General features: G+C 62.4%; 97 protein-coding genes and 1 pseudogene (1 of these 98 running past the window's edge). 45 read left to right on the forward strand and 53 right to left on the reverse strand.

The annotated features are described in order from the left end of the window. Positions 1-291: 291 nt before the first annotated feature. The gene (locus JTF07_RS02710; RefSeq protein WP_204232780.1) at positions 292-1,074 is read right to left on the reverse strand and encodes a hypothetical protein; all 783 of its coding nucleotides are present in this window, start codon (positions 1,072-1,074) and stop codon (positions 292-294) included. A gap of 110 nt (positions 1,075-1,184) precedes the next feature. On the opposite strand from JTF07_RS02710, the gene JTF07_RS02715 reads away from it, so the two are divergent. Next, complete coding sequence (locus tag JTF07_RS02715; RefSeq protein WP_204232781.1) at positions 1,185-1,427, forward strand: helix-turn-helix domain-containing protein; 243 nt, start codon at positions 1,185-1,187, stop codon at positions 1,425-1,427. Positions 1,428-1,645: 218 nt separating this feature from the next. On the opposite strand, the gene JTF07_RS02720 is transcribed toward JTF07_RS02715, so the two are convergent. Then, positions 1,646-2,209 (reverse strand): hypothetical protein, encoded by a 564-nt coding sequence (locus JTF07_RS02720; RefSeq protein ID WP_193072397.1) that lies wholly within the window; start codon positions 2,207-2,209, stop codon positions 1,646-1,648. 137 nt (positions 2,210-2,346) lie between these two features. Here JTF07_RS02720 and JTF07_RS02725 point away from each other — a divergent pair, with 137 nt between their 5' ends. The 4 genes from JTF07_RS02725 to JTF07_RS02740 all read left to right on the forward strand — a co-directional run bounded on the left by JTF07_RS02725 (position 2,347) and on the right by JTF07_RS02740 (position 6,992). Further along, positions 2,347-2,565, forward strand: a complete 219-nt coding sequence (locus JTF07_RS02725; protein ID WP_193072396.1) for a helix-turn-helix domain-containing protein — start codon at positions 2,347-2,349, stop codon at positions 2,563-2,565. Between the two features lie 482 nt (positions 2,566-3,047). Then, the gene (locus JTF07_RS02730) at positions 3,048-4,595 is read left to right on the forward strand and encodes a PDDEXK family nuclease (RefSeq protein WP_204232782.1); all 1,548 of its coding nucleotides are present in this window, start codon (positions 3,048-3,050) and stop codon (positions 4,593-4,595) included. Positions 4,596-4,769: 174 nt separating this feature from the next. Beyond that, entirely contained in the window at positions 4,770-5,708 is a 939-nt protein-coding gene (locus tag JTF07_RS02735; RefSeq protein ID WP_204232783.1) for an alpha/beta hydrolase, read from the forward strand. A 348-nt stretch (positions 5,709-6,056) separates the two neighbouring features. Next, positions 6,057-6,992 (forward strand): DUF2971 domain-containing protein, encoded by a 936-nt coding sequence (locus JTF07_RS02740; protein ID WP_204232784.1) that lies wholly within the window; start codon positions 6,057-6,059, stop codon positions 6,990-6,992. 56 nt (positions 6,993-7,048) lie between these two features. Here JTF07_RS02740 and JTF07_RS02745 read toward each other — a convergent pair whose 3' ends face one another. From JTF07_RS02745 to JTF07_RS02760, 4 genes are all read right to left on the reverse strand, one after another. Continuing rightward, positions 7,049-7,942: a hypothetical protein gene (locus JTF07_RS02745; RefSeq protein WP_204232785.1), complete on the reverse strand. Its 894-nt coding sequence runs from the start codon at positions 7,940-7,942 to the stop codon at positions 7,049-7,051. Between the two features lie 3 nt (positions 7,943-7,945). Continuing rightward, entirely contained in the window at positions 7,946-12,751 is a 4,806-nt protein-coding gene (locus tag JTF07_RS02750) for a DEAD/DEAH box helicase (protein ID WP_204232786.1), read from the reverse strand. Positions 12,752-13,266: 515 nt separating this feature from the next. After that, the gene (nhaC, locus tag JTF07_RS02755) at positions 13,267-14,691 is read right to left on the reverse strand and encodes a Na+/H+ antiporter NhaC (protein WP_204232787.1); all 1,425 of its coding nucleotides are present in this window, start codon (positions 14,689-14,691) and stop codon (positions 13,267-13,269) included. 54 nt (positions 14,692-14,745) lie between these two features. Further along, entirely contained in the window at positions 14,746-15,768 is a 1,023-nt protein-coding gene (locus JTF07_RS02760) for an MBL fold metallo-hydrolase (RefSeq protein WP_204232788.1), read from the reverse strand. Between the two features lie 110 nt (positions 15,769-15,878). On the opposite strand from JTF07_RS02760, the gene JTF07_RS02765 reads away from it, so the two are divergent. Further along, on the forward strand, positions 15,879-16,802 hold the full coding sequence (locus tag JTF07_RS02765; protein ID WP_204232789.1) for a LysR family transcriptional regulator: 924 nt from the start codon (positions 15,879-15,881) through the stop codon (positions 16,800-16,802). Between the two features lie 390 nt (positions 16,803-17,192). Next, on the forward strand, positions 17,193-17,369 hold the full coding sequence (locus tag JTF07_RS02770) for a hypothetical protein (RefSeq protein ID WP_204232790.1): 177 nt from the start codon (positions 17,193-17,195) through the stop codon (positions 17,367-17,369). Between the two features lie 8 nt (positions 17,370-17,377). Here the strand turns inward: JTF07_RS02770 and JTF07_RS02775 are convergent, their stop codons facing one another. After that, complete coding sequence (locus JTF07_RS02775) at positions 17,378-18,916, reverse strand: recombinase family protein (RefSeq protein ID WP_204232791.1); 1,539 nt, start codon at positions 18,914-18,916, stop codon at positions 17,378-17,380. A 15-nt stretch (positions 18,917-18,931) separates the two neighbouring features. Here JTF07_RS02775 and JTF07_RS02780 point away from each other — a divergent pair, with 15 nt between their 5' ends. The 8 genes from JTF07_RS02780 to JTF07_RS02815 all read left to right on the forward strand — a co-directional run bounded on the left by JTF07_RS02780 (position 18,932) and on the right by JTF07_RS02815 (position 26,532). Next, a complete protein-coding gene (locus JTF07_RS02780; RefSeq protein WP_204232792.1) occupies positions 18,932-19,225 on the forward strand; it encodes a P-loop NTPase family protein in 294 nt (97 codons plus the stop codon). Continuing rightward, positions 19,222-20,151, forward strand: coding sequence for a type II secretion system F family protein (locus tag JTF07_RS02785; RefSeq protein WP_204232793.1), 930 nt, complete (start codon positions 19,222-19,224; stop codon positions 20,149-20,151). Before JTF07_RS02780 ends, JTF07_RS02785 begins: the two co-directional genes overlap by 4 nt. Then, the gene (locus JTF07_RS02790) at positions 20,148-21,086 is read left to right on the forward strand and encodes a type II secretion system F family protein (RefSeq protein WP_204232794.1); all 939 of its coding nucleotides are present in this window, start codon (positions 20,148-20,150) and stop codon (positions 21,084-21,086) included. The genes JTF07_RS02785 and JTF07_RS02790 overlap by 4 nt, the downstream gene beginning before the upstream one ends. 98 nt (positions 21,087-21,184) lie before the next feature. Continuing rightward, complete coding sequence (locus JTF07_RS02795; RefSeq protein WP_213018575.1) at positions 21,185-21,418, forward strand: hypothetical protein; 234 nt, start codon at positions 21,185-21,187, stop codon at positions 21,416-21,418. Further along, on the forward strand, positions 21,415-21,819 hold the full coding sequence (locus JTF07_RS02800) for a TadE/TadG family type IV pilus assembly protein (RefSeq protein WP_204232795.1): 405 nt from the start codon (positions 21,415-21,417) through the stop codon (positions 21,817-21,819). The genes JTF07_RS02795 and JTF07_RS02800 overlap by 4 nt, the downstream gene beginning before the upstream one ends. Continuing rightward, the gene (locus JTF07_RS02805; RefSeq protein WP_353843852.1) at positions 21,812-22,258 is read left to right on the forward strand and encodes a hypothetical protein; all 447 of its coding nucleotides are present in this window, start codon (positions 21,812-21,814) and stop codon (positions 22,256-22,258) included. Before JTF07_RS02800 ends, JTF07_RS02805 begins: the two co-directional genes overlap by 8 nt. A 1-nt stretch (position 22,259) precedes the next feature. Continuing rightward, complete coding sequence (locus JTF07_RS02810) at positions 22,260-22,700, forward strand: pilus assembly protein TadG-related protein (RefSeq protein ID WP_204232796.1); 441 nt, start codon at positions 22,260-22,262, stop codon at positions 22,698-22,700. A 142-nt stretch (positions 22,701-22,842) separates the two neighbouring features. Then, positions 22,843-26,532 (forward strand): FtsK/SpoIIIE domain-containing protein, encoded by a 3,690-nt coding sequence (locus tag JTF07_RS02815; protein WP_204232797.1) that lies wholly within the window; start codon positions 22,843-22,845, stop codon positions 26,530-26,532. Positions 26,533-26,615: 83 nt separating this feature from the next. Here the strand turns inward: JTF07_RS02815 and JTF07_RS02820 are convergent, their stop codons facing one another. Both JTF07_RS02820 and JTF07_RS02825 read right to left on the reverse strand, forming a co-directional pair. Further along, entirely contained in the window at positions 26,616-27,989 is a 1,374-nt protein-coding gene (locus JTF07_RS02820) for an amino acid permease (RefSeq protein ID WP_204233560.1), read from the reverse strand. Positions 27,990-28,135: 146 nt separating this feature from the next. After that, positions 28,136-29,137 carry a GNAT family N-acetyltransferase gene (locus JTF07_RS02825; protein WP_204232798.1) on the reverse strand — a complete coding sequence of 334 codons (1,002 nt, stop codon included), beginning with the start codon at positions 29,135-29,137 and terminating at the stop codon, positions 28,136-28,138. A gap of 46 nt (positions 29,138-29,183) precedes the next feature. On the opposite strand from JTF07_RS02825, the gene JTF07_RS02830 reads away from it, so the two are divergent. The 3 genes from JTF07_RS02830 (at position 29,184) to JTF07_RS02840 (ending at position 32,447) form a co-directional block, all read left to right on the forward strand. Then, positions 29,184-29,993, forward strand: coding sequence for a purine-nucleoside phosphorylase (locus JTF07_RS02830; protein WP_204232799.1), 810 nt, complete (start codon positions 29,184-29,186; stop codon positions 29,991-29,993). 105 nt (positions 29,994-30,098) lie between these two features. Next, positions 30,099-31,985: a phospho-sugar mutase gene (locus JTF07_RS02835; RefSeq protein WP_204232800.1), complete on the forward strand. Its 1,887-nt coding sequence runs from the start codon at positions 30,099-30,101 to the stop codon at positions 31,983-31,985. 3 nt (positions 31,986-31,988) lie between these two features. Beyond that, complete coding sequence (locus JTF07_RS02840; protein ID WP_204232801.1) at positions 31,989-32,447, forward strand: hypothetical protein; 459 nt, start codon at positions 31,989-31,991, stop codon at positions 32,445-32,447. Between the two features lie 18 nt (positions 32,448-32,465). On the opposite strand, the gene JTF07_RS02845 is transcribed toward JTF07_RS02840, so the two are convergent. From JTF07_RS02845 to JTF07_RS02880, 8 genes are all read right to left on the reverse strand, one after another. Next, positions 32,466-33,536, reverse strand: a complete 1,071-nt coding sequence (locus tag JTF07_RS02845) for an alpha/beta fold hydrolase (protein WP_204232802.1) — start codon at positions 33,534-33,536, stop codon at positions 32,466-32,468. A gap of 73 nt (positions 33,537-33,609) precedes the next feature. Next, a complete protein-coding gene (gene deoC, locus JTF07_RS02850) occupies positions 33,610-34,263 on the reverse strand; it encodes a deoxyribose-phosphate aldolase (protein WP_204232803.1) in 654 nt (217 codons plus the stop codon). An 84-nt stretch (positions 34,264-34,347) separates the two neighbouring features. Next, positions 34,348-35,637: a thymidine phosphorylase gene (locus JTF07_RS02855; RefSeq protein WP_204232804.1), complete on the reverse strand. Its 1,290-nt coding sequence runs from the start codon at positions 35,635-35,637 to the stop codon at positions 34,348-34,350. Positions 35,638-35,780: 143 nt separating this feature from the next. After that, on the reverse strand, positions 35,781-36,275 hold the full coding sequence (locus JTF07_RS02860; protein WP_204232805.1) for a cytidine deaminase: 495 nt from the start codon (positions 36,273-36,275) through the stop codon (positions 35,781-35,783). 28 nt (positions 36,276-36,303) lie between these two features. Further along, the gene (locus JTF07_RS02865; RefSeq protein ID WP_204232806.1) at positions 36,304-37,602 is read right to left on the reverse strand and encodes an ABC transporter permease; all 1,299 of its coding nucleotides are present in this window, start codon (positions 37,600-37,602) and stop codon (positions 36,304-36,306) included. Position 37,603: 1 nt separating this feature from the next. Next, positions 37,604-38,836 (reverse strand): ABC transporter permease, encoded by a 1,233-nt coding sequence (locus JTF07_RS02870; RefSeq protein WP_204232807.1) that lies wholly within the window; start codon positions 38,834-38,836, stop codon positions 37,604-37,606. After that, a complete protein-coding gene (locus tag JTF07_RS02875) occupies positions 38,833-40,431 on the reverse strand; it encodes an ABC transporter ATP-binding protein (RefSeq protein ID WP_204232808.1) in 1,599 nt (532 codons plus the stop codon). Before JTF07_RS02875 ends, JTF07_RS02870 begins: the two co-directional genes overlap by 4 nt. Positions 40,432-40,505: 74 nt before the next feature. Then, entirely contained in the window at positions 40,506-41,576 is a 1,071-nt protein-coding gene (locus tag JTF07_RS02880; protein WP_353843853.1) for a BMP family lipoprotein, read from the reverse strand. Between the two features lie 327 nt (positions 41,577-41,903). Between JTF07_RS02880 and JTF07_RS02885 the strand changes: the two genes are divergently transcribed. The 4 genes from JTF07_RS02885 to JTF07_RS02900 all read left to right on the forward strand — a co-directional run bounded on the left by JTF07_RS02885 (position 41,904) and on the right by JTF07_RS02900 (position 46,152). Further along, on the forward strand, positions 41,904-43,733 hold the full coding sequence (locus tag JTF07_RS02885) for an ABC-F family ATP-binding cassette domain-containing protein (protein ID WP_204232809.1): 1,830 nt from the start codon (positions 41,904-41,906) through the stop codon (positions 43,731-43,733). A 22-nt stretch (positions 43,734-43,755) separates the two neighbouring features. Continuing rightward, on the forward strand, positions 43,756-44,100 hold the full coding sequence (locus JTF07_RS02890; protein ID WP_204232810.1) for a TraR/DksA family transcriptional regulator: 345 nt from the start codon (positions 43,756-43,758) through the stop codon (positions 44,098-44,100). 120 nt (positions 44,101-44,220) lie between these two features. Continuing rightward, entirely contained in the window at positions 44,221-45,234 is a 1,014-nt protein-coding gene (locus JTF07_RS02895) for an acyltransferase family protein (RefSeq protein ID WP_204232811.1), read from the forward strand. Positions 45,235-45,285: 51 nt separating this feature from the next. After that, complete coding sequence (locus tag JTF07_RS02900; protein WP_353843854.1) at positions 45,286-46,152, forward strand: helix-turn-helix transcriptional regulator; 867 nt, start codon at positions 45,286-45,288, stop codon at positions 46,150-46,152. A 58-nt stretch (positions 46,153-46,210) separates the two neighbouring features. Here the strand turns inward: JTF07_RS02900 and JTF07_RS02905 are convergent, their stop codons facing one another. Further along, the gene (locus JTF07_RS02905; RefSeq protein WP_204232813.1) at positions 46,211-47,698 is read right to left on the reverse strand and encodes an MFS transporter; all 1,488 of its coding nucleotides are present in this window, start codon (positions 47,696-47,698) and stop codon (positions 46,211-46,213) included. 294 nt (positions 47,699-47,992) lie between these two features. Here JTF07_RS02905 and JTF07_RS02910 point away from each other — a divergent pair, with 294 nt between their 5' ends. Further along, on the forward strand, positions 47,993-49,042 hold the full coding sequence (locus JTF07_RS02910) for a homocysteine S-methyltransferase family protein (RefSeq protein WP_204232814.1): 1,050 nt from the start codon (positions 47,993-47,995) through the stop codon (positions 49,040-49,042). A 209-nt stretch (positions 49,043-49,251) separates the two neighbouring features. Here the strand turns inward: JTF07_RS02910 and JTF07_RS02915 are convergent, their stop codons facing one another. The 6 genes from JTF07_RS02915 to gnd form a co-directional block, all read right to left on the reverse strand. After that, complete coding sequence (locus tag JTF07_RS02915; protein ID WP_204232815.1) at positions 49,252-50,094, reverse strand: formate/nitrite transporter family protein; 843 nt, start codon at positions 50,092-50,094, stop codon at positions 49,252-49,254. A gap of 273 nt (positions 50,095-50,367) precedes the next feature. Next, positions 50,368-51,771, reverse strand: coding sequence for an MFS transporter (locus JTF07_RS02920; RefSeq protein ID WP_353843855.1), 1,404 nt, complete (start codon positions 51,769-51,771; stop codon positions 50,368-50,370). A 70-nt stretch (positions 51,772-51,841) separates the two neighbouring features. Beyond that, positions 51,842-53,422 (reverse strand): class I adenylate-forming enzyme family protein, encoded by a 1,581-nt coding sequence (locus JTF07_RS02925; protein WP_204232817.1) that lies wholly within the window; start codon positions 53,420-53,422, stop codon positions 51,842-51,844. Positions 53,423-53,557: 135 nt separating this feature from the next. Then, complete coding sequence (locus JTF07_RS02930; protein WP_502710953.1) at positions 53,558-54,712, reverse strand: PucR family transcriptional regulator; 1,155 nt, start codon at positions 54,710-54,712, stop codon at positions 53,558-53,560. A 49-nt stretch (positions 54,713-54,761) separates the two neighbouring features. Then, entirely contained in the window at positions 54,762-55,904 is a 1,143-nt protein-coding gene (locus tag JTF07_RS02935) for a pyridoxal-phosphate-dependent aminotransferase family protein (protein ID WP_204232819.1), read from the reverse strand. Positions 55,905-56,003: 99 nt separating this feature from the next. Next, positions 56,004-57,545, reverse strand: coding sequence for an NADP-dependent phosphogluconate dehydrogenase (gnd, locus tag JTF07_RS02940; protein ID WP_204232820.1), 1,542 nt, complete (start codon positions 57,543-57,545; stop codon positions 56,004-56,006). A gap of 194 nt (positions 57,546-57,739) precedes the next feature. Here gnd and JTF07_RS02945 point away from each other — a divergent pair, with 194 nt between their 5' ends. After that, positions 57,740-58,237, forward strand: coding sequence for a gluconokinase (locus JTF07_RS02945; RefSeq protein ID WP_204232821.1), 498 nt, complete (start codon positions 57,740-57,742; stop codon positions 58,235-58,237). Between the two features lie 51 nt (positions 58,238-58,288). After that, entirely contained in the window at positions 58,289-59,692 is a 1,404-nt protein-coding gene (locus JTF07_RS02950) for a GntP family permease (RefSeq protein WP_204232822.1), read from the forward strand. Positions 59,693-59,809: 117 nt separating this feature from the next. Here the strand turns inward: JTF07_RS02950 and JTF07_RS02955 are convergent, their stop codons facing one another. From JTF07_RS02955 to rsmA, 3 genes are read right to left on the reverse strand one after another with little or no spacing between them, the layout of a single operon-like run. Then, positions 59,810-60,586: a FadR/GntR family transcriptional regulator gene (locus tag JTF07_RS02955; protein WP_204232823.1), complete on the reverse strand. Its 777-nt coding sequence runs from the start codon at positions 60,584-60,586 to the stop codon at positions 59,810-59,812. Continuing rightward, complete coding sequence (locus JTF07_RS02960) at positions 60,586-61,533, reverse strand: 4-(cytidine 5'-diphospho)-2-C-methyl-D-erythritol kinase (protein ID WP_204232824.1); 948 nt, start codon at positions 61,531-61,533, stop codon at positions 60,586-60,588. Before JTF07_RS02960 ends, JTF07_RS02955 begins: the two co-directional genes overlap by 1 nt. Then, complete coding sequence (gene rsmA, locus JTF07_RS02965; protein WP_204232825.1) at positions 61,530-62,441, reverse strand: 16S rRNA (adenine(1518)-N(6)/adenine(1519)-N(6))-dimethyltransferase RsmA; 912 nt, start codon at positions 62,439-62,441, stop codon at positions 61,530-61,532. The genes JTF07_RS02960 and rsmA overlap by 4 nt, the downstream gene beginning before the upstream one ends. Positions 62,442-62,561: 120 nt before the next feature. Between rsmA and JTF07_RS02970 the strand changes: the two genes are divergently transcribed. From JTF07_RS02970 to JTF07_RS02980, 3 genes are all read left to right on the forward strand, one after another. Further along, positions 62,562-63,821 carry a class I SAM-dependent methyltransferase gene (locus JTF07_RS02970; protein ID WP_204232826.1) on the forward strand — a complete coding sequence of 420 codons (1,260 nt, stop codon included), beginning with the start codon at positions 62,562-62,564 and terminating at the stop codon, positions 63,819-63,821. A gap of 54 nt (positions 63,822-63,875) precedes the next feature. Further along, a complete protein-coding gene (locus JTF07_RS02975; protein WP_204232827.1) occupies positions 63,876-64,712 on the forward strand; it encodes a sulfurtransferase in 837 nt (278 codons plus the stop codon). A 547-nt stretch (positions 64,713-65,259) separates the two neighbouring features. Then, complete coding sequence (locus JTF07_RS02980) at positions 65,260-66,138, forward strand: C40 family peptidase (protein WP_204232828.1); 879 nt, start codon at positions 65,260-65,262, stop codon at positions 66,136-66,138. Between the two features lie 97 nt (positions 66,139-66,235). Here JTF07_RS02980 and JTF07_RS02985 read toward each other — a convergent pair whose 3' ends face one another. From JTF07_RS02985 to JTF07_RS03005, 5 genes are all read right to left on the reverse strand, one after another. Continuing rightward, on the reverse strand, positions 66,236-67,888 hold the full coding sequence (locus JTF07_RS02985; RefSeq protein ID WP_204232829.1) for a glycoside hydrolase family 3 N-terminal domain-containing protein: 1,653 nt from the start codon (positions 67,886-67,888) through the stop codon (positions 66,236-66,238). Positions 67,889-67,989: 101 nt separating this feature from the next. After that, positions 67,990-69,540, reverse strand: coding sequence for a mannitol dehydrogenase family protein (locus JTF07_RS02990; RefSeq protein WP_204232830.1), 1,551 nt, complete (start codon positions 69,538-69,540; stop codon positions 67,990-67,992). Then, entirely contained in the window at positions 69,540-70,442 is a 903-nt protein-coding gene (locus JTF07_RS02995) for a carbohydrate ABC transporter permease (RefSeq protein WP_213018578.1), read from the reverse strand. Before JTF07_RS02995 ends, JTF07_RS02990 begins: the two co-directional genes overlap by 1 nt. Then, positions 70,439-71,389, reverse strand: a complete 951-nt coding sequence (locus JTF07_RS03000; RefSeq protein ID WP_232488448.1) for a carbohydrate ABC transporter permease — start codon at positions 71,387-71,389, stop codon at positions 70,439-70,441. Before JTF07_RS03000 ends, JTF07_RS02995 begins: the two co-directional genes overlap by 4 nt. Positions 71,390-71,466: 77 nt before the next feature. After that, entirely contained in the window at positions 71,467-72,825 is a 1,359-nt protein-coding gene (locus JTF07_RS03005) for an ABC transporter substrate-binding protein (RefSeq protein WP_204232831.1), read from the reverse strand. Positions 72,826-73,014: 189 nt separating this feature from the next. Between JTF07_RS03005 and JTF07_RS03010 the strand changes: the two genes are divergently transcribed. From JTF07_RS03010 to JTF07_RS03025, 4 genes are all read left to right on the forward strand, one after another. Further along, entirely contained in the window at positions 73,015-74,049 is a 1,035-nt protein-coding gene (locus JTF07_RS03010; protein WP_204232832.1) for a sugar-binding transcriptional regulator, read from the forward strand. Next, positions 74,049-75,683 (forward strand): xylulokinase, encoded by a 1,635-nt coding sequence (locus JTF07_RS03015; protein WP_204232833.1) that lies wholly within the window; start codon positions 74,049-74,051, stop codon positions 75,681-75,683. Before JTF07_RS03010 ends, JTF07_RS03015 begins: the two co-directional genes overlap by 1 nt. Positions 75,684-75,691: 8 nt before the next feature. Next, positions 75,692-76,789 carry an ABC transporter ATP-binding protein gene (locus JTF07_RS03020; RefSeq protein WP_204232834.1) on the forward strand — a complete coding sequence of 366 codons (1,098 nt, stop codon included), beginning with the start codon at positions 75,692-75,694 and terminating at the stop codon, positions 76,787-76,789. Between the two features lie 62 nt (positions 76,790-76,851). After that, the gene (locus tag JTF07_RS03025; RefSeq protein WP_204232835.1) at positions 76,852-77,979 is read left to right on the forward strand and encodes a glutamate--cysteine ligase; all 1,128 of its coding nucleotides are present in this window, start codon (positions 76,852-76,854) and stop codon (positions 77,977-77,979) included. Positions 77,980-78,051: 72 nt separating this feature from the next. Here JTF07_RS03025 and JTF07_RS03030 read toward each other — a convergent pair whose 3' ends face one another. The 4 genes from JTF07_RS03030 to JTF07_RS03045 are packed head-to-tail and all read right to left on the reverse strand — an operon-like array spanning position 78,052 to position 81,239. Further along, positions 78,052-78,639: an NUDIX domain-containing protein gene (locus JTF07_RS03030; RefSeq protein ID WP_204232836.1), complete on the reverse strand. Its 588-nt coding sequence runs from the start codon at positions 78,637-78,639 to the stop codon at positions 78,052-78,054. Continuing rightward, positions 78,626-79,705, reverse strand: coding sequence for a tRNA (adenosine(37)-N6)-threonylcarbamoyltransferase complex transferase subunit TsaD (tsaD, locus tag JTF07_RS03035; RefSeq protein ID WP_204232837.1), 1,080 nt, complete (start codon positions 79,703-79,705; stop codon positions 78,626-78,628). Before tsaD ends, JTF07_RS03030 begins: the two co-directional genes overlap by 14 nt. Then, positions 79,702-80,295 (reverse strand): SRPBCC family protein, encoded by a 594-nt coding sequence (locus JTF07_RS03040; protein ID WP_204232838.1) that lies wholly within the window; start codon positions 80,293-80,295, stop codon positions 79,702-79,704. The genes tsaD and JTF07_RS03040 overlap by 4 nt, the downstream gene beginning before the upstream one ends. Further along, on the reverse strand, positions 80,292-81,239 hold the full coding sequence (locus tag JTF07_RS03045; RefSeq protein ID WP_252199233.1) for an aldo/keto reductase: 948 nt from the start codon (positions 81,237-81,239) through the stop codon (positions 80,292-80,294). The genes JTF07_RS03040 and JTF07_RS03045 overlap by 4 nt, the downstream gene beginning before the upstream one ends. Before the next feature lie 143 nt (positions 81,240-81,382). Here JTF07_RS03045 and JTF07_RS03050 point away from each other — a divergent pair, with 143 nt between their 5' ends. Together JTF07_RS03050 and JTF07_RS03055 are read left to right on the forward strand one after the other, a co-directional pair. Continuing rightward, positions 81,383-82,081 (forward strand): biliverdin-producing heme oxygenase, encoded by a 699-nt coding sequence (locus JTF07_RS03050; RefSeq protein WP_204232839.1) that lies wholly within the window; start codon positions 81,383-81,385, stop codon positions 82,079-82,081. Between the two features lie 90 nt (positions 82,082-82,171). Continuing rightward, a complete protein-coding gene (locus JTF07_RS03055) occupies positions 82,172-82,807 on the forward strand; it encodes a LysE family translocator (protein ID WP_204232840.1) in 636 nt (211 codons plus the stop codon). A gap of 67 nt (positions 82,808-82,874) precedes the next feature. Here JTF07_RS03055 and JTF07_RS03060 read toward each other — a convergent pair whose 3' ends face one another. The 8 genes from JTF07_RS03060 to glmS form a co-directional block, all read right to left on the reverse strand. Next, entirely contained in the window at positions 82,875-83,336 is a 462-nt protein-coding gene (locus JTF07_RS03060) for a GNAT family N-acetyltransferase (protein WP_204232841.1), read from the reverse strand. Between the two features lie 38 nt (positions 83,337-83,374). Further along, positions 83,375-84,058, reverse strand: a complete 684-nt coding sequence (tsaB, locus tag JTF07_RS03065; RefSeq protein WP_204232842.1) for a tRNA (adenosine(37)-N6)-threonylcarbamoyltransferase complex dimerization subunit type 1 TsaB — start codon at positions 84,056-84,058, stop codon at positions 83,375-83,377. Then, positions 84,055-84,687, reverse strand: coding sequence for a tRNA (adenosine(37)-N6)-threonylcarbamoyltransferase complex ATPase subunit type 1 TsaE (tsaE, locus tag JTF07_RS03070; protein ID WP_204232843.1), 633 nt, complete (start codon positions 84,685-84,687; stop codon positions 84,055-84,057). Before tsaE ends, tsaB begins: the two co-directional genes overlap by 4 nt. Next, complete coding sequence (alr, locus tag JTF07_RS03075) at positions 84,684-85,910, reverse strand: alanine racemase (RefSeq protein ID WP_204232844.1); 1,227 nt, start codon at positions 85,908-85,910, stop codon at positions 84,684-84,686. The genes tsaE and alr overlap by 4 nt, the downstream gene beginning before the upstream one ends. Before the next feature lie 107 nt (positions 85,911-86,017). Next, positions 86,018-87,610, reverse strand: a complete 1,593-nt coding sequence (locus JTF07_RS03080) for an NAD(P)H-hydrate dehydratase (RefSeq protein WP_204232845.1) — start codon at positions 87,608-87,610, stop codon at positions 86,018-86,020. Positions 87,611-87,620: 10 nt separating this feature from the next. Next, a complete protein-coding gene (locus tag JTF07_RS03085; RefSeq protein WP_204232846.1) occupies positions 87,621-88,895 on the reverse strand; it encodes a M20 metallopeptidase family protein in 1,275 nt (424 codons plus the stop codon). 57 nt (positions 88,896-88,952) lie between these two features. After that, positions 88,953-89,375, reverse strand: a complete 423-nt coding sequence (locus tag JTF07_RS03090) for a holo-ACP synthase (RefSeq protein ID WP_204232847.1) — start codon at positions 89,373-89,375, stop codon at positions 88,953-88,955. A 59-nt stretch (positions 89,376-89,434) separates the two neighbouring features. Continuing rightward, the gene (gene glmS, locus JTF07_RS03095) at positions 89,435-91,309 is read right to left on the reverse strand and encodes a glutamine--fructose-6-phosphate transaminase (isomerizing) (RefSeq protein WP_204232848.1); all 1,875 of its coding nucleotides are present in this window, start codon (positions 91,307-91,309) and stop codon (positions 89,435-89,437) included. Positions 91,310-91,419: 110 nt separating this feature from the next. Between glmS and coaA the strand changes: the two genes are divergently transcribed. Next, positions 91,420-92,457, forward strand: a complete 1,038-nt coding sequence (gene coaA, locus JTF07_RS03100) for a type I pantothenate kinase (RefSeq protein WP_204232849.1) — start codon at positions 91,420-91,422, stop codon at positions 92,455-92,457. Between the two features lie 126 nt (positions 92,458-92,583). Continuing rightward, positions 92,584-94,446, forward strand: a complete 1,863-nt coding sequence (locus JTF07_RS03105; protein WP_204232850.1) for an ABC transporter ATP-binding protein — start codon at positions 92,584-92,586, stop codon at positions 94,444-94,446. Between the two features lie 75 nt (positions 94,447-94,521). On the opposite strand, the gene glmM is transcribed toward JTF07_RS03105, so the two are convergent. From glmM to rplM, 3 genes are all read right to left on the reverse strand, one after another. Further along, positions 94,522-95,883 (reverse strand): phosphoglucosamine mutase, encoded by a 1,362-nt coding sequence (glmM, locus tag JTF07_RS03110; RefSeq protein ID WP_204232851.1) that lies wholly within the window; start codon positions 95,881-95,883, stop codon positions 94,522-94,524. 252 nt (positions 95,884-96,135) lie between these two features. Beyond that, positions 96,136-96,651, reverse strand: coding sequence for a 30S ribosomal protein S9 (gene rpsI, locus JTF07_RS03115; protein WP_143923515.1), 516 nt, complete (start codon positions 96,649-96,651; stop codon positions 96,136-96,138). A 34-nt stretch (positions 96,652-96,685) separates the two neighbouring features. Continuing rightward, a complete protein-coding gene (gene rplM, locus JTF07_RS03120; protein ID WP_143923516.1) occupies positions 96,686-97,129 on the reverse strand; it encodes a 50S ribosomal protein L13 in 444 nt (147 codons plus the stop codon). A gap of 265 nt (positions 97,130-97,394) precedes the next feature. Between rplM and JTF07_RS03125 the strand changes: the two genes are divergently transcribed. Together JTF07_RS03125 and JTF07_RS03130 are read left to right on the forward strand one after the other, a co-directional pair. Continuing rightward, positions 97,395-99,887 (forward strand): hypothetical protein, encoded by a 2,493-nt coding sequence (locus JTF07_RS03125; protein WP_204232852.1) that lies wholly within the window; start codon positions 97,395-97,397, stop codon positions 99,885-99,887. Beyond that, positions 99,884-102,025, forward strand: coding sequence for a hypothetical protein (locus JTF07_RS03130; RefSeq protein ID WP_204232853.1), 2,142 nt, complete (start codon positions 99,884-99,886; stop codon positions 102,023-102,025). Before JTF07_RS03125 ends, JTF07_RS03130 begins: the two co-directional genes overlap by 4 nt. A 90-nt stretch (positions 102,026-102,115) precedes the next feature. Here JTF07_RS03130 and JTF07_RS03135 read toward each other — a convergent pair whose 3' ends face one another. The 3 genes from JTF07_RS03135 to JTF07_RS03145 form a co-directional block, all read right to left on the reverse strand. Further along, entirely contained in the window at positions 102,116-104,728 is a 2,613-nt protein-coding gene (locus JTF07_RS03135) for a bifunctional metallophosphatase/5'-nucleotidase (protein WP_204232854.1), read from the reverse strand. A gap of 206 nt (positions 104,729-104,934) precedes the next feature. Then, a complete protein-coding gene (gene truA, locus JTF07_RS03140; RefSeq protein WP_204232855.1) occupies positions 104,935-105,789 on the reverse strand; it encodes a tRNA pseudouridine(38-40) synthase TruA in 855 nt (284 codons plus the stop codon). Beyond that, positions 105,786-106,451 carry a LemA family protein gene (locus tag JTF07_RS03145; RefSeq protein ID WP_204232856.1) on the reverse strand — a complete coding sequence of 222 codons (666 nt, stop codon included), beginning with the start codon at positions 106,449-106,451 and terminating at the stop codon, positions 105,786-105,788. The genes truA and JTF07_RS03145 overlap by 4 nt, the downstream gene beginning before the upstream one ends. Positions 106,452-106,720: 269 nt before the next feature. Between JTF07_RS03145 and JTF07_RS03150 the strand changes: the two genes are divergently transcribed. Beyond that, the gene (locus JTF07_RS03150; protein WP_353843856.1) at positions 106,721-107,902 is read left to right on the forward strand and encodes a glycosyltransferase family 4 protein; all 1,182 of its coding nucleotides are present in this window, start codon (positions 106,721-106,723) and stop codon (positions 107,900-107,902) included. An 87-nt stretch (positions 107,903-107,989) separates the two neighbouring features. Here the strand turns inward: JTF07_RS03150 and JTF07_RS03155 are convergent, their stop codons facing one another. The 3 genes and pseudogenes from JTF07_RS03155 to JTF07_RS20770 all read right to left on the reverse strand — a co-directional run. Beyond that, positions 107,990-108,553, reverse strand: a complete 564-nt coding sequence (locus JTF07_RS03155; RefSeq protein ID WP_204232857.1) for a cysteine hydrolase family protein — start codon at positions 108,551-108,553, stop codon at positions 107,990-107,992. A 148-nt stretch (positions 108,554-108,701) separates the two neighbouring features. Beyond that, positions 108,702-109,505 (reverse strand): Lrp/AsnC family transcriptional regulator, encoded by an 804-nt coding sequence (locus JTF07_RS03160; protein ID WP_353843897.1) that lies wholly within the window; start codon positions 109,503-109,505, stop codon positions 108,702-108,704. A 6-nt stretch (positions 109,506-109,511) separates the two neighbouring features. Further along, positions 109,512-109,649: pseudogene (locus tag JTF07_RS20770) on the reverse strand (Lrp/AsnC family transcriptional regulator); the annotation flags it as partial. A 142-nt stretch (positions 109,650-109,791) separates the two neighbouring features. Between JTF07_RS20770 and JTF07_RS03165 the strand changes: the two are divergent. The 6 genes in view from JTF07_RS03165 to JTF07_RS03190 are tightly spaced (at most 12 nt apart) and all read left to right on the forward strand, a layout consistent with a single transcriptional unit that may run on beyond the window. Beyond that, entirely contained in the window at positions 109,792-110,736 is a 945-nt protein-coding gene (locus JTF07_RS03165; RefSeq protein WP_204232859.1) for an ABC transporter permease, read from the forward strand. Positions 110,737-110,748: 12 nt separating this feature from the next. Further along, entirely contained in the window at positions 110,749-111,636 is an 888-nt protein-coding gene (locus tag JTF07_RS03170) for an ABC transporter permease (protein ID WP_204232860.1), read from the forward strand. Positions 111,637-111,644: 8 nt separating this feature from the next. Then, a complete protein-coding gene (locus JTF07_RS03175; RefSeq protein ID WP_204232861.1) occupies positions 111,645-112,652 on the forward strand; it encodes an ABC transporter ATP-binding protein in 1,008 nt (335 codons plus the stop codon). Continuing rightward, positions 112,649-113,467, forward strand: coding sequence for an ATP-binding cassette domain-containing protein (locus JTF07_RS03180; RefSeq protein ID WP_204232862.1), 819 nt, complete (start codon positions 112,649-112,651; stop codon positions 113,465-113,467). The genes JTF07_RS03175 and JTF07_RS03180 overlap by 4 nt, the downstream gene beginning before the upstream one ends. A 3-nt stretch (positions 113,468-113,470) precedes the next feature. Continuing rightward, positions 113,471-114,586 (forward strand): o-succinylbenzoate synthase, encoded by a 1,116-nt coding sequence (menC, locus tag JTF07_RS03185; RefSeq protein ID WP_204232863.1) that lies wholly within the window; start codon positions 113,471-113,473, stop codon positions 114,584-114,586. Next, positions 114,583-115,343, forward strand: partial view of an amidase gene (locus JTF07_RS03190; RefSeq protein ID WP_204232864.1) — the 5' portion only. 727 nt of this gene lie beyond the right edge of the window; 761 of the gene's 1,488 nt are visible here — the first part of the coding sequence; the start codon lies at positions 114,583-114,585; the stop codon falls past the right edge of the window. Before menC ends, JTF07_RS03190 begins: the two co-directional genes overlap by 4 nt.

The following is a 115,343-nucleotide window of genomic DNA, read 5'->3' on the forward strand; positions in this document are numbered from 1 at the left end:
CTCAGAATAGTCCAAGCACTGCGCCCCAGGCCGGTGCCACTATGGCGTTGTTGCCGGAGCCCCCTATCCCCACGCATCCTCGAGGCCAGTCAGTTCGACTGGATAGTCATCGAGCGCAGGACGGCGGTGCGAGATGCCAGCGACTGTGGCAAAATGATCCTTGAACACCCCGGATGACCCCTCGTTCCTCGGAATGATGTCGCCGGGGTTCTACTTTTCTTGCAAGTTCAATGAAGCTCCCGCGGTCATGATGACCGCGGGAGCTTCTGTTGTGTCTGGTTGGCGTGAGGTTCACTCCTCCTCGGGGTCTTCAGCCACCCAGTCTCCACTGACCGAAATGTCAACGTTTTGGGTGGAGCCGGTGATCATCGTGGTCGCACCAGCTGCGCCCGACTGACCACCCTGATACACAGATACGCCAGCCTCTGCCATGTAGTCGTCGTCGCCATCGTCTTTGAGGTAGGGGAACCGGAGGTCGACAAAAGCGGCTTGGTCCTCGGGCCCTGAGCAGTCGTTCACGATCGCGATCTTCGAGTAGTCCTCGGTGAGGAACAGACCGCCTTGCGTGCCGAGCTCGTCATCGCTGGGCACCTTGTCTACGGTTGTTCCGTAGCGGACGCCCATTAGACGTCCACTCACTAACTCGACACCGCTGCGTGAGCTCAGTCCCGGGGTGGTGATCGCCTGCTGGCCACCGGAGGCAAAGTTGACCGTGACATCGGCACGGCAGATCCCGGAGTCGAAAGCCTTGGTTGTGACGTTGTAGCTGTCGACAAGCCAGGTCTTGGCACTGCTCGGCTTGGCGGCCTTGAGCTCATCGGGGATTGTGACGGTGAAGGTGCTGGATCCTGCAGCTACTGGGTCAATATCATTATCGTCGGTAACGCGCGTGTTGCTGAAATCGTATTCCCAGGTCTTGCTGCTCCCGGGATTCGACTCGGAGTTGTCACCGACCCCCTCAGTCTGAGAGCCGTCCTTGGCGTCGTCGCTTCCCCCGCAGGCACTGAGTGCCAGCATCGCTGACAGAGCCAGAGCCGCAGCGGATGCGACCCGCGTAGCGGTCCTAGTCGTCATGGTTGTGGTCATACGCTCTGTGCCCCCTGTGGCGGTTTGCAATAGACAGTATTCAACTATGTGACTCATAGTCCGTGGATCTTTAGTCATCCTAACGTTGTGCTTAGTAGATGACCATTCCTGTTCATCGCCGTGCTTTCGGTGATCGTCTCCGCGAACTGCGGAAGGAAAGCGGGTGGGTCTCGCAGGAAGAATTCGCCCATCACGTCGAGATCGACCGCACCTACATCAGCGGCATCGAACGCGGAGTGCGCAACCCGACCCTCGACACCATCGTCAAACTCGCGCGTGGTCTGGACGTGCCGCCGACCGAGCTGCTGGTGACGATCGAACCACAGGGCACGAACAACTGAGCTTGGCGACCGCAGGACAGGCAAGCAGAGCGGTAAGAACAGGCATGGGCCAGCTCCCATCGCGCATGGTGAGGCTATGACTGATCACGGCCCAGCGGCCGGCCCGGGCAACAGTACAGCCCACCCTTCACGCGCGCAGCATAGGCCCGCGCTGCCGCCCATCAATGACCAACGCAGCCTGCGCAACGACGATGCGGATGTGCTTACTCATGTATTGGTCACCCCTTCATGGTCCAGCCCGGGGGACGCGCGATTGCGCCGACAATCCTGTCCGGACGCGAGCTTGGGTGCCGCGGGCACCTCGTCGCCGACCGCGGCGGCGTCTCAATCCTGGCCGTTCCCCCACAAACCGTGCACACCGCCATCGAGTCCGCCCTGGCCACGCCGATTCGCTCAGCAGCCCCTCCCCTGGCGATTGGGGACGTGCGAAACCGCAGACCGCCCGCGTTCTGACCAACGTACGCCACCTCGTAGTCACCGAGCAGACAACTCAAATCCGCATGCAGGCCGTTGATGATACGTACCCATCCGGCAGGCAAGTTCCACGAACGTTCGGATCTAGCCCTCTCCGAAAGACGAATCGACGGGTCGACCAGTTCCTGTGCGGCCTCTGGGTGCTCATCGGCGTACAAGTACAGCCGGCGGTGTTCGGCCAAAACGCTCTTTCGAATCCAGAAGATCAAGGCGAACCTCTGCGCAGACGCTGACATCTCCGCCCGCTCCTTGGTCGACACCGCTTCGTCGACGATCCCCTCGAACGCGTCGTCTCGGCGAATGCTCATAACGCCCCTTCCCTTCGTCCCGCTGCCTACATGCCTTCCCACTGACACGCATTTTCTACCGCACTCCCTCAAATCTACCCTCAACTAGAAGCTATAACTACCTGGTCGCGATCACTTCTACTAGAAAGTCTGGAACGATGACCGAAAGAGCATTGAAATCCATACTTGGATCGCAGTTGCGCGCACTACGCAACGCTCGAAGCCTCACCCAGGAGGCCATAGCTGAGGAACTCGGATTCACACCTCGGTACTACGCCGGCATCGAGCGCGGCGAGCGAAATCTCTCACTCGATTCGGTCGATGACCTGGCCGTCAAGCTGGCTGTGCCGGCGACTTCCCTCCTTGCTATCAACTAGCCATCCGCGGCAGGAGCCGTCTGCGAGAACTGGCACTAACACTTCTCATCGATCACGACACCACCGCCGAGCCGAGAGAACTGCACAGCAGTACCCGTAGGCAGATCCAATGTTCCATGCGATAATGGAAGCTATGACTTCCACTAACCGACACGATGTGGTTCACCACCTCTATAACAATCCAGGAAATGGATACCTGGAGTTCGGAGACCTGCTGCCGTATTGCGGCGCTCTGCCTGGAAGAGACCGAACAACAGGTGACTGGCACACCGGCCATGACATGAACCTGCTTCTGCAGTGCCTCGAGTTCGGGCTGTGCTGTTGCTCAGTCTGCCTCTCCCCCGAGGCCCTCGGCGGATGGTCACCGCTCAGCTTTTATGATGCGAGTGTCCAGGATGACTCAGACGTCCCGGAGGACGAGTGGTGGACCGACTGATCCGTGGACGCGCGAGCAGCCACTGAGAAGAACCCAAAGGAGATCGATGACAATGGAACCGCAGCCGTCGCCCATCACACTGTCGGAGGAGGGCTCCGCCGTCGATCTCGCACTGCGCGGATTCAATCGTCGAGAGATACTCGAAGCCACAGGAACCGACGTTGGGCACAAGGTCAGAAGACTCAGGTCTGAGACTGCAGGTATCGTTCGAGTCGACTACGCAGCATGCCATGTGATTCGACGCCTGGGACGGCAGGGTGTCGATCGCGCAGTGGACCGGTACATCGCCGGCGCTGCGCACCTCGATGTCTTGCAGGGCTTGGGACTTCGAAGCTCCGAACCCCACGCATCCAGCCGGCTCCGCGCGGTATTCAAAGCCATCGGCCGAAACCCGAAACGCGAGCGGTATGCACCACTGGCAGTTTTCAATGGCCTCTTCGAAGAAAACAGCGCAGCCGACCTAGCCTGCCGCGGCTTCGATCGAGCCGCGGTTGAGTCGTTAACCGGCGTCGATCTCGGAGGGAACAGGTCGCGCGCACGAGACCAAACCCGCGGCATTGATCGGGTCGAGTATTCGGCCGCACACGTCAGCGAACGCGTCTCGCCTACCGATATTGACAAGGTGCTCTCACAATTCTCCACTGGCGAACTGAAGAGGGACGGCCTGCTGGATGCCTTGGGGCTCGGACATTCGTTACCAGCCCTGCGCGCACTGTTCTCAGCTCTCGGCGAGATTGATCGCTTTCAGCGCGCTGAGAAGGGCGCAATGCGGGAGCGCGCGAGTCGTTCAGTCGAGCAAGCCCATTCCGCAGAGGCCAACGCCAAACGGGCGGCCACTGTTCGTGCGCGACACTCGGACCCTGAGCTTCGCGCCCGAGATGCCGCGACGTTCCGCGCGACGGTCCAATCGCGCTACGGCGTCGACAATCCGCTTCAGCTCAAGTCGATCCGGGCCAAGATCAGAGAGACTTCTCGAGATCGTTACGGCGTCGACCACCACAATCAGCGGCCCGAGCGCCGGGGGCCGCTACAAGCGGCCATGACTGAGGAGCGCCTGGCCCTCATGCAACAGGCCAAGGACTACTCTCCTGAGGCTAACGCCGAGTACGGCCGTAAGATGTCCCGGTGGTGGGCGGAGCCCGAAAACGTAGTTAGGGCGCTTTCTGTCAAGCGAGCGAATGGAACGTGGCGGGACTCGCAGCCAGAACGAGACCTGCACCAGCTGCTCATCGGGCACTTCGGCGCTGACGACGTTAAGGCCCAGTTTCGCGATCCTGATCGATACCCGTGGGCCTGTGACTTCTACATTCCTTCTCGCGACCTCTTCATCGAGCTCAATGGAAGTTGGACGCATGGACCGCACTGGTACGACGCCACCAACGAAGAGGATGCGCGTCGAGTATCAGAGTGGAAGAGCAAAGGTTCGCCCTACTATCTCAACGCGATCGAGAACTGGACGGTTCGAGACGTGCGCAAACGCGAGAGCGCGCGCACTCACGCATTGAACTACGTCGCATTCTGGGGAAAGAAAGGGATCGACGACGCCCGAAAATGGCTGGAAGCCGGTGCACCGGATCGGACTGACTGGAAGTAGCCAAGGTTCGGAATCGCACCGAAGTCGGAACTGGCCAGACGCGAAAGCCGGACGGTGCAATCAGAGCCTCTACACTACTTCTTGCGAAATCGGATCTAAGAATTAGAGCACCTGAAGTGTACTGTTGCTCGTAGGCAAAGAGGCTCATCGAAGACAGACATGGAGGCGTAGTTGATGCCAGTTCATCCTGACGCACAGAAGTTCCTCGATCTCACAGCCGGTGCACCACCGCTCGATACCCAATCCGCGGATCAGAACCGTGCCGATCTCACAAAAGCAGTGCCATTGACTGGCGATCGTCAAGACCTCACCAAGGTCGAGAACCGCGTCATCGCCGGAATACCAGTCAGAATCTACATCCCTTTCGATGGTCCATCTCCATCTCCAGCCTTTCTCTATTTCCATGGCGGCGGATGGACCATCGGTGACCTCGAGCTTGCGGATACCACCGTGAGAGATATCGCAGCGGCCGCTGGAGCAATCGGTATCAGCGTTGACTACCGTCTTGCACCGGAGAGCCCGTTCCCTGCCGCGCTCGACGATGTGCTGACCGTGACAAAGACCGTTCTCTCCGGCGAATCAGGACTCGACGTCGATACCGACCGCGTTGCTGTCGCCGGCGACAGCGCTGGCGGAAACCTGGCTGCAGTCGTCTCGCAGAAGTTGCGCGGGCATCAACCACGACTTATCCACCAGGTCCTCATCTACCCCGCAACGGATCTCACGACGATGGAAACAGCCAGCCATCGCGAATTCGCCGATGAACATTTCCTCACTCGTCGCGACCTTCAGTATTTCTACGCCAACTATGTCGGCGAATCTGATAGTTCAGAGCCTCGCCTGTCCCCAGCGCTCCAACCAGACCTTACTGACCTGCCCGCGGCGACCGTCATCACCGGAGAATGCGATCCGCTGCGAGATGAAGGTGAGGCATACGCACTGGCCATGTCAGAAGCAGGCAATTCAGTCACGGCGGTCCGGTTTAAGGGCCAAGTTCACCCGTTCGTCTACATCGGCGGTGTCATCGAGGACGCGAATGTGGCACGACGGCTGATCGGATCACAATTGAAACAGGCGTTCGAATCATCCATGGCTGATACCACTGCGCTATAGAGCCTCTGCGTAAGACAAAGGGGCGTCAGATTCGGAAAGCGCCGACGAATAGGCCGTGGACAATCCGGACTACGACAACCTGTCGACGAGCCCGGGGGCCAAGAGCCATGGACAGTGTAAGACGTCATCTGAACGACTTGCGGGACTGGATCATGGTTTGACGGGGCGGAGTGCGCGTGTCCCGACGCGATCAACTCGCCCAGTTACATGCAGACCCGACCTCTGCAGGCGTGCATGGGATTAGCCTTCAAAAGTAGACACGGGACGGGTGTAGAACGTCTTAGCTAGGATCATGAACACACCACCGTTACCTGGATGATCATGCTGTCGAATCAGAAGAGGCATTTTATGAGTACAACAGACGCAGACGGGCTTGTATGGCACTACACGGACGCCGGCGGCCTGTTGGGGATCATCCAGGGTAAACAATTGTGGGCCACTCATTTCCAATTCATGAACGACACGCTGGAGGGGGCTCTTATGGCCGATCCCCTCGACAAGTTCATCGCAGACGATGACGTCTTAAACTCGTACGAACGAGAAATGGTCAAGATCATGAATCAGCAGTACGAGGGGATCTCAAGACTGAAGATCACGAGAGTTCCTGACGGGAATCATTTTCTCCTATGTGGATCTGAAAAAGGGGACGAACTGACGCTGTGGCGCAACTATGCCCAAGGCTCAGTCAGCTTTGCAATTGGACTGGATCCCAAATGCCCCCTCGGTGTAATTCCGCCGAGAAATAGCCTCACATCATCCGGACGCGTACAACCGTGGAACAAAGTTGATTATCGCGAGCAGGATTCGGAGCTTCCAGACGAATACGCAGCCAGAATCCGATCCGCTGCGCAGAACACCGACAAAGGGGATCAGATTGGCGATTTGTCAGCAGCATTGCAATACATGTATTCCCAAGTGAAAAGTTCGGCCTTCAAAGATGAGCGCGAGACTCGCGTCGTCTGCCAAACCGACAACCCAGACATGTGGAGATTCCGCGCAGGACAATATGGCATTACGCCTTATGTCGCATTGGGTACCGCAAACGCATGGGGCGAGAATAGCCCTGGCGATGAGCCACTCCCAATTAGAGCAATCCGCCTCTCCGCAAACGCCACGCCTCCCGACCACCTAGCGCTGAACGCGCTACTGGAAAGCCACGGATTTGGGGGCGACGCAGAGATTGAAGAGTTCATGGACCATAGCGGTTCCATTGTCGACACTTATGCTCGTGAATACGAACCACCTGTGCAATTGATCCAGGCAACGAACTCACTTCGCAACTAGGCAATACTCGAGAGTGTCCCGTTCATCTCATGGTCAATATTGCCATAGCTCGCCAGTCAAGTTCGAACGGTTGCCCTTGTCTCCCGGGCAACTCCTTTCGCGTCAGTCCAACTCACTTCGCAGTCGACCCCCTTAGGAGAGCCCAAGGCTAAAAAGAGCGGGAATCGTGCTTCTCCGCCCGGTGGGATCGTGCCGAGTTGCGCATCCTCCCGTGCCACGTCGAAGAGCAACTCTTCCGGCAGATTTTCGAACGTGAAGTCAACTTCAGAAGCCGGTCCGCGAGATGTATTGCGCAACACCAGAGACCATTTGCGTTGAGTCTTGATGCGGCCTTTGCTATCAGTCTTCGTGGTCTCTCGCACCTCAGCCATCGGCCAGACCCCTTCAGAAGGGTCCACTTCCCGCGGGTCCTCATCTTTGGACTCTTCTACTCCCCGCTGAAATTGGGCGGTTGCTCGGCTGAGAAAGTTGTTCAGGTGACCAACGAGTTCGCCTGCGCCAACGTATTCGAAGACGAGACAGTGCTCACGTAGCTTTTCCAGGTACCCGGTCAGCGGTTGCCGCTCACCCAGCGCAGAGCCGGAAAGAGGTTTTCGCGCGCAAGTGTTCACGAGCACCCCAACGCTCTTTTCCGCCTCGACGAGGACCTTGATCTCCTCCGCTGTACCTGACGCAGCTTCACCCGTTGGTGTACCCAGCCGATCATAGAAAAGTGCGATCGCCAGGTCGGACTCCTCCACGATTTGTCCATTGAGGATCTCCTGAGGTCGATCGCCGAACTCTGTAGCTGCGTGTTCAGACCAAGACACCGGCAGCACGGTCAATCCGATCGCTCGGCCGAACGTGAGATTCCACTGGCTGATCGTTTTACGGACAACGGACAGATCTTCCTCAGGCACGTCGCTCGGTGCCGATATCAGCAGACGCAGCACGAGACTCTTGTAAGCCATCGATCAATCTTCGTCACTGTTGGTATTAATGATGTCCAGCGCCGGGAGCGCGTCTACGATCTTCATCGTCTCAACTGAGACTGTCACTACCCGGGCGAGCAGGTCCAGGATGTAGCGCGGGTCGCCCACCTCACGCGACCAGTCGTTGGGGTCGTTGACGATGCCCGAGGGTTTATCAGTCTTGATATGGTATCGGTCTATGATCCACTCGATCGCAGATCGTGAGCCAAGCTGGTATCGATATGCCTCTTCGGGGATACCCGACACAGTGATCCGGTCGTTGTAGCGGATCGTCGAGAAGTCCTTTTTCTCTCCGGAGGCCTTCTGGTCGGCAGTCGGCTTGCCGAACTTCATCCTCTTGTCGCCGACCGAGTAAAAGGCATAGGGATCAACTCCGGCCGCAGGGTGCGTGTCCAGACCCTCGAGAGGGAATGGTTCGACTGACTCGAAGTCGAGATGCAGTTCGGAAAGGGCACACCCGGCATCTGTGAAACTGCGGAAGCCTGAGACCATCGGGATACGCGGCAGGGATTTCTTCAGGTCGACAGCGTACTCCTCACGATATACGGGCGAGTGTAACAGACCGTAAACGTAGAAAAAGATGTCGTCCTTGCTGATCTGCTGCTCCGGATACTTCGCGCGAAATTTCTCCCACATGAAATCTGTGATGTTGTCGATTCGTCTATAACTACCGGGCGCAGAAATTTCGTCGTTCGAGGTGTCAAATTCGAGGGGGCGATTAGTGGCGTCAATAGGCTCGTATTGATAACGCATAAGCGCCTGCCCACTCTCTGACCCATAAAGGTTCAGGTCCGGGACGGAAGGTGTCATGAATGCACTGAACGGTTTCGAAGATGCGGCAGGTGTGATGTAGATGGAGAGATTATGGATATCCGCACGAGGAAAAAACTCCCGCACAGTACGCGGCCTGTGAATCCAAGAGAAATCCGGATAGAGTCGCTGCTTCTCGAACGGACGATACATCGCCACGTAAGGGGTGGAATCGTCAAATTTCAACGGACTGCGTCGCTTGAACGTATTCTCCAAGGACGATGACCACTTAATCTTTTTCGGATCTCTGCTGACAATACCCTCAATAGCTTCCGTATACGTACTACACGCTATTTCCATCGAACGCTTTAGAGAATCTGTTCCCGAAGAATAAACCCACGCGTCTCGACTCGTCCCCACACCGTTCACCAGAGCACCAAAAATTCCCGTGTGAGCTTCATTGTATATAGGAAGATACGTCCCAAACCTATCAGTCCTGTGGCTAATCCAATCACCGTGCTGATTCGGATGAATCGAACGCGAGTCCATCGATAAAATCGAGTTGGTCCTGATGACATGCTCTAGCTTTTGTTCTCTGGTAAGCCCATCGTCAACCTGTTCATAATAGATTCGAGCTAGACCCGGTGCGTTAGTATTCTTAACCAGCACTGTAACCGCGATACCTGACTTACTTCCTTCTCCGAATACCTTTCCACCTTCGGCTCGCCAGTTGGACACATTCTGATCACCCCGCAAGTTGAACACGTAAATAGCGCTGAACTCGTCGGCCAGGCTGAGTCGCATTCCGTCCGCAGTGTTGCCGTCAAGCCAGCCGTTGCTCGTGACAAATGCAATCATCCCTCGCTCCGCAATGCGCAAGCTCGCCCACTTGATCGCTCGAATGTAGCTATCATAGAGCGCATTTTTATTTTTCGCGGTTGAGCGTTTTCCATACGTGTTTCGAATCTCGGCTTCCAGCAGTGGATACGACTCGTTTGCGTTATCGTCGTTTCCACTGCTTTGCTTATGGGAATATGGCGGATTCCCAACTATGACGGTGATCGGCAACTCTCGCTGACGAGCAATACGCTCGTTATTCTCCGGGAATACATCGAGGTCTTGTCTGTCTCCGTCCTCATAAGACTGGAAAGTGTCCGTGAGCACGAGCCCTGGAAAAGGTCCTGGTCCCAAGCCCTGCTCGGCAGCCACATCAGCATAGGTCGTCTCGATGTTGACCGCCGCGATGTAGTAGGCCAACAGTAGGATTTCGTTGGCGTGGATCTCCTCGGCATACTTTCGTGCCAGATCGTGTGGATCAATCAAGCCCAGCTGCAGCAGCCGGACGATGAAGGTGCCGGTGCCCGTGAAGCCGTCGAGAATGTGCACACCTTCATCGGACAACGACTGATCGAACTCGGCACGTAGAACTTCGTCCGCCGACCGGAGGATAAAGTCAACGATCTCGACCGGTGTATAGACGATTCCGAGCTTGTCGACGGTCTTCTTGAAGGCTTTGGCAAAGAAATTGTTGTACAGGTCGACGAGGATCTTCTGCCGGCCCTCGGCGTTGTCCACGCCGGCCACACGACGACGGACGGAGTCATAGAAGCCCTCCAGCGTGGCGTTCTCGGACTCCAGGGCGTGCTCGTCGAGGAAAGCGAGCATGCCTTCCATAGTCTGCGCGACTGGATTGTGTGTTTCGAAGTCGTAACCGGCGAACAGCGCTTCGAAGACCGGCCTCGTAATGAGGTGCTGAGCCAGCATTTCGATCGCTTGATCCTCGCTGATCGACTCGTTGAGGTTACCTCGCAGGCCGCAGAGGAACGTCTCGAACCTCTCCCGTGCCTGCGCAGAGCTCCGGAGCAGGCCGGTGATGCGCGTGATGTGCCGTTCGGCGATCTCGGCGACGTCGGAGGCCCAGTCCTCCCAATAGGTCCTCTCCCCCACCTTCTTCACGATGCGGGCATACATGCCGTCGCGGAAGCTCTCGAATCCGAAGTCGAAAGACAGCTGCTCGTTCAACGCACCGGGAGTGTCCAGGCCGTCGCCGCTTCCATCACCATCACCGTTTCCGACAGGAGGCGGAGTACCGTCGACAATGTCGATCTTCGTGTTCTTTCTCGAATTCAGGTCTATCTGGTTGACCATGGCATGGAAGCGATCGTCATGGGACCGCAACGCCTGCAGGACCTGCCAGACGACCCTGTAGCGCTTGTTATCGCTCAGCGCCTCCGACGGCTTCATGTCCGAAGGCACGACAACTGGAAGAATGATGTACCCCTGCTGCTTCACACCTGCCGGATCCTTGCGCATTACACGACCCACCGACTGGACGACATCAACTTGAGAGCCGCGCGGGGTCAGGAACATTACCGCGTCGAGCGCTGGGACATCAACGCCCTCGGATAGGCAGCGGGCGTTCGTGAGCACCCGGCAAACGTTCTCCTCGGCGCTTTCTTTGAGCCAGTCGAGATCCTCGTTGCGCTGGCGGATGCTCATGGTGCCGTCGACGTGGCGGGACTGGACGTGTAGGTCATGAGGGATCGTGCGTGACTCGTCCGTCAGCGCGCGTTCGACGAGGGCGGGGAATGCACGGGTCGCAGTCTTCGAGGCCCTAATGTCCTTGGCGAAGGCCACTGCTCGATGCATGGGCGCTTCGACTATGTCAGCCTCACCCCGGTGATAGTTCTTCGCCAGACCCTGCCAGCAACCCAAGAGCTTCGCAGCGTCGCCCAGCTGGATCTCACCGTCCTCGGCCATGGTCGCCTGGAAGTGGCTGGCTACATACTGCTCATCGATAGTCAGCACTATAACCTTGTAATCGGTGAGCAGGTTCTGCTCGACTGCCTGACCGAACCCGAGACGATGGAGCTCGGGGCCGAATGTGGATTCGTCGTTCATGTCGGCCAGAACAGCGTCGTTCTCGATGGCCTTCTTCGTCACCGCGTCGTCGAACACCCTCGGGGTGGCGGTCATGTAGAGGCGCTTGGAACTTCGGATGAAATTGTTGTCGTGGACCTTTACAAAGTGAGACTCATCCTGACCAGCCAGGGTCACCCCTGTCGTCCGATGCGCCTCATCGCAGATCACAAGGTCGAAGTCGCCTAGGCCCAGTTGCTGTGCCTGTGAGATTACGTCGATTGACTGATAGGTGGAGAAGACCACAGTCATTCGAGGTTTCGCATGCCGACCAGATTTCATCCGTTCCACAAGCTTCTGAGGATCTGTAGTGGCAGGTTCGGTGAGGTCGATCGTCGACAAGTCACCAGAATCATCGACCTTACGGCCCACGCGGACATCTGAGCAGACTGCGAAGGGGCGAATATCAACTTCCGATTGTGCCATCCACTCCCGCAACGACTGTGACAGAAGTTGGAGCGACGGAACCATGAACAACATTGTGCCGCCCTCTCCGACTTGCTCTTCGGCGATCTTCAACGAGGTGAAAGTCTTGCCAGTGCCGCAGGCCATAATCATCTTGCCCCGGTCATGCTCGGCTAGACCCTGCCGAACATCGTCGATCGCCGCTTTCTGGTGCCGTCGGGGCTGGTGAGCCGTTGCCAATTCAACGTCGTCTGGCTTCGACCAGGAATACTTCGACCAATCGACCCGGGCATCATCAAGTATGCCGATATCGATGCGCTGCGCGACGCCTTCGAGGGTCTCCTCAGCGTTCCCAGTCCAACCAGCGGCGGTATCGAAGATGTAACGCTCTGTCCATTGATGGCCGGCTGATGACGAGATGAACTTGTCAATCTCTGACTTCGGCACCTTCTGCCCAGGAGCATAGAACTTGCACTGGATGGCAGCCAACCCTTGACCGTCGCGGCGTTCCGCAACGATGTCGATGCCGGTGTCGGTGCGTTTGCCACGGCCCGGCCATTCGGGCCATAGCCACACGTTCTCAAACCGCGCATTCCATTCTGGCTCGTTGGACAGGTATGCCTTGATCAGTCGTTCAAAACGGTCCCCTTTGTCCCGCTTGTCGAGGGAGAAAGAATTGAGATCTTCAAGGAGGTCACGAATAGACATTGCCATAGAATCAGTATCTCAGGTCGCACCCATTTAACCTCATAAGTACTTCTCGGGTGTTGACCGGCTCAGGTCAGTTCTTGAGCTAGTGCCGAGCTTCGAGTCGAGATACCCCATCTTTTAAATAGGGACCAGGCCACCTGAACAACGTTTCCGATGTTCAGATGGCGTGCCGGCTTTCCCCGAGCTCAGTCGGCCTCTCATTAGAATTTCACCTGGCTCCGGGAACATAGAAGTCTCGAGCGCGTTGGGAATCGTCTGCGGTAGACGCGTGCAATGCTTTCAGTAGTTCAGCTATCTTGCAGATAGTCGAGCAATCGAATATTCCGATGTGTGGATCAACAGCGACCGCATGCGCGTGACATCTCTCCTTCCCGTCGCAATCCGGTCTGCCACCTCCGAAGCTCGTTGTACACCTCGCCATACCGTCCGGCGACATAGGTTAACCAACACAACACCGAATTTGGTCCCCGAGACGACATCACAGCTGGAGTCGAGCGGGTTGTGGAGGTTCTGCAGCCTCATTCAGCCGACCGCGACATCTCGTTCTCCTGCGATCGCTCAGACGATGTGATCCGCTTGATACTGAACCCTGTGTAGCCATAAATGATGTTGAGCAATGGAACGATAAACGCGAACAAAACCCAGGGAATGAACTGGGTAGGTGCGATGCCGAACACACCGGCGGCAAAGACTGCTGGCACTCCCCACGGAACGAGGTTGATGCCGACAGTCCCAGCGGCTTCGACAGCTCTAGAGAGGTTCAACGGGGAGAGATTCATCTTCCTGTAAGACTCCAGGAACCCACGAGCCGGCAGAATGATTGCGAGGAACTGGGCACCGCTGGAGAACCCGACGAGGAATGTCGCGAAGATCGTTGCCGCGATGAGCGAGCCAGTCCGTTTGATCCGACGAATGAGTGGGTCCATCAAGGCAGCGAAGATACCCGTCTTCTCCAAGATCCCACCGAGAGCAGTGGCGACGATGACGAGGCCGACCGTTTCGAACATCGACGATATACCGCCGTTGCTCAACAGGCTATCGATTGCTCCCTGCCCAGAATCCGAGGTGTATCCAGCAGTCATTGCCTGGAGCGTCTCCCCCAGCGACCTGCCTTGAACCAATATTGCCGTGATCGCTCCCATGAGGGCGATGACAATGAGTGCCGGAATTGCTGGCACTCTCATAGCGATGAGGACCAACGCCAGTACGACCACAATGAGTATGAGTGGGTGAATCGTGAATTGGTCCTGCAACCCGGCAAGTATTGCATCAGGGTCTCCAGCTCCTGCTGGTGAGTTGCCGACGACTTTGAGGCCGATGATCCAATAGAGGATGGCGCTGATGGTCAGCGCCGGAATCGTGTCCCAGAGCATGTGTCGTATGTGGTCGAAGAGGTTCTCTCCGACCATCGCGGGTGCCACGTTCGTGGTATCCGACAGTGGTGAGAGCTTGTCACCAAAGAATGCTCCTGAGATCACTGCTCCGGCGACGATCGGTGCTGGCATGTCCATTCCCTCGCCGATCGCCATGAAGGCCAGGCCAATGGTGGCGATCGACGTGAATGAACTGCCCAAAACGAGCGAGACGAACGCTGTGATCAGGCACACCAGCGGTAGGAACAGACTTGGATTGATGATGCTTAACCCGTAGTAGACCAGCGTAGGAATAATGCCTCCACTGATCCATGTGCCGATAATCATGCCTATCAGGATCAGAATAAACACGGCGGGCAACGCCTTGCTCACGCCGTCTGTCAGCGACTGCTCGAGCTCGCGCCACGAGTATCCCAGTGCCTTTCCGATGAGGCCTGCAACTGCGATGCCGGTGATAATCGGTACGAGCATGCCAACGCCCCAATACACGGTCGACATAAAAGCCATCCCGATGAGAGTCAGCAGCGGCAGGGTCGCGATGATGAAGTTCGGCTTCTTGGGCGTGTACATCGTTGTCACTCCGAGAGTTGGTAGGGGCAAATTGATTGTCCTGGATACAAGGCGCTAGCGGTGCTGGCCAAATGGAATGATGTCGAGATCATCAGGCACCACAGCGTTCAGGCCGGTCTCGCCGGAGAGCTGCCGCTCGAGGGAGGGCCCCGATGTTCCCGGGACGAGGTGATGCAGCGCCAGCTGACCGACGTCGGCCGTGCGAGCTACAGCCAGCGCGTCCGAGATCGACGTATGAGACCGTTCGTGATGACTCCGAATCGCGCGCGCCTGAGCACTCGTCGGGTCGGGGAACTTCATTGTCAACCATTCCAGGTCAATGGCCTCGTGCAGCAGCAGATCAGCCCCTTCGGCAAGCGCGATCATGTTCGGAGTAAAAGCCGTATCGCCAGAGATGACCACTGAGCCATCATCTGTGTCGAATCGATAGCCGAATGCCGGTGCCATCGGAGGGTGGTCCACCAGTATCGCCGACACGCGAACATGACTGTCTTCGTACACGACGAAGGGAGCCATCTGCGGCGCAGGATTCTCGTTCGGCTCGAAACCGATCCCCTCGGGGAGGGCGATGTCGTGAGCCTGGAACAGGTCTAATGGAGATGGTCGAAGGCTGTCGAGGATTCTCTCGTTGAGGTCGGTAGCATTGGCTTCAACCAATCGGGTAAAGGTCTCAATGGTGCCTGGCGTCGGTGAGTGCTCGGACACGGGCCGAGGCGGTACCTTCGCATGTGGCGAAACCGTCGGCAATGTGCCTCGATCCCCCGGACCGATGAGAGTGATTGGGCCTCGCTCTTCGTCTGAGATCTCGAACGTACTGAACATCGCGATCGACGCGAGATCCGCGATGTGGTCCGAGTGCAGATGGGTCAAGAACATTGCTTGCACTGCGTCGAGACTGTGTCCGGCTTCGACAAGCTGGCGTCCCGCACTGTAGCCGCAATCAATCATGTAGACTGCACCGCCGACGACGACAGCAGTGGAAATACCTGCGCGAACCTTCTGCTCACGATAGCGCCACCATCGTGGTCCGCCTGCTGTCCCCAACGTGATGACGTGCGGACTGTTGTCTTCAGACATGGATTGATGCGGCCCCTCATAATCGGTGATGTAACGATCAATCCCCAGTGTGCTTCACATCACCGATTTTGTAGAATCAATAGTTATGAACAAGCACATAGGAATTATTGATGAGTGACATTACGCTGCGTCAGCTCGAATACTTCGTCGCCATCATCGATACCGGATCGGTGACGGCAGCCTCGAGGCAGGTCAATGTCACTCAGGCAACAGTGTCAATGGCTATTGGACAGCTGGAAAAACGGCTAGGTACGGATCTGCTCATTCGCAACCGGGCCAAAGGTGTCGTGCCCACCCGAGCAGGAAGGGAACTCTCGGCACGTGCGCGACAGATTCTCGCTATGACTGCCGACCTCGAACATTCGGCAACCGTTGGAGACACCGAGATGTCAGGGCCCCTCGAGATCGGCTGTGTCTCATCACTATCGCCGCACGTCGTACCGCCATTAGCTGCACACTTCGAACGAGAACACCCACAGGTGACGTTTAACTATCAGGAGGGTTCCGCTGGTGACTTGCAGGCAGCACTCATCAATGGGGTGCTGGACATTGCCGTCGTCTTCTCGCGACAGACCATCGACGCAGTCGAACCCATCGAACTCACCGAAGTTGTTCTCAAAATCATGCTCCCGTCCTCACACCCGCTCGGCGACAGACCAGAAATCTCCTTCAGCGAAGTCGCCCATGAGTCCGCAATCTTGATCGATATTCCACCCAGCCGTGACCGGTCCATCGAGTTCATGCGCGCAGCCGGCGTCGAACCGCGGATTAAGTGGACTAGCGCGAATCTCGCGACTGTCACTGCACTGGTCGCGAGCGGACTCGGTTATTCCCTACGCTATTCCCTCCCTGACGAGACCAGTACCCCGGGACCGGGGATCGTCGAAATTCCTGTCGCGGACGCCATTCCGAGGAATGCCATCAGTGCGGTCATACCCAGAGGAATCCGACCATCTCGCCGAATGGACGAAGCCGTGTGGTTTCTAAGGAAGCTCTTCACTAAAGATGGCACAGTAACCGATTGGGGGCTCTGACCCCGCTAACCTGTTGCGCAAGAACGAACGTCAACGCTTCCTGGCCAAGCCGCGAGAAGGCCAGATAGGTTCCTCTCTAAAGTGTCCGATTGGCGCATCATCCGGCAAGCGCTAGATAAGGGCCATGCCACAACGATGATTGCATGGAGAATGTAGCCCGTCCTGAACACCATGCTTTGGCCGATCGGACGGCTCCGCCGATCATCCTCAGCGATGCATTTTCTCTTGCATCGAGCCTCTCGGCTGGTAAAATTGATTACTTACAGATGAGATCCCATCGGGGCCGTGACTTTGAAGCACGGGGTGCTACTCCCGAATAGGAAGCCGGTCAAACAGCCCAACTATCGTGGCGGGGAACCGGAACCTTGTAGACTCTTGAGGTTTCTCATCATGACCGCCCCGACCACAAGCATCGAATCGATCACCGACTCAGATGACTTTCACGACTGGCTGACAACCACCCTGGATAAGTTCCCCTCGCCTGGCCCAACGATCGCCAGGCGTCTCATCGACATCCTAGAGCCGGAATCCCCGCACAGCCAAGTCAATGTTTCGGACGCAGCCTGATTCCGAGACTAGCGACCCGGTGCCTGCCCCTGTAGAACGTCGTCACGGAGGAAAGCACTTGGCTCGACGACAACCCTGTTCGGGTCGAATCGTTGCCCGGTGTTCTTCTCCGGACGATTGATGGTGACATCGAAGAGAATTCGGATGACTTCTCGACGGTCCATGAGGTCGGCAGCCTTCCAACTCTCCTCTAGAGTCGTCGCTCTCAGCATCCGTCGAAGCACAGGCGAGGTGACTGTGGCGACCTCCGAGGCGCGAAGCCTGTCGATAGCCTTCTCTATGCGCAGATCCTCCGCAGCGTAAGCACGCGTTGAAATGATCGGCGGATCCTGTGCCCGCATCGACTCGAGTTCATCTCGCTCTTCTTCCAATTCCGTAATCTGGGCACCGATGTCCGGACCATTCTTCTGCGACTCTGCGCGATCACGATAGGCGGAGGCGAGGCTGCTGCGAAAACCTGACGAGGCGAATAGAGCGAGAACGGTTGCCTCGACCATCGCGTCAACCCTCTCCCCTGTGACCGTCACCTTCATGCACCCCTCATGTCGGCACACATACGCTTTCTTCAGCCTCTTCATGTTGGTCGCTGCCTTGAGTCGGGCCCCGCACACACCGCACCGAGCGATGCCAGTCAGCAGGTGACGTGGCGATGGGCCTCTGGGTACAGGGACGGTGAGCCGAGACGGGTCGGAGAGGAGCGCCCTAAGTTTGAGCCACTGGTCATACTCAATAATCGGCTCCCACTGCGCCGGTCCGATGTCTTCACCTCTGTAGATACGCCTGCCAGCAATTGTGGGGTTGAGTAGCAGCTGACGAAGCGACGCACGTTCCCAGAGCGTCACCACATCAGCAGGACTGTCCTGCAGAGTCTTCGCTCGCGGCTTACGGGGGCTGGGAACTCCTCGTTCGTTGAGCTGTATGCATATCCGTCTGATCGGCACTCCGCTGAGAACATCGCGGGCAGCTTCAGCGAGCACCTTTGCTTCGGGGAGAAGTTGGCCGTCTTCGTCCAATGGAGTCTGCTGGAGCAAGACTCCATTGGATGAATCGTAAATGCGGCGATATCCGTATGGCAGTCGGCCGTGGGGCGTTCCGCGATGAGCATTGGTCGTCACAGAGTCGACATTGCGCTTCTTTGTTCGACGCCCTTCGCTGTCGGCCATCATGAACATGAACTGCAGCTGGATTCGATCAGTGTCATCAGCCGGGTCGTAGCGCTTTCCATCGACTGCAATGGCGACGTTGTTGTCTTCTGCCACATCTAAGAGGCCCATGGATTCTGTGGCATCGCGCGTCGATCGGGACACTTCCCAGAGAATCAAGACATCGATCGCTCGCTGTTCAATAAGGTCTCGGACCTTCTTGAAACCTGGCCGTTCTCGCGAACCTCGTGTCGCACCCATATTGTCATCTCGGATCGGTTGAAGGAGCTCAATTCCCTCTCCCCGGGCCCAATACTCTCCGCGTTCGATCTGCTTGTCCACACTCGTGCCAGTGTGTCTGGCGTCCTTCGATGCACGACCGTAAATCACTCCACGTTGCCCCATCTGACCAGTCTACCTTTGCACATTCTCTTTTATATACTGGCCGGGGCGAACATCTCCTCGTCGTTCGTCGTCCCCACCGTGGCAGTGAGCATCGACGTCGTCGTCCACCTACGCCGTGACCCGAACGGGACCCGACTCGTCGGTGAGATCTGTGCCGTCCCCGGTGGCGTCGAAGGCGACGTCGTCGAACTCGACACGATCTTCCATTCGCCGCAGGGACAACTGGTTCGCGGGCAGGGGTTCGGCCACCTCGGCGAACGATTCTCCGCCATCGGCAAGGATCTCCATTCCATCCTGGAAGCCGCATGAGCTATTCCCAATTCAGTCTTCTCATCGGCGCGTGTTTCGGCGCCGGTCTCTTCCTGCTGTGGATGTCGCTGTGGCAGAGACAGTCGAAGAGACGGGTACAGCGACGATGGGTACGCGAACTCGACGACATGCTCACCGGGGCCGGCTTCCCACGGCTGCACCCGGGCCACCTCGTTCTCATCGCCGTGTCCGTCTTCATTGTTGTTGTCGTCGTCGCCACCGTCCTCACCGGCTCGTGGGCCATCGCCTTGTGCTTCGGTCTCTTCGCCTCGTGGTTGCCGCACAGACTGCTCCAACATCGTGCTCGGAGCAAACAGGTGATGCGCCGCGAACTGTGGCCCGAGACCCTCGACCATCTCAATTCCGGTGTGCGCGCCGGCCTGTCGCTGCCCGAGGCTCTGAGTTCGCTCGCCCACCGCGGGCCCGAACCGCTGCGACCCCTGTTCGAGGTCTTCGCCGAGGAGTATCGAGCCAGCGGTTCATTCGCCATCGCACTCGAACGCTTCCGTCAGGTCAGCGCCGACCCTGTGGCCGACCGGATCGTCGTCGCGCTCAGCGTGACCAGGCAGGTCGGCGGAAGTGACCTCGGCACGATGCTGCGAGCACTCGCCCAATTCGTCCGCGACGATGCACGCACTCGCAATGAACTCTCCGCCCGTCAGCAGTGGACGATCAACGGTGCCCGTCTGGCGGTGGCCGCTCCCTGGGTGGTGCTCGCGTTCCTGTCGACCAGGCCGGAGACAGCGGCTGCCTACAACTCCCAGACCGGTCTGCTTCTCCTCGCCTCCGGATTCGTCGTCTCGCTGTTGGCATATCAGGCGATGAAGCGGATCGGCAGGCTCCCACAGGAGCCGCGTGTCATCGAAGGATCGTCCCTGTCCTCCTCGACGTTCCGCCACTCGGCCGAGGGCAGTGAGGTGCTGTGAGCGCGCTGACCGATCCGCTCACGATCCTTGCCCTCGGTGCTTTCAACGGGCTCGCACTCTGCGTCTTCATCCTCTCCCTGCCGCCTCTGCGGCGACCGCCGCTGTCATCTCGCATCGCACCGTATCTGCGTGATCAGGAATCATTGGTCGACATCTACGCTCCGCCGACTCCCCGCAGGGAGGGGCTGCTGGGACTGCTCAAGTCCGCCACGTTCGGCGCCACCATCTGGGTGACATCCCGGATCACCACCGACGCAACGTTGAACCTGCGGATCAACCGCCTCGGCGGGGGTGCGTCTCTGGAACGCTTCCGAATCAATCAGGTTCTGAGCATTCTGGCCGGAATGATCGCCGCCGGATGCGTGGCCGGACTGCTTTCGGCACAACGCGGCTTCTCCCCCGTTGTCACCCTCGTTCTCATCATCAGCGGTGGCATCGCCGGACACATCGCCAACGACTGGCGCCTGAGCCAAGCCATCGCCCGCCACGAGTCGCGTGTCCTCGCAGAGTTTCCCACCGTTGCCGAACTCCTTGCACTGTCCATCACCGCTGGTGAGGGAATCGTCGAAGCACTCGAACGGGTGTGCCGCACCTGTTCAGGAGACCTGGTCGATGAACTGCGCACCGCTCTGGCGACGACGAGAACCGGGACACCGCTCGTCGATGCGCTCGACTCGATGGCCACCAGGATCGCCATCCCCGAGATCGTGCAGTTCGTCGACGGACTGGCCGTGTCGATGACCCGCGGAACCCCACTGGCGGAGGTCCTCCGTGCCCAAGCTGCCGATGTGCGGGAGCAGTCACGCCGCCGTCTGCTCGAGCTGTCGGGGAAGAAGGAGATCGGAATGTTGGTTCCTGTGGTCGTCTTCGTGCTCCCGGTGACCGTCATCTTCGCCGTCTTTCCCTCACTCACCGTCCTCGATCTGAGTCCATGACCTGAGCCGACGCGCGCTCTCAGCCCGGTTCTGCCACCGTCTGATCGCCTCACCATCTGATCACCCCGCAACCCGATTGCACCGCAGAAGGAGACACCATGTTCCACCACCTGATGAACCGATTCGCTGTGTTCGTCATCGGCCTCTCAACTGATGACCCAGACTGCCGAGGCGAGCGCCGAGGTGATCGACCGGACCGCGGTGACGTTCCCGGCTGGGTGCTCATCACGCTGATGACAGCAGGTTTGGTCGTCGCCTTGTGGGCGTTGGCCGGCGAAGCCTTCACCTCGATGTTCCAGGACGCCATGAACAAGGTCAGGGGCGCCGGGTGAGTCACCAGGAGCGCGAAGCTCGGGCTGATTCCGGTTCCGCGATCGTTGAGTTCGCCCTCATCGGTTCGCTCCTGGCCCTTGTGCTGGCCGGAACCCTGCAGATCGGTCTGGTCATCCACGTCCGTAACACCGTCATCGATTCGGCCATCGCCGGTGCCCGCCAAGCCAGCCTCGCTGATCAGTCAATGGCAGATGGCAAACGCCTGGCTTCCGAGCTCATCACCGTGTCTGTGGGCGAGCGCTACGCTCAGTCGATCACCGTCACAACGGTGAAGCGCGCGCAGGTCGACGTCGTCGAGGTCCGAGTGCGGACGCCGTTGCCCGTCCTCGGCCTGTGGGGTCCCGCCGAGGTGTGGGATCTGAGCGGACGGTCCATCGCTGAGGACGTCGACAGTGACTGAGACTGACGCGCAGATGCCGGAGGAGCACACCGATGCGGGCACCGCCGTCATCGAATTCATCTTCGCTTCGATCGTGCTGCTCATCCCCGTCGTCTATCTCATGCTCGCGATCTCCCAGCTGCAGGCCGCCAGCTATGCCACCACGTCGACGGCGATCTCGGCCTCCCGGATCGCCGCCCGCGATGCCGACCCCTCCGAACGCAGGGCCGGCCAGGTTGCCGACATGCATTTCACCGATTTCGGACTTACCGGTGTCCCCACCACCATCGACTACTCATGCTCTGGACCCTGTGGACAGGCAGGTTCCCTCATCACCGCACGGGTCGAGACGAAGGTGTCTCTGCCCGGGCTCCCACTCCTCTTCGGCACCGAGCATTCCCCGCACATCACTCTTCGTGCCACCCACACGGATGTCGTCGCCACTGCGGGTCGGGCCTGAGATGGCGCAAAAACAGCACCGAGTCCACTCTGATGAAGGGTCGATCACTCCACTGGCGATCGGCTTCGTCGTCATCGCTCTGCTGTTGGCCTTCCTCATCGCAGCGCTGACGGATCTGCACATGACCAGACGGGAATTGCAGAGCGTGGCGGATTCCGCGGCGCTGGCCGCCTCCGACTCGTTCGAACCCGCTCCTGGCGGTGAGCCCGGCCTCGTGTTCTCACCCACTGCGGCGAAACGGGCCGCCAGTCGCTATGTCGCCGCGGTGCCGACCCCGCAGGGGCTGCACAAGGTGGAGCTCAGCGCCGATGCGGACGGTCAGCATTCGGTCGTGATCCGTCTGCGAGCCGACTACACACCCGCACTGCTGTCACCTTTCGTCCCCGACCTCATCGAGCTGCAGGCCACCGCATACGCTCGTGGTTCGCTGCGCATTTCGTGATGATCCCATCCAACGACTCCGACTTCTACTCCTGTTGATGTCTCCCCCACTTCTGCTCGTATAGCCTGTGGACGCAGACTCCTTGTCCACAGTGGCGTAGGAAACCCTTGCCAGGTGTGACACGGCTCGTGATCCTGAGAGCATGAACACGCTCGGCCTCATTCATCGCATCAACGCAAACGCCCACATTCGCACCGATGTGATCGAGGCAGATTCTGAGCTGCCCGTCCTTGAGGTATTTCGCACCGTCTTCGGTCCGATCCTGACCTCGGCCGACCTCGTCGCAGGCAACCGACTGCCGATGGACTCCGAGGCACGAGAGAACCCGGAGACCATGGTGAGATCCATGGCTTGGGGTCGGTGGCAGTCGCTGAACCCTGTCACACTTCTCGGAGTATCCGCTCTCCGTCGCGGATCCGGATCGGCAGCCGTCTCGGTGCTCGCAGGACCGGATTCGGGATTCACAATCGGCATCGACCCCCGCTCCCCTCTGCTCAGCCGCATCAGCCATCCTGACTGTCTGACCATCGCCGACCCCTGCATGTCCCGTCAGCCGACGCGACTGGAGCTCGGTCCTGCCAGAGAGCAGACGTTCTCATCGTTGGGCACCACGATCTTCTCACCGGCTTCCCCCGATAGAACCCAGCCCAGTGAAGCCTGCTCGCGCCTTCCCCGACCTCGAGCCTCCACCGACACCCGACGAGAGCCCACACACGTGGCGCCCGCGCCCATCGACGAGCCTCGCCCCGCGAAACCTCCCCAATGGTGGGCATTCCTCATCCCCATCGCCATCGGTGGAGTACTCGCGCTCGTCACCGGAATGTGGTGGTTCCTCCTTTTCAGCGTCTCCGCACCGGTCTCCGGATACGTCGCCTATGTCGTGGAGAAACGTCGGTACGTCCGCGATTGCGCCCAATGTGTCATCGACCGACGAGCAGCGGTCGAGGCAGCACGGCAGAGATTGGACACTGTGATCGCCGAACACAGACTCCGGCTGCAGACCAGTTCGGGTCTGTGTCTCGGCTTCGGATCTGCTCGCAGCCCCATCACGATTGCCGATGAACTCCGCGAGTGCACCAACCATTTCGATGGAGCGGTCATCATCGACGATGTGCCGCTGCGCATCGACCCGCACACAACCTCGGTGACTGTCACAGGCGATCACGAACAGCTGCGTCGCATGGCCCTGTCCTGGCTGGCCGACTCCACCTACGACTGGTTCCCGTCTCCAGAACTGCTCCGACTGCCGGAACTGCAGGGAAGCCGCCACGAGGACCGAAACGAGTCGGCGATCGGCGTGCACTTGGCCGATCAGAATCCGACGACGTTGCAGCTGCACGCCCCCGCACCCACCGCATCGATCTCGCTGTCATTGGGCAGTCTGGCCCAGGCACGCACCGTCGACTCATCGGCAGCACACGGCCCAGTGCCGGGCAGAACGCTCATCGCCGCACTCATGCCGCCCGGCCGATTCCTCACGCTCGATCACCGACAGGCGAACAGAACCGGGGCCGAGAGGTTGCCGAACCACGGCCTCGGCGACCTCTACGATGACGGGCCACAAGCCATTCGCCACCGCTGGGCACGAACTCCTCCCGGGCCGGTGACGATCGGACGCGGTCGAGACGGGGACGTCACCCTCGACCTCTTCAACGACGGCCCCCACGCCCTCGTCGCGGGGACGACCGGCAGCGGAAAATCCATTCTGCTCCAGACCTGGCTGCTCGCAATGGCTCTGGAACATCCACCTCGGCGGCTGACGTTCGTTCTCATCGATTACAAGGGTGGGGCGACTTTTTCCCCGTTGGAGCACCTTCCGCACACGGACAGCGTCCTCGACGATTTCGATTCGGCAGCGGCCTTCCGCGCGTTGGTCTCCGTCCGTGCCGAGATCACCCGACGCGAGCGGCTCCTGGCCGACCAGGGATGCTCCGATGTCCTCGAACTCGTCGATCCCCCACCGAGGCTGGTCGTCGTCATCGACGAATTCCACGCACTCATGGCGACCCATCCGAAGGCAGCTGACCTGCTGGAACACCTGACAGCTCTGGGCCGATCCCTGGGAGTGCATCTGATACTCGCCACGCAGCGCCCGCTCGGCGTCGTCACCGGCCAGATGAAAGCCAATATCAACATCAGGGTGTGCCTGCGCGTGCGCGAAGACGCTGATTCCTTCGACGTCATCGGAGTCAACGATGCCGCACATCTGCCGCCGGACAGACCGGGAGCGGCGTGCCTCGACTCGGGTTCGTCGGTCGTTGAGTTCCGGGTCGCGGTCCCCACCTCCACTTCTGCCTCCGCCGAGGTGCGACATCGGCCTCGTCTCCGACCATGGGAGCCTGGCCGAGGTCTTCCCACTCAACACAGCGTCAACGGGGTCCGTGTCGGCAATCTCCAACAGGCCCATCGTGCGACCGGCGACCGATCACAGCTCTCGCCGCATCCACTTCGTCCCGTGGTTCTCCCACCACTGCCCGATCCCGAGAATGTCCCAGAGCTGCTCGCAGCATGGTCTGGCGAGGGTGGTTCAGAAGAGAACATTCCGGGGGTGATGGGCACGACGGTGGCCGGGATCGTGGACATGCCCAGCCACCAGAAGCAGAGCACCTGGTCATATTCGCCTGCCGTCGATGGCTCGATCATCATCGTCGGCACCGATCCTCGTGTCATCACATCAGTCATGCGACGGATGGCTTCCAGTGCCGCTGCGACTCACCGTATCGTGGCGCTGGGACGCATCGCAGCGTCTATGGGCTGGGCCGAGGTCACCTGCGGAATGGACACCGGGTGGCGGTTCCACACGATCCTCGACCACCTGCACCGTACTCCGGCGGTACGAGACGTGCCCCCGGGCGTAGAATTGCCGGCCACGATCGTTGTGTGCAGCAACTGGAATGAGTTCATCGATTCCATGGACCACCAGATGGCCGCCGAGACGGAACGGCTGCTCAAACACGGATCTGAGTTGAGGTTGACGTTCCTGTTGGCCGGGTGCCGCACGTCTGCGAGCACAAGCGCGGCCTTCACATCACAGGTGATCTTCCCGCCCGGCGCGGGAGGTGATGGACTCAGCGTCGGACTGTCTCGGCAGCGGTTCGTCGGAACATGGCCCGAATACAGGGCAGTGCTCGTCGGCCCCAGTGCACAGGAAGCCGGCGGTGACGGCGCCGATGTGCAGTTGGTGCCGCACCATCAGAATATCGCCTGCGGGGACGACTGCGATGACAGGCGCGGAAGCTTCGGACCACGATGGCGCGGACTCACAGCGGCGCCGGGGCACGGGCCCGCGCGACAGGATCCGGCGAGTACGGGGATCCCGCTGGGAGTCGACCCGTTCGGGACGCTCGTAGTGTGGGACCCGGTCCGTGAAGGAGAGGTTCTCAGCGTCCGCGGATCACCGCAGTCCGGCAAGAGTGCGACCGCAGACCTCGTGCAGCAGACGCACTCCGCTGCAGCCACAGCCAGCAGTCGGGCGCTGACGGTCCATGACGATGCGCATCTGGAGGCGAACCCGGACGCCTTCGATCTCCTCGACGGTGGCCTGCATGTCGTGACGATGCCGGTGCGATTCACTCCCGGCTACGGTTCCCCTCTGGCCAAGGCACAAGGACTGGGGCCGATGCTGATCCTCGGGGCCCACAGTAGGCAGGACCTCAGCAATCTGGGTCTGCTCAGGCTGCCGCCACTCGACGGGGATCCGGGGACGGCATGGTTCGTCACCGAGCAGCGAACTCAGGCGGTGAGGCTCTTCTCAGCGGAGAGAACCGCTGATCGCATTCTTAGCCCGGCACACCCTCTGGACTCTCTTGCGAACTCGAATCAATCGTTCTGACCTCGAATCATTCGGCACGGTCTTCTCAACGCGAACCCGGTCACGGTGGAATTCGCCTGACCGATCGCCATTCGAGCCGACGATCAGTCAACACTCTCGTTGTGTCTGCCTGCGGTCAGCGGCTCGGTGTGGTCGATGAGCTGGTAGGGGCGGCGACCCTCGCCCCGGACGAACGCGAAGTAGCACAGCCACAGCGCCCCGACCCAGAGAAGACCTACCCACAGTGCCGGACGGGAATCGGGCACGATTCCGACCATGACGATCACGAAGAGGATGAATGCCACCGTGACCCAGGACCCCACGGGCCACAGCGGCATCGGGAACTCACTGCGCAGTCGGTTCTCCTGGACCAGCACCCGTTTCATCCGAAGATGAGCCGCGAGGATGACCAGCCACACCAATACTGTCGCAAATGTCGCCAATGCGCCGAGCAGGAACAGGGCCTGGTCGGGGTAGAGGTAGTTGAGGAGCACCCCGACGAGCAGGGCCACGATCATCGTGATCACTGTCATCACCGGCACTCCGTTGCGGGTGGTGTGGGCGAAGGAACGCGGTGCCTGCCCCTGTTGTGCCAGACCGTGGAGCATCCGACCGGCACCGAAGATATCGGCATTGATGGCCGAGAGCGCCGCCGTGATGAGCACAACCTGGAGGATGGCGGCTGCCGCGTTGAAGCCGACGGAGTCGAAGATCGCGACGAAGGGGCTGATCTCCGAGGTGATCTGGTTCCAGGGCAGGATGCACATGATCACGCCGAGGGTGAGCACGTAGAAGAGCAGGATGCGCACCGGCACCGAGTTGATGGCCGCCGGCAGCACCTTCTTCGGGTTCTGCGCCTCGCCGGCGGTGACTCCGATGATCTCGATGCCGCCGAAGGCGAACATCACGATCGTGAATGATGAGAGGAGACCCCAGAGCCCGTGCGGGAACATCCCCCCGTGGTCGAACAGTGCACGCGGACCCATCTGATTGTGGTCGGCAATGCCGAAGCCGAAGATGATGATGGCCACGCCGGCGCCGATGAGGGCGATGATCGCGACGATTTTGATGAGCGCGAACCAAAACTCCAGCTCACCGAAGACCTTGACGCCGATCATGTTGATCGCGGCGATGAAGGCCACGACGGCCAGCACCCAGGTCCAGCGCGGAACTCCAGGGAACCAGAAGCCCATGTACACGCCGATGGCGGTGGCGTCGAAGACGGCGACAAGGATCATCTCGAAGACGAAGGTCCAGCCGACGAGAAAACCGGCGAACGGGTGGAGATAGTGCGATGCGAACTGGCCGAAGGATCCCGAGACGGGGTGGCGGACCAGCATTTCGCCCAGCGCACGCATCACCATGAAGACGGCGGCACCGCCGATGATGTAGGCCACCAGCACGGACGGACCTGCCGCCTGGATCGACTCCGAGGACCCCATGAACAGCCCCGTGCCGATGGCCGAACCCAAAGCCATGAAGCGGATGTGCCGGGCGGTCAGTCCCCTGCGCAGACCCACGTTCTCTGCGTGATGGTCAGGGGTGATCGGTTCTTTGCGCCCACCGTCAGCCGAAGACACAGTTGTCCTGCTTTCTCTCAGATTCTCCAGGCTGCAAACTCGGCTCAGTGAGTATCGGCAGGAGGTCCCGTGAGTGTTTCGTAACGGTAGAGTTCGCTCGCCTGGCCGGCTTCGACGAGTCGGTCGGCCAATGCGGAGACCACCGGCATACCGCTCGTGACTTCGAGGACGACGTCGGCATCGACGGAGAGCCGGGCAAGGAGAAGTTCGGCGTCGGCGACCGCTGCTGTGAACAGGTCGCTCGTGGTGTCGGCGGCGTTTTCGCGGGCTTCGAACATCGACCCGATGATGAGTTCGGTGGGAGGCTCCTCGTCATCGCCTGGTGCTGGCAAAGCGTCCGTGATCTCGACGCCAGTCTGGTCGGCTTCGCGAGCGTAGGAGACGGCGAAGGCGCTGAGTCCGGAGTCTTCGGACGAGCCGGCTTCACCGCCCAGCAGAGCGGCACCATGGGCACCAGCGGCTTCGGAGAGGAACGCGTTGTTGACCTGACCGATCGTCAGCGGACCGACAGCGTCGTCCTTATTCACGGCGGTGTACCAAGCGAGGAAGGCCTTCGTGAGCTTGACCGATCCGGTGGCCACGATCTCGAGGTCCTCGGCACGTCCACCACCGCTGGGCGGCAGTGCACCGGCGGCGACCTTGATCACCCGTGTCGTCGTCAGCGGTGCGAAGCCGAGGGCCTGTGCGAAGCCGGCGCCTGGGCTGCCAGCCTGGACACGCGTGCGCAGGTCAAGTCCCTCCAGGGCAGTCCCGGCGGTCTCAGCACACACTGCTTCGAAGAGTTCTCGTCCCTGACCGTGGCCTTGTTCCTCGCTCGCGACCTCGACGTGGACCCACGCCCGGTAGGGGTGGAGTGGCGACTGCGCGATCGCGGCAGCACCGACGGGCACCTCGGGCACCACCTCGGCGATGACAGATCGCAGCAGGGGTGAATCCGAGGAGGGGCGGAACAGGGACCTGGCCATATGAGCGGCCGGCGTAGCGGCGTCGGCGAACACCTCGTTCAACCGCAGGTCGTCACCATCGGTCAGGTCTCTGATCGGCATTGTGTGCGCTCCTTGAACGGGTCGAGAACTTGATAATCTTGGCGTCATGACTGACTTAAGCGATCCTACCGCCGCCGCCCGCGCCGCGGCCACGACCATCAACGCCAAAGCCGGCATCGAGGCCCATGACATTGCTCTCGTTCTCGGTTCGGGATGGGGCGGCGCAGCGGAGCTCCTCGGCGAGACGATCAGCGAGATCTCGGCCGCGGACGTTCCCGGCTTCCACGCGCCCGCCGTTGAGGGCCACGGCGCCACCCTGCGCACAATCCGGATCGAAGCCAGCGGCAAGCACGCTCTCGTCCTCGGTTCCCGCACCCACTACTACGAAGGCAAGGGCGTGCGCGCCGTCGCCCACGGAGTCCGCACCGCCGCTGCCGCCGGCTGCGAAAACTTGGTGCTCACCAACGGCTGCGGAGGGCTCAACCGCAATTGGGCGCCCGGCACACCGGTCCTCATCTCCGACCACCTCAACCTCACCGGCACCTCCCCCATCGAAGGTGCGAACTTCGTCGACCTCACCGACCTGTACTCCCCACGCATGCGTGCCATCGCCAAGGAGATCGACCCCAGCCTCGACGAAGGCGTCTACGCACAGTTCCGCGGGCCCCACTACGAAACTCCCGCCGAGGTGCGCATGGCCGGAGTCCTCGGCGCGGACCTCGTTGGAATGTCCACCTCGTTGGAGGCCATCGCCGCACGTCAAGCCGGTCTTGAACTCATGGGCATCTCTCTGGTGACGAACCTGGCAGCCGGCATCCAGGAGACCCCGCTCTCCCATGCCGAGGTCATCGAGGCCGGCGTCGCCGCCGCCCCACGGATCTCGCGGCTGCTCGCCGACATCGTCTCGAAGCTCTGAGCGACGTCTGCTGCGCTGAGCGAACCGACCAGCACTCCCCCGACCTGACAGCACACCTGTCTCCACCCGCATTCCCCTCACCGACCGCACTGGACTAGGACAGACATGACTGAAGTAGCCGATCACTTCACCAACGGCTTCGACGCCGACATCGTCGAGGCGTGGATTGCTGATGACCCCGATGAGAAGACAGCGAACACGTTGAAAAGCATCCTTGGTGCGGCGAAGGCCGGTGATGCGGCGGCGATAGCCGACCTCGAGGATCGTTTCGCAGGACCCTTGGCCTTCGGTACCGCAGGCCTGCGTGGAGAGATCGCGGCCGGACCCAACCGAATGAATCGTGCTGTCGTCATCCGAGCCGCAGCAGGTCTCTCCCGTTTCCTCCTGAATACGGTGGGCGAGGGTTTCACTGTCGTCATCGGATGCGATGCCCGCTACATGTCCTCAGACTTCGCGACCGACACAGCCGCCGTCGTCACGGCCGCCGGCGGTACCGCCATCCAGCTGCCCGATCAGCTGCCGACACCGTTGCTGGCGTTCGCGCTGTCTCATCTGCAGGCCGACGCCGGAGTCATGGTCACTGCCAGTCACAACCCGCCCGCGGACAACGGCTACAAGGTCTACCTCGGTCAGCGTCCGCTGCAGGCCATCGAGTCCGACCCTTCCGCCGCTGAGGCTGGTGCCGGTGCTCAGATCGTCAGTCCCGCCGATGCTCTCATCGCCGAGCAGATCTCGGCGGTCGAATCTGTGGCCTCGGTGCCTCGTGCCGGATCCGGGTGGGAACATCTCGATGAGACGATCGTCGAGACCTACCTGGCTCGCATCGGTTCCCTGGATGTGCGCTCGAGTGCTGATCTGACCATCGTGCACACCTCACTGCACGGTGTCGGAGCAACAGTTGCCGAGGCGGCCCTGGCCCGCACCGGGTTCACGAACGTACATCCTGTTCCCTCTCAACAGGCACCCGACCCAGACTTCCCGACGGTCACGTTCCCGAACCCCGAAGAGGCTGGAGCCCTCGATGAGTCGTATGCCTTGGCCAGAGAGGTCGGCGCAGAGCTCATCATCGCCAACGACCCCGATGCCGACAGGTTCTCGGCTGCCATCCCGGATGCCTCACTGGCAGCAGGTTACCGCCAGCTCTCCGGCGACGAGGTTGGCCTCCTCCTCGGCGAGGACATCGCGACCCGCCTGACCCAGGGCACTCATCATTCGAAGCAGGCGGCGTCCTCGCACTCTGTCACGACCGAGGACGAAGAGGTCGCTGCAGACTCTGCCGGCACCGCGTCACCGGTGTTCGCCAACTCGATCGTCTCGTCTCGAGGACTCGCCGCAGCTGCCCGCAGCCACGGTTTCACCGCAACGAACACCCTCACGGGATTCAAGTGGATCTCTCGTGTCCCCGGCCTGGTCTTCGGCTATGAGGAGGCCCTGGGCTACTGCGTCGACCCAACCGCAGTCAGGGACAAGGACGGAATCTCTGCTGCCGTGACCTTTGCGGCCCTGGCCTCGCGCCTCAAAGAGGCAGGTTCGAGCATCGATGCCGAACTCGATCGGATCCGCAGCCGCGACGGATACTTCGCCACGGCTCCACTGAGCTTCCGCCTCGACGACGTCACCCTCATCGCAGGAGCCATGTCGAAGCTGCGGGATAACCCGCCGGCGACGTTGGCCGGCTCCCGCGTCACCCAGGTTCATGATCTGTCGCAGGGTGATGACGGTCTGCCTCCCACCGATGGCATTCTGCTGCTCTCCGAGGCGAACTCACGCGTCATCGTCCGTCCTTCGGGTACCGAACCGAAGCTCAAATGCTATCTCGAGGTCGTCGCCGATCCTGAAGGACTCGCAGCCGCTGCCGCCGCCGATCAGCGCGCGGTCGCTGCGGCAGGCCTGAGGGTCACAACCGCCTCGGCGAGTGCGGCACTCCAGCCAGCGCTCAAGGAGCGGCTGACAAGCATCAGCACCGAACTCAAGACCTTCTTCGGGCTCTGATCGTTGACTGGCCACGATATTCCGGCCGATCCGGAGATCGACAGTATCCTGGCAGAGCTCCTCGGCGGCCTGGGTGCGAAGTCAACGGTCTTCGGTGCGGGAGGCTACGGTGCCAAGTGGTCTGCCAAGCGGCTGAAGACGGAGACTGCCCAGGAGGTGATCGAGGTTGCGCCCGCTGAACAGCGTCGTATTCTCGCTGAATGGGCAGCTGGCACCTCCGGAGCAGCGGGGTCGTTCGACCGACTCGATTCGCGCGACGATGCGGTGGTGACGCTTCGCGGCGTCGTCGGCTCAGGAGTCGGTTCATTGAACCCGGCCTATGTGATCATCATCGTCGACGTCCTGACTTCGACGATCGGCATCGCCGCTCACGCCAAAGAAGGTCTGATCAAACAGCGAACAGCGCAGAAGGCCGTTGCCAAGGTGCGCTCGTCGCTCGAGTTGCAACGAGATCAGCGCTGATGTCGATCAGCACCGAGCTCAGGACCTTCTTCGGGCTCTGAGGATCTCGATGAACCGATCGGGTATCTCACCGTGCACATTGTGGCCCGACTCGACCCGGATCAGGTCGATGTTCTCATTCAGTGAGGTGATTCGCTGAGCGTCGGCATCGTCGATGGCACCCTGCAGAATCCCGTCCGAACCGTACTCCCAGTCCGCATGGATCAGAGTCGTTGGTGCCGTGATCCTGCGCAGCGTGTCCTCATGATCGAAGCCTTCATCCCAGCTTCCGGTGAAGAAGGCGTCACCGAAGCGCGGGTCGTATGTCAGCAGCGATCGCTGCATGTCGTTCCAGCCTGAGGGCATGAAGAACATCGTGATCGGACGGTTCGGATGCTTCGCGTGCTGCCTCAGTCCGGAGCGGATGATTCGCTTTCGGCCCTCGCCGAAGAAGGTCCAGAGCCGTTGGTGGGCAAAACTGTAGGCAGTCCAATCTGACTCTTCGGACTCAAGGAAGTCATGGCAGGTCGTCGCCAGGTCGACCCAGTTCCACGTCTGCTTCGCTCGTGGCAGCACAGTGGTGAAGAGAGGGGGATCCTCCAACACCACGGCGCTGATGAGGTCGGGGCGATGACCCGCCAGCCATGCTGCCAGCTGGCCTCCCGAGGAATGTCCCGAGACCACGACGGGTTGGCCGATCACTGACTCAATGAAGCTGGCGAGATCATGTCCGATGGCCGCTGCAGAATACTTCTCCGGGGCTCGCGCGGAATCTCCATGCCCATGGACATCAACAGCGAAGACATTGAAATCCTCAACGAGAGCAGGCAGCACGGGGGCGTAGCTGCGCCAGTCGACTCCCTGACCGTGAATCAACAGCAGCGGCGGCCTGGAGTTCTTCGGCCCCGAGGCGTAGTTCAGTCGCGTCCCGTTGACATCAACAGAGTTCTCACGGAATCCTGCTGCCCGAGTCCGCCGTTGAGCCAGGACATGAGCTTTCAGGTTTCTGATCGCCCACACGCCGACGGTGGCTCCAGCGACGGCGAACACCCCGACGACAGCAGCCGCCCCGAATCTTGTTCTGCGTCTGACGACGCTGCTTGTCTGCATCAACTCACCGCTTCGGCCTGAGGTGCTGTCGGAATCGTGGAGGCAGTGCTGGTGGGGCGTTCCCCTGCAAGTCTCAGTCGCGCAGCCCGTCGAGAATGCCCTTCGAACCCGACAGTCCGAGACGTGAGGCTCCTGCAGCGATCATCGCTTCTGCAGCGTCGACGGTGCGGATTCCGCCGGAGGCTTTGACGCCGAGGCGATCGCCCACGGTTTCGCGCATCAGTGAGACCGCGTGCGCGCTGGCTCCGCCTGCGGGGTGGAAGCCTGTGGAGGTCTTGACGAAGCCTGCCCCTGCAGCCTCGGCGCGGCGGCTGGCTTCGACGATCTGGTCGTCGCTGAGCGCTGCGGATTCGATGATGACCTTGACCAAGGCGCTGCCGCTGGCATCGACGACTCCGCGGATATCGGCCTCCAGCGCGTCGAAGTCGCCAGCAATGGCCTGACCGATGTTGATGACCATATCGACTTCGTCGGCACCATCGGAGACGGCCTGGGCAGCCTCGGCGGCCTTGATCTCAGGCTTGACCTGGCCGCTGGGGAAACCGACGACCGTGGCGACGACCAAGTCGCCGGAATCGGAAACGGGAAGCATCGACGGGGACACGCAGATCGCGAGCACACCCAGTTCCTTCGCCTCCGTCACGAGTGCCTCCACATCCGCAGGGGTGGCTTCGGGCTTGAGCAGTGTGTGGTCGATGATCGCTGCGACTTCGGCTCTGCTGGTCATGGTTGTCCTCCAAGGTCGATGGTGCTGTGTGAGTGTGGGCTGCGTGAGTTGGTGTTGCGGTGAAGCACTGAGCGTGACGGCGACTCAGGTGATCTTCTCGAGCACAATCGACTCGGAGACCGCGCTGAGGTCGTCTCCGATCTCGACAGCACCCTCGAGGGATTCGATTGCTCGGGCGAAGCGTTCAGGAGTCGCCGTGTGCAGGGTCATCAGCGGCTGGCCTTCGGCAACGGTGTCGCCGGGTTTGGCATGGAGTTCGATGCCGGCCACGTCCTGGACCGGGTCCTCCTTGCGTGCTCGTCCGGCACCGAGGCGCCAGGAGGCGACTCCCACGGACAGAGCATCGAGCCGACTGAGGACGCCGGAGGCGGGAGCAGTGATGACTTCGGTGTTCTCGGCGACGGGCAGCGCGGCTTCGGGGTCACCGTTCTGGGCACGGATCATCTTCTTCCACACGTCCATGGCCCGACCGTCACCCAAGGCCGCACGCACATCGATGTCGGTCTTGCCTGCCAGACGCAGTATCTCCTCGGCCAGCGCCACGGTCAGGTCAACGACGTCGGAGGGGCCGCCGCCGGCGAGGACTTCGACGGACTCGCGGACCTCGAGGGCGTTGCCGACCGTGAGCCCCAGCGGGGTGGACATGTCGGTCAGCAGCGCCGAAGTCCTGACCCCAGCCGAATGGCCGAGGTCGACCATGGTCCGCGCCAGCTTCTGGGCCTTGGGCAGGTCCTTCATGAAGGCCCCGGACCCCACCTTGACGTCGAGGACGAGACCTTGGGTGCCCTCCGCGATCTTCTTCGACATGATCGATGAGGCGATGAGCGGAATGCAATCGACCGTCGAGGTGGTGTCGCGCAGTGCATAGAGCTTCTTGTCCGCAGGAGCTAAGCCGGAGCCTGCGGCGCAGATGACCGCACCGAGGTCCTCGAGCTGGTCGAGGATGCCCTCATTGCTCATTCCCGCCTGCCAGCCCGGGATGGACTCGAGCTTGTCCAGTGTTCCGCCGGTATGGCCGAGGCCGCGACCCGAGAGCTGCGGGACGGCGACGTCGAAGACGGCGACGAGTGGGGCCAGAGGCAGGGTGATCTTGTCCCCGACTCCCCCTGTCGAATGCTTGTCCGAGGTCGGGCGTGACAGGGACGAGAAGTCCATCCGCTCACCCGAGGCGATCATCGCCTGCGTCCAATCCGCGATCTCGCGAGGGTCCATGTCGTTGATGAAGATCGCCATGGCCAGTGCGGCCATCTGCTCATCGGCGACGACACCGCGAGTGTAGGCATCGATCACCCATTCGATCTGTTCTCTGCTCAGGGTGCGGCCATCGCGCTTGGCGGCGATGACGTCGACGGCATCGAATGCCTCTACGCTCACAGTGTCAGTCCTTCATTCTCGGGGTGGTGCAGTTCGCAGCATGCGGTCGTGCTCGGGAGGTGACCGCTGTGGCGGTCACAGGTGGTCACCATTGATCGCCGAGGTGGCGCTGGGATCGCAGAGCCACCTCGGCGATATCGGGGTCAGTGCTTGGCGGAGCCTGCGCCCGGCGCTTCGGCACTCAGATGATCTGGTCCGAAGGCATCGGGCAGCACCACTGACATGGGAGCCCTGCCGCTGGGCATGTTGAGCATCATCTCGCTGCCGCCGTGTTCGAACAGGAGCTGCCGGCAGCGTCCACACGGGGCCAGGGTCGCTCCCGCACCATCGACGCAGTCGAATGCCACGATCCGGCCTCCGCCGGACATAAACAGATCGGAGACGAGTGAGCACTCCGCACACAGCGTCACCCCGAACGAGGCATTCTCAATATTCGCGCCGCTGACGATTCGTCCGTCATCGACGAGTGCGGCCGCGCCCACGGGATAGGACGAATACGGAACGTATGCGTAGCGCATCGCCCTCATCGCCTCATCTCGCAGCAGCGACCAGGTGTCCTCGCTCAGATCGTCGACCGAAACGGGGGTGGGTTCCACGCTCCACACGTGTTCAGAGGCTTCGACATCTGCAGAAGTCATAGGGGATACCTCTCTCTTCAGGGTTGAATTATTTCACGTACGGCACGCCTTCGGCCGCCGGTGGGCGAACCCGGCCGACGAAACCGGCGACGGCGAGGACCGTGACGATATAGGGAAGCATGAGCAGCAGCTCGTTGGCCACCGGAGTTCCGATGGACTGCAGAGTGTTGCCCAGGCTCTTGGAGAAGCCGAACAGCAGTGCAGCAAGAAGGGCACCCTTCGGGTTCCATTTGCCCAGGATCATCGCCGCTAGGGCGATGTATCCCTGTCCGGCCGACATCTCTTTGCCGAATGCCAGACCCGATCCGACGGTGAAGAAGGCACCGCCGAGGCCTGCGATGGCACCGGCCATGAGGGTGTTGCGCACGCGGGTGAAGTTGACCTTGATGCCCACGGTGTCGGCTGCCTTCGGGTGTTCGCCCACGGCCCGCATCCGCAGCCCCCACTTCGAGCGGAACACGAAGATCTGGAGGGCGATGACGACGACGTACATGATGTAGACGAGGATGTTCTGGTCGAAGAGCACCCGTCCCAGGATGGGGATGTCCGACAGCAGCGGGACCGGCAGGTTGGGCAGCTGCTGCCGGGAGTTCCATAGGCCAGGGTTCTCTGTGAGGACAGTCGAGTAGAGGAAGCTGGTGACACCGACGACGAGAACGTTGAGCACAACGCCGATGATGATCTGGTTGACCCAGTACTTCACCGCGAAGAATGTGAGGACCACAGCCACCAGCGCGCCGGCGATCGGGGCCGCCAACAGACCCGCATAGGGGTTCTTGGCCACCGAGGCGACGACTGCGGCGAGGAAGGCACCAGCCAGCAGCTGGCCTTCGATGGCGATGTTGATGATGCCGGAGCGTTCGCCGACGAGCCCGCACATCGCGCCGAAGATCAGCGGCACGGACAGTGCCAGTGCACCGGCCAGCAGCGTGGTCAGGGGGATCACGCCGCCGCTGCCGCCGCCGGCCCAGGCCAGGAACGACACGACGAAGAGGATGCCGAAGACCATCGGGAACCATCCGGCCAGGGTGATCCGCTTCAGGGCGAGGTAGATCGAGGCCGCGGCCAAGATCACGAGGATGAGCGAAAGGACCAATCCGGCCACGGTCGAAGACACGACAACATCGGGAATGGCGAAGAAGTCGCCGCCGGTCGCGATCCGGAACGTCGTCTCACCGTCACGGCCGATGAGGCCGAAGCAGATGAGCGAGACGAGAGCCAGGATCGAGTAGGTGATCGGGAACTTCCACGCGATCGGGGTCAGAGCCTTGGACTGTGCCGAGGACTTCGCTGCCGGTGTCGCAGCGGCGGTGTTCTGAGCGCTCATGTCAGGCCTCCTTCCGCTTGAGCACCGGTGTGGGCAACCGGAAGATCGACCTCACGAGTGGTGGGGCCGCAATGAGCAGGACGATGACGGACTGGACGACGAGGACGATGTCGATGGGCGTCCCGGTCTGGGACTGCATGAGGTAGCCGCCGGCCTTGAATGCGCCGAACAGGAGACCCGCGAAGAACGTCCCCAAGGGTTTGGACCGCCCCAGCAGGGCCACAGTGATGGCATCGAAGCCGATCGAACCGCTGATTCCGCCGGTGAGTTTGTACTCGGTGCCGAGCACCTGAGCTGCGCCGCCGAGTCCGGCGAGGGCACCGGCGACGATCATCACGAGGATCGTCACCTTCGACACGGAGATGCCTGCCGTGCGGGCCGCGTGCGGGTTGGCGCCGACGGCCTTGAACTCGAAGCCGATCGTGGAGCGCTCGAGCAGCCACCACACGAAGATCGTGGCCAAGATGGCGATGATGAAGCCGAAATGCAGACGGAAAGGTGAGGGCAGCAGCAGGAACATCTGCGCAGAGTCATCGAGTGACCGTGACTGCGGGTTCGCCGAGTCAGTGTGCGTGAACCAGCTCTGTTTGAGCAGATAGCCCAACAGGTAACCGGCGATGGAATTGAGCATGATCGTCACGATCACCTCGTTGGCACCGGTGCGAGCTTTGAGCACACCGGCGATGCCGGCCCAGATCGCCCCGCCGATGATGCCGCCGATGGCTGCGATGAGCATGTGCACGACGGGCGGCAGGTGGAGGGCGTACCCGAGGAAGCCTGCGATCGTGGCGCCGAGGATAACCTGGCCCTGACCGCCGATGTTGAACAGACCCGAACGGAAGGCAAGGGCGATGCCCAGGCCGGTGAGGATGAGCGGAGTTCCGCTGACCAGGGATTCGGTCAGGGGCCGGATAGCGCGCTCGGTGGTGCGGGCGTCCCAGTCGAAGATCGCACCGCGAAACAGCGCGGAGTAGGCCTCGCCGACGGTGGAGAACAGAGTCGAGAAGAACATCCCGGGGGCCGCGACGATGTTCGCGGCCGCCGCGACGACTTCGGCGTTGGATACGGCGATGAGGACACCGCCGAGCAGAAGTGCGACGACGATGGCCAGCACCGAAACCAACCAGGAGCCGGACAAGATGTCCTGCAGCAGATTCGGTTCTCTGTCAGGCTCCGCTTCGGCGCTCGGAGGCGGCGTCGCCGACGGTGCCGCCGGGGAGATATCGGTTGTCATTTCGTCTCCTCCGCCGAGGTGGTGGCGCAGTTGTCATCGGGTGCCGCGGTGGCGGCGTCGCTCTTCTCGGGCGCCGCGGTGGCGGCGAGGGCTTCATCGGCAGGGACGCCGGCCATCATCAGGCCCAGGGCTTCACGTGAGGTGTCGGCACCGACGATGCCGACGATGCGGCCCGAGTACATGACCGCGATCCGATCGGCGAGTCCGTAGACCTCGTCGAGTTCCGTCGAGACGATGAGGCATGGTGTGCCGGCATCGCGTTCGGCGATGACACGTTTGTGAACGAATTCGATCGAACCGACGTCGAGGCCGCGGGTGGGCTGGCTGGCGATGAAGAGGCGCAGGTCGCGGCCGAGCTCACGGGAGAGGACGACCTTCTGCTGATTGCCTCCGGAGAGCGTCGCGATCGGGTCGACGACGCTGCCGAGGCGGATATCGAATTCCTCGACCTTCTTCTTCGCCTCGTCGTTGATGACCGCGGACTTGAGGTTGAGGCCCTTGGCATAGGGAGGACGGTCGTAGACGTCGAGGATCATGTTCTCGCGGATCGTGAAATCGGCGATGATGCCGTCGGTGGACCGATCCTCAGGAACGAATCCGATGCCGGAACCCAGACGGTCCTTGACGGACTTGCCGACGAGGTCCTTCCCATCGAGTGTGATCGACCCCAACCTGGGGTCGGTCAACCCGATGATCGTTTCGGCCAACTCCGTCTGACCATTGCCCTGGACACCAGCGACGGCGAGGATCTCACCACGGCGGACGTCGAAGCTGACATCGTCGACGACGACGTTCTCGGCTTTGTCGACGACGGTCAGGCTCCGGACCTGGAAGGTGGCGTCACCGGGATCGGCGTCATCTTTCTCTGTCGTCAGGGATACGTGACGACCGACCATCTGGCTGGCCAGCTCCGCCTCGGTGGAATCAGGAGAGGCAACGCCTGTGATCTTGCCGCGGCGGATGACGGTGATGGAGTCCGCGATCGCCCTGACCTCACGCAGTTTGTGGGTGATGAACACGATCGAGGTGCCCTGTTCCTTGAGCTGGCGCATGATCGAGATGAGCTCGTCGGTCTCCTGCGGGGTGAGCACCGCGGTGGGCTCATCGAGGATGAGGATCTTCGCGTTGCGCGACAGGGCCTTGATGATCTCCACGCGCTGCTGGGCACCGACCGGGAGGTCCTCGATGAGGGCGTCGGGGTCGATGTTGAAGTTGAAGCGGGCAGAGATCTCCCTGACCTTCTTCCGTGCCTCGGCGAGGTCGATGAGTCCCATGGACTTCGTCGGCTCATAGCCCAACGCCACCGACTCGGCGACAGTGAACACGGGCACAAGCATGAAGTGCTGATGGACCATGCCGATCCCGGCAGCCACAGCATCACCCGGACCCGCGAAGGTCACAGGCTTGTCGTCGAGGAGGATCTCTCCACCGTCGGCGTCATAGAGTCCATAGAGGACGTTCATCATGGTGGATTTTCCGGCGCCGTTCTCACCCAACAGGGCGTGGATCTCGCCCGGTTCGATGGTGAGATCGATGTGGTCGTTGGCCACGAACGATCCGAACACCTTAGTCATCCCGCGAAGCTCGAGTTTCACTGCTTCCGGTACTCCTCACAAATTCGAAAACTGCAGGGCCGAAACCACTCGGCCCTGCAGTTTAACCTATTCGCTTATTTGGGCGTGCTCTCGGATTCCACGGTCAGCGATCCGTCGATGATCTGCTTCTTGAGCTCTTCGACCTTCTTCTTCACGTCCTCGGGAACCTTGTCGTCAAAGTCGTGGTACGGAGCAAGTCCGACGCCTTCGTTCTCCAGCGTGCCGACGTAGGGCTCGGAGCTGAAATTGTCCTTCTGGGCTTCGGCGACGGTGTCCTCGACTGCGTTGGCGATCTGCTTGACCACCGAGGTGAGGATGATGTCACCGTATTCCGTGGACTCGTATCCGTCGGAGTCGACCCAGACGAGCTTGACGTCCTTGGCTTCCTTCGCAGCCGCGGCTGCACCCAGTCCGACAGGTCCGGCGACCGGCATGACGACGTCAGCGCCCTGAGAGATGAGCTGCTTGGTCAGTGCCTGGCCCTGACCCTGGTTCTCGAAGTCACCGGAGAACGAACCGTCCTGCTTCTCCTTGTTCCAGCCGAGGAGCTTGACGTTCTTCTTGTTCTCTTCGTTGAACTTCTTCACGCCGTCAGCGAATCCGTCCATGAAGATGGTCACCGATGGGATCTGGATGCCGCCGAAGGTGCCGACCTTCCCGGACTCGGAGGTTGCCGCAGCCACATATCCGGCGAGGTAGGCGGCCTCGGCGGTGTTGAAGACGAGAGGTTTGGCGTTGTCCAGCGTCACCGGTTTGCCATCAGCATCGGAGAAGGTGGAGTCGATGAGAGCGAAGTTGAGGTCCGTGTTGGCTTCAGCAGCCTCCTGGATCGCATCCTCGAGTAGGAAGCCGACGCCGAAGGTGAGGTTGCAGCCAGCCTGGATCATGTTGTCGACGTTGGGCTTGAAGTCCGCGTCACCCTGCGACTCCGCGTCCTTCTCCTCGATACCGAGGTTCTTCACCGCGTTCTCCAGACCCTCCTTGCCGGACTGGTTGAATGACTGGTCGTCCCAGCCACCGGAGTCTGACACCATGCAGCCGAGGAAATCCTCGGCATTCGAATCCCCGCTGTCTCCGGATCCGCAGGCGGAGAGAACGAGGGCAGATGCGGCGACCATCGACACCGCAGATACGAGCTTCTTCACATTTACTCTTTTCTCAAGTTGCTCACGTCCAGCACTGGCGTCGATCGGGGCGCAGAGTCCTCCGCCGAATTTGTGAAACCACTGGATGATCACTCATATTTCAATGAATTTTCCGTCAGTCTAATTCACCTCAGACCCATATCAGGGTCCTCTAGCATCTGAATCGTCGACACCGATATGAAAACGCAACATAACTTCATCTTCGCTCCAGCCCACCCCGACACTCGACCGCCCCGGGCACCGGCTCCCGCTCCTGTCCCCTGGCTGCCTGCCAGCTACCCGCGCATGCTGGTCCCAGACCTCTTGTGCACTAAACTGGAAGGCGATATGGCACATCTTCTCGGGGCTGAAGCCCTACACCTCGAATACCCCACCCGCATCGTCTTCGACTCCGTCACGCTCGGCGTCGACGCCGGAGACATGATCGGCATCGTCGGCCGCAACGGCGACGGCAAGTCCAGCCTGCTGGGCATGCTCGCCGGCACCATCGAACCCGATTCCGGCCGCGTGACCTATCGCGGCGGAATGCGCCTGGGCATGCTCAGCCAACGCGACACCATGGACTCCGACGCGACCGTCGGCTATTCCGTCGTCGGCGACATGGATGACCACGAATGGGCCCGCGACGCCAAGGCCCGCGACATCATCGCCGGTCTCATCGCCGATTTGGACTGGAACGCCACAGTCGGCAGCCTCTCCGGAGGCCAGCGCCGACGAGTCGCTCTGGCGGCACTGCTCATCGAAGACTGGGACCTGCTCATCCTCGATGAGCCCACCAACCACCTCGATGTCGACGGTATCTCGTGGCTGGCCAGGCATATCAGGAACCGCTGGTCGAAGAACTCCGGTGCGTTGCTGCTGGTGACTCACGACCGGTGGTTCCTCGATGAGGTCTGCAACAAGACGTGGGAGGTCCACGACCAGATCGTCGAACCCTTCGAGGGCGGATACGCCGCCTATGTCCTCCAACGCGTCGAACGTGACCGGATCGCTGCCGCAACCGAGCAGAAACGCCAGAACCTCATGCGCAAGGAACTGGCATGGCTGCGCCGAGGTGCGCCCGCCCGAACGTCGAAGCCGAAGTTCCGGATCGAGGCGGCGAACCAGCTCATCGCCGATGTACCGGAGGTGCGCAATCCGATCGAACTGAAGAAGATGGCGACGGCCCGACTCGGCAAGGACGTCGTCGACCTCCTCGATGTGTCACTGAGCTTCGGTGACCAGCAGATCCTCGACAACGTCACCTGGCGCATCGGCCCCGGCGAGCGCACCGGAATCCTCGGCCCCAACGGTGCCGGCAAGTCGACCCTGCTCAGCCTCATCTCCGGTGAGCTCGAACCGGATGAAGGCAGGGTCAAGCGCGGGAAGACCGTGAAGGTCGGAGTCCTCGACCAGCAATTCAAGGAACTCGACGCCATCGCCGGACAGAAGGTCCGCGAGGTGCTGTCGGAGTCGAAGACGAGCTTCACCATCGAAGGCAAGGACTACACCCCGGCACAGCTGCTGGAGCGCCTCGGCTTTGCCAAAGAACACCTCTCGGCCAGAGTCAAGGAACTCTCCGGAGGGCAGAAGCGCCGCCTGCAGCTGTTGCTGCTGCTCATGTCCGAGCCCAATGTCATCATCCTCGATGAGCCGACCAACGACGTCGATTCCGATATGTTGGCGGCGATGGAGGACCTCCTCGACTCCTGGCCGGCTACCCTGATCGTCGTCTCCCACGATAGGTACCTGCTCGAACGCGTCACCGATCAGCAGTACGCGATCCTCGATCACGGTCTGCGGCACGTGCCCGGCGGTGTCGACGAATATCTGAAGCTGCGTGCCGAGGACGCCAAATCCGGAGGTTCGAAGGGAGCTGTCACCGGTCGAGGTGCAGGGAACTCCGGCTCGGGCAATGCGAATTCCTCTGCTGATTCGGGCGCGGACGCACTCTCCGGAGCCGAGGCCCGAGCGGCCAAGAAGGAGGTCTCCTCGATCGAGCGTCGCATGGACAAGCTGAGCAAGCGCATCGCCCGTGGCCACGATGAGATGGCCGACCACGACCAGACTGACTTCGAGGGACTCCAGAGACTCACCTCATCCCTGCAGGAGCTCAAGGACGAAATGACAGAGTTGGAGGAGCGCTGGCTCGAAGCCAATGAGGCTCTGGACGCGTGATTATGAACGGCGAGGCGGGGTGATGGCCGATTCGGATCGAGTGCGGGAGCTCCTGCAGGCAGAAGACGCCGCGACCAGGAGGCTCATCGCCACGCTGTCCTCGGACATCAAGGATCTCTCGGCCGCACGCGAGGGCGACAACAGCGACGACGAGCACGATCCCGAGGGATCGACTCTCGCCTTCGAACGATCACAGGCGGACACCTTGCTGCGCCAGTCCGAGGAGCGCCTGATCGCCATCGCCGAGGCGGAGCAGAGGCTTGAGCGCGGCACCTTCGGAATCTGCACGCACTGTGGAAACCCCATCCCCGAGGTGCGGTTGGAGATACGGCCCTACGCACCGACCTGCGTCGCCTGCGCAAGCTGAAGATGCATGTGCTTCTGAGTTGACGGGTCGAGAACTTTTCAGCTGAACACCCCCTGGATTCCGCCTGAGGGCACGATGAGTTCTTTCTGCTTCGAGGTGCTGACACGCTATCGTGGCGTGGTGCCCATACGAGATCACCGACTGGACCGTGCCAAAGGCATCCTCATCTTCACTGTCGTCCTCGGCCACCTGCTGGCCAGGACATCCCCGTGGGAAGACGATGTCCTTCGTGCGCCGATGTACCTCATCTATTCGTTCCACATGCCGGCCTTCGTCTTCCTGGCCGGCATCACGGCGAAGTCGACGAGGCTGCCCGAACGTGTCCTGACCTTCCTGGTCCTGCTGTTCACTGTGCTGCCGCTGATGTGGGGGTGGATGTGGGTCTTCGACCTCAATCCCGACTACAGTTTCCTCACCCCGTTCTGGTACACATGGTTCCTGCTGTCGATGGCGTGCTGGATCATCACCGTGCCCTTCATCGAACGATTCCCACGAACGATCCTCGTCACCTCGGTCGTGGTGGGGCTCTTCGGTGGAATTCTGCCGATCCTCGACACGGAGCTCTCAGCGTCACGGTCCATGATCTTCTGGCCCTTCTTCGTCATCGGCAAGCTCTACGGCAAGCAGATTCTCAACTGGGCCGGGAGCCTGCGCATCTGGCAGAAACTGTTCTTCACAGCGACTGCTTTGGGCGCGATCGGCTACTTCTACCTCGATGAGATCTACTACAAGTGGTTCTACGGCAGCCTCAATTTCGCCCACTTCGATGTCAGCATCCCCGAAGGCGTCGGCATCCGCCTTATCGTCGACATCGGCGCACTGCTCATGACATTGGCACTGCTCATGTGGGTCGGCGACAAAGACACCATCCTCGCGAAGATCGGCCGGAACAGCCTGGCTGTCTATGTCCTCCACGGGTTCGTCGTCCGCGGACTTCAACCTCTGCTCGACGATGTCGAGGGCGTACTCAGCTCTCCCCTGATCCTCGTCGTCTGTTTCTTCGTCGCGCTCCTCGCCACCTACGTGCTTTCGTGGGAACCATTTGAGAGAGCCCTGCGCTGGTATTCCTCCACCGTGACCGGTCTGCTGCTCAAACCGTTCTCGCCCCTACGGTCGAAACCCTCCCGCCACTAGCCGGCCCACGGCGGCTCGTGCGACACTGCAGCGACCGCTAGCATGGACCCCGTGGGTAGGAATGAGTCTGGCACCTTGAGCAGTTGGGAACTCGGCCGGTTCCTCAAAAGCCGTCGAGACCAACTGAGACCGTTGGATGTGGGTCTGCCCTCTGGAACGAGGAGACGCGTCACCGGACTGCGCAGAGAAGAGGTCACCGTCCTCGCCCATGTCGGGACTACCTGGTACACATGGTTGGAACAGGGACGAGACATCCACCCGTCCGAAGAGGTTCTCGTCTCGATCGCCGAGGCGCTGCGCCTCGCTCCTGAGGAACGAGCACATCTCTTCCGCCTCGGCGGTTATCGCGGTCGCGCCGAATCTCCCGAAACCGGAGCCATCGACGACCGCCTGCAGACGATGCTCGAGACGGTTATGCCCTTTCCCGCTATGGTCCACGATGTTGTGTATCAGTGGCAGTCCTACAACTCGACATACCGCTACCTCGTCGGGGATGCCGATGAGATCACCGATGGCAGCTGCATCGTCCAGCTTCTGGAGAATCCCGAGTGGAAGCACGCCTTCCGCGACGATCCCAACGAGCTCAGGCTCCTCACTGCGAAGCTGCGCACCTCATTCGCTGAGTTCCCAGACGATCCTCGATGGCCGAATCTGCTTGAGCGCCTGCGCCGTCATACTGACTTCAGCCGGCATTGGGATAGTGGCAATGTCGTGAGAGAGTCGTCGACGTCGAAGGTCATCGACAATCCCTGGGTCGGTCGACTCGACCTGATCTCGGTGGGATTCGTCGTTCAAGAGGACCGTAGGCTCACACTGTCGGTCCACCAGCCGACGAACCCTGCATCCAAGGATCGGCTGGAACAGCTTCAGAGGCTCATCGATTCGGACGAGGTCACCGCCGCCTCCCGGTACGCCTGACATCGGTCACCGGTTCACCTGACAAGCCCGCCCGATTCGTCTGACAATTCTGCCCGGCTCAGCGGGCTGATTCGACGCTGCCGGCCCCGGCGAGGTGAGATCCGCTGCCGCGGTTGACGCGGACCAGGACGAGAGCACAGACGGCGAACACGAAGGAGAGCCCGATCTGCGCCGATGACAGTACGCCGAACGATTCGATCGGGTCCGAGGCAGTGGCGAGCAGGGAGTAGAAAGCACCGAGTCCAGCGACTCCAGCGGCGATCCCGGCCTGCTGCATCGTCGAGATGAGCCCTCCCGTCATTCCAGCCAGCCGCCCGGGCACAGCTGCCATGACTGTGGCCACCAAGGGCGAGAACTGCAGAGCTTGGCCCACGGCAAGCGGCACCATCGGCACCTGCACCCACAGCTCCCACGCTTCGAGCGGAGCCAGAGTCACCATCGTGATTCCTGCGAGGCCAATCGCCTGTGCCCCGGCTCCGATGAGGAGCGTTGCGGGACCGCCTATGCGGGCCGTAATGCGATGGCACACCAGAGAGACCAGGAGGAAGATGAGGCAGAACGGAGCCAGAGCGACTCCAGACTCCCATGCCGGTTGGCCCAAGCGGATCTGCGTCAGCTGAGCAAAGTTGTACAGAAACGCGCCGTACCCGCCGAAATAGGCGAACGCCATGATCATCCCGACGAAGATCGCTGGATTCTTCAGCACGGTGGGCCCAAGCAGGGGCACAGGACTGTTCGGCTGGGAGACTGACATGATCTCGCGGTATCGCTGGTGAACAAGGAAACCAACTGCGAAGACCACCGCCAGCCCGAGTAGCGAGAGGCTTCGAACGCTCCACCCTTCGTAGGGCCCCAATGACAATCCGGTGACGAAGCACGCGATGGTCACTCCCAGCAGCAGCGCACCCGCTACGTCGATCCTCAGACCTGGTTCCCCAGCGTGCATGGGCAGCGATCGGCCGGCCCACGCCGCCACTGCTGCCGCCAAGGCGAAGACGATGAACGCTGAACGCCACCCGAGTTCGGTCCCTCCTAAGGAGATGATCCCACCGCCGAGGACTTGCCCGGCGACAGTGCCGACTCCGGAGAAGGCGGCGAACGTGCTGATCGCCCGTGCACGGGCCGACCCCGTAGTGTTGGACTGGATGAGGGCAAGTATCTGCGGCATCATCGCTGCCGCCGATACACCTTGCATCGTCCGAACGATGACAGCGGAGGCTCCGTTCCACGACAGGGCCACCATCACCGAGGTGATCGCGAGGGCGATCATCCCGCCGATGAACATTCGCCGCCGTCCGAATCGATCGCCGAGGCGTCCGCAGACAACGATGGCCGCAGCGAAGGAGGCCGCGAAGGCAGACACGATGAGCGAGAGCTGCACGGAGTCTGCGTCGAGGGTTGTCCGTATATCGGGGGCGGCGACATTCGCGAGCGCGAAGACGAACGTCGCCAAGAATGCGGCGAAATGCAGCGGCCACAGAGTCGGGCTGAACTGCCGACTGCCAGTGCCTGCCTTTGGCACGTGGTTCGCAGTTCTCTGGGTCATCTCCTCAGTGTTGCCCATCGGAACACGATAAGGCAGAGTCTGCTTATCCTGGCAGTCAGCGCACTAGGATAGGCCTGTTCGAGTCAAGCAGTGCACCAAGTTGGCCCTGACTAGGCGTGATCGGCGATTATGTCATTGTGACGACCGCAACTGATGCTTCTGTGGTTCTATGCTTAGGTCCAGCTTTCTGAGTCCGTCGGACTGGCCCAGCCAACGCCGAGTGACTGACAGCGACCGCCGACCAATGCAGGTCCGCCGTTCCCGGTGGCTCTGCCTTCACAGTGGAGAGACTTCATGACTACCACCAATTCGTTGACCCAACGCCTCGACGCCGGTCCTGTGATCTGTGCCGAGGGATTCCTGTTCGAACTCGAGAAGCGCGGCTACCTGTCCGCCGGAGAATTCGTGCCCGAGGTCGCGCTCGAATTCCCCGATGCCCTGCGCTCCCTGCACGTGGACTTCCAGCGTGCCGGATCGGACATCGTCGAAGCCTTCACCTACAACGGCCACCGCGAGAAGATGCGGGTCATCGGCAAAGAGGATCTGCTCGAACCTCTCAACCGCTCCGCCCTGCAGATCGCTCGCAGCGTTGCCGATGCCAAGCCCGGCAACTTCATGGCCGGCAACATCTCGAACTCCAACATCTGGGATCCCGAGAACGCCGATCGCCAAGCCGAAGTCCGCTCCATGTTCACCGAGATGGTGGGATGGGCCGTGGACGAAGGCGCCGATCTCATCATCGGTGAGACCTTCTACTTCGCCGGCGAAGCCATTGCTGCAGCCGAAATCGCCAAGGCCAGCGGGCTGCCCGTCGTCCTCACCCTCGCTCCCATGGCCTTCCAGGAGATGGCCGATGGTGTCGGCATCGTCGAGACCGCGCAGAAGCTCGAACAGCTGGGCGTCGACGTCGTCGGCCTCAACTGCTTCCGCGGACCCGCGACTATGCTGCCGTGGCTGAAGGAGATCCGTGCGGCAGTGTCCTGTCACGTCGGCGCCCTGCCCATCCCCTACCGCACGACACAGGACGAGCCCACCTTCTTCAACCTCTCCGACCCCCGCGCCGAGGTCGCTTCCCCGCACGGTCGCACCTTCCCCACGGCTCTCGATCCGCTGCAGACGAATCGCTACGAGATCGGCGCCTTCGCGAAGGAAGTCTACGAACTGGGCGTCAACTACATCGGCGTGTGCTGCGGCGCGACTCCGATGCACATCCGCGAGGTCGCCGAGGCGGTCGGACTGACCACCGATGCCAGCCGGTTCTCGGAGAATATGAAGAACCACTTCATGTACGGCGACAACGAACGCCTCGCTGAGAACGTCGTCGCGCTCGGTTCCACCGCCTGAGGCAAGCAGCAGTACCGCCTGCACGAAGGCGTCTGCATCTCAACGCACCACAAGTGCCATAACCACTCGCCGCAAAGTGCCATAACCACTCGCCGCAACGGGAGGTTATGGCACTGAGTGTATCCAGCGCAGTCACCGGTGTCTGCAACGCAGCGACCGGTGCCAGCAGCGGTCGGCGGGCGATGTCAGCAGATGCAGCCGGCCATCGCCTAGCTCGACGATGTCTCGAGATCGTCGAGGGATACCTTGCCCTTGCGCACGGCGCGAAGCACACGGTATGTCCGGACCACCCGGGGCAGGGTGATGAGCAGCAGCCCGCCGAGCATGTTGAACGGGATGACGATTCCAAACCATTTCAGCAGATCCAGCATCGAGATATCCGCCCCGGCCAACATGGCCGCGAAGATGACGATCGCGTTGAGGGCACCGTGGAGCATGCCGAGGCCGATGAGCAGCAGACCCGATGCCATGCTGACGATGGCAAGAACGACGTCGTTCGAGGTGCCCTGTGACATCCGGGTGGACAACGTGACAGTGGCACCGGCCAAGAGCGACAGCGCGATCATCACCACCAAGGATGGTTGGTCGAGGTACTTCATAGCCGTGTCGATCATCGTCGAGTGGTAGTCAGGAAGCGCCAGAACCATCAGCCCGGCAAAGGCGAGACCCCCGACGAGGTTGGTCACCAGGGTCACCGCCCACAGGCGGACGACCTGAAGAACATTGGCCTGGCCCGCGATCACGGCATTGATGGGCAGCAGAAACTCTTCGGTGAACAGCTCGGAGTGGGCAAGCTTCAGCGCCAGGAGACCAATGCCGAAGGCAAGACCGGCCAGCACGTCTGACCCCGTGGCCTGCTTGACCAGAATCATCGCCAGGATACCCAGGCCCACGTCGACACCGCCGAAGAACCCGGTGACGACAAGCTCCGGCCACTTCCGGTTCAGGCGCTTTGCCCCTGTGATCACGGTCGCTGTTGCCTCATCGACCAATTCGTCTTCGAGGTCGAAGTCATTCGTCCCTAGTCGCTGACGCTGCTCTCTCTGAGTCATTGTCACAGTGTATTTGTCAGACCTGTGCTTTCGTGGACCCGGTGCACCCTCAGGCCGCGCAGCTATGGGACTGCACCTGCCAGAGATTCCAAATTGGAGACACCGACTGATCCGCGATCGATTCAGTCCCGCTGCACAGCTGGAGCGATTCGCCCCTCACTGCACACCAGAAGCGCCAAAACACCCCGTTGCCACGAGATGTTTCAGCGCTCTTTGTGCGTGGTGCAGCCAAGTGGCCGCCTCAGAAAGACCACCAACGAGGCGAAACGCTATTTAGGTGTCTGCTTTGTGCAGCAGACTCCGCTCGTCCGCAGGGACTGTCTGAACTTGCTCAGCCTTTTTGAAGTCGTCCTGCCGCAGGACCAAAAGAGCTATCAGCGAAATTAGACCGGTCGCAACGAAGAAGTACCAAGGTGCGGTGATATCACCAGTGGTGGAGATGAACCATGCAGCAATCAGGGGAGCACTTCCGCCGAAGATGGCCACCGGCAAATTGTACGCAACAGCAATCCCTGTCGACCGGATCCTCGTTGGCAGCAACTCCGTCATTGTTGCGTAGGTGGACGACGCATAGAACCCGAATGAAAGAGCGCAGGCCATGAGCGGGAGGAAGAAGCTCACTGGCGTGGCTCCAGGAGCCGCCAAGAAGAACCACAACATCGACCCAGTAGCGGCGACTCCCGAAGTCAACAGGATCGGCTTCCGGCCCCACCGATCTGACATCATTCCGCCGATCGGCATGACGGCAGCAGACAGCAAACATGCACCGATCACGAACCAGAAGCGCACGGAATCCGAGAACTGCAGAATCTCGCTGATGAAGGTCGACGCATATGTGAGCACGAGGTAGAAGATCGACGCATGGACTGTGATGATGCAGAACACCAGCATGATTGCGCGCATCCAGGACAGCGTTTCGCGCAAAGGCGCCTTTGAGCTCTCCCCTGCGGCTACTATCGCTTGGAACTCTGGGCTATCTTCGAGTTTCAGCCGAATGTAGATCGCGACCAGTCCCAGCACACCTGCAAACAGGAACGGAAGCCTCCATCCCCACACGAGCATCGACTCCGTACCGATGATGGCTGATAGCCCATTCGCGACGAGGCTTCCCAGAAGGAGTCCCAGGACGGCTGTTGTCATGAGCCAACTTGTCGAATGCCCTCGTTTGCCCGGCCCGGCGTATTCGGCGATGAAGCTGGTCACAGTCCCGATCTCGCCTCCTGCGGAAAAACCTTGGATGCAACGGAGGAGAATCAGAAGGATCGGTGCTGCGACTCCGATAGTGCTGTAGGCCGGTAGGAGTCCGATACAACAGGTGGATCCGGCCATAAGTATCAGGACGATCAGCAGAGTCTGTTTCCGGCCAATCTTGTCCGCCATGGGCCCGAAGAATAACCCCCCAAGGGGTCGGATAAAGAAACTCAGTGCAAACACGGCAAAGCTGCTCAGCAGGGACACCGTCGGGTTCTCGGAGGCAAAGAATAACTGCCCCATGTACACGGCCAAGAACCCGTATATTCCGTAGTCGTACCACTCGATGACGTGCCCGGTCACGGCGCCTGCGAACGCTCTCTTTCGGCGTTGGCCGCTGACTTCCTGTATCTCGATTTCGCGCATAGTTCTACCTTTCTCAGACGCGTCGCTGCGTCGACGAGGTACGTCATGACATTGGGCCATAACGCGGAATTGCTGCAATCATCCGCTGGGGCGAGTCGAAGCCGAGTTCGGCTCGACAAACCAGTGAACCTCAGGACTCGGAGACGCCGATCTTGAACCGGCGGATCTTCCCCACGCTTGTGCGCGGGAGTTCATCAATAATGTGCCATTTCCGAGGACGAGCCGAAGGCGCTAGATTCTTCTCAGCCCAGGACGACAAGCTGTCGATGTCGAGTTCGTTCGCACCACTCCGCGCGACAACGTAAGCGTGCGGAACGATATCTCGTATGGGATCCGGAGCGGCGATGACAGCGGCCTCCAAGACCCCTGGCGCCTGAGCAATCACAGCTTCCACTTCGGTCAGGCTCACGTTCTCCCCCGAAACTTTGACGACGTCGTCGACCCTGCCGACGAATGACAGATCCCCGATCTCGTCCGATTTCGCCAGATCACCCGTCAACAGCCATTCGACGCCTGAGTCGTCAGTCAGAAAGCTCCGAGAGGTCGTGACCGTATCGTCAAGGTATTCGAGAAACAGGTCCTTGCCGCGGGTACCTGCCACAGCAATCATCCCGGGCACGTCCCCTGTGACCTCGTCTCGAGTTACAGGGTCGAGCAACTTCACAGCTCGACCTGGCAGAGGACGACCGATCCGGTCTGGCCGGGGAGGCTGCGAACGATCGTATGAGACTATCGCGATCGTCTCTGTCATGCCATATAGCTGTCTGGGCAGCACCCCCGCCAGCTGACTGAATTCCTGATGATGAGCAGGCGCAAGATTCTGCGCGTACCAGACGTGTTCGAGCTTGAGAGGCTCTGTGGCGCCTGGCGTGCGTGCCAGAATCATCCGAATCGGAGCAGCAAACAGACTGGCATGAGTGACACCAAGCTCTCTGGCCTGCTCAACCCAACGACTTGCCGAAAAGCTCGCCGTCATGGCGACCGATGCCCCCACTCTGATCGCCGAGGCGAAACAGTAGTACTGCGCATTCGCATGGAAGAGCGGCAGGGTCACGAACCACCGGTGATACGGGTCCAGCGCAGCAGCCTCGGCCATTTCCGTCGCGACCTTGAGATAGTTTCCTTGGGTCAGCACCACACCTTTGGGCTGTGAAGTCGTGCCTGAGGTGAACATGACTGCCAAGCGGTCTGTGGGATCGTGTGTCAGTTCTAGCGCCGAGGTCGAGGTGTTGCCCATCAGTGCTCCACCTGCGGAAACATCTGCCGAGGACTCTCCAAGTTCGACGATTGGCATCGTAATAACCTGCGATTGCGCGCCGGCTCGATAGTCTGCGCCTCTTTCACTGCCGCAAATGCCAAGGGCTGGCGTGACGCGACCGATCTGCGATGCGATGTCTCGAGACGATGCAGCTGGGTCGGACGGAACCATCCACGCACCGATCTTTGCGATAGCCAACCAGAGTGCGACGAACGCTGGACAGTTCTTCAGACACAGATGCACCGAATCTCCAGCATGAACGCCGTGTTCATCGAGTCTGCCTGCGACCTTGTCGACGATGCTGGAGAATTCGCCATAAGTCCATTCGGAAATAGCTCCGTCGTCGTCACGGAACCTGAGGAACAGCCGTGCACTGTGCTGCGCCACGGTGTTGTCCCAGAGCAGTGAGAAGGTATCTGCGGAAAGGGACGGGCGCTTCGAAATCACGGTCATGCTGTGGCTCCACTGTCATCGTTGACGTCTTGCGAACTTGTTGATCGTCACAATCATTGCAGGTTCGCAATTGAGCTGATAGGTCGAAGTCTCCGAATTTTCACGGTCACAGTTAGAGAAATCTCTATAAATCATTCATTTGGAGTCCGGGTTCGTAGCGAATCCACTGTCGTATGCCTCCAACGCCCACCGCAATCCGAAGAGCTCATCGATTCCGTGCTCGAAGCCTCCAGTCAGATCGCTGAACTTCTGCAGACGGTATCGGACAGTGTTCTCATGCACGTTCAGTTCTTTCGAAGTCTGCCTCACAGAGAACGATGCTCTCAGCCATGTACGAAGTGTTTCCAGAATGTCGCGGCCAGCGGCAGTGGCCGGACTGAGAGGACTTATGTACCGGTGGATCAGATACTCATTGATGTCCGTGGAATCCGGCACAGCCAGCTTCCAGGCATACGATTCCATACTGTGAACCCCTGACTGTTCTTTGCGTGCCAGCTTCCAGACCTGCTCACAGACTCGCGCCGACCTGACAAGGTGCATCAGTGGTGCGAATGGGCCGATCGCTAAGGGCACTTCCGATACTGTGACGGTCGGGGTTCGAGCAACGATGGCGACAACTCGAAGGTCGATCTGCGCAACCAGAGCCTGCGCTCGAGCTGTCGAGCCCGACGACTTCACATCACGGATGATCTTCTCGACGTCATTGCCAGAGGCCGGGATGGCCGCAACAGCATAGACTCCATCAATGTCCATACCGTGCTTCTTCGCCCGCTGCCTAGTGTCCTCGTCAATGACGGAATCTGTCGTCAACTTGCGCACCAATGAACCGATTTCGAATGACTGCTTCATCGCTTCAGTGCCCGCTCGGTAGCGGTACTCTGCCGCAGCTCCAGCGGTGAACCAATCACCAAGACGCCACAGCAGTGTGGCCCCGTCCAGCGTGTTCTGGGGATCAAGACCGGCAACTGTAGCCTTTGAGATAAACGACTCGTGCGTGGCGCTCAAGCTGATTCGGTAGGCCCGTATTATGTCCTCAATGGGCACGTTCTCGTCAATCCGAGCACGGGTAGTCGCCCTGTGCTCGGCGTTCTCTGAAACCGCGGGAATCTGCCGAGAGATCAAGACGTCCACAGCGCGCCGGGCATTTGTCCTCACTGAAGCAAGCAGTTCATCTCGGGGTACCCCCACGTAGGTTGCCAGCTCCCCATAAATCCGAGAGGCTGCAAGTTCAGCAATGCTGTCTTCATCCTCTCGGATCCTGAGGGCGACTTCCGGCAGCGCCGAGCTCACGTCAGCTCTTTAGATTTCACCACGACAGTCCTGCGCGGTCGGTGTTCCATCACGACTGCGACGTCACGCCGATCGAGTCGAGTGCGGTTTCAAGGCGGGAGATCGAGCCGTCGATGTCGCCGAGCTTGTCGAGGCCGAACAGGCCGATTCGGAAGGTGGAGAAGTCTTCGGGCTCGTCGCAATGCAGGGGCACGCCGGCAGCGATCTGAACGCCGGCTTCCTTGAACTGAGCACCGGTGGCCAGCTGCGGGTTGTCCGTGTGGACGACGACCACGCTGGGCGAAGCGAATTCCGGTGCCGCAACCGAAGGCAGTCCGCGATCGGCGAAGACCTTGCGGACCCGGTCGCCGAGTTCGAACTGTGCGGCGGCGAGCTTGTCGAAGCCGCGTTCCTTCGTCTCGAGCATGATGGCGGCATTGTGCGCGAGCGAGTCGGTGGGCATGGTCGCGTGGTACGGCGCCCGGCCTGCTTCGTATTCGTCGGCGATGAACAGCCACTTCTTCAGGTCCATGGCGAAGCTCGTCGAGGTGGACTCATCGACGGCGGCGCGGCCGGCTTCGCTGAGCATGACGTAGCCGGCGCAGGGCGAACCGCTCCAGCCTTTCTGCGGCGCGCTGATGAGGACGTCGACGCCCAGCTTCTCCTGTGAGGCCCAGACTGCACCCGAGGCGATGCAGTCGAGGACGAAGACACCACCCACGCTGTGGACCGCGTCGCTGACCTGGCGCACGTAGTCGTCCGGCAGAAGCATGCCTGAGGCGGTTTCGATGTGAGGAGCGAACACGACGGCCGGGCGCTCGCGCTCGATGGCGGCGACCACCTTGGCGATGGGGGCAGGAGCCCAGGCCGACTGGTGCTCGTCACTGAGAGGCGACGCCTTGAGCACGGTTGTCTCGCTGGCGATGGATCCTGCGTCGAGGATCTGTGACCAGCGGAAGGAGAACAGGCCGTTGCGGACCACAAGGCACTTCTTGCCCGTCGCGATCTGCCTGGCCACTGACTCCATGGCATAGCTGCCACCACCGGGGACGATGGCGACGCTGTGCGCGTCGTAGGCCTCGCGCAGGATGCGGTTGATGTCCTGCATGACGGACACGAACCGACCCGACATGTGGTTGAGTGATCGGTCGGTGAAGACCACCGAGTATTCGAGCAGGCCGTCTGGATCGATATCTTCATGTGGCAGAGTCATGTCACCAACATTGCCACGTTCGGCGATTTTGGGCCACTGCCGCTCAGCTGCAGAGACGTCGCCGCGGACGAGACGTTCCAGCGGCGGCGACCTCGGTGATCACAGCTGCACCTCGCTGCGATCACCCGACCACAGCGTATGGAAGGTTCCGGGGCGATCAGTGCGCCCGTAGGTGTGGGACCCGAAGAAGTCCCGCTGGCCCTGCACCAGCGCCGCCGAGGCTCTGGAGGTGCGGATGCCGTCGAAATACGACAGCGCCGAGGCCAGGGCTGGAATCGGCACGCCAGAGGAGGCGGCATCGGCGACCGTATCCCGCAGAGCCTGTTGTCCGGAGTTGAGCGAATCCCGGAAATACGCAGCGCCCAGCAGTGAGCTCAGATTCGGTTCGACGTCGAAGGCTTCCGTGATCCGGTCGAGGAATCTGGCCCGGATGATGCAACCCGCCCTCCAGATCCTGGCAACCTCACCGAGTTGCGTGTTCCAGCCGTGCTCCTGCGCTCCCGCGGCGATCTCGTGGAAGCCCTGCACGTAGGCGAGGATCTTTCCCGTGAACAGCGCTTGCCGCACGGTCTCAATGACCGTGTCATGGTCGACCACCGCCGAGGTGGGGGCATCGTCGTGCGCCGAATCGCGGGCTTCCTCGAACGCCGAGGTGACCGTCGAAGGACCGTCCAACGCCGTCCCGGAGGAACGCAGCACGGAGGCCGCGGATAGGGACCTGGCCGAGACCGCCTCGGCGATGGTGGCGACAGGTACGCCGAGGTCAAGGCCCGTCTTCACCGTCCAGCCGCCTGTCCCCTTGGCTCCGGCAGAATCGGCGATGATGTCGACGAACGGCTCGCCTGTGGCTGCATCGGTGTGGTCGAGGACCTCGGCGGTGATTTCGATGAGATAGGACTCGAGATCTCCTCGGTTCCATTCTCTGAAGACCTCTGCGATCTCAGGAGGGGTGAGGCCGAGCCTGCTCCTCAGAAGTGCGAAGGCCTCGGCGATGAGCTGCATATCTGCGTACTCGATCCCATTGTGGATCATCTTGACGAAGTGGCCGGCACCATCGGTGCCCACGTGCGCGATGCACGATTCCGGGTCCGCCTGGGCGCTTCGCCCGTCGCCGGGTTCGGCACGAGCCACGGTGGATTCGGCACGCGCGGCGATGGGTTCGAGAATGGGCTGCAGTCGTGACCACGCGGATTCGGTGCCGCCGACCATCATCGATGGCCCCTCAAGCGCACCGACCTCTCCCCCGGAGATGCCGACCCCGACGAATTCGATGCCGGCTTTGCCCGCGGTCTCACCGCGGGCGATCGTGTCCGTAAACAGCGAGTTTCCGCCGTCGACGATGATGTCTCCGGGTTCGAACACCTGCAGCAGGTCGCTGATCGCCGAGTCCGTGGCCGGGCCGGCGTTGACCATGAGGATCGCCACGCGAGGACCCGACAGTTTGCTGGCCAGGTCCGCCGGCGATGAGGCGACGAGGAAATCCGCTCCGTGATGCTCGGCCGCCAGTGCTCGAGCTCGGTCGACGTCGCGGTCGTAGATGGCGACTCGCGCTCCGGTCCGGCCGGTCAGATTCCGTGCGAGGTTTCGTGCGAGGTTCGAGCCCATCACTCCGGTGCCGATCACGCCCACTTCCGCGGTCATACCCAATCCTCTTCCTCGTGGCTGATAGTCATGGCTGCCAGTTACGGCGAAATGTCCAGTCACGGCGAATTGTCGCAGCTGACAGGCTCTCGCAGCGGTTGACAGTTTCACCCGTCTCATTTAGATTTCTATAAATCTGATTTAATGAGTGCAGTTTAGCAATGTCATCATATTTTTACGAGAGGCCAACTGAGATGGATCTTCCCCCGCTTGTCATCATGGGGGTGTCCGGCACGGGGAAGACACTGATCGGTCGCCGCTTGGCTGCAGAGCTCGGAGCCGCATTCGTCGACGCCGACGATCTCCACAGCCAGGACAACAAGTCCAAGATGCGCGCCGGAGTCCCTCTCGACGATGAGGACCGGTGGCCGTGGCTGAAGTCCGTGGCCAGTGAGCTGACTGAGACTCCACCTCCCATCGTCGCCTGTTCCGCTCTGCGACGCAGCTATCGTGACTACCTGAGGGCACAAGCGCCAACAACCTTCTTCGTCCATCTCACCGGGAACCGCGAGATCATCGTCGAGCATCTCGCGCGGCGTTCACACGAATTCATGTCACCGACCCTTGTCGACTCCCAACTGGACACGCTGGAACCGCTCACCGTCGAGGAAGCACATTTCCTTGCGCCCATCGATCTGTCTCCCGCCGAGGTGAGTCGATACATCATCGAGCGTCTCCCCCACACCACCTGAGCACTGTCCACCACCACCTGACCACTGACGAACCTCAAGGAAGAGGAAATTGTGACCGAGATCGAACTCAACTGGACGCTGTCGGCCCCGGCCCTGCTCGGTATCGCCGCAGCAGCCATCGTGGTGCTGCTCATCCTCATCATCCGCTTCAGGCTTCATGCCTTCATCGCGCTCGTCGTAGTCAGTGTGGTCACTGCTCTGGCCGCGGGAATCGCCCCCGGGGATCTGGTCCCCGTCATGTACGACGGCTTCGGGTCCACCCTTGCCAGCGTCGCACTCCTCGTGGGGCTCGGGGCCATGCTCGGGAGGATGCTTGAACTCTCGGGTGGGGCACAGGTGCTCACGGATGCGCTCATCAAGGCTTTCGGAGAGAAGCGTGCGCCGTTGGCCTTGGGACTGACCTCGCTGCTGTTCGGCTTCCCGATCTTCTTTGATGCCGGCCTGGTCGTCATGCTGCCGATCATCTTCACGGTGGCCAACCGCCTCGGCGGATCCCTGCTTCTCTACGCCATGCCATCGGCGATCGCGTTCTCGGCCATGCACATCTTCGTCCCTCCGCATCCCGGGCCCGTGGCCGCATCCGGACTTCTGGGCGCAAACGTCGGACTCGTCCTCATCTGCGGTCTGATCATCGCTATGCCGGCCTGGTACCTGTGCGGGTATCTGTTCGGGCTCTTCATCGGGAAGCGAATCGAGGTCTCGGTTCCCTCGCTCCTGGCCCACGATCCAGCCGAGGAGTTCGCCGACTTCAGGTCCTCACCCACACTCTCAACGGTTCTCGTCCTGCTTGCCCTTCCGCTAGTGCTCATCTTCCTCAACACCGGCCTCAACTTCGCTGGTGAGGCCGGCTGGGTCGATGCCGAGTCCACTCTGATCACTTCGCTGCGCATGCTCGGTGAGACTCCGATCGCTCTGCTCATCACGGTAGTGGCGGCCATGTGGCTGCTGGGGTGGCGGAAGAAGAAGGGCAGAGGCATGGTCGAGAACATCGTCGACTCGGCTCTGGGACCAGTCTGCTCGATCATCCTCATCACCGGAGCCGGTGGCATGTTCGGCGGTGTGCTGCGAACCAGCGGGATCGGTGATTCCATCGCCGATTCTCTGGCGGCCCTGGGGCTGCCGGTCATCGTGGCCGGATTCGTCATCGCCGCGATCGTGCGCATCGCCCAAGGTTCAGCCACGGTCGCGCTCACAACTGCGGCGGCACTCATGCAGCCGGTCGTCGTCGGCAATCCGGACTTCTCGAGCCTGCAGGTCGTGGCCATCGTGCTGTCCCTGGCCGCAGGCTCCGTGGTCGCCAGCCACGTCAACGATTCGGGCTTCTGGCTGGTCTCCCGGTTCTTCGGCATGGACACGAAGACCACTCTGAAGACCTGGACCGTGGCTCAGACCATCCTCGGGCTGGTCGGCTTCGCCCTCAGCCTCGCCCTCTACGGTGTCGTCAGCGCATTCTGACCAGCCGGTCTGAGGGGCGGTCAGCCTGTCCGTAGAGTCGAGACAGCCTGGTCTGCCTGGAGGATCGCCAGCCTAGCCTGCCTGGAGGATCGTCAGCCTGGTCTGGCCCAAGGGTCGTCAGTCCGTCTTGAGGCGCGGCTGGCCCGCCCAGGCATCTTCCATCTCGGCGAAGGCTCGATCCATCATCTTCGTCATCGCAGCGTGAGCACGATCGGGGTCCCCGTTGCCGATGGCATCGGCAACGTCGAAGTGCCATTGCAGCGCCTCTGGATGGGGGAACTTCGGCATCAGCCCGGCGTGCGTTCGACCGCGCAGGATTTCGGCGACGACCGAGTCGAAGGAAGCGAAGAGTTCGTTGCCGCCGGCTCTCAGGACTGCCCGATGATAGGCGATATCGACCTCCAGCACAGCCTCAACATCGCCTTTGCGTCCGCTGGTGCGCATTCTGGCGGCCAATCCCATGATCTCCTCGGCCGCTTCGCCTGAGGCATGGATGGCGGCCAAGTGTGCAGCCTGAGGTTCGATGGCGACTCTCAGCTCGGTCAGGGAACGCAGTTGGAGCGCCGGGGTGGCGGCCATTCGCCACCGCACCACCAGAGGGTCGAGTATGGTCCATTCCCGCATGGACAGAATCACCAGCCCCAAGCGGCGGATCGGCTTGACCATCCCCAGGGACTCCAGAACACGCACCACTTCGCGCACCACCGAGAGCGAGACTTCGTATCTCACACGCAGCTCCTCGGCCCGGACGACCGTTCCCGCTTCCAGGTCACCGGTGACGATGTCAGTGCCGATCGAATTGAGAAGACTTTCGTGGAGGTTGCCGCCAGACATCCGACTGCTCGTCCGATCGTCAGCCGCAGAGCCCGGACCAGGATCCTTCGCTTCGGCCATCAGTGCTCGATGATGTGGGCGCCGGGGGCAGGTCCCGTGGTCCGCAGCGCTTCCTTGACTCCGCGGGTGGCCTGGAGCAGGACCGCGAGGTCAAGGGCGTGATGGGCGTCGCGGGCGAGGAAGCCGATCGTCGGGCCTGAGCCGCTGAGCAGGGGCAGGAGAGCACCGGCTGCACGCCCGGCCTCCATCACCTCGGCGAGTTCGGGCATGGCCGATATCGCGGCATCGGTGAGGTCGTTGGCGGCCGCGGTGGCCAGGGTGTCCGGGTCGCCGGCGGCGAGTGCCGTGAGCACCTCGGCGGGCACGACCGCCGGTTCGGGGTTCGGGGTGAGTTCGTCGAATCGTGAGTACATCGCCGGCGTCGACAGCTGCCTCGCCGAGGTGGCCATGACCCAGTGGAATGATCCGCGGGTGAGGACGGGGCTGAGTTTCTCCCCGCGTCCGTGGCCGATGGCCGTTCCTCCGTGGAGGAGGAAGGCGACGTCGGCCCCGACTCCGACCGCGCAGTCGTGGAGGATCGACTCCTCGACTCCCCCGACAAGGTGGGCGGCACCGCACAGTGCTGCGGCCGCGTCGGCCGATCCCCCGCCCATACCGCCGGCGACGGGGACCTGTTTGTCGATGACGATGTCGAGCTCGCGCAGGACGTCGACGTCGCGTTCGTCTTCGAGGGCTGCGATGAGGAGGTTGATGGCCTTGCGGGCGAAGTTCGACTCGTCCTGGGGCACCTCGGCGTCTCCGTAGCGACCGCCGACGACGATCGAGGAGCTCCCGCCAGGGACCAGGGTCACGGTCTCATTGAGGTTGAGTGCCTGGAACACCGTCGCGAGTTCGTGGTATCCGTCATCGCCGGCCCCACCGACGCCGAGGTGGACGTTGATCTTGCCCGGCGCCTGCACCTTCACCGGCGTCAGGGTCTTCGGGCACGAGTGCAGCTGTGCGCTCATGATCGTGCGCTTCCCGTTGCGGAAGTGTCACCCTGTGCGGCGCCGGCTGCGGCGAGTCGTTCGAAGTCTGCGACGCCGAGGGCTTCGCCGCGCGTCTTGGGGTCGATGTCTGCAGCACGCAGCAGCTCTTCTGCTCGCTGTGCGCTGCCGGCCCACGTCGCCAGGGCAGCGCGCAGGGTCTTACGACGTTGGGCGAATGCGGCGTCGACGACGCCGAACAGCCGACGTCGCTGTTCCGGATCACGGTGGGTGCGGGTGACATCGATGTGGACGAGTCCGGAGTCGATGTTCGGGGCCGGCCAGAACACGTTCTTGCCGATGCGTCCGGCCAGAGTGACGTCGCCGTACCACTGGGCCTTGACGCTGGGCACACCGTAGGTGCGGGATCCGGGACCGGCAGCGAGTCGTTCTGCGACTTCGAGTTGGACCATGACGAGCACGGACTCCAGACTCGGGAAGATCTCGAGGAAGTGCAGCAGCACCGGGACCGCAACGTTATAGGGCAGGTTCGCGACCAGAGCATCGGGTGCCGTGGGCAATTCGGTGACCCTGAGCGCATCGGCATTGACGAGTTCGAAGTTCGCGGTCTCGTCGGCTGCGGCTGTGCTCTGCCCGTGCTTATCTGCTCTCTTCCCGTACTTCTCAACCGTCGCAGGCAGGCGGGCGGCCAGGACCTCATCGATCTCAACGGCGGTGACATGGTGTCCGGCTTCCAGCAGCCCCAGCGTCAGCGAGCCCAGGCCGGGCCCGATCTCGACGACGCTGCTGTGGTCCTGGAGCTTCGCGGACGTCACGATCGAGCGCACGGTATTGGGGTCGATGACGAAGTTCTGCCCCTTCTGCTTAGTCGGGCGCAGACCGATGTCGGCGGCGATTTCGCGAATGTCGCGTGCGGTCAATAACGTCACAGCCAACAACTTACAGCACTCATTCCCAGGCACAATCACCGAGCACTCCCGACGCGATTTCCTTACGCTCCTGCAACATCGCAGTCAGACTGCTGACGCCAGGACGATAGGGTGAACGGTATGGATCCGCAGACACTCACCGAACTCCTCGACGTCTCCGTCCTCGACCGGCTCGACCGAATCGAGGACCTGCCTGCCGATGAGCTCGCCCGATCATCGGCGCTGCGCAAGGAAGGCTATTCCGCCGAGGTGACCGCTGGCCTGCTCACACAGGCCCAGCTGCGCAAAGACGCTGTGAAGAAGCTTGGTCCGTTCGCCGAGGACATGCTGTTCACTCGTGACGGTCTGGCCCAAGCCACACGGCTGCCGGTGGCCGCCCATCACGCCCGCCGCCTCCTCGGCGAAGGCAAGGACACCGGTGGCGACGAGGGTGCTGACGGCAGTGCTGATGCGGCAGATTCCACACCCACGATCGCGGATCTGGGCTGTGGGATCGGCGCCGACTCCTTCGCCTTCGCCGGGATGGGCGCCCAGGTCACCGCCGTCGACGCAGACGAGGTCACGGCCGCCATCGCCAGCTTCAACCTCCGCCACCTGGCCAATGCCAGCGTCGAGCACGCCCGCGCCGAAGACATCGACACCTCCGCATTCGACGCCCTGTGGTTCGATCCGGCCCGCCGCACAGTCGGGAAGGGGTCCAAGAGCGGCTCCACCGCACGCATCTTCGACCCCGAAGACTTCTCCCCTTCCCTGTCCTGGGTCATCGACAAGGCGCTCGCAGCGAAGGCCGCAGGCGTCAAACTCGGACCGGCGCTCGACCACAGCCTCATCCCCGATGAGGCCGAGGCACAATGGGTCTCCCACCTCGGCGAAGTCGTCGAGGTCTGCCTCTATTTCGGCGAGGCCAGGCAGCGTCCCGGGCGCAGCGCTCTCGTCATGGGCGAGCGCACACTCCTCGTCCACGAAGATGATCTTCCCGCCGACGATGAGGACGGCGTCGGTGAGCTCGGTCAGTACCTCCTCGAACCCGACGGCGCGATCGTGCGCGCCGGACTCGTCACCGCACTGTGCGGACCCTTGCAGGCTCGCCGCGTCCACCCGAAGATCGCCTACCTGACCACGGACGCCGAACCCAGCGGCCCGGCCGCTGCCGGGGTCACCACCTATGAGGTCGCCGATGTGCTGCCGGCGAAGATCCCGAGCCTGCGCAAGGCCCTCATCAGCCGCGGCATCGGCTCGGTCGTGATCAAAAAGCGCGGAGCTGATATTGTTCCTGACCAGGTCAGGCGTCAACTCAAATTGCCGGCCGGAGACAAGGCGACACTGGTCTTCACCCGCCTGGGCGATCGTCATGTCGTCCTCCTGACCCAACCCTGTTGAACCGTCCCAACCCTGCCGAACTCCCTGCGCCCCACCTCACTAGGAGAATCCCCCATGAACCGCTCCGACGTTCTCATCACCGCCGACGAGCTCCTCGCTCGCCTCTCCGACGACGGATCCACGCCGAGGCTGCTCGACGTCCGCTGGACATTGCAGAATCCTGATGGCCGCGAAGACTTCACCGCCGGGCACATTCCCGGAGCCGTCTACGTCGACTTGGACACCGAACTCGCCGCACACTCCGAGACTGACCCCACAGCGGGACGACACCCGCTGCCGTCTGCCGAGGCATTCCAGGACCAGGTCCGGGCCTGGGGCATCGACCAGCTCACCGACGTCGTCGTCTATGACGATAATTCGGGCCAGGGCGCCGCGCGCGCCTGGTGGCTGCTGAAGTGGGCGGGTATGAAGGCACGAGTCCTCGACGGCGGCCTGCAGGCTTTCGTTGCCGCCGGAGGCGAGTTGGCCACCGGAGCCGGTGACCCCGTCCAGCCGAGCACCGTGACGATCTCCCCCGATTCGATGCCCGTCATCGACGCCGACGCGGCAGCAGCATGGACAGGGGTCCTCCTCGATGCCCGCGCCGGCGAACGTTTCCGTGGAGAGACCGAGCCGATCGACTCACAGGCCGGCCACATTCCAGGCGCCACGAGCGCGCCCGCCAGCGAAAACACCGCAGACGGCCAGTTCCTCGATGAGGAGACTCTGCGGTCGCGATTCTCGGCCCTCGGCGCTCTCGACCACCCCGTCGGCGTCTACTGCGGTTCAGGCGTCAGCGCCTGCCACAATGCCTTGGCGCTGGCGACCCTCGGTGTTGAGACGAGCCTCTACCCGGCCAGCTGGTCGGGATGGTCATCCGACCCGGCCCGCCCGGTCGCAACTGGAGCCTGAGAACCTCCCGGCTTCACCCGCAGTCGGCAGCCGCGAACAGCAGTTCCATCACCAACGGTCGGCAAGTCCACCTTGATCTCAGCCCAGATATCGAGGGCACGTGCCGACCGTCTGCCATTCGCACCCCTCACACCCCGGCGCGAGCCCACCCGGAACGTCGAACCCCCGCCCTCGCTCTCGAGTCGGCATTCTTCGTCGCAGAATTGTCATTTTCGAGCTGTTACATAGGCCGATTTGTTACATACAAGCATGGAAGATGGTGAGAGATGGGTCATATCACCACCGGACAGCACCAGGCAAACGCGCAACTGTTACAGAAACTTCAGCGCAGAATAAGCTTCTGACCTGCATTGTTACCCACTGAGATGAAAACTCCTCGCCCAATGTAACGAAAACGTGACATTAGGTCACTGATTGGTTACAGTTGTGAAGGTCGGTCGCGAGAGTGCCGACTTCACAGCGAGAACCGCACGCCACGCTCGATGTGAAATCACTAAGGACCGAAAGTGGCGGTTGGGATTCTTCCAATAGGTGACGAGAGGAAAACGTGGCAACTAAGCAGCATGGCCGCCGAGCCGCAGAAGCCAAGGTCAAGACTCCCCTGACCGAACTGACCGATATCCTGAACGCCAACTCCGCCGTCTTCGGACGCCGTGCAGCCGTTGTCGCTGCCAGCGGTGGCCTGCTCACCGCAGCAGTCCTTCCGGCAGCAGGCCAAGGGGCCGAAGACAAGGCCTCAGTCTCCGCGGAGTCAGAAGCTCAGACGCAGGTCGAGTTCAAAAACCAGTCGGCGACCGTCGCGGCGGACGAAGGCTCGTCTTCTCAGGGCAAGGACAAGAAGCAGAGCGCCTCCATCGGTGTCGATGTCGAGAACATCACTGCTGAGGCCGCTCCCAAGCCGAAGCCGAAGCCGAAGCCAGAACCCGTCGAGACCACCGAAGACGAACCAGCCGACGAGGCTGCTCCGGCTCCAGAACCCGCAGAAGACAACTCAGGCGACTCCGCCAACACCGGCTCTTCGGACTCCGGCGACGAGGACAAGGGCGAGAGCAAGGACTCCGGTTCCGATGCAGGCTCAATGGACGGCTCGAAAGCTGAGCAGGTCATGAGCTGGGCAGCCAAGGGCGTCGGCACTCCATATGTCTACGGTGGAACCTCGCAGAGCGGCTGGGACTGCTCCGGTTACACCAAGTGGGTCTACGGCAAGGTCGGTGTCGATCTGCCTCGCAACTCCGGTGCACAGAAGGCCGCTGGTCAGGTCGTCTCCCAGTCGGAGGCCAAGCCCGGTGACCTCATCTGGCACCCAGGTCACGTCGGCATCTACGCCGGTGACGGTCAGATGTACGATGCCGGCTCACCAGGGTCAGGCACCTCGAAGCGCAGCTACAGCTGGATGGGTGACGTCACCTTCATTCGCGTTCTCTGATCCGGTTACACGAAGAACCCCTCGTCCGCCTTGATGGTCCCAGCCGGACGAGGGGTTTTTCGTGCCCTGCCGCAATGCTGCGGTCTGGGATGCTGCTTCAGCTGCAGTCCGGAGCCTTGTCGCTTCCGTCGTAGTCGACGGGCAGCTTGCCTGAGGCACTGAGATCACCCTTGAGCCATTTCGCCACGGCCTTCAGCGCATGGGGATTGCTGTCATAAGCCGTCACTGCCGACTGTGCCGAGGTAGTGCGCATCGTCCACGGTGCAGCGGTACCGACTGCCACCTCGGCGGAGGTGTCCGGGCTCAGGCTCACGCTCGTCCCACCGGAGCCGACTGTGAGACCCGCGTCCTTGGCCGCCTTGGTCAATTCGGTCTTCTCCTTCTCGCTGCCGCCGACGATGGAGATCGAGTCGGTGCCCTCGAATGCGCACTCCCCTTTGAGGACCGTCAGTGATTTCTCAGCCACATCGGTGAGGACCTTCTGCGGATCCTCGGAACCGGCTGGCCCGGAGTCGCTCCCTGACCCGGAGTCGTCCCCATCGGAATCGTCGGTCATCGTCTTCTGGGTCTTCGCAGTCGCCAGCTGCATCGCCACCACGCGCTCTGCCTTCTTCTGCAGTTCGGACTTCTTCAGGTCACCGTCCTTCATGGCCTTGACCACCGCCTTCTGTGCGGCGGTAGAATCCGGTGGCATCAGCGCGAGATCCGCGCCGGCGGACAGCGCCTTGACGGTCTCTATCCCACTCTGGTTCTGGTCCACAGCCTTCATATTGAGGGCGTCGGTGATGATGACTCCGTCGAAGTCGAGCGTGTCCCGCAGTGACTGATAGGCCTTCTCATTCAGCGTCGCCGGCGTCGTCTTCGCATCCGGCAGGCCGATGTGTCCCATCATCACCATCGGGACGCCGGCCTTCACGGCGGACTTGAACGGCAGCAGGTCCGTGTCCTCGAGTTCCTTGATGCTCTTCTTCGACACCGGCAGGCTCTCGTGCGAGTCGACGTGAAGTCGACCATGGCCGGGGAAGTGCTTCGCGGAACTGGCGACACCGCCGAGGTGGTATCCGGTCGCAGCCTGTGCAACCACCTCGGCGGCTGCCTTGTGATCGTCACCGGCCGAACGCACGTTGATGGCCACGTCATTCTCACCGGTTGTGACATCGGCGTCGGGGGCGAAATCGATGGTGAAGCCCAGGTCGGTGAGGTTCTGGCCCTGCACCTTGGTCGCGGTCTGCGTCAGGTCGGGATCCTGGGTCGCTGAGAGCGCCATCAGCGGTGGGAACGGCAGCGCGCCGGTGCCCAGTCGCGAGACCGGACCGCCCTCCTGATCGACGCCGATCGACACGGGCTGTCCCTTCGAACGTGCCGCGTTGACTGCTTCGGTGACACCCTTGACCTGGTCAGGAGTCGGATTCTCGGGCAGATTGTCGGCCATGACGATCAGCCCACCGAGGTTGTTGTCCTTCAGCAGGTTGACACCGGTCTGAATGTCGGTGCCCGACCAGGTGCCGATGATGAGGGATCCTGCCAGCTCATCGTCGGAGAACGATTCGACGATCTCCTTCGCCTCGTCGGCGAAGTCAGCGGGGCCGATGTCTGCGGGCTCGGCGGCCTTTTCGGGTTCGGCCCTCTGTGCCGATTGCGGGGCTTCGGCTTCCCCGGTCTTCTCCGGTTGCGGGTCGGACGTTCCACCGGAGCAACCGGTCAGGGCGAGCACGGCGGTTGCAGCGATGATGCCAAGTCTGGGGCGCATAGCACCATGCTAATCGTCGAAGATGAACCAACGGTCGAACGCGGGAAGGGCGTGCCGGCGCTGCTTCGGACGTCGGCGCTGCTTCGGACGTCGGCGCTGCCTTAGAGCTTCTCTCCGGCGGCGAGTCGTCGGACGGTCTCCTTCGCACCTCGTTCGTGCAGAGAATGCAGAGCCGCCATGTAGTGCTCGGTGAAGCGGGACTCGTCAGCCAAAGCACCGAAGAACTGCTCCTGCCGAACGAAGGCCAGGATGTCCTCCGCCTGAGACGACGCGACCTGCTGCAGTTCACTGGCGTAGCGATCGACGATGGTGAACGCCGCCCCCCGCTCATCGCTGCCTTCAGCGTAGCGAGCCCACGATGCGCAGATCGCGGCCGAGACTTCGACTGGTGCGCCTGAGGCAAGGTTGTCACTGATGACGGGGACCAGCCATTTGGGGATGCGGTCGGAGGATTCGGCACCGAGACGAGCCAAGGTGTCGCGTATCTCGGGATTGCTGAAGCGTTCGATGAGAGAGTCCTTGTACCCGTCGAGGTCGATGCCCGGCAGCGGTTCAAGGCTCGGGGTGCCCTCCTCATCCATGTATCTGCGCAGGTAGACCGCGATATCCGGATTCTCCATCGCTTCGTGGGCATAGGTGTAGCCGGCGAGGAGGCCGAAATAGGCCAGCCCCTGATGCCCGGAGTTGAGCAGACGCAGCTTCATATGCTCGTAGGGTCTGACATCGTCGACGACCTGGACACCTGCCAGTTCGTACGGGGGCCTGCCGGAGGTGAATCTCTCCTCGAGCACCCACTGGAAGAAGGGTTCGGCGACTACAGGCCAGGCGTCCTCGATCCCGACTTCATCACGCAGTTCGGTCCGATCGTCAGCGGTGGTGGCCGGGGTGATGCGATCGACCATCGCGTTCGGGAAGGCCACATGGACGTCGATCCAGTCGGCGAGTTCGGGGTCGACGAGTCGGGCGAAGGCACCGAACATCTTCCTCGCCACATGGCCGTTCTCGGAGATGTTGTCACACGACTGCACGGTGAACGGGGGTACGCCAGCATCGCGGCGGCGGCGCAGAGCCTCGATCACATATCCGAAGACCGTGCCCGGCAGCGACCCGGCGGCCAATGCGGCCACATCGGCGACGATCATCGGATCGTCGGAGATGAACTCGCCGGTTACTGGGTTGACGTTGTATCCGCCCTCGGTGACGGTGAGCGAGACGATGCGGATCCTCGGGTCGCCGAGGAGGTCGATGAGTCCCTGCGGATCGTCGGGTCCGTAGCGGTAGTCGATGATCGATCCGATCACCCGTCGTTCGCGGGTGCCGTCTGGGTGTTTGAGTATCAGCGAGTAGAGGTGATCCTGTCCGGCCAGCGCGTCTCGCATGCGCACATCGTGGGGCAGGACACCGGCTCCCACGATTCCCCAGTCCGCTGCTCGTCCCGCGCTCATGAGGTCATCGAGGACCATGGCCATATGGGCCCGGTGGAAGCCGCCGACGCCGAAGTGCACGATTCCCGGAGTCACTGCGCTCCGGTCATAGTCGGGGACGGTGACCCCTCGTGCCGCAATCCGATCAAGGTTCGATCCGTGCAGAGGCAGCAAGTCTGAGGCTGGGCGGGCACGGTCACCGTGTGCAGCATCCGGGGAATTCGACATCACTTCACTGCACCCATCGACAGGCCCTGGACGAGTTTGTCCTGGGCGGCGATGCCGGCGACGAGCACAGGCACCGAAATGATCAGCGAGGCCGCACACACCTGGGACAGGAACAGTCCCTGGGAGGTGACGAAACTGGTGAGGAACACGGGCGCCGTCGATGCCGCCGTCGAGGTCAGAACATTGGCGAAGAGCAGTTCGTTCCACGAGAAGATGAAGCAGATGAGGGCCGTGGCCGCGAGACCCGGTGCGGTCAGGGGCAGCAGAATCTGCATGAAGACCCGGGGAAGCCGGGCACCGTCGAGCTCAGCGGCTTCGAGCACCTCAATCGGCACCTCGGCGAGGAATGATCGCATCATCCACACGGCGATGGGCATGTTCATCGCCGAGTAGATGATGATGAGCAGGAGCCAGGTGTCGAGGATGCCGAATGCCTGCGCGACCAGGTAGACGGGCAGCAGTCCCGCGACCATCGGCAGCATCTTGGTCGAGAGCAGGAAGAAGAGCACATCCGACCAGCGTTGGATCCGGCGAATGGCCAGCGAATACGCGGCCATGGTCGACAGAACCAACACGATGAGGGTGGACACGATCGCCGCGACCGCCGAATTGATGAGGGCGGGCCAGGGGCTGACGCCGCTGCCGCCGCCGAAGAAGTTGGAATAGGACTCCAGCGTCAGCGGCGCGAAGAAGCTGGGCGGGTTCGTCGAAGCATCTGTCTCGGCATGCAGGCTGGTCAGCAGCATCCACAGCAGCGGGGACACGAAGAGGAGGCCGACCAGCCAGGCCAAGAGACCGAGCAGGACCTTGCCGATTCGGCGCTGGCCCGGGCGTCTCTGCGCACTCGCCTTCTTCCGGAAACGATCGGCTTCCGGCGGGGCCGTGATGTCTGGGGCGCTCATGAGTTCTCCTCCTTGAGCAGAGTGGACGCGGTTCGCAGCGCGAACGTCGCGATGACAAGTGAGGCGATGACGACGATGACGCCAACGGCGGAGGCGACTCCATAGTCTTGGGCCACGAAGAATTCCTGGTAGATGACATAGGGCAGATTCGCGGTTCCGAGTCCGCCCGAAGTCATCGTGAAGACGGTGTCGAAGTTCTGCACGATGTAGATGGTCCCGAGCAGCGCCGCGAGTTCGATATAGCGTCTCAGGTGCGGCAATGTGATGAATCGGAACGTCTGGCCCGGTCCGGCGCCGTCGACCAGCGCCGCCTCGTAGACGTCCATGGGACGCGACTGCAGCCCCGCCAGCATGATGAGCATCATGAACGGGGTCCACTGCCAGACGAGGACGATGCCGATTCCCAACAGCGGATAGGTGCTCATCAGATCCGGCTGCGGGGCGTTCTCACCGAAGACGCTGGTCAGCAGTCCGTTGACCAATCCGTAGGACGGGTTGAAGATCGCATGCTTGAACAGCAGCGCCGCAGCCACCGGCACGATCAGGAACGGGGTGATCATCAGCGTGCGCACGAACCCGCGGCCGATGAACTTCCGGTCGAGGAGAAGCGCGATGGCCAGACCCAGCACCGCCGAGACCAGCACGACCGAGACGGTGAGCCCGATGGTGACGAACACCGCCCGCAGCAGATCCGCATTCGTGAAGACGGTGATGTAGTTCTGCAGGGTGCCGAAGCTGATGTCATCGGGATAGGCCGCGTTCCACTTCATGAATGAGATGACGATCGTGATCGCGAAGGGAATCTGCGTGACGAGGATGACGAAGATCAGCGCCGGCAGCATGGGAACTCGCCGCGACCACCGCTCTCGAGCGCTCGAGGATGCGGGCCTGGGCGATGTGGGCGCGGGCGCCGCCTGAGTGCGGCGATCTTGCGCAGGAGCTGACATGGACAACCTCCGGTGATGGGTGGCAGTGGGGCCGGGTGCTTGGGCGGAGACGCGAACGCCTCCGCCCAGTGCATCGTCTACTTCTTGTACTTGTCTCCGACCTTCTCTGCTTGCTTCTGTCCCTTCTCAAGCGCCTTGTCCACCGTGGTGCGTCCGGCTATCGCCGAACTGACGTCCTCGGAGATGCCCGTGGCCAAGTCGGCGAATTCGGGAATGGTCACGAACTGCACTCCGAGAGTCGGGCGCGGCTGCACACCGGGGTTCTTCGGATCTGCCGAGTTGATGGCGTCCTCGGTCTGCTTGTAGAACGGCTCCGCGGCCTTCTGGTAGTCCGGGTTCTCATAGGTCGAGGTGCGTTTGCCCGCGGGCACATGCTGCCAGCCCAATTCTTCGGCGACGGTCTCTTCATAGTCCTGTGACGAGGCCCAAGCCACGAACTGCTTGGCGGCATCCTGGTTCTTGCCTTCCTTCTGGATTCCCCAGGCCCACGTGTAGAGCCACGAACTCGACTTCGTCTCCTTCACCGGGGCTGCGACATAGCCGATCTTGCCCTTGACTGGTGAGTCATCGGCTTCGAGGGTTCCCGTTGCCGCCGTCGAGTCGTACCACATCGCGACATTGCCCTGCTGGAGGTTGGTCAGGCACTCGGTGTAACCGGCCTGCGGTGCTCCCGATTCGCCGTGGTCCTTGATGAGATCGACGTAGAAGTTCGTCGCCTCCTTGAACTCCTTGGAGTCGACCTGTGCGTCCCAGTTCTCATCGAACCACGTTCCGCCGAAGGTATTGACCACGGAGGTCAGGGGCGCGAACATCTCGCCCCATCCGGGCAGGCCGCGCAGGCAGATGCCCTTGGTGCCCTTCTCGGCACCATCGACCTTCGCTGCCAGATCGGCGACCTCCTCCCAGGTGGGATTCTCCGGCATCGTCGCCCCCGCCTTCTCGAAGATGTCCGTCCGGTACATCAGGAAGGATCCCTCCCCGTAGAACGGCTCTCCGTAGATCTCGTCCTCATAGGTCATCGATTCGGCCATCGGGGCGAGGATGTCGTCTTGATTGAATCCCTCGGCATCGACGACGCCTTCATCCATCGACGTCAGCCACCCGTTCTTGGCGTAGGTCGGCACTTCGTAGTTCGACATCGAGGCCACATCGTAGTTGCCTGCCTGCGCGGAGAACTCCTGCCCGATCTTGGCGCGGACTTCGTTCTCCGGCAGCACCGTGTAGTTGACCTTGATGCCGGTGTCACTGGTGAAGTGCTCCGCGGTGAGCTTCTGCAGGTCCTGCATCTGCGGATTGTTGACCATGAGAACGTTGACTTCTTCGTTGCCCCCGCCACTCGAACTTCCCCCGGCACCACCACATCCTGCGAGTGTGAGTGCTCCGACCACTCCGATGGCCGCCGCTGTGACAGCCCGGCCCGTGACCTTCTGCTTCATCGTAATTGCCTTCCCTCGTCATTGCGGGATTGCTGCCCGCCATCGGGTGTGCTTGACGAAATACATATGAGCATCCGTGCTCACATGTGCAATACTGTGTCATAATCTGAACAGATGTGCAATCGATCACATATGAGCGGCAGGCTGGTCGCTGTGAGTGTGATCTCCGTGAGTTCGGAAAGGAGAGTCATGAGCACAGCACCGACCGCCAGACACCGCCGATTCCTGGCTCAGCTGGCCAAAGAGCACTATCTCCAGGGCAGCTCGAAGGTGGAGCTGGCCAAGTCGCACGGGCTCAGCCGGTTCCAGATCGCTCGTCTGCTGCAGGAGGCCGTTGACTGCGGAGTCGTCACGATCTCAATCGAGGCCGATGCCGCTCACGAAGACGATAGAGCCGAACGGCTCGCGACGACGCTTGGACTGAGGTCGGCCGTCATCGTCGAATTCGACCACGAGACCCACGCCGCACAGCGAATGGGGCGTGCAGCGCTTTCCTACGTCGATCGTCATGCCCGCCCGGGGATGCGCATCGGACTGGCCTGGTCACGCACGCTCGACGCAGCAGCTGAATTCGCCCCAGCACTCCCCCGCTGCACAATCGTCCAGCTCGCCGGTGCGCTTCAACTCGGTTCGCATCGGCCCAGCGCCGGGATCTTCGCCCGGTTGGGACAGGACGCCGCCGTGACCATGGTTCGACTGCCGGCTCCACTCCTGGTCACCGAGGCCGACACCGCTGCAGATCTCAGTGCCCTGCCCGAGATCTCCAGTGCCCTCGCTGCCGCAGACGACCTCGATCTCGCGGTCATCTCGGTCGCCGCATGGGCGCAGGAACAGTCCTCGGTCTGGGAGAAATGCAGCCCAGAGCAGCGAGCAGCAGGGCTGGCAGACGGTGCGGTGGCCGAAGCTTCCGGCCGCCTCTTCGACGCTGCCGGGGCCGAGGTCGACACGATCGACGATCGAGTCATCGCCGTCACCCTGGACCAGCTGCGCAACGCAGCGACGACCGTCGGTGTGGCTCGCGGAGCACAGCGCGCCGAGGCTGTCCGTGCAGCCTGCGCCGCCGGAATCCTCGATGTCGCCATCGTCGACGAGGCGCTGGCCCGAGAGATCCTCGACAGCCAGGCGCCCGGGGCGCAGGCCGCCCCGCAGACCGTTTCGCAGAACACCTCGCTGACCGCCTCGCAGGCTCAGGTGCAGGTTGCAGCGCGGACCGAGGAGACGTGATGGCTGCCGACCTCGAACCGCGCGAACTGGTCGCCGGCGTCGATTCCTCGACGCAGAGCTGCAAGGTCGTCATCGTCGACCCCGCCACAGGTGAGATCCTGCGCAGCGGAGCCGCCCCGCACCCAGTCGGCACCGAGGTCGACCCCGAAGCCTGGTGGTCAGCCCTGCGGGAGGCGATCTCCGATGCAGGTGGATTCGCCGACGTCGCCGCCGTCAGCATCAGCGGACAGCAGCACGGTCTCATCTGTCTCGACATTCACGGGCAGGTCATCCGCGACGCTCTGCTGTGGAACGATCTGCGCAGCGACGCGGCAGCGCGTGCACTCATCACCGAGATCGGGGCAGAGGAATTCGTCGACCGGGCCGGCATCGTTCCTGTTGCATCCTTCACCGGGGCCAAGCTGCGGTGGCTGCGCGATCATGAACCCGACAATGCCTCTCGCGTGGCAGCCGTGGCTCTGCCGCATGACTGGTTGACCTGGCGGCTGTTGGGCTGCGGACCAAGCAGCTCGTCCGCCCCGCGGGGCCCTGACCTCGAGGCGCTCGTCACCGACGCCTCCGATGCCAGCGGAACCGCGTACTTCTCCGCGGTCACCGGCCGCTATGACCTTGAACTCTTCCACACAGCATTCGGTGCATCAGCACGGGAAGCTGCCGGACCCGATGCTCACTGGAACCCCGACAGCGCACCCCACACCGCTCCCGTCGTCCTGCCTCGTGTCCTCGGGCCCCATGAGAGCGCCGGTCACACACCCGAAGGCATCCTCGTCGGCCCCGGCGCCGGAGACAATGCGGCGGCCGCGCTCGGACTCGGAGCAGGCCCGGGCGACGTCGTCATCTCGATCGGCACCTCGGGGACGGTCTTCAGTCCGACGCGACTGGAGATCAACGATCCTTCGGGGATGGTCGCCGGATTCGCCTCGGCCGACGGTGGGCGCCTTCCGCTCGTCGCCACACTCAACGCCGCCCGCGTCCTCGACTCCGCGGCAGTGCTGCTGCGCGCCAGTCATACCGACGTGGCTGCGCTGGCACTGGCCTCGGCACCTGGGGCGAACGGCCTCACCCTCGTCCCATATTTCGAGGGCGAGCGCACCCCCAACCTTCCGGATGCGACCGCCCGTCTGGAGGGGATGACCTTGGCGAATTCGTCCCCGGAGAACGTCGCTCGGGCGTTCGTCGAAGGCATGCTATGCGGACTGGCCGACGGACTCGAGGCGGTGCTGCGACAGGGCCTGAGCGTCGAACGGCTGCTCCTCATCGGCGGGGCAGCCCGCAACCCAGCGGTGCGAGAGGTGGCCAGAGACATCTTCACCGTGCCCATCGACGTCCCCGAACAGGCCGAGTACGTGGCCATCGGGGCCGCCCGGCAAGCGGCCTGGACGCTGACCGGGATCTCGCCGAGGTGGCAGGTCGAGCTCGTCGCGACTCTGCACCCGAGACCATCACGTGTACGCGAGCAGTACCGCTCTTACGCCGATACCGGCGTCGCTGCCGATGCCGGCGTCGCTGCCGATGCCAGCGTCAACGGCGACACAGCTACCACCACAATCACCGGCGACACCACTCGCGCCGACGAGAACTCAGACAATGATCACCGCGGATCGTCGGGTGCCCACGCACCCGTGGAAGGTTGAGATTCACCATGGCAACAGTCACTTTCGATAAGGCAATGCGTCAGTACCCTGAGGCGCTGACTCCATCGGTCAACGAGATCAGCCTCGATATCGCCGATGGCGAGTTCCTCGTCCTGGTCGGTCCCTCAGGCTGCGGAAAGTCCACGACTCTGCGCATGCTCGCAGGCCTCGAACCCGTCGACGGCGGGCACATCAGAATCGGCGAGGACGATGTCACCGGGGTCTCTCCTCGCGAACGCGACATCGCGATGGTGTTCCAGAACTATGCGCTCTACCCGCATATGAGCGTCGGAGAGAACATGGCCTTCGCTCTCAAGATCGCCGGTGTGGGCAAGGCCGAACGCAATGAGCGAGTGCGTGAGGCCGCTCAGCTGCTCGACCTCGAGCCCTATCTCGATCGGAAGCCGAAGGCGCTCTCCGGCGGGCAGCGGCAGCGCGTGGCCATGGGACGCGCTATCGTGCGCTCTCCGCAGGTGTTCCTCATGGACGAACCGCTGTCCAACCTCGATGCCAAGCTGCGGGTCCAGACACGTGCTCAGATCGCCTCGCTCACCCGCCGCCTCGGCGTCACCACGGTCTACGTCACCCACGACCAGGTCGAGGCGATGACCATGGGCGATCGCGTCGCGGTGCTCGCTGACGGACGGCTGCAGCAGGTGGACACTCCGCGGGCCCTCTACGACCGCCCTGCCAATCTCTTCGTCGCAGGCTTCATGGGCTCTCCGGCGATGAACCTCGTCGACCTTCCGCTCCAGGACGGGGCGCTGCACCTCGGCGCGTCCGAGATCCGGTTGAGCCGAACGCAGCTGACGGAGCTCACGGCTGATCGGGTGACGGCCGGAATTCGACCGGAGGACTTCCGCCTCGAGCCGACCGGCGGCCTGGAAGTCAGTGTGGATCTGATCGAAGAGCTCGGCGCCGATGCCTACGTGCATGGTCGGGCGACGACCAGCGGCGATGACACTCCGATCGTCGCCAGGGTCAGCGGGCGCACGCGCGTAGCCAGAGGTGACAGGGTCAGAGTCGTCCCGGAGCTCTCGCGCCTCCACCTCTTCGATTCGCAATCCGGTGCACGACTGTCTGATGAGAGTGAGCATGCGGCCTGAATGTGACGGCCGATAAGCGGTCAGAAGCCAGAAAACCCGGCGCGGAATACTATGATCGGTCCATGGTCGATTTCGCACGCTCACCCCGCTCCACCATTGGAGTCGAATGGGAACTGGCTCTGTTGGACGGGGACACCCTTGATCTGACGTCCGCCGCGGAGGTTCTCCTTGCCGATGTCGCGCAGCGTGCACCCGAGTTCGAGAAGCGGATCGTGGGTGAAATGCTCACGAACACGATCGAACTCGTCACCGGCGTCCACAAGCAGGTTTCCGGAATCGCCGAGGATCTGGCCGCGTCCATGGGTGCCCTGCGCACACTCACCGAGGACCGTGGGATCGAACTCATGTCCGCTGGCACGCACCCGTTCGCCCAGTGGCAGTCCCAGGAGGTTCGCGCCAAGGATCGCTACCTCGAGCTCGTCGACCGCACCCAGTGGTGGGGTCGGAACATGCTCATCTTCGGCGTCCACGTCCACGTCGGAATCGACTCCCGCGACAAGGTGCTGCCGATCGTCAACGCCCTCCTCGCCTATGTCCCCCACCTTCAGGCACTGAGCGCATCATCACCCTTCTGGGGCGGAACCGATACCGGCTACGCTTCGAACCGGGCGATGATGTTCCAGCAGCTGCCGACCGCGGGACTGCCGTTCCAGTTCGAGGCGTGGTCGGACTACGAGAAGTACGTGGCCGACATGCTCACCACCGGCATCATCGACAACATCAATGAGATCCGCTGGGATATTCGTCCCGCCCCGAACTGGGGAACCGTCGAGGTCAGGGTCTGCGACGGTCTGCCCACGCTCGAGGAGATCACTGCGATCACGGCCCTCATCCAGTGCCTCGTCGACGACTTCTCCGCTCGCCTCGATGCCGGTGAGACTCTGCCGACGATGCCGGACTGGTTCCACGACGAGAACAAGTGGCGTGCCGCCCGTTACGGAATGGACGCCATCATCATCGAGAACGCCGAAGCCGATGAACGCCTGGTCACCGAATGCCTCGCCGATGAGGTCACGCGCCTGGCCCCGGTGGCACAGCGACTGGGCTGCGTCGACGAACTGAACTCCATCACGTCGATCATCGACCGCGGTGTGCCCTACCAGCGACTGCAGAACGTGTTCAAGGACAGCGAATCACTCACCGAGGTGACTCGTTGTCTGATCAGCGACCTGCGCACCTCGTATACCTAAGGATTCGCACCAGCTCCCGCTCTGAACGGAGCTGGACAGCTGGCGGCAATGCCCACAGGCTGGTCGCAGAGTTCACAGGTAGGGGCGGAGGAGCTCCAGCAGTTCCGGCAGGGACGCAGCGACACCGGAGTGCAGCGTGAGATCTGTGAGCTCGTCGATCGGCACCCAGGCGAGCTCGATGCTCTCAGGATCGCTGATGACCGGTTCGAAATGACGCACGGCACGGGCGATGACCGTCGTGTACGACCAGTCCCCGAGATCGAGGACATGGGTCTCGAGGACTTCGATGCCCGAGGCGTCGCTGCCGGGGACACCTGCTTCTTCCCAGGACTCCCGGACGGCCGCGTCGAGAGCGGATTCGCCCAGGTCACGGGCACCACCGGGGAAGCCCCAGGTTCCTCCCTCGACCGACCACAGGGCGCGGTGCTGCATGAGGATCCCCTGCGCAGGGTCAAGCAGCATCAGCCCTGCCGCCCCGTTGAGCCCCCAGTGCTTCTGCCCGTCCGAGCCGAGAGTCCATCCATCGCCTGATCGCCGAGGCGGCAGGTAGTCCGGCAGATCCTTCGAGTTCGGACCATATGCGGTCTCATCACGTGAGGCACCGCTGCGTTCGTGAGTGTAGGCGTTCTGGTCGCCGGCGTTCGGGTCAGACGAGGACATGATCGACATCCAATGAGGAGACTGCGGCAAATGACAGGTCGCTGGGTCCGATTCCACGGCGGACGAGTTCGGCACCGAGAGCTGCGACCATGGCTCCGTTGTCCGTGCACAGACTCAACGGCGGCACCCTCAGCTCCACCCCAGCCTCGGCGCATCTGGCTCCGAGGACCGCTCGCAGGTGGGAGTTCGCGGCGACTCCCCCGCCGAGGACGACGTGGCTGATTCCGGTGTCGGCCGCCGCCAGCAGCGTCTTGGTCACGAGAACGTCGACGACGGCGTCCTCGAAGCCTGCTGCGATGTCGGCGACCCGCAGGTCCGTGCCCAGCGTTTCGGCCTTCGTGACCTCCCGCAGTGCGGCGGTCTTGAGTCCGGAGAACGAGAAGTTGAAGCGACGTTCGGGATCGCGCAGATCCTGCTTCTTCGCCAGTCCGCGGGGGAACTTCACAGCGGTGCGGTCGCCGGGAATTCCGCTTCCGTCGAGCACTCCGAGAGCGGCCTTGGAGATATTCGGCCCACCCGGGTAGTTGAGCCCCAGCAGCCGTGCGGTCTTGTCGAAGGCTTCGCCGGCGGCATCGTCGATCGTGGCGCCGATGAGTTCGATGTCATCGACGACGTCTCCGATGCGCAGGATCTCGGTGTGCCCACCGGAGACGAGGAGTGCGATGGTCGGCGTGGTCAGGCCGTCGACGTCGGTGGCGATGAGGTCCACCGCCACATGTGCGGCGAGGTGGTTGACCCCGTAGAGCGGCAGATTGAGTGCCGCGGCGAGGCCCTTGGCAGCACCGACTCCGACCATCAGCGCGCCGCTGAGGCCTGGGCCGGCGGTCACGGCGATGGCGTCGAGGTCGCTCAGCGCGATGTCTGCCTGATCGCAGGCCGAGGCGATGGCCGGCCCGATGGCCTGGACGTGTGCACGTGAGGCGACCTCGGGAACCACACCGCCGAAGCGAACGTGTTCATCCATCGATGAGGAGACCGTGTTGGTCAGCAGCGTCCGACCCCGAACGATTCCGACTCCGGTTTCGTCACAGGATGATTCGATGCCCAGCACCAGCGGTTCGCTCATCTGTCGCTCGCCTCGTCCTCGCTGTGATCCGTTTCGCTGTCGTCCGTTTCGCTGTCCTCAAGTTCGAGGTCCGCGTAGAGTGCGAGCAGCTCTTCCTCATCGGCCTCGGCGACGTCGAGGCCAAGGACCCGAGCAAACAGGCGCAGGTGGGTGTCCCACATCGGTCCGAAGTCCGCGGCCTTGAGACGAGCGCTCTCGACGTCAGGCGCGGATTGGGTGAAGATCAGGAGGGTCGCATCCCCGTCCGTGAGTTCGAGTGCGAGCAGCGCCATCCCCAGCACACCGAAGTCATCGAACTCCACGAGGACATGGTCCTCAACCTCGCAGCTGAGGATCTCACCGTTCAGTGTGGTCTCACCGAGGTCGAAGGCGATCGCAGGATTGGGATCCTCCGCGTCGCTGTTCTCAGAGTCATCACTGTCCGTGCCGGCTGCGGCTTCGTCGATGGTGAAGGACGCGAACCATGACCTGGCGGTTTCGCTGTCGACAAGCGTGGACCAGACGGTCGCAATGTCGAGTGCCAGCGGCAGCTCGATGACAAGGTCGGTGCCGTTCTCCCATTTCACAAGGCGTGGACTCGTGCTCGTCATGCTTCCACCCATGCTTCGTTGAGGGCCGTGATCTCGTCCTCGGCCAGCTGCAGTTCGGTTCCCGCGAGCAGTTCGCTCAGCTGCTCAGGCACGCGCGCCGAGGCGATGGTGGAGGGAATGAAATCGTGTGACAGCTGCCAGGCCAGTGTGGTTGCGGTCATGGTGGCGTTGTGCGCCGAGGCCACGTCATCGAGGATTTCGAGAGCGCGAAGCGCCTCTTGGTTCTCGAGGAAGTCAGCGACGCGTTCGCCGCGCACGCTTCCGGTGGAGTCTCCACCGGTGTGCTTTCCCGTGAGGAATCCCGAGGCCAAGGAGTGGAAGGGCAGTTCGGCGATGCCGTTGGACCGCAGGTAGGCCTGCTTCTGTGAATCCACCGCGCTGCGAGCCACGAGGTTGTACCGATCCTGGACGACGCGGTAGCACGCCAGTGAGTACTTCGCACTGATCTTCATGGCCGACTGCAGGCGATCCAAGGTGAAGTTCGAGGCGCCGAGGTAGCTGACCTTCCCGGAGCGCACCAGTGCGTCGAAGGTCTCCGCTACCGCCACCTGATCGACGTTCTCGTCGTCGGCGTGGGCGTAGTAGACGTCGACGTGGTCGGTGCCCAAACGACGCAGGGAGGAGTCGATGCATTTGCGGATATTGGCTGGGTCGAGCCCCTTGTGCTTCGGATGCATTCCGACCTTGGTGGCGATGACCATGTCATCGCGGTTGCCACGCGAGGCCATCCATTCGCCGATGATGGTCTCCGACTCACCGCCGGAGTTGCCGTCGACCCACACGGAGTAGGCATCCGCTGTATCGATGAAGTTTCCGCCCGCCTCGGCGTAGGCGTCGAGGACCGCGAAGCTCTGATCCCTATCAGCACCCCAGCCGAAGGGATTGCCTCCCAGATGCAGGGGGTGGACCATCAGATTCGTGTCAGCAAGTTGCACTCTTTCCATGGCTCCAGCCTACCCTTTGGCAGTGGCCGGCGGCGGTACGGGGCGCAGGTTAGGACAGGCTCGACTAAGATGAAAACAAGCACTGCAGCAGCCCTGACCTTCGAGACACTTCCGGATCATCGATCTCTCAATGAGGAAACATCATGACTGAACTATTCTCAGCTCGCCTCAAGGCCAGCACAGCCACGATCCACGACGAAGTCGAGCACACGAATTTCATGGTCGATCTCATGGAAGGCAGACTCGACTCACGCGCCTACGCTCTCCTGCTCACGCAGTACACGGTCATCTACTCAGCCCTCGAGGCGAAGTCCCGGGAGTTCGCCGAGGACCCGATCTTTGCACCTTTTCACGATGCGGATCTGTTCCGAGGTGAACGCATCGCCCGGGACCTGCAGGAACTCACCGGCTCGGAGGAGTTCACGTTCATCGGCGCAGATCTGCCCATCACCGGAAGCGCCGAGGCATATGCACGACACCTCGGCCGACTCGACAAGCCTGAGCAGGTCATCGCGCACCACTACACGCGCTACCTCGGCGATCTCTCCGGCGGGCAGGCCATCGGAGCGCTCATGGGCAGGCACTACGACATTCCTGCCAGTGCGCTGACGATCTGGGACTTCACCGAACTCGGCAAGACGAAGCCGTACAAGGACTCCTACCGTCTGCGCCTCAACGACATCGCAGGCACCGGTGGGAACGAGCAGACCGTCATCGATGAGACGATGACCGCGTTCGAACTCAATGGCGAGCTTCTTTCGGAGCTGACGTCTCTGGCCGACCGTCCCGGTGCTGCTGGCCGTCCCGCTGCCACCCCTCCCGCTGCTTCATCTGTCTCCTGAGCTGTGCTCGGCGGCTCCTGACGCCGGAATCGGAGGATGTAAGCTGAATCCGCATCCCCGCTGGAACGACGAACAGTTCGAGAGACAGACATGGATTCACACCAGCTATTGGCATGGGCCCTTGTGGCCGTGATCGGAGCTGCCACACCCGGGATCGATCTCATGATCGTCCTCCGGTCAACGCTGCTTCACGGCAGGCGCTCCGGTTTCGCCGCCGTCCTCGGAGTCGAAATGGGTCACGCCGTCTGGGCGGTTGCCAGTCTCATCGGCCTCACAGCCCTGCTGGCTGCATCCACCCTCGCATACGATGTGGTGCGGATCGCCGGAGCCTGCTATCTGGTCTGGCTGGGATGCACCGCGATCTGGAAATCGCTGCCCCGCAACCGAGCAACGGCCACCGAGGCTGAAGATCTTCCCTCACAGAGCGCTGTCAGTGCGGTCCGCAGCGGCATGACCAGCAATCTCCTCAACCCGAAGGTCGGAGTCTTCTACATCAGCATCCTGCCCCAGTTCTTGCCGACAGTCCCGACTGCCGCCGGATTGGGTGTGCTGCTCGTGACCATCGCACTGACCATCGGCACGGTGTGGCACGCCGCCATCGTTCTTCTGGCCACCCGTGCCCGCGGCATCCTCACCCGTGAACGGGTCAAGATCTGGCTCGATCGCACGAGCGCCGCGGTGATGATCGCACTCGGCGTGCGCCTGGCGACCGAAGCTCGGGCGTAGACCGACCACTGTGTGTGGTCTGCCGACTGCACGCAGCTTGAGTCCGCGAGCGGCCGGCGACTCCGACTTATGGGTGGAAGCGCATGAGGATCGCGTCGGCACCCGGGTAGTAGTCGGGGCGTGCGCCCCATTCGGAGAATCCGAAGGAACGGTAGAGGCCCAGTGCCGGTTCGTTGTGCTCATCAACCTCGAGATGCACGACCTCGGCCCCTCGGCTCAGGGCCCAGTCGATCCCGGCTCGGAGCAGCTCTCGCGCGATGCCCTGACCGCGTCCGACCTCGGTGGTGGCAATGGTCATGACGTCCGCTTCACCGCCGGCGGCTGACATGACGATCCACCCGGCCAGCGCCGAGGTGGGGGTCCGTGCCGCGAACATCGCCGTCCCAGCCTGAGCCTTCACAGCCCAGTAGTACGTCAGCGTCCACGCGGTGGGGCCGAAGATGGCGGCATCATGGTCCGCGACCTCGTCGAGATCCCACCAGCGCAGTTCGTCGATGCCTGCCTGTTCGTGCGGCGCACCCGTGCTCATCTCCCGGCGCTCATTTCAGGCGGCTCATCTCAGGACACTCACTTCAGTGTGCTCTCACGCACCGGTGTCGACTTGGCGTCGGGCTCGCGCAGGTATTCGGGAACCGGTTCGGCCAGCTCTCGCCCGGCCGCGATCTCGCTGGCTGCGGCGAATGCGAGGTATTCAGCGCGTGGGTCGACGATCGCAGGGAAATCCGACTGCCCGAGGACCTCGGGATAGAGGAGAAATCCGCGGCCGAGGCGGCTGCTGATGTCCGTCTGGCCTTCAGCTGCGAGGACATCGTCGACCTCGGTCGGCTTCGCAACGAAGGGTCCGGCCTGCAGCGATGCGACGCGGCTCTCGTAGACGCTGAAATAGACTTCCTTGCGTCGTGCATCCGCGGCGATGAGCACCGGCCCTTTGGTCTGAGTATTCGTTCGGCGCAGCTCCTCGGCGAGCGCGGCCTGGGACAGAAGGCCCCTGACCGGGATCCCCCGAGCCTGACCGACCGCGATAGCCGCGGCGATGCCCACGCGCAGCCCGGTGAATGGTCCCGGACCGATTCCGGTGACGACGAGGTCCGGCTGGGCTGAGTGCGCAAGCACCGTGGCCAGAGCGGGTCCGATGAACTCGACGTGCCTACGCTGGTCATCGGCTTGCTCTGCCGCCAGGACGGTCCCGGATCCGGTGTCGACCAGAGCCACGGAGGCGGCCTGGGAGGTATCGATGCTGAGTATGATCACTGGCTGTCCTCCTCGTCGGCGGACCCATCTGATCCGTCGAACTCACTGACCTCGATCGCACATGCCAGGGTCCGGAGCGAGTCTCTCACCTGCTGCAGCCGTGCATCCCAGGAGCTGCCGTGGCCGTGCAGTTCGACGAGGCGGCGTTCGTCCTCGTCATCGTCAGCAGCATCGTCGGCGTCATCCTCAGCAGCGTCGTCGGCAGCATTGTCGCCTACGCCCCCGCCGTCGTCCGCTGCGAGGTCGAACATCGGCGTGATCGTCAGTCCGAGGTAGTCGCTGCTCAGCTGTTCGGCGAGCCCCGCACCCCATTCGACGACGGTGATCGACTCGTCGAGCTCCGAGTCGAGGTCGAGGTCCCCGAGCTCCTCGGCGTCGGAGAGTCGGTAGGCATCAACATGGACAAGTGAGGGGCCCTCGTCCAACGACGGGTGTTTGCGGGCGATGACGAAGGTGGGTGAGGTGATTCGCCCGGCGACTCCCAAGGCCCGCCCCAGGGATTGTGTGAATGTCGTCTTTCCCGCGCCGAGGTTGCCGCTGAGGATGAGGAGATCACCTGCCCGCAGGTGCCCGGCGAGGGCTTCTGCGAAGGACCTCATCTGGTCAAGGGACGTCAGCTGAAGCTTCATCCCAGACCCCCGCCGTCGACAGGATGCGGCTCCACTTCCACGCGGTCGACGCGTTCGCTGATGCGGGTGACGATCTCGTAGTTGATCGTATCGGCCCAGGTCCCCCATTCGGCCGCACTGGGACCATCGGGGCCGAAGATGACGACCTCATCGCCGATGGCGACCTCTCCGGCACCGACCTCGACGATCATCTGATCCATCGCGATCCGACCGATGACGGGATAGCGGGTGCCGCGGATGGAGACCTCGGCCCTGTTCGATGCCGAGCGAGCGAGCCCGTCACCGTAGCCTCCGGGAACCAGCGCGAACCTGGTGTCGGCCGCCGCCGTGAACGTGAGTCCATAGGAGGCGCCGTGACCGCTGGGGACGTCCTTGAGATTGACGATCTGGGAGACCAGTCGCATCACCGGCACCAGTCCCAGATCCTGTGCAGTCTGATCCTCGAGCGGGGAGAGACCATACAGGGACAGGCCCACCCGAGCCGAGGTGCCCGGGAACGGTGAGAGCGTGAGCGCGGCCGGCGAATTCGCAATGTGGACCTCGAGTCGCCTCGATTCGCCGAGGCGGCCCTGGGCCTCGTCGAGCACCGCCGTGAGCTCCCGGTAGGCCGAGTCGAAGACGTGCGTCTGCTGCGCGGTCTCGACACGTTCGGGTTCGTCCGCGACGGCGTAGTGGCTCATGATGCCCACGATTTCAAGATCCGGGGCAACCGCACTCGCATCGGCCTCATCCGCCTCGGGCCCGGCATCCAGGTCCCGCAGCTTCTCGAGGGCACACTTCCAGTCCGCAGGAGCCAGGCCGTTGCGTCCGAGCCCGGTGTCGACCTTGAGGTGGAGGCGGGCGGTGGAGTTCGTGCGGTGGGCCGCGTCTCGCGCTCGATCGAGGCTGTCCACGGTGGACACGCCCAGCTCGATGCCGGCGGCGACGGCAGCGTCGAGGTCGGTGGTCGGTCCGTACAGCCATGCTGTGATGGTGACCTCGTCTCCCAGCAGCTCGCGCAGGTGCAGCGCCTCGCTGACGGTGGCCACGCAGAAGTCCCGCCACCCGGCGGCGAACAACGCCGGGGCGACGATGTCGATGCCATGGCCGTAGGCGTTGGCCTTGACGACGCATTTGAGTCGGGCGGGGGTGAGCCGCTTCGCGAGGACCGTGGCGTTGGCCTGCAGTGCGGCCACGTCGATCTCGGCTCTCACCAGTGCCCCTGAGGTATCGGTTGATGTCACTGGATAAGAATACCGTGGACCGTCATCTTCCCTCCGACGGGACCCGCTGACTCGATCAGGGATCTGCTCACCCGATCAGGGGCCCGCCCACCCGATCAGGGACCTGCTCACTCGATCAGGGATCCTCCGTGGATGAGCTCCCCTGCCACCTCGGCGACGGCATCGCCGAGTGCTCCGGCATTCACGGCCCGTCGACCCGCAGCATTGTGCACCAGCACGCCGAGGCCGACGATGTGGGCCAGTTCGCGTTCCGGGAGCGGTGGCTCATGCTGATTCTTCGCGTGGAAGGTCGCGACCAGAGCACCGATGATCCCGGCCAGCACATCCCCGGACCCCGCGGTGGCCAGGCTGGCCGGTCCGGCCTCAGGGAGCACGCAGAACCCGTCGGGGGCGGCGATGACGGTCTGGTGTCCCTTGAGCACGACGATGCAGCCGCTGGACCGTGCGGCTCTCTGCGCCCAGCCGATGGGGTCGGCGTTGATCCGGCTCGAGGTGATGATCTCGCCGAGGAGGCGGCTGAGCAGCCGCGCCAGCTCACCGGCATGCGGAGTCAGGACCACGGGTCTCTCGGCCAGCCATGTGCCCTTAACCGATTCTGCGCGCCCGACCATGTCCAGTGCACCAGCGTCGAGGACGACGGGAACGTTCGTGTTCGCCAACGCGTCGACGCAGGCATGGACGTATTCGTCCTCCGGGTTGCCTGGGCCCATGACCACGGCGTTCATCCGGCCCGAGGCGGTGACCACCTCGGCGTGGAGGCCGATGACGTATTCGGCGACCATCTGGGATCCCAGGGACCGAACCATGCCGACCCCGCAGTTGACCGCCGAGGTGGTGGTCAGCACTCCTGCACCCGGGTACTCCTCGGACCCGGCGAGGATGCCGACGACCCCGCGGGAGTATTTGTGGCCATCCGGTTGAGGGCGGGGGAAGTCCGCGTTGAGATCATCGGTGTCGACAACCTCGGCGGTGGCCTGGTTCTCATGAAGTTCGAGGCCGATGTCGACGAGGTGGACGGTACCGGTGAATGCGGCCACGCGGGGGTCGATCAGCTCGGCCTTGAGTCCGCCGAAGGTCACAGTGTGGTCGGCGTGGATTCTGCCGTCGGAACCTGCTTCGGCCGGGGACAGATCAGACGGGATGTCGACAGCGATGAGCGTCTGTGCGGTGGATGTGCCGGCAGAGTGCCGCCAGTCGCGGATGAGCGAGGCGATGTGCTCGGGCAGGCCGCGTCGGCCGCCGGTGCCGAGGATGCCGTCGAGGACGAGATCGGACCGGGAGAGTTCGCGCATCACATCGGCACGCGCATGTGCCCCAACCGCGGCACCAGACTGGCCAGGCGCCTCGACGCTCGAGTCAGCGTTCACGTCCATACTCGGGAAGCCGATGACGATGGCTCCCGCCCGTCGAGCCGCGGCCAGTCCCTCATCGTGGGTGGCGTCGAAGAGTGTGACGACGGTGATGTGGGCCCCGCGCCGGGCCAGTGCCGCGGCAGCGAACAGTGCGTCTCCGGCGTTGTTGCCAGGACCGGCGAACACGCACACACGGGAGCCGAAGATCTGGCCCCGAGACTCTCGCAGCACATCGGCGCAGAAATGGGCCAAGGCGCGAGAAGCGCGAGCCATCAGGTCGACGCCCGCGTCGAGAAGGGGGCGTTCGGCCTCGACGATGACGGTGCTGGGGTAGGCGAAGACTGACATCAGTGCCTCCTCACTCCTGGGCCAGGCGGGTGAGTCTGCGTCCGGCCAGGTGAGCCAGGAACAGTGCCTGATCAGCCAGTCCCTCGTCGCTGTGACGGGCTCGGGTCGAGTGGTTGGCCTCGCGTTCCTCGACGGGCAGGTTCGGCAGTGCCACACCGAAGTGGCCGTACGCGCCGGGAACCTGTTCGAGCACGCGGGAGAAGTCCTCGGAACCGGGGATCGGGTTCGGTCGGACGACGGCGCGGTCCGGTCCGAAGAGGTCGGCGAAGGTGTCGAGGAAGAAGTCGGCTTCGTCGTCATTGTTGATCGTCGGCGGCAGCACTCGCTCGTAGTCGACCTCGGCTTCCAGTCCGTGGGCGGCGACCAGTTCGGTGACCAGCTGCGGCAATTCGGCCTCGGCTCGTGTGGTGACCTCGTCGGAGAAGGTGCGGATGCTGACGACGAGCTGCGCGAAGTCCGGGATGACGTTCGGAGCGGTGCCGCCGTTGAACTGGCCGACGGTGATGACCAGAGGGTCGAAGATGTCGAAGCGCCTGGTCACGTATTCCTGGAGCTGCCCCACAAGCATCGCACCGACCTGGATGGGGTCGCGACCCGTTGCCGGGCGGGAGGCGTGGGTGCCTTTGCCGCGGACGGTGATCGACATCTTCGAAAACGCTGCCATGTACGAGCCGCGTCGACAGTAGGCGACGCCGAGGTCCTGGTCTGCGGAGACGTGAATGCCGAAGGCGGCCTTCACCCTGGGACCTGCGGCATCGAGGACACCCTCGTCGATCATCTTCCCTGCCCCGTCATAGCCTTCTTCGCCGGGCTGGAACATGAAGACGACGTCTCCGGGCAGGGAGTCCCGGTCACGGTGGAGAAGTTTGAGGGCACCGACCAGGCCGGTCGTATGCAGGTCGTGGCCGCAGGCGTGCATCCGCCCGGTCGTGGCCGCGAAGTCGAAGCCTGTCGCCTCCGGCACGGGCAGGCCGTCCATGTCTCCGCGCAGCAGAACTGCGGGGACGACACCGGTCGAGTCCTCGGCGCGCTGACCACCGCGGAGGACGACGACAAGTGAGGAGAGTCCGTTGCCCGTCGTCACCTCGATGTCGAGGCCTTCGATGGCGTCGAGGACAAGTTTCTGGGTGATGGGCAGATCAAGCCCCACCTCGGCGTTCTCATGCAGTGCCCGGCGCAGAGTGACCAATCCGTCCGCGATGTCAGCTGCGTCCTCAGCGGTGGGCAGGTGGATGTCGAGGGCGGTGGTGGTGCGGGAAGTGTCGGTGTTGGATGGAGAGCTCATAGTCTGAGTCTATTCCCGACCGCGCCGAGGTGGTGCCGAAGCCCGGAAGCCATCTGCCTACCCGAAATGCTCCGCATCCCATTCCACACCAGGGCTCAGCGATGGCCCTTCGCCTTCGACGATGACGAAGGTCATGGTGAGGTTCGCATCATGGGTGATGGAGAGGTGAATGTTCGTGGCGCCGATGCGGTGGAAGTGTTCAAGCACGAGCCCGCGCAGGCGGAATGAGGGCGCACCGGACCGGGCGGGGACCACCTCGGCGGATTGCCAGGGCAGCCATCCGGGGAAGCCGATCGCCTTCTTCAGAGCCTCCTTGGCGGAGAATCGCGCCGCCAAGGAGGCATCCGTCCGGCGTCTGCCGTTGCGTTTGAGCTGTTCGGCCGGGGTGAGCAGGCGATCGAGCAGTTCTGGGACGCGGTCGATGTGCTCGGCGAATCGCGGCACATCTGCGATGTCGGTTCCGATTCCCAGAATCGCCATATCTCTCCCCTTCTCGCACGCCTCCCGCTGGGACGCGTGATCCGGTTGTCGCGGTCTGCTTACTCCACGGTCACGGACTTGGCCAGGTTGCGTGGCTGATCCACGTCGAGGCCCTTGGCCGTGGCCAGTTCCATCGCGAAGATCTGCAGCGGAACCGTCGTCAGCAGGGGTGCCATGAGCGTCGTCGTCTGGGGAACGTAGATGACCTCGGAGGCGAACTCGCGGACCTCGTCATCCCCTTCCTCGGCGATGACGACGGTGTTCGCGCCGCGGGCCCGGACTTCCTGGATGTTCGAGATGACCTTGGCGTGCAGCGAATCGCGACCGCGCTTGCTGGGCACGACGATGATGACGAGCTGACCGTCGTCGATGAGTGCGATCGGGCCGTGCTTGAGCTCACCGGCGGCGAAGCCCTCGGCGTGGATGTAGGCGAGCTCCTTGAGCTTGAGCGCGCCCTCCATGGCCACGGGGAAGCCCACATGGCGGCCCAGGAACAGCACAGAACCGACGTCCTGGTTGCGACGGGCGAGCTCGAGCACCTGCTGCTTGCCGTTGTCGAGGACGCTCTGGACCTTCTCCGGAATGGTCTGCAGCTCTTCGAGGATGGTGGTGATCTCGTCGCGGAACTTGTTGCCGCGCAGCTGCGCCAGGTAGAGGCCCAGCAGATAGCAGGCGACAACCTGGGAGAGGAAGGCCTTCGTCGAGGCGACCGCAATCTCCGGACCGGCGTGCGTGTACAGTGCGGCGTCGGATTCGCGGGGAATGGTCGAGCCGAAGGTGTTGCAGATGGCGATGACCTTCGCGCCCTGCTGACGTGCGTGGCGCACGGCCATGGTCGTGTCCATGGTCTCTCCCGACTGGGAGATCGCCACGACGAGGGTCTTCTCCGTCACAACAGGGTCGCGGTAGCGGAACTCGTGGGCGAGTTCGACCTCGACGGGCACGCGGCACCAGTGTTCGATGGCGTACTTGGCGACCTGGCCGGCGTAGGCCGCGGTACCGCAGGCGATGACGACGATCTTGTCGATGGTCTTGAGCACCGTCTCGTCGATGTGCATCTCATCGAGGGTGAGCTTGCCGTCGATGTCGAGACGACCCAGCAGGGTGTCCGCGACGGCCTGCGGCTGGTCGTGGATCTCCTTGTCCATGAACGAGGGGAATCCGCCCTTTTCCGCAGCAGCGGCGTCCCAGTCGACCTCGTACTGCACACCGTCGACCTCGTTGCCGTCGTTGTCGGTGATGACCACTGAGTCCGGGGTGATGGTCACGACCTGGTCCTGACCGATCTCGACTGCGGTGCGGGTGTAGTCGATGAAGGCGGCAACATCGGAGCCGAGGAAGTTCTCTCCCTCACCCAGGCCGATGACCAGCGGCGAGTTGCGACGTGCGGCGACGACCTGCCCGGGAGCGTCGGCGTGGACGGCCAGCAGCGTGAAGGCGCCTTCGAGCTGGGTGGCGGTCACGCGCATGGCCTTCGTCAGGTCGCCGGTCTCCTGGAAGTTCTTGGCCAACTGAGCGGCCGCAACCTCGGTGTCGGTCTCCGACTGGAATTCCACACCTTCGGCGGTGAGATCGCGCTTGAGCTGAGCGAAGTTCTCGATGATGCCGTTGTGGATCAGCGCCAGCTTTCCACCGTCGGCCACGTGCGGGTGGGCGTTGAGGTCGGTCGGTCCACCGTGGGTGGCCCACCTGGTGTGTCCGATGCCGGTCTGGGCCTTCGGCAGGGGGTTGACCTCGAGCTCGTCGGTCAGCGCCGAGAGCTTGCCCGCCTTCTTCGCGGTCTCCAGTTCACCGGCAGGAGTGACAAGGGCGACTCCCGCAGAGTCATAGCCCCGGTATTCGAGCCGTTTCAGGCCGCTGAGCACTACATCGAGCGCCGAGTGATCAGCATTGTCAACGTCTGATTTGGATACATAACCAACGATTCCACACATGAGTGGAATTTTACGCAGTCGAGTCAAATAACGTTGCATCGACCCACTTCGGCGAGCTCAATGTCACCTCGGCGTTCAGCGGCGACATGACGCATGACACAATTGTGCCCATGTCTCATGTCGATCCCGTCCTTGACCGCGCGCGACGCCTGGCCGGCCTCAATACAGGACGCAAGCCCGAGGTCGAACCGACGTCCCCATTCTGGGAGTTCGACCGCGACGTCTGGGGCACCCTGGCCCAGGCCACTCCCCTGCCGCTGAAGCAGCGTGACATCGAACGTCTGCGCGGTCTGGGTGATCGGATCAACCTCGACGAGGTGGCTCAGGTGTACCTGCCCCTGTCGCGGCTGCTCAACCTCTACGTCTCCGCCCGCCGTGCCAAGCACGATATGACGCGGGAGTTCTTCTCCCCGCTGCACGAGACAGGGCTCGAACCACAGGAGGCCAAGCGCACCCCTTTCGTCATCGGCGTGGCCGGGTCTGTCGCCGTCGGCAAGTCGACGACCGCTCGTGTCCTGCGTGAACTCCTGGCCCGCTGGCCCGACACCCCTCGCGTCGAGCTCATCACCACCGACGGCTTCCTCTATCCGAACGCCGAACTCGATCGCCGACGGCTCACAGGGCGCAAGGGCTTCCCTGAGTCCTACGACCGGCGCAAACTGCTGCGGTTCATCTCCGCCGTGAAGTCCGGCTCCCCCGAGGTGCGTGCCCCCGTGTACTCGCACCACACCTATGACATCGTCCCCGGCGCCGAGGTGGTTGTCCGCTCCCCCGATGTCCTCATCGTCGAAGGCCTCAACGTCCTCCAGCCCGCCCGGCCTCGCAGCGACGGGACCCTGGGCCTGTCGATCAGCGACTACTTCGACTTCTCCGTCTATGTCGATGCCCGTTCCCGCGACATCCGACAGTGGTACATCTCCCGGTTCCTCAAGCTCAAGCACGGCGCCTTCCAGGACACCGACTCCTACTTCCACCGCTATTCGAAGCTCGACGACGACGAAGCGATCACCCTGGCCACGGAGATCTGGGATTCCATCAACTTCCCCAATCTGCGTGAGAACGTCCAACCCAGCAGGGGCCGTGCCGATCTCGTGCTCCACAAATCGGATGATCACACGATCCGCAAGGTCCAGCTGCGCAAGCTCTGAATGGTCGGCTGCTTCACGGTGGAACTTCGCCCTGAGCTGATTGAGAAATAGAACTGCAGCGTCGGGGGTTGAAACCTGTGAACGTTCGGACCTGCCCGGGAAGGGCCGGGTGAGGGAGGCGACGAGATGAGTATGCAGTCAGCGCACAGGGTGATGTACACCTCGGTGTCGAGTAAGAGGACTCCGCAGACCTCGATCAAGCCGGGTACCTACCGTCGCATCGCCTCGTTCGCGACCAGGCACAAGAAGAAGCTCATCGTCTTCCTCACGCTGTCCGTCGGCACGGCCGTCATCGGCGTTCTCAACCCCGTCCTCGCCGGTGACGTCGTCAACGCGATCACCAGTGGCGGACCCGTCGAGACCGTCATCTGGCTGGCGGTGGCAATCGGAGGTCTGGCGATCGCGGACGCCGCGATCTCGATCTTCAACAGGTATCTCTCTTCGCAGATCGGCGAGGGTCTCATCTTCGATCTGCGCACCGCGGTCTACGACCATGTGCAGAAGATGCCGATCGCGTTCTTCAATCGCACCCGCACCGGGGCCCTGGTCTCACGTCTGAACACCGATGTCATCGGAGCCCAGCGTGCGTTCTCCAACACGTTGTCGGGCATCGTGTCGAACTTCGTCTCCCTGGTGCTGACCGTCGGCGTGATGGTCACCATCTCCTGGCAGGTCACCGTCATGTCGATCCTGCTGCTGCCGCTCTTCATCATCCCCACCAAGCTGCTCAGCGGCAAGCTTGCCTCCCTGCAGTTCCAGGCGGCAGACAACTCGGCAAGCATGTCGACGCGGATGACCGAGCGGTTCTCAGCGGGAGGGGCGACCCTGGTCAAGCTCTTCGGCAACCCCGCGACCGAGAACGAGGAGTTCTCCGACCGTGCCGCTCAGGTCCGCGATATCGGCGTCAAGGTGGCCATGCTGCAGTCGACGTTCGTGTCGTCGCTGACCCTCGTCTCCGCCCTCGCCTTGGCCCTCGTCTACGGCATCGGCGGTGCCCAGGCGGTCGTGGGCAACCTCAACGCCGGCCAGGTCGTCACCCTCGCTCTGCTCCTGACCCGGCTCTATACGCCGCTGACCATGCTGGCCAACGCTCGACTGGACATCATGAGCGCCGTCGTCAGCTTCCAGCGCGTCTTCGAGGTCCTCGACTTAGTCCCCCTCATCAAGGAGCCCAAGGCACCGAAGTCACTGCCCTCCGGCGGTCTTGACGTGACGTTCTCCAACGTCGACTTCGCCTACCCCAGCGCCGAACAGGTCAGCCTCGCCAGCCTCGAGGACGTCTCCGTGCTCGACACCAGAGGCGGCGACGAGGTCCTGCACGCCCTGAACTTCACTATCCCGGCTGGGCATACCGTCGCCCTGGTCGGCTCCTCGGGCGCCGGGAAGTCGACGATCGCCTCGCTGCTCCCCCGTCTCTACGACGTCACCTCCGGGTCGATCACGATCGGCGGGGTCGACGTGCGCGAGCTGTCGGCCCAGACGCTGCGCAGCACCGTCGGCGTGGTCACTCAGGACGGGCATGTGTTCCACGAATCCATCCGGGCGAACCTGTCCTTGGCGAAGCCCGGGGCCACGGATGCCGAACTGTACGAGGCCATCGACGGAGCCCAGCTCCACGATGTCATCGCCTCACTGCCCGATGGCCTCGACACGATCGTCGGTGAGCGCGGCTACAGACTCTCCGGTGGTGAGCGTCAGCGTCTGACGATCGCCCGGATGCTGTTGGCCGCCCCAGAAGTCGTCGTCCTCGATGAGGCCACCTCCGCTTTGGACTCGACGAATGAGGCGGCAGTCCAGCAAGCGCTGTCTCAGGCCATGAGCGGCCGCACCGCAATGGTCATCGCGCACAGGCTCTCCACGATCCGCCAAGCCGACACGATCCTCGTCGTCGAGGCCGGTCGCATCGTCGAGTCGGGTTCTCATGCCGAGCTGCTGGCCCTGAGCGGTCGCTACGCTGAGCTCTACGCCACTCAGTTCGCCGCGAGCTGAGCTGCGCCGCAGCGAACGAAGCTCGGGCACGACAGAGGCCGCAGCGCTGTATGCGACTGCGGCCTCTGCTGCATCTCAGAATTCCTCTAGGCCCAGGGTGTCCCTCACGTTGGAGGCCAGACGTTCGGCCTGGGCCTGGGCGATGTCTTCGGTCTCCGCTTCGACCATGACGCGGATCAGGGCCTCGGTGCCAGAGGCCCGCAGCAGCACACGACCCGAGCCTTCAAGCTCGGCCTCGACGGCGTTGACTTCGGCCGTGACCTTCGGGTGGTCCACACCGTGCTTGTCGACGCCCTTGACGTTGACGAGCGCTTGGGGCAGCTGAGGGATCTCGGCAGCCAGGTCGGCCAGCGTACGCTTCGAATCGGCCATGCGCTTCATCAGGTGCAGAGCCGTCTGCACGCCGTCGCCGGTCGTGCCGTGGTCGAGCATGAGCACGTGTCCGGACTGCTCCCCTCCGAGGACGAAGCCGTCTGCCAGCATGCGTTCGAGGACGTAGCGGTCGCCGACTGCTGTCTGGACGGTCTCAATCGAGTACTTGTCCATCGCGTGCCTGAGGCCGATGTTCGACATCACGGTCGTCACGAGCGTGTTGCCCTTCAGCTCGCCGAGTTCCTTGAGGCCGATCGCCAGAATTCCCATGAGCTGGTCACCGTTGATGACACGGCCCAGTGAGTCCACGGCCAGGCATCGGTCGGCGTCTCCGTCGAAGGCCACACCCAGATCGGACTGGGTCTCGACGACGAGACGCTGCAGCGGTTCGAGGTGAGTGGAGCCGACTCCGTCGTTGATGTTGAAGCCGTCGGGCTCGGCGGCGGAGACGATGACTTCGGCACCGGCCTGGCGCAGGGCAGCGGGCCCGACGATGGACGCGGCACCGTGAGCGCAGTCGACGACGACCTTGAGTCCGGACAGAGGACGTGTGCCCTCAGCGTCGAGGGACCGCACGAGCTTCTCCGTGTATTCGTCGGCAGCGGCGGGGTAACGGGAAATGCGACCGACCTCGGCGCCGGTGGGACGGGTCCAGTCCTCGTCGAGGATCGCAAGGATCGAGTCCTCGACGGAGTCATCGAGCTTCGTCCCGCCTGCTGCGAAGAACTTGATTCCGTTGTCCGGCATCGGATTGTGGGAGGCGGAGATGACCACGCCGAAGGCGGCACCGGTGTCCGCTACGACGCTGGCGATGCCGGGGGTGGGCAGCATTCCCGCGTCGAGCACGTCGACGCCGGCGGAGGCGATGCCCGCGGAGATTGCAGCGGAGAGGAACTCACCGGAGACCCGAGTGTCGCGGCCGACGACGGCGAAGGGGCGCTTGCCTTCGGGCCATCCGCGGGTCAGGACCCGCGAGCCTGCAACGGAGAGTTGGAGTGCCAGCCGGGCGGAGATGTCGCGGTTGGCAAGTCCACGGACACCGTCGGTGCCGAAGAGTCGTGTCATGGAAAGTCCTTTCCTCAATTTCCCGTCGATAGTAGTCCATAGCGCCGCCGAAGCGGTGGTGCCGGACCGTACTACGGCCGAAATCGGTACGAGATGTGTCGCCCGCGTCGAAGGCGGGAGTGGGACGTCAGGCAGGTGAATGCACGAAATGCGGCCCCGAATCCGGTTCGGGGCCGCATTGCGGTGTTCTTCGAGCTGAACTGTCGGGGGCTGCGCTTCAGCGGCAGACCAGGCGCAGTCCTGACAGCAGAATCAGCGCTTCGAGAACTGAGGTGCCTTACGTGCCTTCTTGAGACCGGCCTTCTTGCGCTCGGGGACGCGTGCGTCGCGGCGCAGGTAGCCTGCCTTCTTCAGCTCAGCACGGTTCGACTCTTCGTCGATCTGGTTGAGCGAACGGGCGATGCCCAGACGAACGGCTCCGGCCTGGCCGGAAGGTCCGCCGCCGCCGATGCGCACGATGACGTCGAAACGTCCTTCGAGGTCGAGCAGACGGAAGGGCTCGTTGACGAGCTGCTGGTGCAGCTTGTTCGGGAAGTACTCTTCGAGAGTACGTCCGTTGATGGTCCATTCACCGGATCCGGGGACCAGGCGGACGCGAGCAATTGCCTGCTTGCGACGTCCGACGGCACTGCCGGGAGCGGTCAGGGACTGTCCGCGTCCGCCAGCGGTCTGCTCGCCCAGGCCAGCTGACTCAGGGGTCTCAGACGTGTATTCGGTAACGGTTGGTTCTTCGACAGATTCTGTCGCAGTGGTGGTTTCTTCAGCCACGGTTCTCCTCGGTATGTCTAGAGCTGGGGCGCGCTTACTGCGCGACCTGGCTGAGTTCGTACGGCTGCGGATTCTGAGCGGCGTGTGGGTGCTCTCCACCCTGGTACACCTTCAGCTTCTGCATCTGGGCACGTCCGAGACGAGTCTTCGGAACCATACCGCCGACAGCCTTTTCGACTGCGCGCTCGGGATTGGTGGCGAGAAGCTCGGCGTAGTTGACGCTCTTCAGACCGCCCGGGTAACCCGAGTGGTGGTAAGCGCGCTTCTGATCGAGCTTCGCACCGGTCAATGCGACCTTGTCTGCATTGATGATGATGACGAAGTCACCGGTGTCGACATGAGGAGCAAAGGTGGTCTTGTGCTTGCCGCGCAACAGGCGTGCAACCTGGGCAGCAAGACGACCGAGCACCTGGTCAGTGGCGTCAATGACGTGCCACTGGCGCTCAATATCGCCGGGCTTGGGTGTGAACGTACGCAAAAGTAGCCTTCTTTTCGTATCTCTTGGTGTAGTGCTGATGACTCATCCGGTCGTGAGTCTGATGAGTCAGGGCACTCGTTGTCTTGAATCGGGTCTGTCCATCGAAGTCGTCCCCTCACCTACGGGCCTGCAACGCATGAGGCTATGTAAGGGAGCACGACGGACACACACAACGACAATCAAATATACATGCATTCTCTCCCGCGGAGCAAACGCTCAGGCCAGTGCCAGAGCGGGCGGAAAGCTGAGCCGATACTATTGAGCTGTGCCGCCTACATCCCCTCTGCCCACGCGCCTTCCCGCATTCAGACTCCTGGTGCTGGGATCAGTTCTCGGGCTCCTGGTCCTCATCCTCGGACCGGCACAGTCACCGGCTGCCGCCGCTCACGGGTCCTCGGCCACCGGATCGCCGTCGGCATCGGCCGCAAAGACCACAGGATCGTCACCCACCGCAGCACCGGGAAACACCGGCACACCGGGTGAGGATTCCGAAGCCTCCCAGGGGCCCGCAGGCACGACCATCGTCTATGGCATACCTGGCCTGACCATCAACGATATCGATCCAGTGCGCACGCCCAACCTCTATCAGCTCCTCTCCGAGGGGTCGGCTGCCAACCTCAATGTGCGCACCATCGGCTCGGCCACGTGCCCCGGCTCCGGCTGGCTGTCCATGGGCGCCGGCGCTCGCGCTCAGGCGGGCCCACCCACCGATGGGGAACAGGATGGCAACAGGGCAACCTGTCCGCCTTTGAGTGCACCGTCGACCAGTGACGGTGCCGTGGAGAAGACACGTGATGATGTGGATGATGCCGCGCAATCAGGCGCCGAGGCACAGGGATCGAGTGATGAAGATCTCGCGGACAGTTCCGCTGACGGCACGTCCACCGCGACGATCGAGGACTTCGAGTCCATCAAGGAGCCGAACGTCGACTCCGGCTACTCAGTCGACTACGGGATGCTCGCCCGCCTGATCCGAGAGCAGGGCAGATCCTGCGTCGCCGCCGAAGGACCGGGAGCGGCCTACGCCGTGGCCGACGAGAATGGCATTGTCGCCAACTACACCGATGACGCCGCGGCCGCGGACTGCCGGCTCGACCTCGTCGATCTGGGCGCGATCGGCTCCTCGGCCTGGCTCTACGATCCGATCCCCGACTACTCCTACACCGTCCCGGTCTCCTTCGACCGCGAGGAACGCGTCGCCGAGGCCGACGAACGTCTGGGCGACAAGCTGGAGGAGGTCCGCAATTCAGCGACATCGGGAAGCGAAGAGCCCACGATCATGGTCGCCGGCCTCGGTGACAGTTCGAGTCTGCCGCAGCTGCGTGCATTCATCGCCTCCGGTCCCGGCTACGAACCGGGCAGCCTGTCATCGGCCAGTACCCGCACCCCCGGTCTCCTGCAGCTCACGGACATCGCCCCGGGAATCCTCGACCAGTTCGGCGTCTCCTCCCCCAGCGGCATCTCCTTCGACAACACACCCACTGATGACGCCCCGCAGGAACGCATCGACGACCTCGTGTCCGAGTCGCAGAAGGCGACGTCGATCTACCAGCACCTGTCGACGTTCTCCCTGTTCCTCGACATCACCTTCTATCTTCTGTTCGTCCTGTGCGGGGTCCTCCTGAGCCGGAATCTCCTCAGTCGCCGAGGCGGCGCGACGATCGCCCCGAGAGTGCACAGATTCCTCGCCTGGGTCTCACTCGCGGTGGCGACCCTGCCGATGAGCGCGTTCCTGGCCGGCCTGTTCCCGTGGGCCAGACTCCCGCACCCCGGGTTCGGCCTCAGCGTCTCGATCGCAGTCTCGGCCGCGCTGCTCTTCGGTGCCTCACTGCTTCCGCCGTGGGGTCGGACCTGGCGCGGACGTGTGGCCGCACTCTCGCTGCTGAGCTTCCTCATCCTCTCCGCGGACCTCATCACCGGTTCGCATCTGCAGGGGAACTCGCTGCTGGGCTACAACCCAATCGTCGGCGGCCGCTACTACGGCCTGGGCAATCAGGGTGCGGCGATCTTCATCGTCAGCCTCTTCATCTTCCTGGGGCTTGCGATCTCCTGGCTGCGAGCAAAGGGGCATCGTCGGATGGTGTTCATCCTTCCCCTCGTCCTCGGACTGCTTGCCGTGTTCGTGTCCGGAAATCCGTCCTGGGGAGCGAAGTTCGGCGGCACGATCGCCACCTTGGCCAGCCTTCTCGTGCTGCTGGCTCTCGTCAGCCGCGTCCGCCTCTCCATCTTCCGCCTCATGCTCATCGGGCTGGCCTCCTTGGCCGTGCTGCTTGGCATCGCGTTCCTCGACTGGCTGCGTGAGCCGGGGGCACGATCGCATTTCGGGAATTTCTTCGACCAGATCGTCACCGGTGAGGCGCTGCAGGTGGTCGGGCGGAAGCTCGGCGCCAATCTCCACATCATGCAGATCAACCCGGCACTGGCGATCGTGACTCCCCTCGCGGTCATCGCCATCCTGTTCTTCCTCCGTTATCTGCTCCACTTCCCCAGCATCTCTCCCACTAGTCGCGCCGGTCGTCTGGCCAACAAGTGGAGGGGACGCCTGCCGCAGGTCTTTCGGGACCAGGACGTCCACTTCGGCTTCCTCGCCGCAGTCACAGGCATGGCCGTGGGGCTGGTGCTCACGGACTCCGGCATCGCCGTGCCTTCGACGGGTGCCATGGTGCTCCTGCCCTACCTGCTGGCACTGAGCGCCGAACACGCGACAGAGGATGTCGGAGTGAAGTCCGTCGCTGGTGAGAAGGCGGATCGAGCATGAGAACACCATCGCTGTCGGTGCGCATGCTGCTCGGCCTCTTCGTCATCGCCCTGCTCGTCCTCGGGATGCCGCAGCTCACCCAGGCCGCGCCGACGTCGGGCACGGATGGGAAGAGCGCATCGGAAGCGGAAGCCGCCTCGGCGGGCAAGGGCCCGATCTTCATCGGCGTCTCCGGTTTCAGCTTCGAGGACCTCGATCCGCGCACCACTCCGAATCTGTGGAGGATGATGCAGACCGCGCAGATCGGCACCATCACTCCCCGCAGCGTACGGGCGACCAGCTGCCCCGTCGACGGTTGGCTCGGCGTGGGTTCGGGACGGCGAGCCGCCGACGAACCCCGTGAACAGTGCCGCGAACCGGCGCCGCCGCTCCACGGCTGGGTCGCCGACTGGGACGTCTATGGTCAGGTCGCCAGAAGCGACAACTACGACGCCGGCCTCGGCGATCTGGCTGAGTCGGTGCCCGACATCGCTGCCTTCGGGCCCGGTGCCGCGATCGCAGCGGCCGATCACCGAGGCAAACTCGACGATTGGTCACCGATCGGCGACAACTTGGCCCAGCAGGCGAATCGGGCCTCACTCAACGGTGAACTCACACTCGTCGATCTTGGTGACACCACCTCGGACGGTTACTCCCTCAAGGCCCTCGACAGTCACGTCGGAGAGATTCTGGCAGCCGCCGGCTGGGTCGACGGTGACGACCCCGAACGTCTGACCGCAGGCACCTCGCCGATCGTCTTCTCGTCGATCGCCGACGGCTCGGGCAAGAGCTCGTCGATGCAGTCGACGATGATGCTGCGCCCCGGAGGGACTGCCGGACTGCTGAGCTCTTCATCGACTCGCCAACCCGGCCTCATCCAGGTCCCCGATATCGCACCGACGCTCGTCGAGCTCAGCGATGGGCAGGCCATGCGGAACGCGGCCGGCGCCCCGATGTCCAACCAGAGGGCAGACAGCAGCTGGGAATCGCGCTTCCAGGCCGTTCTCGACCGTCAGGTGGCGGTGAAGACCCAGAACGAACTGTCCACCTGGTTCTTCCCCGTCGTCGCCTCCCTCATGGTCGGCCTGCTGGTTCTGGCCTGGTTCCTGCGCAAGAACCATCGCGCCCTCGTCCATTCCGGAGCCTACCGATTGGGCATCGTCTTCGCGGCAATGCCGGTGTCGACCTATCTGGTCAACACCGTGCCCTGGGAGAGAGCGACCAACCCTGATATTGCGATGCTGGGAGCCTTGGCAGGCTGGGCACTGATACTCGGAGCCATCGCCTTGCTGGGGCCGTGGCGCGGGTACAAACTCGGACCTGTGCTCTTCGTCAGCGTCGTCACGGTCCTCGTCCTCGCCTACGACGTCATCACCGGTTCTCAGCTCCAGATGTCAACGCTGCTGGGCGAACCGCTGCTCATCGCATCTCGGTTCTACGGCATCGGCAATTCCGCACTCGCGCTCTACTGCTGTGCTCTGCTGCTGGCCGTGGCCGGCTTCGCATCGCTGACGACGAGACCGCTCATGCGCATCCTCATCGTCACGGTGCCGATCCTCGTCTCGAGCGTCCTCCTGGCCGCCCCGGGACTGGGCACGAAGTTCGGGTCCGTCCCGACGCTGATCATCGGCGTCGCCTACCTCGTCCTCGCGGCCGCAGGAATCCGATTCTCGCTCAAACGCATGGGACTGACCGTCGGCATCGCGGGCTTCGTCATGCTGGCGGTCCTGTTCATCGACTGGCTGCGTCCCGCCGATCAGCGCACCCACTTCGGCCGCTTCTTCGATTCCATCATCAGCGGAGAGGCCCTGAGCGTGCTGGCCCGCAAGATCGGCATGAATATCGACATCCTGACCCAGTCGTGGATGACGCTGATCCTGCCACTCATCATCATCGGCGTATTCTGGCTGGCGCTGGAACCGCAGCGCTTCGCACTGCAGGGAATGACCGACGCCTACCATCGGATCCCACTGCTGCGAGCGGGCATGATCAGCCTGGCCATCCTGCTGGGTGTCGGCACGATCATCAACGACTCGGGAATCGTCGTCCCTGCCGTGGGCATCCTCTTCCTCGTCCCCATCCTCGTCCATCTCGAAACCTTCGAGACTAAGCAGACGGCAGACAGCCGCGATCAGGCTGAACGCTCCAGTCCCTCCTGAGCGCCGCCTGCTCGACACCAGCCCGTGACGCCCTCAGCCGGCGACGCGGCCCAGCCGGTGAGGCCGCCCAGCCTGTACTGAGCTTCTGACTCACCCGACGGTCGTACGCCGACGCACCGCGGTCACGGCCATGCTGCCTGCAACGATGAGTGCGAGTGCCGCAGCCACGAGGTTCATGGCTTCGAAGCCGGTACGAGGCAGGTCCCCGCCGTCCTTCGAACCGTCGGCCTCGGCTCCGCCGTTGTCCGCATTCGCAGAGGTGGCCCCGGAGACGTCCGCGTTCGCGCCGTCGGCATTCGCATCCGTTCCGGTTCCGTTGTCACCGCCGGCACCACCGTCAGCGTTGGAACCCGCTCCTGCACCGTCAGATGTGCCATCGACACCGCCATCATCGTCGGCCGCCGCATTCGCCACATCGCCGATCTGTGCCGTGGCCTCGAATTCGTGGCTGAGGGGCAGCGGGTTGTCATCCCACCACTCGCCCTCGCCGGCCTTCAGCCCCACCTCGACGGTGACCTCACCGGAGGCATCATCGGGTGCGGTGACGTTGATGGCGACGTCGCTGGCACCGGCTGGGATCGATTCCAAGGTCATGGTCTTCGCCGCGGCGTCGACCTTGACCTCGGGGGCCTTCGCCGTCTCCGACTTCGCTGCCTTCTGGGCCCCGGCCGATTCGGAATCAGCGGCGCTGACGGTGTAACCCTCGGGCAGGTCAACGGTCACGTCCACCGGTCCTGGGACCTCTGCCTCGGCGGTGGTGCTGAGGACGAAGTCCTTGCTCTCACCGGGCTCGATGCCATTGTCAGGGGCAGCGAGATCGACCGTGAGGTCACCGTTGTCGATGACGTCCTTCGTCAGATCGGCCTGGCGTTCGTCGTTGTCCGGCGAGACCTGCTCGTTCTCGTCCGTGCTCTTCTCGAAGTAGTCGACCCAGGTCTCGAAGTCAGTGAGTCCGGAGAGTTCGAAGTCACCCTTGGCGAAGGAGGAGAAGTTGTCTCCCCCGGCGGCGAGGAAGCTCAGAGTAGCGACCCTGTACTCCTTGTCCGGGTCGAGCTTCTTGCCGTTGACCTCGACCGACTTCACATGCTCGCCCGTGGCCGCGTCGGAGTCGTAGACGACTTCGAGCTCGTCGGAGATGCCGAGGTGGAGGAACGGCCGCGAGGCATCTGCTGGCTGCCACTGCTCTTCGAACAGACCGATGACATCAGAGCCCTGCATCGTCACGACACCATGATCATTGGCAAAGGGCAGGACCGAGCTGAGTTCAGCGGCCGTGACTTCGCACGTGTCCTCGGTATTGTAGATGTCGTCGCATCTGAGGTCCGTGCGCAGTCCGCCCGGGTTCGTGATACCGAAGTCGGCCTCGTCGAGCTGTGTGCCCTCGACTCCATCCTTGAGGGCGTCAGCGACGAGGTTGCCCAGGGTGCTCTCCGCACCGCGGTCCTCCTCGCCGTCCTTCGTGGCGCGGGTGATGTCCTCGCTGATCTCACCGGCAACGACAGAGCCTGGGACCTTCGCCTTCTCGTCGGCGTCCGCGATGATCTTCGCGACCTCGTCGACGACAGGCGAATCGTAGCTCTTGTCCGCCGTTGTGATGAGATCGGTGTTCTCGGTCGTCCAGTTTCCCTCGGCATCGGCCTCGAGCTGGACCTGGCCGACGTATTCGCCGTAGCTGCCTGCCTCGATCACGGGGCGAGTCCGGTCGGATTCGCCGGGCACAGGGGCCTCGAATGCGTACGGCAGGTGGGTGTGGCCGGTGAAGAGGACGTCGACGGACGCATCTGCTTGCGTCACGAGCTTGTCGAACTCGGCGTTCGAGGCTTGGGCATCTCCCAGGCTCTCGGTGCTCGAGGCGCCCAGGTGGGCCTCGACGACCGTCATATCCGGCTGTTCATCAGCGGGCAGAGCCTCGATCTCACCGACGACACGGTTGACGGCGTCGGTGGGGTCACCGAAATCGAGGTCGGCGATGCCGTCGGGTGAGACAAGCGACTTGGTGTCCTTGGTGACGACGCCGATGACGGCGACCTTCACGCCGCCCACGTCGATCGTCGTATAGCCTTCGAGCCCGTCGACGACGTCGGTGGTGCCCTTGTCGTAGACGTTGGCGGCAAGGTAGGGGAAGTCCGATTCGGAGGAGACTCTGCCGGTCAGATCGTCGATGCCCTGGTCGAACTCGTGGTTGCCGACGGCCGAAGCCTGCGTGCCGATGGCGTTGAGTACGTCCAATGTCGGGGTGTCCTGCTGGGAGGAGGAGACGTAGGTGGAGGCTCCGATGTTGTCGCCGGCGGAGAGGAGCCCGGTTCCGGCTGTGCCGTCCGCAGCCGCATACTTCGCACGCTCTTCCTCGACGACCGAGGCGAGCTGCGTTCCGGCCTCGGCGATGCGTCCGTGGAAGTCGGTGATGTTGAGCAGCTGGACTTTGGTGCCCTCGGCTGCCGCCTGAGCAGAGGCGTCCTTGCCTGCAGTCTTGTCTGCAGTGTTGCCGGTACCGGCTTCGGCGTCGGCAGCGGAGGAGGATGCAGCGGATGAGTCATCTGGTGCCGAGCTGTCTGAGGATGGGGTGGGGAGGCTCGCCTCGGCGGGTGCTTCCCTGACGGAATCACCTCCGAGGGACGAGGCAACAGCAGGAGCAGCACCCGGCAGCGTCAACATCGACACTGCCGCTCCTGTTGCCACCATCTTCGTCACAAGTTTCGACATGTGTTCAAGTTCCTTTGGTCATTTCATCCACTGCACAACCACTGTGCCTCGCGAGGATCAAGCAGACTCATCCTGCAGTGCTGAAGAGAACGGGGAGTTACCTACACGTGAATGTACACAGGATTTTCACATCTGGGAAGAGGGATTCTCTCAAAAAGACGACAAGGCACCCAGTCAACATTGATCAGATGCTGAGTATGGAGGGGCTATTCCTGAGTGCGACGCGCCATCGTCTGAGCCGCGCGGGAGGCATAGAATTCGGCCTCCGGATAACCCACACCGGTGAGGACGAGTCCGTGTGCGGGCGTGACGAACATGGGCATATCGGGTTCGATGCCGGTATCCGCCTCGGCGAGGAGTTCGGCGGGCTGAGTCACTGGCCACGTGCCGGATCCGACCTTGATCAGCCCGCCCACCAGGGCACGGACCATGTGGTGGCAGAACGCATCGGCACGCAGATCGATCGTGATCACGGCTTCCTGATCCCGGGTGACATCGAGTTCGTGGAGGGTGCGGATGGTCGTCGCACCTGCCCGTGGCTTGCAGAATGGAAGGAAGTCGTGCAGCCCCTGGGCCTCTCGTGCGGCCTCGGCCATCGCCTCGGCGTCGAGTTCACCCTTGTGCCGCAGCGTCATGGGGGTCAGCAGCGGGTCGATGAAGGACCGGCGGTCGGCGAGTCTGTACTGGTAGGTCCGCCACAGTGCGGAGAACCGGGCATCGAAGTCCTCCGGGACCTCGGAAACGGCATGGATGATGATGTCATCGGTGTCATCGACCGTGAGGACTCCGCGCAGACGCGACAGCAGAGCCGCCTCGGCGGACCGAGACGCCTTGCCGATGAGCTTCTCGACACCTGCTGCGGGCAGGTCGATGTGGACGGTCTGCCGTCTCGCGTGGACTCCCGCGTCGGTGCGCCCGGCAACGACGGTGGCCACCTCGCCGCCGGTGATCCGGGCCAGCCCGGCCTCGAGCGATGCCTGTACGGTACGCAGGCCGGGCTGCTTCGCCCAGCCGTGGAAGTCGGTGCCTCGGTAGCCGAGGTCGATGCGGAACCGCGTCATGATCCGGCTGGTCGTGTGTGGTCCCGGGCTCCAGACTGTTCTTCAGACTGCGCATCGGTGAACGACTGCTCCGACTCCGCCTCGGTGGAGGGGCCCTGAGATTGAGCTTCGGTGAAGAGTTCGCGGGCCTTGAACACATTCTGAAACAGCCGCGACATGGCTCGTTCGCGTTGTCGGTGGTAGAGATCGACGTTCGCGTTGTAGATGCGGGCCCCGGACCGTATGCGTTCAGTCAGCACGTTCAGCTGGCCGTGCAGAAGTGCGATCGTGGTCTCGAGCTCTTCACGGGGATTCGTCTGCATCGCCAGGGACGAATCAGAGGTGCCGGCCCTATCGGTGACCTGGTTGGGAATCTGTGCCGCATCGTCGACGGCTCGGGTCAGCGCGCGTTCCGCGGCCGCACCGCGAGGGCCGAACGGTGCACGCTCGGCCGAGGCGAGCGCAAGCTCGACAGTGCTGAGATCTCGCGTGGTGACCTGCTGCAGGGTCCCGATGTAGGCGGGTACAAGGGCGTGCCGACCGCGCAGTTCGACCAGCAGCTGGCGTTTGGCCTCATCGCAGAGCGAACGGGCCATCGAGAGCTGGTTGAACCGCACGAAGGTGAGAACCAGTGCGAGGACGACGAGGGCGAGGACACATGCCCCGACGATGAACCAGACCAATCTCGCCTCCCCTCTCATTCGCATTCCCGACACTTCAGTTTACGCGGGGTTCAGACCCGTCGCGAACCGGCCGCCGGCTGGTCACCGAATGCCTCACTATTTCTGCATCACCTCTGATTCCGAGCGACACCGGACCTGATCGCAAGCGGCGGCAGATTCGACCGTGCGCAACTCCAGACCCGATCGTGCGCGGCGATTTCGGCCTTTCGTCGCCGGAGGGACGCCTCGATGTCGCCAGTCCTTCACCCTGAGGGCGTGAACTGAGTTCTGTGAGAGTAGCGATCATTGCAGAGTCCTTCCTCCCCAACATGAATGGGGTCACCCACTCACTCCTGCGCGTCCTCGACCATCTGGCCGACCGCGGCGACGACGTCCTCATCATCGCACCGGGCACACGCCGCGACGGACCCAAGGAAGTCGCCGGAGCCCGCATCATCCGTGTTCCATCGATCGCCCTGCCGAAGTATCGTCGGGTCCGTGTGGCTCCCGGCGGGGTCAGCCGCATCAAACGACTGCTGGAGAACTTCAACCCCGATGTCGTCCACCTGGCCAGCCCCTTCGTGCTCGGATGGCGGGGCGTCCTGGCCGCTCAGAGCCTCGATCTGCCGACGGTGGCGATCTATCAGACCGAGGTGCCCGCGTATGCCGCGCGGTACGGCATGCACGGTATCGAGGCCATGCTGTGGTCGCATGTGCGCAACATCCATCAGCACGCCTCCCTGACTCTGGTCCCCTCGTCGTACACACTCAATCAGATGTCCGGACTCGGAGTCGCCGAGGTGGATCTGTGGGCACGCGGGGTCGACTCCTCCCGCTTCGACCCCAGTCACCGATCAGAGGCCTGGCGCCGGTCCGTAGCTCCCAATGGTGAGAAGATCATCGGCTACGTCGGTCGGCTCGCGGCCGAGAAGCAGGTTGAGGATCTGGCCGTTCTGGACGATGTGCCCGATTCGAAGCTCGTCGTCGTCGGCGACGGCCCGTGGCGAGCTCGGCTCGAACGCTCACTGCCGAATGCGCACTTCGCTGGCTTCCTGGGTGGCGATGCTCTGGCCCAGGCGGTGGCGAGCTTCGACATCATGGTCGCCCCCGGCGAGCTCGAGACCTTCTGCCAGACCATCCAGGAGGCCATGGCCTCCGAGGTGCCCGTCATCGCCCCCGCCCGAGGCGGCCCGATGGATCTCGTCGACTCCTCCCACACCGGGTGGCTCTACACCCCGAAGGATCTGATGGCGATGCGCGGGCATGTCACGGACCTCCTCGGCGATGAGGCGAAGCGTCGGGCGTTCGGTGTCGCCGGACGTCATCAGGTGCTCAGCCGCAGCTGGAAGAGCGTGTGCTCACAGCTCATCGGCCACTATTCGCGGGCGATTGAGAACCCGCACCCGCAGGTTCTGGGCCGCGGCTTCACCGTGCAGACCGGTGCCGATGTCGAGGATTCCTCAAGCTTCTGAGACCGATCAGCCTCCAGCGCGCACCTTGGCGTCGACAGCCCACGCTATGACGTGACCGCTCGATGCTGAGCTCTGGGCAGTCCAGTTTCAGGTGTGCGCAGCCCAGTCGTCGACGGTGAGCACCGTGGCCTGTTTGGGAAAGACCTTCTCCGTGAGCACCCGGTGGACCTCCTCATCCCGATCTGCACAGGCGTCGGAAAGCACCGTCAGGCGGAAGTCGAGGTCGGCGGCTTGCCGGATGGTCGAGAGAACCACTCCACTGGTGGCGACGCCGGCGAGGATCAGAATGTCGGCACCGTAACCGCGCAGCAGAACTTCGAGATCGCTGCCGGTAAAGGCACTGATGCGACGCTTCGTCACGATCGGTTCGCCCTCATGCCGTCCCAGTGTCTCGTGGATGCTCGTCGACGCGTGTGACTCATCGAGATCCCCGTGGGCGGCGATCTGCCCAAACGATGCGGTCTCCACGAGCTCCGGGTGCCCTTCCCGCAATGCCACGCGCACCCAGATGACAGGGATGCCCTTCTCTCTGGCAGCAGCGACAGCATCATGGGCACGTTCGAGGACGCCGGTCTTGGTGAAGGCCTCATCACCGGCGATGCCGTTCTGGAAGTCCATGGCGAGCAGGACGGGGCGATGGTTCGCAGCCATTGTGTGTCTCCTTCGCGAGGGCGCAGCTCACCTGGTCCGGGAATCGAGGACCTCTTCTTCGCCGAGGATACTCCTCCCGATCGACTGCCCGCATCTGACCTGTTTCGGAGGGCATCCGCAATGCACACACCAGCGGCCGAGTAGAGATCTAGGTGCTTCTGGTGTTGTTGCGTTTAGTCGTCGCGACCACGACCGACATACTGCTGGAATCGACGTACTTTGTCCATTCTCGCGACCTCAAGAACGCGTCTACGAAATGACGGTCAACGACGTCGAACTTAAGGACAAAGGTCCAGTTTCCGGCAATTCGAACGGCATATTTGATCGTGTCGTCACCAACCAGCGCCTGAGTTGCGTGCTCGATATCTGAGTCCCGGACACGCAACCACATGACGATCTCTGTCCGGAGCCCGAGGTGGCAGGGAGCAATCGCTGCACGAATCTGCAACTTCCCCTCGCGGCGGAGTCGATCCAACCTACGCTTGACAGTTGCAACCGACGTCCCGACCTGACGGGCGAGCTCGTCATAACTCTTCCTTCCATCCTCCTTCAATGCTTTGAGTATCGTGGCATCCTCGTCATCGAGATCGATCTCGAAGCCCAACTTGAGCTCTGGAGCCTGCGGACAGGATTCGATGAGACCCTCGCGCTGTGCCGAGGTGAGCACACCCGGCCGCCAGATCCGAGCCGTCCTCAGGTAACAGAGGACGGGAAAAGCTTGCCACTGTGAAGCTCCGGGTATCGCTGGTATCTCGTCGAGGAGAAACTCTTCCTGCTCATTGACGGACACCGCCACCGCACCGATCACGTCACTGGTTCCGGTTGTCAGATGAACCCACATCGTCGAGTCGAGCTTGCCCAGTGCCATCGAGGTCATTCTCGCCTGTCCCGGGCCGCTGTTGATTGCAAGGACGAAACCATGGGCAGGCACATTGAACGCAACAATCTTCACGATGCCTTCGCTGATCAGAGCATTCCCTCGCCGGGCAACAGTCCTCTCATTCTCACCGATCGCCTCGGCGATCCTCTGCCAAGATGCACGGCCATCGATGTGGAGCGCCTCGAGAATCTTCTGATTCGTGTGATTTTCAGCCACTGCCCTCCCTCCTCATGCATAAAACAGTCATCAATGTGTCCGATATCACCATTGTGCGCGAATACATTGACCTCCATATTCACTGACTGAATACTGGACGCAGCCTCCACGGATGTGATGTGAGTCAACGACAGGAGTTCATATGGTTGGTTTCCTCATGCGCAGAGCCGCAGCCTTGATCCCCGTCCTCATCGTGGTTGCGATAGTTACTTTCCTCCTCATCCATCTCATGCCCGGTGATGCCGCCGCAGTGATGCTGGGGCCGGAGGCCACCCCTGCCCAAGTCGAAACACTTAGACAAAGCCTTGGCCTCAATGAGCCTCTCTACGCGCAGTTCTTCACGTGGGTTGTCAGCGCGCTGCAAGGCGATCTCGGCCAGTCGTTCTTCATCGGGCTCCCAGTAGCCACCGTCATCCAAGCCGCGTTGGCGCCGACAATCAACCTTGCGATCTTCGCTGAGATCATTGCCATCCTGGTCGGTGTGCCCGCAGGCATCGTCGCCGCCCGCAAACAGGGAACTGGAACAGACCAGACGGTGATGGTCGGAGCACTCCTCGGAATCTCGGTGCCCAGCTTCCTGCTCGGTCTCTTCCTCATGCTTATCTTTGGTGTTCTGCTCGGGTGGCTACCGGTCGCCGGGTACTCACCGCTCGAAGACGGAATTTTCGAAACGTTGAAGTACCTGCTCCTTCCCGCTATCGCCCTCGGCAGCATGCAGGCGGCACTGATCGCCCGAATGACACGCACCAGCATGCTCGAAACCCTGTCCAAGCCCTACCTGAAGACCGCGAAAGCCAAAGGGCTCTCGGGCAATCGCATCATCTACAAACATGCCCTGCGCAATGCGGCTATGCCCATCCTCACCACAATCGGGCAAACTCTCGGCACACTCGTCGCTGGGGCTGCCGTCGTGGAGACCGTGTTCAATGTTCCTGGTATCGGACAGCTGATCGTCAACTCAATCGAACGACGGGACATCGTCGTCATTCAAGGGGTCATCCTCCTCATCGCTGTGTCCTATGTCCTCATCAACTTCCTTGTCGACGTTCTCTACAGCGTCCTCGACCCGCGCGTGCGCTATTCCTGAGGAGGACCAATTATGACAGACACTATGACAGTCGGGTCTCTCAACCGCCTCAACAAAACCTACTCACGACGCTCGATGTTCCTCCGACGCTTCGGCGCACATAAGTTGGCGATGACCGGCGGCATCGTCCTGGCCATAGTCGTTGCCGTTGCCATCCTCGGCCCCGTGTTTGCTGGCGATCCTCTTACACTCAACCCGTCGCAACGGCTCGCGCCGCCAAGCCTCGACCACCCCTTCGGCACGGACAACTACGGGAGAGACACCTTCGCAAGAGCCGTCGCCGGCGCCAGGGTCTCTCTCCTCGTCGGTGCGGTAACAGCCTTAATCACCTCGGTCCTTGGGGCGATCGTCGGGCTGTTCGCTGCGTACAATCGAATCGCCGACACCATCCTCATGCGTATCTCTGATGGCCTGATGGCATTCCCTGCCATATTGCTGGCCATCGCCATCATGGCCGCAATGGGCCAGCAGACATCAAATGTGATCATAGCGCTGAGCATTGTCTTCACTCCTTATGTCGCTAGGATCGTGCGTTCGGCGGCCCTCGTCGCCAAAGAACAGACCTATGTCGAAGCCTTGCGCTCGCAGGGGGCATCCCTGTTCCGGATTCTGTGGATCAACATATTTCCCAATGTCCTCTCGCCACTCATCGTTCAGGCTACGTTCGTGTTCGCCGATTCGATCATCACCGAGGCAGCGCTGAGCTTCCTCGGCGCTGGAGTCCCGCCACCGGCTCCGAGTTGGGGAAATATGCTCCTCGACGGAAAGACTCTGATTTACAGCGCATGGTGGATGACGGTGTTCCCCGGAGCGTTCATCATGTCGACGATCCTCGCCGTCAACCTCCTCGGTGATGGGCTCAGAGACCTCCTCGACCCGACCTTCAACCGCAGGAAGTGAGCACCACGATGACCAAGCTGCTGGACGTAATCGATTTGCGCACGAGCTTCGACACTGAGCATGGCACAGTAACAGCCGTTGACGGAGTCTCCTTCAGTGTTGCCCAGGGCGAAGTCGTCGGCATCGTCGGTGAGTCCGGGTGTGGAAAGAGTGTGACTGCCGAGTCGATCCTCCAACTCCTCGACCCCTCGTCAACGCGCTATTCGGGACAGATGAACTTCGACGGTGAGGATCTGCTTACTTTCGGCGAAGAAGCGATGCGTCGAATTCGTGGGAACCGGATCGCGATGATCTTCCAGGACCCGATGAGCGCGCTCAACCCGGTATTCACGATTGGCGACCAGCTCACCGAGGCAGTCCTCGCCCATAGGAAAATCGGCAAGCGCAGCGCACGGTCAGCGGCCGTCGACCTCCTCGACAAGACTGGAATCCCCGAGCCGGAAAGACGGATGAGACAATATCCACACCAGCTCTCCGGGGGGCAACGTCAACGTGTGATGATCGCGATGGCTCTGTCCTGCGATCCGGAACTGCTCATCGCCGATGAGCCGACGACGGCTCTCGATGTCACCACACAGGCGCAGATCCTCCGACTGCTCATCGAACTCAAAGACGAGTTCAACGCCGGCATTCTCTTCATCACTCATGACCTCGGCGTCGTAGCCGAGATCTGCGACCGTGTTGTCGTCATGTATTTGGGCGAGGTCGTCGAATCCACGGATGTTCACACCCTGTTCGACAACCCGGCACATCCCTACACTCGAGGGCTGATGGCTTCGACCCCAGATGTCGGTTCCGATCCCAGCGCGGACCTTCCAATCATTCCAGGATCCGTCCCGACATTGCACAATGTGCCTAGCGGGTGCCGTTTCGCCGATCGATGTCCTTTCGCACTACCGGAATGTCGTGAGAGAACTGTCGAACTCGAAGTTCTCTCACCCGACCACACGTCACGGTGTATCCGCAGCCAGGAGCTCATCGGAAATTCTCCAGTGAAGGACGGAATGGCCAGATGACACTCGAACAGACTGTGTTGGAAGCGCGAAATCTGACTAAGACCTTCGTCACTCGATCGCCCATGGGACGCACTGTGGCCGAGACGAAAGCAGTGGATCAGGTGAGTCTGTCTCTGACAGCAGGAAGAACCTACGCGCTCGTCGGGGAGTCGGGGTCGGGCAAGTCAACGACCGGTCGCCTGCTTCAAGGGCTCATCACACCAACGGCAGGCGAAGTGATTGTCAGTGCCGCAGATGGGTCAAAGTTGACGCAGAACACCAAGCGTTCAAATCGGGATGTGCAGATGATCTTCCAGGACCCCTACTCCTCTCTCAACCCGCGCCGTCGCATCCGCAGCATTCTCGAAGAGTCTCTGCGCATCATCGGCGAAAAGGATCCGACAACGCTGCGTTCCAAGGTCGACGAAGCCCTTTCAGCAGTGGGCTTTTCGGATGAGCACGCCCAGCGCTACCCTCACGAGTTCTCCGGAGGGCAACGGCAGAGGATCGGCATCGCCCGTGCACTTGTCGCCTCGCCTCGGATCATCATCTGCGATGAACCCGTGTCGGCACTCGACGTCTCGATCCAAGCACAAATCCTCAACCTGCTTCGCAGCCTGCAGGCTGATCTTGGACTCGCTTACCTCTTCATCACCCACGACATGTCCGTCGTCCGTTACCTCGCTCACCGAGTCGGCGTCATGCATCAGGGAAAGATCGTCGAAGAGGCAGACACCGCAGAATTGTTCGCCAACCCACAGCACGACTACACGAAGCGCCTTCTCGCCTCCGTACCGATCCACCACCCGTCCCAGAGAACCACTGCAAAGGGCTGAACATTGAACATCGAAAAGATCACCGTCCGCCGCGCCGAGCTCGACCTCATCACGCCCTTCACGACCAGCTTTTCCACTCAGTCCAATCGTGACTTCCTCATCGTCGAGGCCACCTCCGGTGCCAAGACAGGGTTCGGCGAATGCGGTGCATTCGCGTACCCCTACTACTCAGAGGAATACACCTCCGGCTGCGAACTCGTGCTCATCGAGCAACTCATCCCTCTCCTCATTGGTGCCGAAATCACTCATCCGCGCGAAATCCGTGACATTCTGGCGCCAATCAAGCGCAACAACATGGCCAAGGCTGCCGTGGAAGGAGCGATCTGGGACCTCTGGGCAAAGACGCAGGGCATCTCCCTGGCGAAAGCCATCGGAGGGACGAAGAGATCTGTCGAAGTCGGACTCAGCGTCGGAATCAAGGAGTCAGAGAACCAACTCGTCGATTTCGTGTCCGAAGCTGTCGACGAGGGCTTCGCCAGAATCAAGGTCAAAATCAAGCCCGGGGCCGATCTGTCCTTCCTGCGCGCTGTGAGAGCCGAACATCCCGATGTCCCCCTCATGGCCGACGCAAACAACGCCTACACACTGGCCGACACCGACCACCTCCGACATCTCGATGAACTCAATCTCACGATGATCGAACAGCCACTTGCTCACGACGACATCGTCGACCACCGTCATCTTCAGCAGGCACTTCGCACACCCATCTGCCTCGACGAGAGCATCCATTCCCTCGCCGACACACGGAAGGCCATCGAACTGGGCAGCTGCCGAATCATCAACATCAAGATCGGACGCGTCGGAGGAATCAACGAAGCAAAGGACATCGAGGCGCTGTGCCGAGACGAAGGTCTTGACGTGTGGTGCGGAGGAATGCTCGAATCCGGCATCGGCCGGGCCCACAACCTTGCAATCGCCTCACTCCCCGGTTTCACTCTGCCAGGAGATACCGCACCATCTGCTCGCTACTGGAAGAGAGATGTCATCATCCCAGAAGTCACAATGAACCGTGGCAGCGTCGACGTCCCGCAAGGACTCGGCATAGGTTTCGATATCGATGTGGCAGAACTCGAGGCCATCACCACGTCCGAGCACTCGGTCGAGGTCGACGGTCGATGAGCGCGCACACGACACCAGACATCAACCTTGACGACTCAACAGCTCTCGGCCTCGTCGCTGGTGTCCATCGCGGTGAGTTCACAGCCGTCCGGGTGGTCACTTCACATCTTGAACGTATCGACGCTGCGAATCCGAGTGTCAATGCTCTACTCGATGTTCATCCTGAGGCAGCCCTAGCCGAGGCACAGCGAATCGATGAGCTGTCCCTCAACGAACGGCAGAGTCTGCCTCTGGCAGGTCTGCCTGTAGCGGTGAAGGATCTCATTCCCGCCGCTGGGTTTCGCCATACCCAGGGCAGCTCGATTTTCGCGAATCGAGTTGCGACACGAGACCATATCCTCGTCGAGCGCATGAAGCGTGCCGGTGCGGTGGTCGTGGCGAAGTCGAACACCCCGGAATTCGGACTGGGCTCGCATACATTCAATGAGGTCACAGGGCTCACTCGCAACCCGTATTCCCTCGATCATTCAGCCGGAGGAAGTTCTGGCGGAGCGGCGGCGGCCCTCGCTTCCCGCATGCTTCCCATCGCAGACGGCAGCGACACGGGCGGCTCACTGCGCAACCCGGCTTCCTTCTGCAATGTCGTCGGACTGCGCCCTTCCCTGGGAACCATCCCCAACTCCCCCAACGGCTTAGCGTACGGGACGCTCTCGGTCAAAGGCCCTATGGCTCGAACGGTAAGAGACACCGCTCGACTATTGGCGAACATGGTCGGGTTCAGCCCTGCCGACCCATTCTCCTACACCGTCGACACTGC

The sequence above is a fragment of the Brevibacterium sp. RIT 803 genome, assembly GCF_016892625.1.
Taxonomy (GTDB): Bacteria; Actinomycetota; Actinomycetes; order Actinomycetales; family Brevibacteriaceae; genus Brevibacterium.

Coding starts and splice junctions, on each gene's coding strand:
- JTF07_RS02710 (WP_204232780.1), bottom strand. CDS start 1,074: ATGACGACTAGGACCGCTACGCGGGTCGCATCCGCTGCGGCTCTGGCT.
- JTF07_RS02715 (WP_204232781.1), top strand. CDS start 1,185: ATGACCATTCCTGTTCATCGCCGTGCTTTCGGTGATCGTCTCCGCGAA.
- JTF07_RS02720 (WP_193072397.1), bottom strand. CDS start 2,209: ATGAGCATTCGCCGAGACGACGCGTTCGAGGGGATCGTCGACGAAGCG.
- JTF07_RS02725 (WP_193072396.1), top strand. CDS start 2,347: ATGACCGAAAGAGCATTGAAATCCATACTTGGATCGCAGTTGCGCGCA.
- JTF07_RS02730 (WP_204232782.1), top strand. CDS start 3,048: ATGACAATGGAACCGCAGCCGTCGCCCATCACACTGTCGGAGGAGGGC.
- JTF07_RS02735 (WP_204232783.1), top strand. CDS start 4,770: ATGCCAGTTCATCCTGACGCACAGAAGTTCCTCGATCTCACAGCCGGT.
- JTF07_RS02740 (WP_204232784.1), top strand. CDS start 6,057: ATGAGTACAACAGACGCAGACGGGCTTGTATGGCACTACACGGACGCC.
- JTF07_RS02745 (WP_204232785.1), bottom strand. CDS start 7,942: ATGGCTTACAAGAGTCTCGTGCTGCGTCTGCTGATATCGGCACCGAGC.
- JTF07_RS02750 (WP_204232786.1), bottom strand. CDS start 12,751: ATGGCAATGTCTATTCGTGACCTCCTTGAAGATCTCAATTCTTTCTCC.
- nhaC (WP_204232787.1), bottom strand. CDS start 14,691: ATGTACACGCCCAAGAAGCCGAACTTCATCATCGCGACCCTGCCGCTG.
- JTF07_RS02760 (WP_204232788.1), bottom strand. CDS start 15,768: ATGTCTGAAGACAACAGTCCGCACGTCATCACGTTGGGGACAGCAGGC.
- JTF07_RS02765 (WP_204232789.1), top strand. CDS start 15,879: ATGAGTGACATTACGCTGCGTCAGCTCGAATACTTCGTCGCCATCATC.
- JTF07_RS02770 (WP_204232790.1), top strand. CDS start 17,193: ATGACCGCCCCGACCACAAGCATCGAATCGATCACCGACTCAGATGAC.
- JTF07_RS02775 (WP_204232791.1), bottom strand. CDS start 18,916: ATGGGGCAACGTGGAGTGATTTACGGTCGTGCATCGAAGGACGCCAGA.
- JTF07_RS02785 (WP_204232793.1), top strand. CDS start 19,222: ATGAGCTATTCCCAATTCAGTCTTCTCATCGGCGCGTGTTTCGGCGCC.
- JTF07_RS02795 (WP_213018575.1), top strand. CDS start 21,185: ATGTTCCACCACCTGATGAACCGATTCGCTGTGTTCGTCATCGGCCTC.
- JTF07_RS02810 (WP_204232796.1), top strand. CDS start 22,260: ATGGCGCAAAAACAGCACCGAGTCCACTCTGATGAAGGGTCGATCACT.
- JTF07_RS02815 (WP_204232797.1), top strand. CDS start 22,843: ATGAACACGCTCGGCCTCATTCATCGCATCAACGCAAACGCCCACATT.
- JTF07_RS02820 (WP_204233560.1), bottom strand. CDS start 27,989: ATGGCTTTGGGTTCGGCCATCGGCACGGGGCTGTTCATGGGGTCCTCG.
- JTF07_RS02825 (WP_204232798.1), bottom strand. CDS start 29,137: ATGCCGATCAGAGACCTGACCGATGGTGACGACCTGCGGTTGAACGAG.
- JTF07_RS02830 (WP_204232799.1), top strand. CDS start 29,184: ATGACTGACTTAAGCGATCCTACCGCCGCCGCCCGCGCCGCGGCCACG.
- JTF07_RS02835 (WP_204232800.1), top strand. CDS start 30,099: ATGACTGAAGTAGCCGATCACTTCACCAACGGCTTCGACGCCGACATC.
- JTF07_RS02845 (WP_204232802.1), bottom strand. CDS start 33,536: ATGCAGACAAGCAGCGTCGTCAGACGCAGAACAAGATTCGGGGCGGCT.
- deoC (WP_204232803.1), bottom strand. CDS start 34,263: ATGACCAGCAGAGCCGAAGTCGCAGCGATCATCGACCACACACTGCTC.
- JTF07_RS02860 (WP_204232805.1), bottom strand. CDS start 36,275: ATGACTTCTGCAGATGTCGAAGCCTCTGAACACGTGTGGAGCGTGGAA.
- JTF07_RS02865 (WP_204232806.1), bottom strand. CDS start 37,602: ATGAGCGCTCAGAACACCGCCGCTGCGACACCGGCAGCGAAGTCCTCG.
- JTF07_RS02870 (WP_204232807.1), bottom strand. CDS start 38,836: ATGACAACCGATATCTCCCCGGCGGCACCGTCGGCGACGCCGCCTCCG.
- JTF07_RS02885 (WP_204232809.1), top strand. CDS start 41,904: ATGGCACATCTTCTCGGGGCTGAAGCCCTACACCTCGAATACCCCACC.
- JTF07_RS02890 (WP_204232810.1), top strand. CDS start 43,756: ATGGCCGATTCGGATCGAGTGCGGGAGCTCCTGCAGGCAGAAGACGCC.
- JTF07_RS02905 (WP_204232813.1), bottom strand. CDS start 47,698: ATGACCCAGAGAACTGCGAACCACGTGCCAAAGGCAGGCACTGGCAGT.
- JTF07_RS02910 (WP_204232814.1), top strand. CDS start 47,993: ATGACTACCACCAATTCGTTGACCCAACGCCTCGACGCCGGTCCTGTG.
- JTF07_RS02915 (WP_204232815.1), bottom strand. CDS start 50,094: ATGACTCAGAGAGAGCAGCGTCAGCGACTAGGGACGAATGACTTCGAC.
- JTF07_RS02920 (WP_353843855.1), bottom strand. CDS start 51,771: ATGGCCCAATGTCATGACGTACCTCGTCGACGCAGCGACGCGTCTGAG.
- JTF07_RS02925 (WP_204232817.1), bottom strand. CDS start 53,422: ATGACCGTGATTTCGAAGCGCCCGTCCCTTTCCGCAGATACCTTCTCA.
- JTF07_RS02935 (WP_204232819.1), bottom strand. CDS start 55,904: ATGACTCTGCCACATGAAGATATCGATCCAGACGGCCTGCTCGAATAC.
- gnd (WP_204232820.1), bottom strand. CDS start 57,545: ATGACCGCGGAAGTGGGCGTGATCGGCACCGGAGTGATGGGCTCGAAC.
- JTF07_RS02945 (WP_204232821.1), top strand. CDS start 57,740: ATGGATCTTCCCCCGCTTGTCATCATGGGGGTGTCCGGCACGGGGAAG.
- JTF07_RS02955 (WP_204232823.1), bottom strand. CDS start 60,586: ATGGCCGAAGCGAAGGATCCTGGTCCGGGCTCTGCGGCTGACGATCGG.
- JTF07_RS02960 (WP_204232824.1), bottom strand. CDS start 61,533: ATGAGCGCACAGCTGCACTCGTGCCCGAAGACCCTGACGCCGGTGAAG.
- JTF07_RS02970 (WP_204232826.1), top strand. CDS start 62,562: ATGGATCCGCAGACACTCACCGAACTCCTCGACGTCTCCGTCCTCGAC.
- JTF07_RS02975 (WP_204232827.1), top strand. CDS start 63,876: ATGAACCGCTCCGACGTTCTCATCACCGCCGACGAGCTCCTCGCTCGC.
- JTF07_RS02985 (WP_204232829.1), bottom strand. CDS start 67,888: ATGCGCCCCAGACTTGGCATCATCGCTGCAACCGCCGTGCTCGCCCTG.
- JTF07_RS02990 (WP_204232830.1), bottom strand. CDS start 69,540: ATGTCGAATTCCCCGGATGCTGCACACGGTGACCGTGCCCGCCCAGCC.
- JTF07_RS02995 (WP_213018578.1), bottom strand. CDS start 70,442: ATGAGCGCCCCAGACATCACGGCCCCGCCGGAAGCCGATCGTTTCCGG.
- JTF07_RS03000 (WP_232488448.1), bottom strand. CDS start 71,389: ATGTCAGCTCCTGCGCAAGATCGCCGCACTCAGGCGGCGCCCGCGCCC.
- JTF07_RS03005 (WP_204232831.1), bottom strand. CDS start 72,825: ATGAAGCAGAAGGTCACGGGCCGGGCTGTCACAGCGGCGGCCATCGGA.
- JTF07_RS03010 (WP_204232832.1), top strand. CDS start 73,015: ATGAGCACAGCACCGACCGCCAGACACCGCCGATTCCTGGCTCAGCTG.
- JTF07_RS03015 (WP_204232833.1), top strand. CDS start 74,049: ATGGCTGCCGACCTCGAACCGCGCGAACTGGTCGCCGGCGTCGATTCC.
- JTF07_RS03020 (WP_204232834.1), top strand. CDS start 75,692: ATGGCAACAGTCACTTTCGATAAGGCAATGCGTCAGTACCCTGAGGCG.
- JTF07_RS03025 (WP_204232835.1), top strand. CDS start 76,852: ATGGTCGATTTCGCACGCTCACCCCGCTCCACCATTGGAGTCGAATGG.
- JTF07_RS03030 (WP_204232836.1), bottom strand. CDS start 78,639: ATGTCCTCGTCTGACCCGAACGCCGGCGACCAGAACGCCTACACTCAC.
- tsaD (WP_204232837.1), bottom strand. CDS start 79,705: ATGAGCGAACCGCTGGTGCTGGGCATCGAATCATCCTGTGACGAAACC.
- JTF07_RS03040 (WP_204232838.1), bottom strand. CDS start 80,295: ATGACGAGCACGAGTCCACGCCTTGTGAAATGGGAGAACGGCACCGAC.
- JTF07_RS03045 (WP_252199233.1), bottom strand. CDS start 81,239: ATGGAAAGAGTGCAACTTGCTGACACGAATCTGATGGTCCACCCCCTG.
- JTF07_RS03050 (WP_204232839.1), top strand. CDS start 81,383: ATGACTGAACTATTCTCAGCTCGCCTCAAGGCCAGCACAGCCACGATC.
- JTF07_RS03055 (WP_204232840.1), top strand. CDS start 82,172: ATGGATTCACACCAGCTATTGGCATGGGCCCTTGTGGCCGTGATCGGA.
- JTF07_RS03060 (WP_204232841.1), bottom strand. CDS start 83,336: ATGAGCACGGGTGCGCCGCACGAACAGGCAGGCATCGACGAACTGCGC.
- tsaE (WP_204232843.1), bottom strand. CDS start 84,687: ATGAAGCTTCAGCTGACGTCCCTTGACCAGATGAGGTCCTTCGCAGAA.
- JTF07_RS03080 (WP_204232845.1), bottom strand. CDS start 87,610: ATGTCAGTCTTCGCCTACCCCAGCACCGTCATCGTCGAGGCCGAACGC.
- JTF07_RS03085 (WP_204232846.1), bottom strand. CDS start 88,895: ATGAGCTCTCCATCCAACACCGACACTTCCCGCACCACCACCGCCCTC.
- JTF07_RS03090 (WP_204232847.1), bottom strand. CDS start 89,375: ATGGCGATTCTGGGAATCGGAACCGACATCGCAGATGTGCCGCGATTC.
- glmS (WP_204232848.1), bottom strand. CDS start 91,309: ATGTGTGGAATCGTTGGTTATGTATCCAAATCAGACGTTGACAATGCT.
- coaA (WP_204232849.1), top strand. CDS start 91,420: ATGTCTCATGTCGATCCCGTCCTTGACCGCGCGCGACGCCTGGCCGGC.
- JTF07_RS03105 (WP_204232850.1), top strand. CDS start 92,584: ATGAGTATGCAGTCAGCGCACAGGGTGATGTACACCTCGGTGTCGAGT.
- glmM (WP_204232851.1), bottom strand. CDS start 95,883: ATGACACGACTCTTCGGCACCGACGGTGTCCGTGGACTTGCCAACCGC.
- JTF07_RS03130 (WP_204232853.1), top strand. CDS start 99,884: ATGAGAACACCATCGCTGTCGGTGCGCATGCTGCTCGGCCTCTTCGTC.
- JTF07_RS03135 (WP_204232854.1), bottom strand. CDS start 104,728: ATGTCGAAACTTGTGACGAAGATGGTGGCAACAGGAGCGGCAGTGTCG.
- truA (WP_204232855.1), bottom strand. CDS start 105,789: ATGACGCGGTTCCGCATCGACCTCGGCTACCGAGGCACCGACTTCCAC.
- JTF07_RS03155 (WP_204232857.1), bottom strand. CDS start 108,553: ATGGCTGCGAACCATCGCCCCGTCCTGCTCGCCATGGACTTCCAGAAC.
- JTF07_RS03165 (WP_204232859.1), top strand. CDS start 109,792: ATGGTTGGTTTCCTCATGCGCAGAGCCGCAGCCTTGATCCCCGTCCTC.
- JTF07_RS03170 (WP_204232860.1), top strand. CDS start 110,749: ATGACAGACACTATGACAGTCGGGTCTCTCAACCGCCTCAACAAAACC.
- JTF07_RS03175 (WP_204232861.1), top strand. CDS start 111,645: ATGACCAAGCTGCTGGACGTAATCGATTTGCGCACGAGCTTCGACACT.
- JTF07_RS03180 (WP_204232862.1), top strand. CDS start 112,649: ATGACACTCGAACAGACTGTGTTGGAAGCGCGAAATCTGACTAAGACC.